This is a genomic window from Yaniella soli (assembly GCF_054782375.1).
Genome location: NZ_BAAGSP010000004.1, coordinates 1 through 115343, shown reverse-complemented (window position 1 = coordinate 115343; position 115343 = coordinate 1). Strand labels below are relative to the sequence as shown.

At 57.7% G+C, this 115343-nt stretch carries 111 protein-coding genes and 1 tRNA gene (1 of these 112 running past the window's edge); 44 read left to right on the top strand and 68 right to left on the bottom strand.

Features of this window, described 5'->3' with window-relative positions; translation table 11 throughout:
• Positions 1–586, bottom strand: the 5' portion of a protein-coding gene (locus ACYVJT_RS03395) for a DMT family transporter (protein ID WP_343955497.1). The gene continues 341 nt to the left of window position 1, outside the view; the window shows 586 of its 927 coding nt (coding positions 1–586); it begins with the start codon at positions 584–586; its stop codon lies beyond the left edge, outside the window.
• Positions 587–787: 201 nt separating this feature from the next.
• On the opposite strand from ACYVJT_RS03395, the gene ACYVJT_RS03390 reads away from it, so the two are divergent.
• Positions 788–1717 (top strand): DNA-formamidopyrimidine glycosylase family protein, encoded by a 930-nt coding sequence (locus tag ACYVJT_RS03390; RefSeq protein WP_343955499.1) that lies wholly within the window; start codon positions 788–790, stop codon positions 1715–1717.
• Between the two features lie 4 nt (positions 1718–1721).
• Here the strand turns inward: ACYVJT_RS03390 and ACYVJT_RS03385 are convergent, their stop codons facing one another.
• Positions 1722–3959 carry an MMPL family transporter gene (locus ACYVJT_RS03385; protein ID WP_425579836.1) on the bottom strand — a complete coding sequence of 746 codons (2238 nt, stop codon included), beginning with the start codon at positions 3957–3959 and terminating at the stop codon, positions 1722–1724.
• Between the two features lie 168 nt (positions 3960–4127).
• Here ACYVJT_RS03385 and ACYVJT_RS03380 point away from each other — a divergent pair, with 168 nt between their 5' ends.
• Positions 4128–4694: a MarR family winged helix-turn-helix transcriptional regulator gene (locus tag ACYVJT_RS03380; protein WP_343955503.1), complete on the top strand. Its 567-nt coding sequence runs from the start codon at positions 4128–4130 to the stop codon at positions 4692–4694.
• Between the two features lie 160 nt (positions 4695–4854).
• Here ACYVJT_RS03380 and ACYVJT_RS03375 read toward each other — a convergent pair whose 3' ends face one another.
• The 8 genes from ACYVJT_RS03375 to ACYVJT_RS03340 form a co-directional block, all read right to left on the bottom strand.
• Positions 4855–5244 (bottom strand): DUF6841 family protein, encoded by a 390-nt coding sequence (locus tag ACYVJT_RS03375; protein WP_343955505.1) that lies wholly within the window; start codon positions 5242–5244, stop codon positions 4855–4857.
• Positions 5245–5303: 59 nt separating this feature from the next.
• Positions 5304–7094 (bottom strand): ABC-F family ATP-binding cassette domain-containing protein, encoded by a 1791-nt coding sequence (locus ACYVJT_RS03370; protein WP_343955507.1) that lies wholly within the window; start codon positions 7092–7094, stop codon positions 5304–5306.
• Positions 7095–7169: 75 nt separating this feature from the next.
• A complete protein-coding gene (locus ACYVJT_RS03365; RefSeq protein WP_343955509.1) occupies positions 7170–8135 on the bottom strand; it encodes a GHMP family kinase ATP-binding protein in 966 nt (321 codons plus the stop codon).
• Complete coding sequence (gene rsmA, locus ACYVJT_RS03360) at positions 8132–9028, bottom strand: 16S rRNA (adenine(1518)-N(6)/adenine(1519)-N(6))-dimethyltransferase RsmA (protein ID WP_343955511.1); 897 nt, start codon at positions 9026–9028, stop codon at positions 8132–8134. The genes ACYVJT_RS03365 and rsmA overlap by 4 nt, the downstream gene beginning before the upstream one ends.
• A gap of 113 nt (positions 9029–9141) precedes the next feature.
• The gene (locus tag ACYVJT_RS03355; protein WP_343955513.1) at positions 9142–10119 is read right to left on the bottom strand and encodes a resuscitation-promoting factor; all 978 of its coding nucleotides are present in this window, start codon (positions 10117–10119) and stop codon (positions 9142–9144) included.
• Positions 10120–10282: 163 nt separating this feature from the next.
• The gene (locus ACYVJT_RS03350) at positions 10283–11248 is read right to left on the bottom strand and encodes a TatD family hydrolase (RefSeq protein WP_343955515.1); all 966 of its coding nucleotides are present in this window, start codon (positions 11246–11248) and stop codon (positions 10283–10285) included.
• A 69-nt stretch (positions 11249–11317) separates the two neighbouring features.
• On the bottom strand, positions 11318–12799 hold the full coding sequence (locus ACYVJT_RS03345) for an NAD-dependent succinate-semialdehyde dehydrogenase (protein WP_343955517.1): 1482 nt from the start codon (positions 12797–12799) through the stop codon (positions 11318–11320).
• Positions 12800–12970: 171 nt separating this feature from the next.
• The gene (locus ACYVJT_RS03340) at positions 12971–13513 is read right to left on the bottom strand and encodes a hypothetical protein (protein ID WP_343955519.1); all 543 of its coding nucleotides are present in this window, start codon (positions 13511–13513) and stop codon (positions 12971–12973) included.
• A 276-nt stretch (positions 13514–13789) separates the two neighbouring features.
• Between ACYVJT_RS03340 and ACYVJT_RS03335 the strand changes: the two genes are divergently transcribed.
• On the top strand, positions 13790–15025 hold the full coding sequence (locus tag ACYVJT_RS03335) for a ferrochelatase (RefSeq protein WP_343955521.1): 1236 nt from the start codon (positions 13790–13792) through the stop codon (positions 15023–15025).
• Positions 15026–15089: 64 nt separating this feature from the next.
• Here the strand turns inward: ACYVJT_RS03335 and rsmI are convergent, their stop codons facing one another.
• Positions 15090–15968, bottom strand: a complete 879-nt coding sequence (rsmI, locus tag ACYVJT_RS03330; protein WP_343955523.1) for a 16S rRNA (cytidine(1402)-2'-O)-methyltransferase — start codon at positions 15966–15968, stop codon at positions 15090–15092.
• 31 nt (positions 15969–15999) lie between these two features.
• Here rsmI and ACYVJT_RS03325 point away from each other — a divergent pair, with 31 nt between their 5' ends.
• Positions 16000–17640 carry a dolichyl-phosphate-mannose--protein mannosyltransferase gene (locus ACYVJT_RS03325; RefSeq protein ID WP_425579837.1) on the top strand — a complete coding sequence of 547 codons (1641 nt, stop codon included), beginning with the start codon at positions 16000–16002 and terminating at the stop codon, positions 17638–17640.
• A 77-nt stretch (positions 17641–17717) separates the two neighbouring features.
• Positions 17718–19529: an AMP-dependent synthetase/ligase gene (locus ACYVJT_RS03320; protein WP_343955527.1), complete on the top strand. Its 1812-nt coding sequence runs from the start codon at positions 17718–17720 to the stop codon at positions 19527–19529.
• Here ACYVJT_RS03320 and ACYVJT_RS03315 read toward each other — a convergent pair.
• Together ACYVJT_RS03315 and ACYVJT_RS03310 are read right to left on the bottom strand one after the other, a co-directional pair.
• Positions 19520–20632 (bottom strand): TIGR01906 family membrane protein, encoded by a 1113-nt coding sequence (locus ACYVJT_RS03315; protein WP_343955529.1) that lies wholly within the window; start codon positions 20630–20632, stop codon positions 19520–19522. The genes ACYVJT_RS03320 and ACYVJT_RS03315 overlap by 10 nt on opposite strands.
• An 81-nt stretch (positions 20633–20713) precedes the next feature.
• Positions 20714–21706, bottom strand: a complete 993-nt coding sequence (locus ACYVJT_RS03310) for a stage II sporulation protein M (protein WP_343955531.1) — start codon at positions 21704–21706, stop codon at positions 20714–20716.
• A gap of 113 nt (positions 21707–21819) precedes the next feature.
• On the opposite strand from ACYVJT_RS03310, the gene ACYVJT_RS03305 reads away from it, so the two are divergent.
• Complete coding sequence (locus ACYVJT_RS03305) at positions 21820–22614, top strand: RDD family protein (protein ID WP_343955533.1); 795 nt, start codon at positions 21820–21822, stop codon at positions 22612–22614.
• A 414-nt stretch (positions 22615–23028) separates the two neighbouring features.
• A complete protein-coding gene (locus tag ACYVJT_RS03300; RefSeq protein WP_343955535.1) occupies positions 23029–25242 on the top strand; it encodes an HNH endonuclease signature motif containing protein in 2214 nt (737 codons plus the stop codon).
• Between the two features lie 359 nt (positions 25243–25601).
• Here ACYVJT_RS03300 and ahcY read toward each other — a convergent pair whose 3' ends face one another.
• Together ahcY and ACYVJT_RS03290 are read right to left on the bottom strand one after the other, a co-directional pair.
• On the bottom strand, positions 25602–27143 hold the full coding sequence (ahcY, locus tag ACYVJT_RS03295) for an adenosylhomocysteinase (protein ID WP_343955537.1): 1542 nt from the start codon (positions 27141–27143) through the stop codon (positions 25602–25604).
• A 73-nt stretch (positions 27144–27216) separates the two neighbouring features.
• Complete coding sequence (locus tag ACYVJT_RS03290; protein ID WP_343955539.1) at positions 27217–27600, bottom strand: DUF3499 domain-containing protein; 384 nt, start codon at positions 27598–27600, stop codon at positions 27217–27219.
• 50 nt (positions 27601–27650) lie between these two features.
• On the opposite strand from ACYVJT_RS03290, the gene ACYVJT_RS03285 reads away from it, so the two are divergent.
• Entirely contained in the window at positions 27651–28007 is a 357-nt protein-coding gene (locus tag ACYVJT_RS03285) for a hypothetical protein (protein ID WP_343955541.1), read from the top strand.
• Positions 28008–28020: 13 nt separating this feature from the next.
• Here ACYVJT_RS03285 and ACYVJT_RS03280 read toward each other — a convergent pair whose 3' ends face one another.
• From ACYVJT_RS03280 to ACYVJT_RS03270, 3 genes are read right to left on the bottom strand one after another with little or no spacing between them, the layout of a single operon-like run.
• Positions 28021–29784, bottom strand: a complete 1764-nt coding sequence (locus ACYVJT_RS03280) for a DUF5719 family protein (RefSeq protein WP_343955543.1) — start codon at positions 29782–29784, stop codon at positions 28021–28023.
• Positions 29777–33277, bottom strand: a complete 3501-nt coding sequence (locus ACYVJT_RS03275; RefSeq protein ID WP_343955546.1) for a glycosyltransferase — start codon at positions 33275–33277, stop codon at positions 29777–29779. Before ACYVJT_RS03275 ends, ACYVJT_RS03280 begins: the two co-directional genes overlap by 8 nt.
• A gap of 3 nt (positions 33278–33280) precedes the next feature.
• Complete coding sequence (locus tag ACYVJT_RS03270; protein WP_343955548.1) at positions 33281–33811, bottom strand: WhiB family transcriptional regulator; 531 nt, start codon at positions 33809–33811, stop codon at positions 33281–33283.
• Between the two features lie 285 nt (positions 33812–34096).
• Here ACYVJT_RS03270 and ACYVJT_RS03265 point away from each other — a divergent pair, with 285 nt between their 5' ends.
• Complete coding sequence (locus tag ACYVJT_RS03265) at positions 34097–34759, top strand: TIGR03089 family protein (protein ID WP_343955550.1); 663 nt, start codon at positions 34097–34099, stop codon at positions 34757–34759.
• Between the two features lie 9 nt (positions 34760–34768).
• Here ACYVJT_RS03265 and ACYVJT_RS03260 read toward each other — a convergent pair whose 3' ends face one another.
• Complete coding sequence (locus tag ACYVJT_RS03260) at positions 34769–35305, bottom strand: GtrA family protein (protein WP_343955552.1); 537 nt, start codon at positions 35303–35305, stop codon at positions 34769–34771.
• 188 nt (positions 35306–35493) lie between these two features.
• On the opposite strand from ACYVJT_RS03260, the gene ACYVJT_RS03255 reads away from it, so the two are divergent.
• Genes ACYVJT_RS03255 through ACYVJT_RS03235 form a run of 5 tightly spaced genes read left to right on the top strand, consistent with a single transcriptional unit; the run spans position 35494 to position 40374 of the window.
• On the top strand, positions 35494–36654 hold the full coding sequence (locus tag ACYVJT_RS03255; protein ID WP_343955554.1) for a 5-(carboxyamino)imidazole ribonucleotide synthase: 1161 nt from the start codon (positions 35494–35496) through the stop codon (positions 36652–36654).
• A 12-nt stretch (positions 36655–36666) separates the two neighbouring features.
• Positions 36667–37203, top strand: a complete 537-nt coding sequence (gene purE, locus ACYVJT_RS03250) for a 5-(carboxyamino)imidazole ribonucleotide mutase (protein ID WP_343955556.1) — start codon at positions 36667–36669, stop codon at positions 37201–37203.
• 52 nt (positions 37204–37255) lie between these two features.
• Positions 37256–38887, top strand: a complete 1632-nt coding sequence (locus ACYVJT_RS03245; protein WP_343955558.1) for an LCP family glycopolymer transferase — start codon at positions 37256–37258, stop codon at positions 38885–38887.
• A 29-nt stretch (positions 38888–38916) separates the two neighbouring features.
• Positions 38917–40113 (top strand): mannose-6-phosphate isomerase, class I, encoded by a 1197-nt coding sequence (gene manA, locus ACYVJT_RS03240; RefSeq protein WP_343955560.1) that lies wholly within the window; start codon positions 38917–38919, stop codon positions 40111–40113.
• Between the two features lie 24 nt (positions 40114–40137).
• Positions 40138–40374: a hypothetical protein gene (locus tag ACYVJT_RS03235; RefSeq protein ID WP_343955562.1), complete on the top strand. Its 237-nt coding sequence runs from the start codon at positions 40138–40140 to the stop codon at positions 40372–40374.
• Between the two features lie 67 nt (positions 40375–40441).
• On the opposite strand, the gene ACYVJT_RS03230 is transcribed toward ACYVJT_RS03235, so the two are convergent.
• A complete protein-coding gene (locus ACYVJT_RS03230) occupies positions 40442–40687 on the bottom strand; it encodes a hypothetical protein (protein WP_343955564.1) in 246 nt (81 codons plus the stop codon).
• Positions 40688–40704: 17 nt separating this feature from the next.
• Positions 40705–40866: a hypothetical protein gene (locus ACYVJT_RS03225; protein ID WP_499418094.1), complete on the bottom strand. Its 162-nt coding sequence runs from the start codon at positions 40864–40866 to the stop codon at positions 40705–40707.
• 401 nt (positions 40867–41267) lie between these two features.
• Between ACYVJT_RS03225 and ACYVJT_RS03220 the strand changes: the two genes are divergently transcribed.
• Positions 41268–42614 (top strand): DUF4232 domain-containing protein, encoded by a 1347-nt coding sequence (locus ACYVJT_RS03220; protein ID WP_343955700.1) that lies wholly within the window; start codon positions 41268–41270, stop codon positions 42612–42614.
• A 110-nt stretch (positions 42615–42724) separates the two neighbouring features.
• Here the strand turns inward: ACYVJT_RS03220 and ACYVJT_RS03215 are convergent, their stop codons facing one another.
• Both ACYVJT_RS03215 and glpX read right to left on the bottom strand, forming a co-directional pair.
• Positions 42725–43066: a DUF3784 domain-containing protein gene (locus ACYVJT_RS03215; protein ID WP_343955701.1), complete on the bottom strand. Its 342-nt coding sequence runs from the start codon at positions 43064–43066 to the stop codon at positions 42725–42727.
• A gap of 219 nt (positions 43067–43285) precedes the next feature.
• Positions 43286–44290, bottom strand: coding sequence for a class II fructose-bisphosphatase (gene glpX, locus ACYVJT_RS03210; RefSeq protein ID WP_343955568.1), 1005 nt, complete (start codon positions 44288–44290; stop codon positions 43286–43288).
• A gap of 237 nt (positions 44291–44527) precedes the next feature.
• On the opposite strand from glpX, the gene ACYVJT_RS03205 reads away from it, so the two are divergent.
• From ACYVJT_RS03205 to ACYVJT_RS03195, 3 genes are all read left to right on the top strand, one after another.
• Complete coding sequence (locus ACYVJT_RS03205; RefSeq protein ID WP_343955570.1) at positions 44528–45097, top strand: DUF4245 family protein; 570 nt, start codon at positions 44528–44530, stop codon at positions 45095–45097.
• Positions 45098–45144: 47 nt separating this feature from the next.
• Entirely contained in the window at positions 45145–45765 is a 621-nt protein-coding gene (locus tag ACYVJT_RS03200) for a carbonic anhydrase (protein WP_343955572.1), read from the top strand.
• A 66-nt stretch (positions 45766–45831) separates the two neighbouring features.
• Positions 45832–47253, top strand: coding sequence for a class II fumarate hydratase (locus ACYVJT_RS03195; RefSeq protein ID WP_343955574.1), 1422 nt, complete (start codon positions 45832–45834; stop codon positions 47251–47253).
• Between the two features lie 54 nt (positions 47254–47307).
• Here the strand turns inward: ACYVJT_RS03195 and ACYVJT_RS03190 are convergent, their stop codons facing one another.
• From ACYVJT_RS03190 to mca, 5 genes are all read right to left on the bottom strand, one after another.
• Positions 47308–48441: an FAD-dependent oxidoreductase gene (locus ACYVJT_RS03190; protein WP_343955576.1), complete on the bottom strand. Its 1134-nt coding sequence runs from the start codon at positions 48439–48441 to the stop codon at positions 47308–47310.
• A 67-nt stretch (positions 48442–48508) separates the two neighbouring features.
• Positions 48509–49030, bottom strand: a complete 522-nt coding sequence (locus tag ACYVJT_RS03185; protein WP_343955578.1) for a prepilin peptidase — start codon at positions 49028–49030, stop codon at positions 48509–48511.
• A 68-nt stretch (positions 49031–49098) separates the two neighbouring features.
• Complete coding sequence (locus ACYVJT_RS03180) at positions 49099–49872, bottom strand: isoprenyl transferase (protein WP_343955702.1); 774 nt, start codon at positions 49870–49872, stop codon at positions 49099–49101.
• A gap of 36 nt (positions 49873–49908) precedes the next feature.
• Positions 49909–50280, bottom strand: a complete 372-nt coding sequence (locus tag ACYVJT_RS03175) for a hypothetical protein (RefSeq protein WP_343955580.1) — start codon at positions 50278–50280, stop codon at positions 49909–49911.
• Between the two features lie 7 nt (positions 50281–50287).
• Positions 50288–51247, bottom strand: a complete 960-nt coding sequence (gene mca / locus ACYVJT_RS03170; RefSeq protein WP_343955582.1) for a mycothiol conjugate amidase Mca — start codon at positions 51245–51247, stop codon at positions 50288–50290.
• A gap of 90 nt (positions 51248–51337) precedes the next feature.
• Here mca and ACYVJT_RS03165 point away from each other — a divergent pair, with 90 nt between their 5' ends.
• The 3 genes from ACYVJT_RS03165 to ACYVJT_RS03155 all read left to right on the top strand — a co-directional run bounded on the left by ACYVJT_RS03165 (position 51338) and on the right by ACYVJT_RS03155 (position 53257).
• The gene (locus ACYVJT_RS03165) at positions 51338–51826 is read left to right on the top strand and encodes a DUF4307 domain-containing protein (RefSeq protein WP_343955703.1); all 489 of its coding nucleotides are present in this window, start codon (positions 51338–51340) and stop codon (positions 51824–51826) included.
• A gap of 156 nt (positions 51827–51982) precedes the next feature.
• Complete coding sequence (gene greA, locus ACYVJT_RS03160; protein ID WP_343955584.1) at positions 51983–52471, top strand: transcription elongation factor GreA; 489 nt, start codon at positions 51983–51985, stop codon at positions 52469–52471.
• Positions 52472–52591: 120 nt separating this feature from the next.
• Positions 52592–53257: a hypothetical protein gene (locus ACYVJT_RS03155; RefSeq protein WP_343955586.1), complete on the top strand. Its 666-nt coding sequence runs from the start codon at positions 52592–52594 to the stop codon at positions 53255–53257.
• On the opposite strand, the gene ilvA is transcribed toward ACYVJT_RS03155, so the two are convergent.
• From ilvA to ACYVJT_RS03140, 3 genes are all read right to left on the bottom strand, one after another.
• Positions 53254–54510: a threonine ammonia-lyase gene (ilvA, locus tag ACYVJT_RS03150; protein WP_343955588.1), complete on the bottom strand. Its 1257-nt coding sequence runs from the start codon at positions 54508–54510 to the stop codon at positions 53254–53256. The genes ACYVJT_RS03155 and ilvA overlap by 4 nt on opposite strands.
• 37 nt (positions 54511–54547) lie before the next feature.
• Entirely contained in the window at positions 54548–55747 is a 1200-nt protein-coding gene (locus tag ACYVJT_RS03145; protein ID WP_343955590.1) for an AI-2E family transporter, read from the bottom strand.
• Positions 55748–55889: 142 nt separating this feature from the next.
• Positions 55890–56774 (bottom strand): Bax inhibitor-1/YccA family protein, encoded by an 885-nt coding sequence (locus tag ACYVJT_RS03140; RefSeq protein ID WP_343955592.1) that lies wholly within the window; start codon positions 56772–56774, stop codon positions 55890–55892.
• A gap of 201 nt (positions 56775–56975) precedes the next feature.
• On the opposite strand from ACYVJT_RS03140, the gene ACYVJT_RS03135 reads away from it, so the two are divergent.
• Both ACYVJT_RS03135 and ACYVJT_RS03130 read left to right on the top strand, forming a co-directional pair.
• Positions 56976–57521 carry a hypothetical protein gene (locus ACYVJT_RS03135; RefSeq protein ID WP_343955594.1) on the top strand — a complete coding sequence of 182 codons (546 nt, stop codon included), beginning with the start codon at positions 56976–56978 and terminating at the stop codon, positions 57519–57521.
• Positions 57522–57542: 21 nt separating this feature from the next.
• Complete coding sequence (locus tag ACYVJT_RS03130) at positions 57543–58109, top strand: hypothetical protein (protein WP_343955596.1); 567 nt, start codon at positions 57543–57545, stop codon at positions 58107–58109.
• 69 nt (positions 58110–58178) lie between these two features.
• On the opposite strand, the gene ACYVJT_RS03125 is transcribed toward ACYVJT_RS03130, so the two are convergent.
• From ACYVJT_RS03125 to eno, 10 genes are all read right to left on the bottom strand, one after another.
• Positions 58179–59042, bottom strand: coding sequence for a 3-hydroxyacyl-CoA dehydrogenase family protein (locus tag ACYVJT_RS03125; RefSeq protein WP_343955598.1), 864 nt, complete (start codon positions 59040–59042; stop codon positions 58179–58181).
• 639 nt (positions 59043–59681) lie between these two features.
• A complete protein-coding gene (locus ACYVJT_RS03120) occupies positions 59682–60767 on the bottom strand; it encodes an HTTM domain-containing protein (RefSeq protein WP_343955600.1) in 1086 nt (361 codons plus the stop codon).
• Entirely contained in the window at positions 60764–61459 is a 696-nt protein-coding gene (locus ACYVJT_RS03115) for a DUF5819 family protein (RefSeq protein WP_499418105.1), read from the bottom strand. Before ACYVJT_RS03115 ends, ACYVJT_RS03120 begins: the two co-directional genes overlap by 4 nt.
• A gap of 190 nt (positions 61460–61649) precedes the next feature.
• The gene (locus ACYVJT_RS03110; RefSeq protein WP_343955604.1) at positions 61650–64616 is read right to left on the bottom strand and encodes a choice-of-anchor G family protein; all 2967 of its coding nucleotides are present in this window, start codon (positions 64614–64616) and stop codon (positions 61650–61652) included.
• An 832-nt stretch (positions 64617–65448) separates the two neighbouring features.
• Positions 65449–65525 (bottom strand) — tRNA-Leu (locus tag ACYVJT_RS03105).
• 122 nt (positions 65526–65647) lie between these two features.
• Positions 65648–67057, bottom strand: coding sequence for an NAD(P)/FAD-dependent oxidoreductase (locus ACYVJT_RS03100; protein ID WP_343955606.1), 1410 nt, complete (start codon positions 67055–67057; stop codon positions 65648–65650).
• A 50-nt stretch (positions 67058–67107) separates the two neighbouring features.
• Positions 67108–68481, bottom strand: coding sequence for a S8 family serine peptidase (locus ACYVJT_RS03095; RefSeq protein ID WP_343955608.1), 1374 nt, complete (start codon positions 68479–68481; stop codon positions 67108–67110).
• A 2-nt stretch (positions 68482–68483) separates the two neighbouring features.
• Complete coding sequence (locus ACYVJT_RS03090; RefSeq protein ID WP_343955610.1) at positions 68484–70076, bottom strand: DUF501 domain-containing protein; 1593 nt, start codon at positions 70074–70076, stop codon at positions 68484–68486.
• Between the two features lie 9 nt (positions 70077–70085).
• On the bottom strand, positions 70086–70838 hold the full coding sequence (locus tag ACYVJT_RS03085) for an FtsB family cell division protein (protein ID WP_343955612.1): 753 nt from the start codon (positions 70836–70838) through the stop codon (positions 70086–70088).
• Between the two features lie 203 nt (positions 70839–71041).
• On the bottom strand, positions 71042–72322 hold the full coding sequence (gene eno / locus ACYVJT_RS03080; RefSeq protein WP_343955614.1) for a phosphopyruvate hydratase: 1281 nt from the start codon (positions 72320–72322) through the stop codon (positions 71042–71044).
• Between the two features lie 171 nt (positions 72323–72493).
• Between eno and ACYVJT_RS03075 the strand changes: the two genes are divergently transcribed.
• From ACYVJT_RS03075 to ACYVJT_RS03065, 3 genes are read left to right on the top strand one after another with little or no spacing between them, the layout of a single operon-like run.
• Positions 72494–73216 carry a phospholipase D-like domain-containing protein gene (locus tag ACYVJT_RS03075; RefSeq protein WP_343955621.1) on the top strand — a complete coding sequence of 241 codons (723 nt, stop codon included), beginning with the start codon at positions 72494–72496 and terminating at the stop codon, positions 73214–73216.
• Complete coding sequence (locus tag ACYVJT_RS03070) at positions 73216–73722, top strand: phospholipase D-like domain-containing protein (protein ID WP_343955623.1); 507 nt, start codon at positions 73216–73218, stop codon at positions 73720–73722. The genes ACYVJT_RS03075 and ACYVJT_RS03070 overlap by 1 nt, the downstream gene beginning before the upstream one ends.
• 38 nt (positions 73723–73760) lie before the next feature.
• On the top strand, positions 73761–74492 hold the full coding sequence (locus ACYVJT_RS03065) for a GAF and ANTAR domain-containing protein (RefSeq protein WP_343955625.1): 732 nt from the start codon (positions 73761–73763) through the stop codon (positions 74490–74492).
• Positions 74493–74504: 12 nt separating this feature from the next.
• Here the strand turns inward: ACYVJT_RS03065 and ACYVJT_RS03060 are convergent, their stop codons facing one another.
• Both ACYVJT_RS03060 and ACYVJT_RS03055 read right to left on the bottom strand, forming a co-directional pair.
• Positions 74505–75974 (bottom strand): class I SAM-dependent RNA methyltransferase, encoded by a 1470-nt coding sequence (locus ACYVJT_RS03060; RefSeq protein WP_343955627.1) that lies wholly within the window; start codon positions 75972–75974, stop codon positions 74505–74507.
• On the bottom strand, positions 75971–76282 hold the full coding sequence (locus ACYVJT_RS03055) for a hypothetical protein (RefSeq protein ID WP_343955629.1): 312 nt from the start codon (positions 76280–76282) through the stop codon (positions 75971–75973). Before ACYVJT_RS03055 ends, ACYVJT_RS03060 begins: the two co-directional genes overlap by 4 nt.
• A gap of 203 nt (positions 76283–76485) precedes the next feature.
• On the opposite strand from ACYVJT_RS03055, the gene ACYVJT_RS03050 reads away from it, so the two are divergent.
• From ACYVJT_RS03050 to ACYVJT_RS03035, 4 genes are all read left to right on the top strand, one after another.
• Positions 76486–76683 (top strand): hypothetical protein, encoded by a 198-nt coding sequence (locus ACYVJT_RS03050; protein ID WP_343955631.1) that lies wholly within the window; start codon positions 76486–76488, stop codon positions 76681–76683.
• A 218-nt stretch (positions 76684–76901) separates the two neighbouring features.
• A complete protein-coding gene (locus tag ACYVJT_RS03045; RefSeq protein WP_343955633.1) occupies positions 76902–77366 on the top strand; it encodes a hypothetical protein in 465 nt (154 codons plus the stop codon).
• Positions 77350–77652 carry a transcriptional regulator gene (locus ACYVJT_RS03040; protein WP_343955635.1) on the top strand — a complete coding sequence of 101 codons (303 nt, stop codon included), beginning with the start codon at positions 77350–77352 and terminating at the stop codon, positions 77650–77652. Before ACYVJT_RS03045 ends, ACYVJT_RS03040 begins: the two co-directional genes overlap by 17 nt.
• A 4-nt stretch (positions 77653–77656) precedes the next feature.
• Positions 77657–77917, top strand: a complete 261-nt coding sequence (locus ACYVJT_RS03035) for a DNA translocase FtsK (RefSeq protein WP_343955637.1) — start codon at positions 77657–77659, stop codon at positions 77915–77917.
• A gap of 15 nt (positions 77918–77932) precedes the next feature.
• On the opposite strand, the gene ACYVJT_RS03030 is transcribed toward ACYVJT_RS03035, so the two are convergent.
• From ACYVJT_RS03030 to ACYVJT_RS02990, 9 genes are all read right to left on the bottom strand, one after another.
• Positions 77933–79453 (bottom strand): SulP family inorganic anion transporter, encoded by a 1521-nt coding sequence (locus ACYVJT_RS03030; protein WP_343955639.1) that lies wholly within the window; start codon positions 79451–79453, stop codon positions 77933–77935.
• Positions 79454–79550: 97 nt separating this feature from the next.
• Positions 79551–79913, bottom strand: a complete 363-nt coding sequence (locus ACYVJT_RS03025) for a MerR family transcriptional regulator (RefSeq protein ID WP_343955641.1) — start codon at positions 79911–79913, stop codon at positions 79551–79553.
• A gap of 157 nt (positions 79914–80070) precedes the next feature.
• Positions 80071–80778: a MazG nucleotide pyrophosphohydrolase domain-containing protein gene (locus tag ACYVJT_RS03020; protein WP_343955643.1), complete on the bottom strand. Its 708-nt coding sequence runs from the start codon at positions 80776–80778 to the stop codon at positions 80071–80073.
• A 7-nt stretch (positions 80779–80785) separates the two neighbouring features.
• Positions 80786–82018: an adenosine deaminase gene (locus ACYVJT_RS03015; protein WP_343955704.1), complete on the bottom strand. Its 1233-nt coding sequence runs from the start codon at positions 82016–82018 to the stop codon at positions 80786–80788.
• Positions 82018–82674, bottom strand: a complete 657-nt coding sequence (locus tag ACYVJT_RS03010) for a DedA family protein (RefSeq protein WP_343955645.1) — start codon at positions 82672–82674, stop codon at positions 82018–82020. The genes ACYVJT_RS03015 and ACYVJT_RS03010 overlap by 1 nt, the downstream gene beginning before the upstream one ends.
• Before the next feature lie 21 nt (positions 82675–82695).
• Complete coding sequence (locus ACYVJT_RS03005; protein ID WP_343955647.1) at positions 82696–83964, bottom strand: thymidine phosphorylase; 1269 nt, start codon at positions 83962–83964, stop codon at positions 82696–82698.
• Complete coding sequence (locus ACYVJT_RS03000) at positions 83964–84362, bottom strand: cytidine deaminase (protein WP_343955705.1); 399 nt, start codon at positions 84360–84362, stop codon at positions 83964–83966. Before ACYVJT_RS03000 ends, ACYVJT_RS03005 begins: the two co-directional genes overlap by 1 nt.
• The gene (locus ACYVJT_RS02995; RefSeq protein ID WP_425579832.1) at positions 84362–85624 is read right to left on the bottom strand and encodes an amidohydrolase; all 1263 of its coding nucleotides are present in this window, start codon (positions 85622–85624) and stop codon (positions 84362–84364) included. Before ACYVJT_RS02995 ends, ACYVJT_RS03000 begins: the two co-directional genes overlap by 1 nt.
• The gene (locus ACYVJT_RS02990; RefSeq protein WP_343955649.1) at positions 85621–86757 is read right to left on the bottom strand and encodes a mannose-1-phosphate guanylyltransferase; all 1137 of its coding nucleotides are present in this window, start codon (positions 86755–86757) and stop codon (positions 85621–85623) included. The genes ACYVJT_RS02995 and ACYVJT_RS02990 overlap by 4 nt, the downstream gene beginning before the upstream one ends.
• A gap of 191 nt (positions 86758–86948) precedes the next feature.
• On the opposite strand from ACYVJT_RS02990, the gene sdhC reads away from it, so the two are divergent.
• From sdhC to ACYVJT_RS02965, 5 genes are all read left to right on the top strand, one after another.
• A complete protein-coding gene (gene sdhC, locus ACYVJT_RS02985; RefSeq protein ID WP_343955651.1) occupies positions 86949–87365 on the top strand; it encodes a succinate dehydrogenase, cytochrome b556 subunit in 417 nt (138 codons plus the stop codon).
• Between the two features lie 4 nt (positions 87366–87369).
• Entirely contained in the window at positions 87370–87855 is a 486-nt protein-coding gene (locus ACYVJT_RS02980) for a succinate dehydrogenase hydrophobic membrane anchor subunit (RefSeq protein ID WP_343955653.1), read from the top strand.
• Positions 87856–87897: 42 nt separating this feature from the next.
• The gene (gene sdhA, locus ACYVJT_RS02975; RefSeq protein ID WP_343955656.1) at positions 87898–89685 is read left to right on the top strand and encodes a succinate dehydrogenase flavoprotein subunit; all 1788 of its coding nucleotides are present in this window, start codon (positions 87898–87900) and stop codon (positions 89683–89685) included.
• On the top strand, positions 89685–90464 hold the full coding sequence (locus ACYVJT_RS02970) for a succinate dehydrogenase iron-sulfur subunit (protein ID WP_343955658.1): 780 nt from the start codon (positions 89685–89687) through the stop codon (positions 90462–90464). Before sdhA ends, ACYVJT_RS02970 begins: the two co-directional genes overlap by 1 nt.
• Positions 90465–90857: 393 nt before the next feature.
• Positions 90858–92297, top strand: a complete 1440-nt coding sequence (locus ACYVJT_RS02965; RefSeq protein WP_343955660.1) for an HNH endonuclease — start codon at positions 90858–90860, stop codon at positions 92295–92297.
• Positions 92298–92429: 132 nt separating this feature from the next.
• Here the strand turns inward: ACYVJT_RS02965 and ACYVJT_RS02960 are convergent, their stop codons facing one another.
• Both ACYVJT_RS02960 and ACYVJT_RS02955 read right to left on the bottom strand, forming a co-directional pair.
• Positions 92430–92783, bottom strand: coding sequence for a carboxymuconolactone decarboxylase family protein (locus ACYVJT_RS02960; protein WP_343955663.1), 354 nt, complete (start codon positions 92781–92783; stop codon positions 92430–92432).
• 37 nt (positions 92784–92820) lie between these two features.
• The gene (locus tag ACYVJT_RS02955) at positions 92821–93492 is read right to left on the bottom strand and encodes an SDR family oxidoreductase (RefSeq protein WP_343955665.1); all 672 of its coding nucleotides are present in this window, start codon (positions 93490–93492) and stop codon (positions 92821–92823) included.
• A gap of 273 nt (positions 93493–93765) precedes the next feature.
• Between ACYVJT_RS02955 and ACYVJT_RS02950 the strand changes: the two genes are divergently transcribed.
• Entirely contained in the window at positions 93766–94233 is a 468-nt protein-coding gene (locus tag ACYVJT_RS02950) for a BCCT family transporter (protein ID WP_343955667.1), read from the top strand.
• A gap of 100 nt (positions 94234–94333) precedes the next feature.
• The gene (locus ACYVJT_RS02945; protein WP_343955669.1) at positions 94334–96121 is read left to right on the top strand and encodes a BCCT family transporter; all 1788 of its coding nucleotides are present in this window, start codon (positions 94334–94336) and stop codon (positions 96119–96121) included.
• Here the strand turns inward: ACYVJT_RS02945 and ACYVJT_RS02940 are convergent, their stop codons facing one another.
• The 14 genes from ACYVJT_RS02940 to ACYVJT_RS02875 form a co-directional block, all read right to left on the bottom strand.
• Positions 96122–96664 carry a GNAT family N-acetyltransferase gene (locus tag ACYVJT_RS02940; protein ID WP_343955671.1) on the bottom strand — a complete coding sequence of 181 codons (543 nt, stop codon included), beginning with the start codon at positions 96662–96664 and terminating at the stop codon, positions 96122–96124. It lies immediately after the preceding gene.
• A gap of 40 nt (positions 96665–96704) precedes the next feature.
• On the bottom strand, positions 96705–97169 hold the full coding sequence (locus tag ACYVJT_RS02935; protein ID WP_343955673.1) for a hypothetical protein: 465 nt from the start codon (positions 97167–97169) through the stop codon (positions 96705–96707).
• A gap of 188 nt (positions 97170–97357) precedes the next feature.
• A complete protein-coding gene (locus tag ACYVJT_RS02930; protein WP_343955675.1) occupies positions 97358–98200 on the bottom strand; it encodes a hypothetical protein in 843 nt (280 codons plus the stop codon).
• A gap of 157 nt (positions 98201–98357) precedes the next feature.
• Entirely contained in the window at positions 98358–98906 is a 549-nt protein-coding gene (locus ACYVJT_RS02925) for a hypothetical protein (RefSeq protein ID WP_343955677.1), read from the bottom strand.
• A 17-nt stretch (positions 98907–98923) separates the two neighbouring features.
• On the bottom strand, positions 98924–100225 hold the full coding sequence (locus ACYVJT_RS02920) for an ABC transporter permease (RefSeq protein WP_343955679.1): 1302 nt from the start codon (positions 100223–100225) through the stop codon (positions 98924–98926).
• Positions 100222–100932, bottom strand: a complete 711-nt coding sequence (locus ACYVJT_RS02915) for an ABC transporter ATP-binding protein (RefSeq protein WP_343955681.1) — start codon at positions 100930–100932, stop codon at positions 100222–100224. The genes ACYVJT_RS02920 and ACYVJT_RS02915 overlap by 4 nt, the downstream gene beginning before the upstream one ends.
• 119 nt (positions 100933–101051) lie before the next feature.
• On the bottom strand, positions 101052–102134 hold the full coding sequence (gene trpS / locus ACYVJT_RS02910) for a tryptophan--tRNA ligase (RefSeq protein WP_425579833.1): 1083 nt from the start codon (positions 102132–102134) through the stop codon (positions 101052–101054).
• A 12-nt stretch (positions 102135–102146) separates the two neighbouring features.
• A complete protein-coding gene (locus tag ACYVJT_RS02905; protein ID WP_343955683.1) occupies positions 102147–103001 on the bottom strand; it encodes an exodeoxyribonuclease III in 855 nt (284 codons plus the stop codon).
• A gap of 8 nt (positions 103002–103009) precedes the next feature.
• The gene (locus tag ACYVJT_RS02900; RefSeq protein WP_343955684.1) at positions 103010–103534 is read right to left on the bottom strand and encodes a hypothetical protein; all 525 of its coding nucleotides are present in this window, start codon (positions 103532–103534) and stop codon (positions 103010–103012) included.
• 138 nt (positions 103535–103672) lie between these two features.
• Positions 103673–104557, bottom strand: a complete 885-nt coding sequence (locus ACYVJT_RS02895) for a bifunctional methylenetetrahydrofolate dehydrogenase/methenyltetrahydrofolate cyclohydrolase (protein WP_343955685.1) — start codon at positions 104555–104557, stop codon at positions 103673–103675.
• A 120-nt stretch (positions 104558–104677) separates the two neighbouring features.
• Positions 104678–105958 carry a serine hydroxymethyltransferase gene (glyA, locus tag ACYVJT_RS02890; RefSeq protein WP_343955686.1) on the bottom strand — a complete coding sequence of 427 codons (1281 nt, stop codon included), beginning with the start codon at positions 105956–105958 and terminating at the stop codon, positions 104678–104680.
• A 93-nt stretch (positions 105959–106051) separates the two neighbouring features.
• On the bottom strand, positions 106052–106255 hold the full coding sequence (locus tag ACYVJT_RS02885) for a hypothetical protein (RefSeq protein WP_343955687.1): 204 nt from the start codon (positions 106253–106255) through the stop codon (positions 106052–106054).
• A complete protein-coding gene (locus tag ACYVJT_RS02880; protein ID WP_343955688.1) occupies positions 106248–106673 on the bottom strand; it encodes a hypothetical protein in 426 nt (141 codons plus the stop codon). The genes ACYVJT_RS02885 and ACYVJT_RS02880 overlap by 8 nt, the downstream gene beginning before the upstream one ends.
• Before the next feature lie 4 nt (positions 106674–106677).
• Entirely contained in the window at positions 106678–107190 is a 513-nt protein-coding gene (locus ACYVJT_RS02875) for a hypothetical protein (RefSeq protein ID WP_343955689.1), read from the bottom strand.
• A 91-nt stretch (positions 107191–107281) separates the two neighbouring features.
• Here ACYVJT_RS02875 and ACYVJT_RS02870 point away from each other — a divergent pair, with 91 nt between their 5' ends.
• From ACYVJT_RS02870 to glsA, 7 genes are all read left to right on the top strand, one after another.
• Positions 107282–108514: an NAD(P)-binding domain-containing protein gene (locus ACYVJT_RS02870; RefSeq protein ID WP_343955690.1), complete on the top strand. Its 1233-nt coding sequence runs from the start codon at positions 107282–107284 to the stop codon at positions 108512–108514.
• Positions 108515–108566: 52 nt separating this feature from the next.
• Positions 108567–109037, top strand: coding sequence for a Fur family transcriptional regulator (locus ACYVJT_RS02865; RefSeq protein WP_343955691.1), 471 nt, complete (start codon positions 108567–108569; stop codon positions 109035–109037).
• Positions 109038–109093: 56 nt separating this feature from the next.
• Positions 109094–110605, top strand: a complete 1512-nt coding sequence (locus tag ACYVJT_RS02860) for a catalase (protein ID WP_343955692.1) — start codon at positions 109094–109096, stop codon at positions 110603–110605.
• Between the two features lie 133 nt (positions 110606–110738).
• The gene (purU, locus tag ACYVJT_RS02855) at positions 110739–111608 is read left to right on the top strand and encodes a formyltetrahydrofolate deformylase (protein WP_343955693.1); all 870 of its coding nucleotides are present in this window, start codon (positions 110739–110741) and stop codon (positions 111606–111608) included.
• A 62-nt stretch (positions 111609–111670) separates the two neighbouring features.
• Positions 111671–112195 carry a gamma carbonic anhydrase family protein gene (locus ACYVJT_RS02850; protein WP_343955694.1) on the top strand — a complete coding sequence of 175 codons (525 nt, stop codon included), beginning with the start codon at positions 111671–111673 and terminating at the stop codon, positions 112193–112195.
• A 79-nt stretch (positions 112196–112274) separates the two neighbouring features.
• Positions 112275–113237, top strand: a complete 963-nt coding sequence (locus ACYVJT_RS02845; RefSeq protein ID WP_343955695.1) for an NAD(P)-dependent oxidoreductase — start codon at positions 112275–112277, stop codon at positions 113235–113237.
• Between the two features lie 32 nt (positions 113238–113269).
• A complete protein-coding gene (gene glsA, locus ACYVJT_RS02840) occupies positions 113270–115231 on the top strand; it encodes a glutaminase A (RefSeq protein ID WP_343955696.1) in 1962 nt (653 codons plus the stop codon).
• Positions 115232–115343 lie beyond the last annotated feature (112 nt).

Genomic DNA, 115343 nt, shown 5'->3' with positions numbered 1-115343 from the left:
CGGTACCAAATACTGATCCCATCGAAGCAGCCCGGCTCACGCCCTCATGCATCAAACGCTGCACACACCACGAATAGATTGCATAGGCGGCCCCAGCAATGAGCCCGAGGCCAATACCGGCCATGATCTGGTCTTGACTGCCAAGCTGACCAGTGTCGCTAGAGATGATCAGCAGGCAACTGCCGACGATACCCAGCAGCGCTGCGCTTGCCCACCAGCCACCCAAACGGCGTTGATCTATGACGCGTTCGAGTATTCCGGAGACCAGGGGCGCCGATGCTAAGGAAATCACGGTGCCGATTGCCACGCCGGCCAGGTGCATGGATGAATAGAACGCCAACGGATAGGCAAAGACCGCAACCGCTCCCAGCAGCACGATGCTCGCATGTGCACGCAGCTGAAGTGTAGCCCGGCGCAGCGCAGGCATCGCCACCACTGCTTGCAGTATGCCACCAATTCCCAAGGCTGCCGCACCAATCGCTAACGGGCCAACCTCTGGCGCAAATGTGGCAGCCGTGCCGGTCGTACCCCACAGTATTGATGAGACGGACACTGCGCTGATGCCGCGGAGACGGTCGCGATTCATCGACACTCCAGGATTCGTGCAGCAGCATCGATGAGCAGTTTCCGCGTCTGTTGAGTGCGTTGCGGTGCTGACATGCGGGTATCGTCCTTGTGGGGAAAGCTCTTGAGGTAGATCAGTCTACTGACATATTCTTCGGTATGCGGCCAGTACGCTAGAGGTGACCGAACGTAGTGCACTGATACCGCAGCCAGGAGGCCCGCCATGCCTGAAGGAGATTCGCTGGTTCGGCTTGCGCACCGCTTACGGCCAGTGATGCAAGATCAGATCCTGCAGGCCACGGATTTTCGGACCCCACGCTTGGCCACCACGGACTTGGCGGGTTGGCAGATCACCCAGGTAATCCCCACAGCGAAGTATCTTGCCATGGCGGTCCAAGCACCTACCGAGACAGATTGCGCACCGACAGAACTGATCGTCCTGTCACACCTTGGCATGGACGGGTCATGGCGGATTGATACCCGCCCCACGCACACAACCCGGTGCATACTCCACTTTGATACCCGTCGCGTCGTGGGTTCCAGTCTGGCCAGCCTCGAAGTGCTGGCCCCCGAACAGGCGCGCGAAGCGTTAGCATTTCTTGGCCCGGACTTGCTGGCGCCCGACTGGCATCAACCCGGGACGGCAGGCAGACTCTTCGCTGAAGTACTGACCAATATTCGTGAAGCACCGGATCAACCCATTGGGACAGCCCTGTTGGATCAACGGCTGGTGTCCGGGCTGGGAAACATTTACCGCTGTGAAGTACTCGCCCTGGCACGGCTGAACCCGTTTGTGCGCGTGTCAACGCTGTCTGATGCCCAACTGATCGGCCTGCTGTATTTGGGGCGCGACCTGATGCTCCTCAATATCCCACCCAGATCCACACCACACGCGAGACGCGCCACCGTGGATGTTCGTCCGGATCCAGAAGCTGTCTTTGGCGTTCGCATCGCCACGCCTCAAGAACAAGCGCGTAGCGATGCTGATCGGTCCCATCGTCGAGGAAAACACCCCGCCTATTGGGTATATAACCGTCAGCGCGAAGGTTGTCTCCGATGCGGCGGGCCCATCTACCGCGACATGCTGGGTGTCGGCCACGACCGCGAGCGACGTATTTTCTGGTGTCCCGCCTGTCAGGCGCCGAACGAGTGACTGTTTAGCTCGCGTGTTTGCCTTGTTTGCGAGCCAGTTTCGATGGCCACCACACGGCACGGCCAATGTCGTAGGTCAAGGCTGGGACCAGCAGTGAGCGCACGATAAAGGTATCCAGTAGCACACCGAATGCGACAATGAACGCCAACTGGACCAAGAACAGGATCGGGATCACTGACAACGCCGCAAACGTGGCGGCCAGCACCACCCCGGCTGACGTAATCACGCCCCCGGTCACCGTCAGACCGCGTAGCACTCCGGCACGAGTGCCATGTTTCAACGATTCCTCTCGCACACGAGTCATCAAAAAGATGTTGTAATCGATCCCCAGGGCAACCAAGAACACGAACCCATACAGCGGGACCGACGGATCAGCCCCGGGGAATTCGAAGATCCCGTTGAATACCAGTGCGGAAACGCCCATGGCCGTACCGAAAGAAATAACCGTGGTGGCGATCAACAAGACTGGTGCAAGAATAGATCTGAGCAACAGCATCAGGATCAACAAGATGACCACCAAAACGATGGGGATGATGAGGTTCCGGTCGTCCACGGCTGCATCATTGGTATCGACATCGGTGGCTGTCACCCCGCCAACCAGAGCGCTTGGTGTCGTGTCCGCGAACTCGGCACGAAGCTCGCGCACCGTCTCTGAAGCGACCGGTGAGTCTGCAGCGTCAGCCAATGTGCCTTGGATCAGGACTTGATCCTCCACCACGGTGGGTTCTGGTTCAGGGGTCCCGGGCGGGCCAAGAGCTTCAATACCGTTTTCGGTGATTGGTGCGGTGCCGCTTGGAGAATCCTCGGTCGTGATGGACACTTCTTCAATTTCCGGATGCGCCAGCAGCACCTCAGAGACAGCTTCCTGTTCATCTTGGGATGCAATGACTTGGATGGGGCTTCCCGATCCACCCGGGAAATGTTCACCCAGGGCAACTTGGCCATCACGAGCCTCAGAGGCACCGAGTACAAGGTCGGATTGTGCAACGCCATCGGCTTTCAACTGGGTGGCTGCAGCTGCGCCGACCAAGAGCACCAGGGTCGTGATAATCCAGATTGCTCGTGGACGCTTCTGCACTTGGCGGGCAACCTTGGGCCAGAGACCGTTCGACGGTACGCCGTGCTCAGCAGCAACAGTGTCTGGTGCGTATTTGATCCGTCTTGGCCAGAATGCTGCGCGGCCAAAGGCAAAAAGGATAGCGGGCAGCAGGGTGAGTGCTGACAACATGGCAAAAATGATGCCGATCGAAGCGATAGGGCCCAGTGTGCTGTTGGATTTCAGATCGCTGAGCAGCAACATGAGGAGTCCTGCGATGACCGTGCCGCCTGAGGCCAGGATCGGTTCGATTGCTCCTTTCACTGCCCGCAGCGTAGCGGTCCACTTATCTGGGACGACTCGAAGTTCTTCTCGATACCGAGCGACTAACAACAGTGAGTAGTCTGTGGCCGCTCCGATCACCAAAATAAATAAGATACCCTGCGTTTGTCCGCTGAGTAGCACGATTTCCCATTTTGCTAACCACCACACGGTCAGCAAGGCGGCACACAGTGCGAACAAACTGGTTGCCAGCACTGCGAAGGGTAAGAGGATGGAACGATAGACGATGACCAGAATAATAAACACTGCGATCAAAGCCACTGCGAGTAGCAAGCCATCAATACCTGCGAATGCTGCGCTGAGATCCGCGCTGAATCCTGCAGGACCGGTCACATAGACAGTGAGGCCATCGGGGGCGTCAGATTCGAGCTGCTCGCTGATCGCAGTCACAACGTCAGCGGTGTCTGCTTCCGAGTTCACCGGGACAAAGGCTTGAATGGCCTGCCCGTCTTCGGAAGGTATCGGCGGCGAAAGCTCGTCCTCAACATCGCCAAGTTCGGTAAGCGACTCTATTGACTCGGTGATCTGTTCCAGTTGGGTGTCAGTGACTTCCGAGTCTGCGACGAACACGGCAATTGCCGGGATAGCGTCAGAGTCTGTGAACTCGCCCTGGAGTTCTTGGACCTTCGTTGCTTCAGCTGATTCGGGTAGATATGTCGTTTGATCATTCGACGAGACCTCTTCAACTTTGCCGAAGTAGGGCCCGCCCACCCCTGCAGCAGTAAGCCATGCCAAAATAAGAAAAGCCGGCAGCAAGATTCGTAGCCATTTTGGCACTCGAGCGCGCGACGAATCTGCCTCCTGGGATGGCGACTCCGGGTCATGTTGCGCAGATTTCGTAACAGTGGTCGTGTCCCGGTGCATGGTCATGTGTCCATTCGACGAAGCGTGTGCTCAGGAGCGATTTCAGGCATCACTTGACGTTCTGCTCATACTCCTACGTCATAGCAAGATTTGCTAACTGAAGATATAATACTAGCTACACTAGCAATTAGGCGAATACGAATATCTGACAGGAGTTCCCATTTCCTGATGCGTGAGAAAAACGACGAATCACTGGTACGGAATGTCTACGCGATCGCCGCTTCTGACCCACATTCGCAGCTCATCAACCGCGACAAGCACTCAACCTCTGAGGTTGAGCACATTGACGAACTCATGGCAGCGCTCGCCGCGCTCCGTGCAGCCGAACAGGAATTATCTGCGGCTGCACAGAAATACATGCAACTCGGCGAGACGGATATGAAGGCCCTGCACTTCTTGATTGTTGCACGAAACACCGGAGAAATAATCACGCCGGGGGCGATCGCAGTGCATCTGGAGATTTCGAGCGCCTCGACAACCAAGCTGTTAGATCGTTTGGAATCCGGCGGTCATATCCGTCGTTCGCCACACCCGCGGGACCGCAGGGCCACAGCAATCTCCATCACACCCAAGACTTATGAGACCGCAGTTGAAGCCGTCGGAAGACAACAAGCACAGCGTTTCCACGCCGCAGCGCGACTGAGCGAACAGGAACGCACCGTCGTGATCGCTTTCATCAAAGATATGACAAGAGAGATAGCCGCAGACCCCAAGAACTCCCCCGACCCCGCCTAGACACACTGATGAACCGGCGGCGGCACAACGCACCGACACCGTTGAGGTGACGTTTGGTCAATGACGGTTCCCTCGATTTTCTGCGCATCCGCTGTGCTCTGCGCGAGACGCCTGGGCAAGGCTTACCAGCCCGTGAATTCTAGTGACCAGCAGTTCTGAGTCACACATCCAGCGGGGTCAGCACAGCGATTTTCCAGTCCTCACCGTCGAGGACGAGCTGGTACATGTGCCGCTCATCCGGCACGCCACCGTCATAGCTCCAGCGCACATCCGCCCAAATGCTGTAACGGGTTGCCGCAACCACCTCCACAGCAGCCTCGGCAGTAGAGGCACCATCATACTGGCCGAATGCACTGGCGAAGAACTCCTCGGTCTGACTTGCGCCGGACACGGCGATGGCTTGTTCGGGAAACACAATCAGCGCGGGCACCGCATAGTGTCCGGCGATCACTGTCGCGTCGCGGTCAAGCAGGCCACGAGTGTAGGTATCGAAGAACTCACGCGCAATAGTCTCGTATTCGTGCATGGTCTCAACGCTACCGTGTGACATTACTCACCGTCGAGGAAAAATATGTCGTGACCGCCTTCGTCAACGGTATGACCGTGGACTTAGTCTAAAAGCTCTGAGAGCTCCAGCCACCGTTCCTCGACCTGGTCCTTTTGGGCTTCAAGCTCTTTGAGCTGTTGGGCTTGCTCTTGTAAGCCTTGGAAATCACTCGGATCCTGCGCTGCCATCTGTTGTTGGACGGCATCGATCTCCTGTTGCAGCTTCGGCAAACGCCGTTCCACTGCGGAGAGTTCTTTCTGCGCACTACGACGCTCAGAGCCAGAGAGTCGCTGGGTCTCCTGCTGCTGTCCCGCCGCACTGCTCGTATCATTGGATCCGTGGTGTGCGTCGGCTTCCTTGCTGAGTCGCAAATATTCATCAACCCCACCCGGCACGTGACGTAATCTCTTATTCAAGATCGCATACTGTTGATCGGTCACACGTTCCAGCAAGTAGCGGTCGTGCGAGACGACAATCAGTGTGCCCGGCCAGGAGTCGAGCAGATCTTCCATGGCTGCCAGCATGTCCGAGTCCACGTCGTTGGTGGGTTCGTCCAGCACAATGACATTGGGTTCGCTCAGCAACAGTAGCAGCAACTGGAGGCGACGTTTTTGACCACCTGACAGTTCCTGTACCCGAGCTGAGAGGTGTTGACGCTGAAATCCTAGACGTTCCAACAGTTGTGCCGGCGTATGGTCTTTGCCATCGACGGTAAACGTCGTTTTGGTTTGGGCCAGGACTTCTCGAACACGGTCGGCACCGATGTCTTCCAGCTGAGAAAACTGCTGATCCAGCATCGCAATCTGGACGGTTTTTCCATGTTTGACCCGACCACTGGTCGGCATGATGTCACCGGTCACCAGACCGAGCAGTGTAGATTTTCCAGCACCATTTGCACCCAAAATCCCGGTCCGTTCGCCGGGCCCGATACGCCACGTGATGTTGTCTAAAACTTCGTGGTCACCATAGCTGACACTGGCCTCTTCGATATCGACAACGTCTTTGCCCAGGCGTGCCACAGCCAGTCGCTGCAGTTCGATGCCGTTGCGGACCGGCGGAACATCCTCGATGAGCTGAGTGGCCGCATCGACACGGAATTTAGGCTTTGAGGTTCGAGCCGGTGCACCGCGGCGCAACCAGGCGAGCTCTTTGCGCATGAGGTTCTGCCGCTTGCTCTCGGCCGCAGCCGCCATCCGGTCGCGCTCAACCCGCTGGAGCACGTACGCGGCGTAGCCGCCCTCGAAAGGCTCAACAATCCCGTCATGGACTTCCCAAGTCTGGTTACAGACTTCATCGAGGAACCAACGGTCGTGAGTAATCACCAACAGTCCCCCAGCGTTGCGCGCCCAGCGGCGCTTCACATGGTCGGCCAGCCAGGCAATGCCTTCAACATCGAGATGGTTGGTGGGCTCGTCCAGGGCAAGAATATCCCAGTCCCCGATCAAGAGCCTTGCCAGGGCCACGCGACGACGCTGCCCGCCCGACAACGAACCAACTTCGGCTTCCCAGTCCAAATCTGACACAAGCCCCTGGATCACGTCGCGGATCTTGCGATCGCTGGCCCATTCGTGTTCGGCAAGATCACCGACCACGGACTGGCCCACGGTCAGCGTGGTGTCGACCGCATCCGATTGATCAAGCATGCCGATGGTAGTGTCGCTGCGCACGGTCACTTGACCGGCATCGGGTTCAAGTTTGCCGACCAGCAGTTTCATCAGGGTGGATTTACCGTCACCATTGCGCCCCACAATTCCGATGCGGTCGCCGGCGGAGACCCCCATCGTCACAGATTTGAGGACCTGCTGGGTCGGGTATTCGAAGTGGAGGGCTTCCGCCCCTAAAAGATGAGCCATAACTTCAACCATGATAGTTCACAGCAACGCTGTGGTCCTTCCGCTTCGTCGAGAGCACCAACGAGGCACAGCACACTAGACCAAATGAGCACCGGACACGGGGCCGTACTCGGCGACCGCGGCGATCTCCATGCGCTGCTCGAATCGTTCAGCCAGCTCATTGGCTGCATGCATATCGTCGGCAATAAAGACCAACGATGGGCCACGATCCACGGTCACCGCGGCTAGCGCGTCCTCATCCATGCCCGCGGTGAGCCAATCATTATGCTCGGGCAACATGCTCACCAACGCCGGTTGGAATTCGTTATGCATCATCAGCGCCACCTGTTTGGCATCACCCTGGGCCACCGCCTGCAGCAATTCGGTCTGGAATTCTAGGACAGCGTGCTGCTCGTCGTCTGTGGTGTGGCGCAGTTGACGGACAGCTTCGAACATTTCGGCATTGCCTAAGTCGGCTGCTGCCGGCACCACAACCATGGCGAGCTCACTGTGCACTAAGACCGGGGTGACCAGCTCTTCGATTGCGTTGTGATGCGTGATGATCGCTCCGCCGGTGATGGCTGCGGCCACACCATCACCGATGCGTGGCGCCATGCGTGCAAGGTCTTCGCGCGCAATAGAAGCGTCCCACAGGCCGCTGAGCGCAACCAGTACCGCCGCGGCAGTTGCGGCTCTTCCCCCGAGGTGGGTATCGAACGGGATGAATTTTTGGATGGTGATGTCGAGTCCCGAAGTCTCCTTGGGCCGACCCAGGTGCGCACGCAACACGTCTACGGCTTGAAACACCGCGACCAGGTCGTCGTGCGGGATATCAGCGTAGTCAATGACGCTCCCCGTCGCGTCTTCGAAGCTCACCAGGATTTCTTTATCGTCCCGCGCTTCAACGGTGGCCGTATCGTAGCGCGACACCGCAAGTTTCAAGCTCAAGACCGGCGCTTGTTGATATGCTTCTGGCTCCCCGACCTTGGTAGCAAGCGCGACCATCGCCGGAGCTTGGGCGGTGACTGAGGCAGGCGGGTCGAATTCGAGTTGTGCGCTCATGACTCACCCCTGTGGTGCTTGTGTTCGGCAATGCGTACAAAATGTTCTATTTCGAGTACCTCACCGCGAGCTTTGGGGTCGACGCCAGCTGCGAGCAGGATCTCTTCTGCAGCCACCCCGGATCCAGCCCACTGGCTGAGCGCCGCTCGCATGGTTTTGCGACGTTGTGCGAACGCGGTGTCGATGACTTCAAAGACCTCTTGGCGTGTTGCAGTGGTTTCGGGCGGCTCTTCTGCGGCAAAGTGGACGAGCCCCGAGGTAATGCGCGGCGCGGGCCAGAAGACTTTTGTGCCCACAGTGCCGGCAGATGTCGCCTTACCGTACCAGGCCATTTTGACCGATGGCACACCATAAATTTTTGAGCCGGGACCGGCCACGAGTCGTTCGGCGACCTCTTGTTGCACCATCACCAAACCATGCTGGATGTTGGGCAGCTCGGCAAGGATGTGCAACATGACGGGCACCGCCACGTTATAGGGCAGATTCGCCACAATCGCTGTGGGAGGCCCATCGGCAGCTTGGGGGCGTGCCGCATCAATGTCGGCGCGACCAATCCGTAACGCGTCGGCTTCCACGACTGACAGTCGATGCGAACTCTCGGGTCGCCACGCTTCGACCGTGGTTGCTAATCGGTTTGCGACCGGTGGATCGATTTCTATCGCCGTCACAGTGTGGGCAACATCCATCAACCCCAAGGTCAGGGAGCCGAGCCCGGGCCCGATTTCAAGTACGTGCTCGCGTGCGTCCAAGTGTGCCGCACCGACGATGCGACGAATCGTGTTGGGGTCGATCACGTAATTCTGGCCCAGCGTTTTCGTGGGGCGCAGGTCGAGGATATCGGCGAGTTTGCGGATATCTGCAGCGGATAGCAAAGAGTGTTCTTCTGAAGTCACGTTCCCATCCTAGTCTGCGCCGCAACGTCAGCGATCGTTAACCACCTCGGCCCAGAATCCACCTCCTGGATTCTGGGCCGAATGAATCTTCAGCTTATGAGATTATGGGGTGTTTAGCGGATACCCAGCTGCGAGGTACATGATGGCCAGGCTCCCCAGCCTTGTCCCGCACGGACCTTTTCAGCTGTTGCAATCTGCTGCGCACGGGTCGCTTGGTCTGCGGTTGGCGCGTACTGGGTGCCTCCGAAGGCAGCCCATGTACTTGCCGAGAATTGCAAACCTCCGTAGTAACCGTTACCGGTGTTGATCGACCAGTTTCCTCCGGATTCACACTGTGCCAAACGGTCCCAGGTCGAACCGTTGGTGACTTCTGGAGCGGAAGCGCCGGTATTACCATCCGAAGACGATGAAGACGACGATGACGATTCGGAAGAGCTCGAGGATTCAGGCTCCTCTTCAGGTTCTGGTTCCTTGGTGCCGCGCAGTACGACTGCATCGGTTGGTTCTTCGGTGATCTCGCGGCTGATTTCGTTCTTGTCGACTTCTTCACCATCTTCGGTGGTGACTTCGTAGGTCACGCTGGCTGTACCATTTGAACCTTCGGTTTCGGTTTTGGTTTTGCCTTCTTCAAGAGTGTTGTCGTCTTCGTACGTGGTCTCGTACTCAACAGCTTCCTCTTCGGTGACTTCGGTCTTTTCAACGACGGTCACCGTAATAGCGGTGCTGTCATTAATGTTTGCATCGAGCTGGGGAGAGACTTTATCGTCTGCTCCAACGGACACACTGGCGTTGTCCAGGACTTCCTGGACCGTTTCACCGGTGCTCAAAACTTCTTTCGTATCCCCGGCAACAGTGATATCGATTGCCTGTGGCAGCTCGAACTGATCAGCGCTCAGAGGCGTAATAGATGAAACTCGCTCGATGTCGAGAGGCTCTTCGGCTGGCTGTTCTTCGTTCTCGGCGTCGGCAGTGACAGGCTTATCGGCATTTGCTTGTGTCACGACGAATGCTGCGAGGCCGCCTACTACCAGGACAAGGGCTGCAATCTGAGCCACGATCTTGGTCAGAGTGCCGCTGAAAATGCTTGACATATAGAAATTCCAAAGTGTTGAGATTCCGACGCAGCGGCACTTTTCGCCAGCGCGTCGATTGCATAACTCAAGACTGTAACGGAAAGATAACAATGATTACAAATCGGTAACGGAGTTTGTTGAGCATTTCTCGGTCGCCCAGCCCGAACTCGCGGCCAGATGCCTAGTCAACCATGAATTTTCCATAGACGCGCTGGGTATTGTCAAAGATCACGGTGCCGAGATCTTCGACGGTTTGATCACGGCTCTCAGCGAGTTGATACAACGTATGTGGCACCAGATACGGCGCGTTTGGCCTGCCCCGATGTGGATGCGGGGTCAAAAACGGTGAATCGGATTCGACTAACAACAGGTCTTCCCGCATGACCTGTGCTGCCGCGCGAGATGCGTTGTTGTTTTTGAAGGTCACAACCCCGGAGAAGGACGCGTACCAACCATGTTCGTTCAAGATCGTCGCCATGTCAGCATCGCCTGAATAGGAATGAAACACGACATGTTCGGGCAACTGCTCCATTGATAACAACGTGGCAACAACGTCATCATGAGCGTCCCGGTCATGAATTTGTAGGGCAAGTCCGAGTTCAACCGCAATCTCGATGTGACGCTTGAACGCGGATTTTTGTACCTCCCAGTTATCTTCGCCTTCTGTCCGGTAGTAGTCCAGACCGGTTTCACCGATACAGACAACTTGTGGGTGGGCTGCGAGTTTTTTGATTGTCTCGAGTGCCTCGTCCAATGTACCGTCGCGTGCCAACTCAACGGTGTCATTGGGATGAATCGCAAGTGCGCCGCGCAGCCGTGGCTCTTGGTCAAGTGCCTCGAGGGTGTATTTGGCGGATTCAAGATCCGTGGCCACTTGCACCGCCCCGACCACATTGACGGTGGTTGCCGCATCCATCGCCTGAGTTGGCGTGACGTGCACCAGCCCGTCCCGAAAGTCGAGGTGAGCGTGGTTGTCGATGACCGGAACCGGCGAGGGTGCTGGTGCCGGAGGGTAGACGAGTTTGCGCTTGCGTCCGGTGTATTCATCGGTCGCAGAGCGTACGGGGCTGCCATCGCTGCCAACATTGTCGGTCTGTGGCAGGTAGTGCTGAGGAGTCTGTGGTTCGGGTTGTGCTGAGGTGGACATGACCCCTAGCTTAACCGTCACTGCCCCACCGAGTTCAACGACTCGATGGGGCAGTGTGTCGGTATGAACTTATTTTACGTTGTGTGGGTTTGGCATACCGATGTACTGAACTGAGGTGTACTCAGCAATCCCTTCGGTGCCACCTTCGCGACCCATGCCGGACTGTTTGACGCCACCAAATGGTGCAGCAGCGTTGGAGATGACGCCGGCGTTGAAACCGATCAGGCCGAATTCGATTTGGTCTGCAACTCGCAGTGCGCGATTGTGGTCCTTGGTGTACATGTAGGCGGCCAGGCCATATTCGGAGGCGTTCGCCAACCGAATAGCATGGTCTTCGTCTTTGAACTGCACAACCGGTGCCACTGGGCCAAAGATCTCTTGGGCCAAGATGGGTGAATTTTCCAGCACGGACAGGATGGTTGGTTCATAGAAGTAGCCGTCGCCGTCAACCTTTTTGCCACCGGTGACCACTTCAGCGCCTGCTTCGACGGCTTCGGTCACGAGACCGTGGACGTCTTCACGCGCGTTTTCGTCGATGATTGGACCAACGTTGACGTCGGCTTCGGTACCACGTCCGACTTTGCGTGCGCGCATGGCTTCAGCAAATTTGGTGTTGAATTCTTCGGCAACGTCTTCGTGCACCAAAATACGGTTTGCAGCGGTGCACGCTTCACCCATGTTGCGCAGCTTGGCAGCCATCGCACCCTCGACTGCAGCGTCGATGTCGGCGTCGTCGAACACGATGAATGGCGCGTTGCCGCCCAGTTCCATCGAGGTCCGCAGCACGTTTTCCGACGCATCGGCGAGCAGACGACGACCAACCGGAGTGGAACCCGTGAAGGAGATCTTACGCAGACGGCTATCTTTCATCAGTGGACCCGAGATCTTCGAGGCTGACGAGCCCGACACGACGTTGAGCACACCGGCTGGCAGACCTGCATCGAGCATTGTCTGGGCGAAGTACTGCGAGGTCAGCGGGGTCAACTGTGCTGGCTTGAGCACCATGGTGGCCCCTGCGGCAACCGCCGGGGCGACTTTACGAGTGGCCATGGCCAGCGGGAAGTTCCACGGCGTGACCAACAGTGATGGGCCAACTGGTTTGTGACGCACGATCATGGAGAGATTGCCCTCTGGGGTGGTGCCGAAGCGGCCGTAGTGACGCACGGTTTCTTCGGAGAACCAGCGGAGGAATTCGCCGCCGTAGTTCACTTCACCACGTGATTCAGCAAGTGGTTTACCCATTTCCAGGGTCATCAGCAGTGCGAAATCTTCGGCGCGCTCCTGCACGAGGTCGAAGGCACGACGCAGAATCTCGGCGCGTTCACGTGGTGCGGTCAAAGCCCACTCGGCTTGGACTTCGTCAGCTGCAGCCAGCGCTTTCAGGGCATCTTCGGAGCCGCCGTCTTGCAGACGGAGAAGTTCTTTACCGGTGGCTGGGTCGTATACCGGAAAGGTATTTCCGGAAGAGGCGTCTACCCATTCACCATTGATGAGTAGGCCGGTGGGAACGCGTTCGAGCAGTTCTTTTTCTTGTTGTGCGCTGACAGTCACGGGGTACCTTCTTTCGATGTGTCGGAGAAGTTCAACTCGCCATTCAATCTAACACGCAGTGGTTGCGCTGATGGCTCTCATACCGTTTATGAGTATAGAAGTTAGGCATGCCAGGTATTCCTGATGTGCATTACCGGTGGAGCATTTCATGTCGAGCCAGAATGTTTTGGCTTATCGAAACTTGAACATCCTCCACATGAAATAGCCTAGGCTAAGCATCATGAGTGCAACCGCTACCCAGGTCCAGTGCACAGAGAAAACTCCCAACCAGCTGCCCACCATGACCAGCATGATCAGAGCGCAGCTGAATGCTAACCAGGCCATCATTTGGACAGCATTTTTATATTGGCGTTGGACGTTGTGTTCGGTCAGCATGAACGGGAAATTGTAGATTCTTGGATAACGCGCAAGAATCACGACACCGACGGTGGTCACCGCCAGCATGGCCAAGGTTCCCACACTCTCCCAGGAAGAACCTACGCGAGTCACGTCACCGCTGAAGTCATAGTGCATGGGCAAATTTTCATCCATGCTGAGGGAACGAAAGAAGAAGTATACGAACAGTCCGAGCGCAAGGACGGCACTGATGCCAAGGAGGCCTTTGTGCAGGGGGTCCAATGCGAACGCAGGCTGTGGTCTTTCTTGGAAACTGGTGTAGACCACACCCCCATCGCGATTACGGATCGGGTCTCGAGTACGTCCACCTTCGGTCATGCGTGCTTTTCTTCCTATGATTTTCACCTGCGACTCTGCAAACTTGATGTTTCCAGGCTATTGAAGTCCTCACAAGGTCTAGCGGGCTATATCCATGAGGCATGGGGACTACAGTGAGGTTGGCCACTATCCCTGAGGGCGCGTCATGGTAACCGCGACCCAAATGGTCTTGGTCTAGCGCCGATGACTAGACTAATGGCGGACCAAGCGGTCCGACATCATTACACACTTGCGACACCTTGAATATTCGTATTGCCCAACTCTCAGGAGGCTCGCGTGACCGAGTGGTCCAAACCTCAACCTTCATCCCGCGTCGTTGTACAGGCTGGTGCTGCCGTGCCGGCGGCAACCCCGGAAGCTGCCGCCGGTGACAAATGGGTTGAAATCCCTACCGAATTCGATGCCATCATGCTGTCGTCCTATGGCGGACCAAATGGCCAGGACGACGTGCTGCCGTTCTTGCGCAACGTCACGATGGGGCGCAATGTCCCAGATGAGCGCCTCGAAGAAGTTGCGGTACACTATCGCGAAGCCGGTGGTGTCAGCCCGATTAACGAACAGAATCTGGCGTTGAAAGCCGCCATCGAAGACGAACTCAAGCGTCGGGAGATTGACCTACCGGTCTACTTCGGCAACCGCAACTGGGACCCATATTTCACCGAGGCGGTCTCGAGGGCACACGAGGACAATAAGGTTGCAGACCGTCCGACAAAGATTTTCGCACTTGTGACCTCGGCCTACTCGGCGTACTCGTCGTGCCGTCAGTACCGTGAAGACTTCGCCGATACGTTGGAGGCACTGGATCTGTGGGACGAGGTCCAAATCGACTCGTCACGCACGTTCTTTGATCATCCAGGGTTTGTGAATCCGTTCATCGAAGGCACGCTGAAGGCCCTCGCCGAATTGGTGGATGAGAATGGCGAATTGGACCTGACCAAGGATGTTGAAGTCCTGTTTTCAGCACATTCCATTCCGATCAAAGACAACGCGCAGTCCGGCGAACCAGATGAGCACGACTACGCCGACCTGGGCGCATACCAGGCCCAGCACCTGGCCGTCGGCGGGCTCGTCATGGACTCCGTCAAAGAACAGTACGGCATCGATGTGCCGTGGAAACTGGTCTACCAGTCCGAATCTGGACCGGGTCACATTCCGTGGCTGAAACCCGACATCAACGACTACCTTGAAGAAGTCTCGTCGACGCGCAAGGCCGTCGTGGTTGTCCCGGCAACGTTTTTATCCGACCACATGGAAGTCTGGTGGGACCTGGATATTGAGGCCAAGGAAACCGCCGACGAACAGGGTCTGGGCTATAAGCGTGTCGCCACCCCGGGTATCCACCCAGAGTTTGTGGCCGCCATGGTGGATCTCGTGGAGGAACGACTCAACGGAACACCGGCGGCAGAACGTCCAGCGCTCACCTCATATGGTCCAGGCTACGATGTGTGCCGCGCCGGCTGCTGCCAGGGTTCCGGCAAGCTCCGTGCCGCAATCGGTGGTCTGCTGCCATAACAAATGTTGAAATGCCGGTGATGCGCCACGACCTCAGAGTCAGCGCATCACCGGTTTTTTGTGTCTACTTATCCGCGAGTGCGGCGTTATAGAGTTCGCGCGCCGAATGCCCTGTGTCGTGCCCCACGGTGCGGGTTGCTGCTTTCAACCGCTCCCCATCCTGAACGCGCGTGCGCACATCGGCCAGGGCTTGTTCAAACGTCGTCGGTTCTTCCGCCGGCGCCGGCCCCACAACAATGACGATCTCACCTTTCATTGTCTTGGACTCCGCCCACTCGACGAGCTCAGCGACACTGCCCCGGGCAATCTCTTCATGATATTTCGTCAGCTCCCGCGCTACCGCTGCCGAACGATCCGAGCCAAATGCGTCGGCCATCGCCTGCAGTGTTGCCGCAGTACGATGGGGCGATTCATAAAAGATTAGCGTCCGGGTTTCAACCGCGAGCGCCGCCAGGGCCTTGGCTTTCTCCCCCGTCTTGCGCGGCAGAAAGCCCTCGAACGCAAACCGGTCGGTGGGGAGCCCAGACAACACCAGCGCGGTCACCGCAGCCGACGCACCCGGGGCAACCGTCACGTCAATATTTGCCGCAATCGCCTCGCGCGTCAACCGATACCCAGGATCAGAGATCGCCGGCATCCCGGCTTCGGGTACGAACACCACGCGCTTGCCAGCACGAATCTCGGCGATAAGCCCCTTCGACGACTGCGCCTCGTTATGTTCGTGATGCGACACCACTGTGGCCGAGAATTGCACCCCTGCGGCATGTAGGAGCTTATGTAATGACCGGGTATCCTCGGCGGCAATAATATCGGCCTGGCCCAAGACATCTTTAACCCGGTCGGTGAGATCCGCCAGATTCCCAATGGGTGTGGCGGCCAGGGTTAACGGGGCCACGAGGGCAACTGATGCATCGTCGTCGGATGCTGTGTTGGGTGCGTCCATGTTCCCATTATCCGCGCTGAGCACCGGTAGCATGGCCTGTGTGTCAAAGAAACAACTGAGCCAATCCCCAGCATGGTTATCCAGCCCGAATGCGGCATTCTCACTGTCAGGGCTCAAGGCGCGGTTGTTGTACCCGAATTTCACCCTGGGTCCCACCGGCTGGATCATCGCCGCCGTGGTGACCCTAGCTGCGGGGCTTTTACGCTTCTGGAACCTGGCGAACCCCCAAGAGCTCATTTTCGATGAGACCTACTACGTCAAAGATGCCTATTCGCTATGGCATTTTGGTTATGAACGGTCCTGGAGTGATGACGTCGACGAGGCGTTTGCCGCGGGTAACGCCCAACCCGGCGAGGACGCCTCCTATGTAGTGCACCCGCCCGCCGGCAAATGGCTCATTGCAGCGGGAATGGCCCTGTTTGGTTTCGAGAATGCGTTCGGATGGCGTTTCTCCGCTGCCCTGGTTGGCACCCTGGCTGTACTGGTCACGTTCGTCTTAGCCGCCAAACTTTTCCGCTCGTTGTTCTTGGCATCCACGGCCGGTGTCTTGCTGGCCGTGGAAGGTCACCACATCGTCATGTCCCGAGTGGGCCTGCTCGATATTTTCTTGGGACTTTTTGTGCTCGGAGCGTTTTGCGCGCTGGTTGCTGACCGCACCTGGGGGCGCCGACGCCTCGTCGCAGAACTCGCCACCAGATACCGTCGAGTCGTCTCCCCCGCGGCCACCGACGACGACAAGACCGCTTGGCACAGCACGATGCCCTACGGCCCGTGGCTGGGCTGGCGGCCGTGGCGCATTGCAGCCGGTGTGCTGCTGGGGGTCGCAGTGTCGATCAAGCTCTCCGGCCTCGCGTTCGTGGCGGTCTTCGGGTTACTGACGGTCTGGTGGGATGCCAACGCCCGAAAAACCGCCGGAATACGACGCTGGTTACCCGGCGCGACGGTGCTGGACGGCCTGTGGGCGTTTGTTTCCGTCGTCATCGTGGGGGCGATCACCTATGTGGGCACCTGGCTGGGCTGGATTATCAGTTCGGGTGGCTACTACCGCAACTGGGGTGCCGAAAATCCAAGCATCCTGCCCGATTGGCTCGCCTCACTGATCCACTATCACGTCCAATCCACGCAGTTCCACACGGGGCTGGACAGCGATCACAATTACGCGTCCTCGGCCTGGACCTGGCCATTTGCCGGACGACCGGTATCGTTCTTTTACCGCACCGAAGAAGACGGTGTCACATGCGCGGCAGAACAGTGCTCGGCGGCCATTCTCGATCTCCCGAATCCCTTGATCTGGTGGACGGGCCTGCTGGCGCTGGTGTTCATCTTCTTGCGCTGGCTGCTCGTGCGCGATTGGCGGGCCGGCGCCATCTTGGCCGTCTATGTTGCCGGGCAGCTGATCTGGGTCATCTGGCCCGAGCGCACCATGTTCTTCTTCTATACGGTCGCCTACGTCCCGTTCCTGATCCTGGCGATCGTCTATGTGGCAGGGCTCTGGTTGAACCGAACCACTACGGCAGGCACACCGATCTCCCGGCAGGTCGCCATCCTCGCCATCGGCATGTTCGTGCTGCTGGCACTTGTGGTCAGTGCATACTTTTTACCGGTGTGGACGGGCGAGCCCATCAGCCTGGAACAATGGCAACGCCGCATGTGGCTGCAGTCCTGGATATAATGACCCATACCATTACAGTGTGACTGTTATTACGGTAGACTGAACCGCGGCAATTTCCACCAACGAAAAGAGGCCCCGTGCACATCGCGACACCCGAAATCCATCGGCTCGATCCGAAATCGAATCTCACCGATCTCGTCGTCGAACGACTCGGCGCGGATCCTGCCCGCGTGGTGTATGCGGTACAACGCTCCGAGGATCTCAACAAGCTGGCCTGGGATGACGTCACGGCGTTTCAATATCTCAGCCAGGTGCGCAAGATCGCCAAGGGGCTCATTGCCTCCGGCGTGCAACCCTTAGACATGATCGCCGTGATGTCGCCGACCAGCTACGAATGGGCTCTAGTGGACCAAGCTATATGGTTCGCCGGCGCAATCTCGGTCCCCATTTACGACACGTCATCACCGTCACAAATCGCGCACATCCTCAACGATTCTGGTGCCCAGAAGATTTTCGTCGCCGGAACCACTCAGGCCCGTGCGGTCGACCGGGCCATCGAGCAACACGGCCTTTCCGACATCGAACAGTTTGAACTCACCGACGCCGGGCTGGACGTCCTGGCCGAAGCCGGCAGCGACATCTCCGATGACGAGGTTGAGACCGTGCGATCGTTGGCGACCATGGAGTCCACCGCGACCGTGGTCTACACCTCGGGCACGACCGGTGCGCCAAAGGGTGCCTTGATCTCGCACAGCAACTTGGCAGAGGGCGCCGTCAACATTGTGCCCTGGGCCGAGGAGATTGTGCTGTCTCGACACACCCCGCGACTGCTGATGTTTTTGCCCCTGGCCCACATTCTGGCGCGCGCAGTCCAGTATTTCTGCCTGGTGTCGGGTATTCAGGTGGCCCACACATCGGATACCACCAACGTCACCAAAATCATGGGCGCCTATCAGCCCACCTGGTTGCTCGTTGTGCCACGCGTTTTGGAGAAAGCCTATAGCGCCGTGCTCACCCAGGCCGAGAATGCGACCGGTCTGCGCAAAAACCTGCTGACCGATGCCATCGAGGTGGCCGAACAGTGGTCGCGGGCCCGTCAGTCAGGTGACATACCGGTTGGGCTGCGCATCAAACACGCATTCTATGATCGGGTGGTCTATACCAAAATCCGCGAAGTCTTCGGCGGTGAAGCCCAAGCCGCGATTTCCGGGGCCAGCCCACTGAATGAGAAACTCGCGCACCTTTTTACCGGCATGGGCTTGGGAATATACGAAGGCTACGGCCTGACCGAATCGACGGCCCCGGCCTCCGTCAACGTGCCGCACAGCGTCCGGCTAGGTTCGGTTGGCAAGCTGGTACCGGGTATGGAAGCCAAACTGTCCGACTCGGGCGAACTGCTGCTGCGCGGTGTAGTGGTCTCCCCCGGGTATCTCTCCGCCGACGATAACGCCGACTCGTTCGATACCGAAGGCTGGTTTGCGACAGGTGACGTCGCCGAAATCGATGACGACGGGTTCATCTACATCACCGGGCGTACCAAAGATCTCCTCGTGACCGCCGGCGGGAAGAATGTTTCGCCGGGGCCGCTCGAGGAGACCATCTCGATGGCACCCATCGTGGGTCACGCCGTCGTCGTCGGGGAAAATAAGCCGTTCGTCGGGGTGCTCATTTCGCTGGACGCCGCCGAACTGGCCGCGTGGGCGTCGCGTCGTGGCAAAGAGGGGCTCACACTGGACGAAGCGCGCACCGATGAAGACGTGCACGCCGAGATCCAGAGCTACATTGACCTGGCAAACCAGAGCGTGTCCCAGGCCGAATCCGTACGCAAAATGGTCATCCTGCCAACCGAGTTATCGCAGGAGACCGGGCACGTCACCCCGTCTGAGAAACTGCGCCGTGCCTCAGTGGTCGTAGACTTCGATGAAGCGATGGCCGAACTCTACGGCTGATGCACCCTCGGTTCGCTCACGACTTGGGATTCCATGAACCGCTGGGCCTGCTCGTTGCGGAAGCGTCGGCGGCCGGTTGGCGCAGTGCAGATGATGATGGTCGCCATGGTCACCAGGGTCAATGCCGCGATCCAGATGGCGGCATCGATCCAGAACTGACCTGGATACAATCTGATCAACGTATCCGTCGTATAGAACGTCCAGGTCCCATCGGCAAAGAAAATCTGATGGAAGCCCGCGAAGAACGCTTCCCAGCCGAGCAACGCCACAACAGCGAGGATGATCAACGCGGCCGTGAACCAGATCGCGCCGGCAAACAGTGAACGCGCAATGGCTCCCTTGCGCATGCGCGACAGCAAGATCATCAGCACGATGCAGATCACGGCCATGACGATCCCGGCGATCATGGTCACGGTCATCACCTGCTTCACGTCGGCCATGTGCGCGACCTCCTCCTGGGTGAACAACGGATTCCCGTTGGCAAAGGTAAGATCGCCAAGATAGCTGGGCGGCGCGAGATTGAACAGGTAGTCGAGTCCGTAGGACCCGTAACTGAGCCGCTGTTCCGTATCCATCCCGTATTGATCCGCGGGGAAACCGGGACGGTTATATTCGAACCACAACAATAATGGTGATGCGACCACCCGCAGGATGGCGATGAGTATGGTGATGGGTGCCAGAATCGCCAGGGCGACCTGCATGACGACCGCCACGGCTGGTGAACCTACCACGGCACGGTCCCGGGCTTTTGCACGAGCCGACGCTTCGTCTTCAAACGAGTCCTCGAGTGGTTCGGTCAGCACGGCTGGCGGTCGTGCTGGTTGCGGCGTTGCAGCATGGGCGCCCGAGCTTGGAAACACTTGTGTTGGAAGTGGTTCAGGCGCTGTCGGCTCTGAAGCAGGCGGCTTTGAAGCTGGCGGTTCCGAAGTCTGCGGCGGGGATGGCGGGGCATCCTTATCGGTGAGCGGTCGTTTCAATGTCGAACCGGTATGTAGCGTATCGCCGGCGGGATCGACTCGACGACGCGGTCGACGCGGTGTGGCGACGGGTTCGGGGGAATCTGTTGGTTCGCGTTCGTGGTCTTGAGGAGAACGTTGCGACATTGACCCACCTTTCAACATGTGTGCTGCCAGCCTACGACGCATTCACACATCTCAGAACTGGGCACACCGATGGGTTGTGAACTAGCCTGTGATGGTTTGGCGTCCGCCATCATAGTCAGCAACGTCGGCATCCACATTGGCCTTCGCGGCGCGGGAACCAAACACCCAGGTATATACCCAGTACGCGGCGAGCACCAGCGCGCCGATGGCGATTTTCAATGCGGTGGGCAGTGGTGACGGGGTGACCAGGCCTTCAACCAGCCCGGAGATGAGCAGCACGCCGACCAGTCCGAGGCCCACCAGAATCAGTTGCCGTCCCCAGTAGGCCAGCGACTGCAGGCGCGTCGTACGTCCCGGAGCCACCCACGCCCAAAAGATCCGCAATCCGGCAGCCCCAGCGATGAAAATGGCGGTAAGTTCCATCAGTCCGTGCGGCAGAATGAACGCGAAAAACGTGTCGAGTTCGTCGTGTTTATGCATCAGTGCGGCAGAAGTACCCAATCCCTGCGCGTTGGCCCACAACACATAGGGCACAAAGAACCCGGTGATGCCGAATGCGACCTCTTGCAGGGCAATCCACGCGTTATTGACCCACACCAGGGTCGTAAAGGACGCGGCGGGGTTCTCCGAATAGTAATCCACAAAGTCTTCTTCGACGTATGCGATCTGGGCTTCTTCGGGCAATATCGCATCGAAAAATTGGGGGTTATTGGCGTACCACGTGCCATAGGCCAGTGCGATGGCCACGAACGCTGCGGCCAAGATGATCGTCAACCACCGAATTTGGTACAGCGCATAGGGCAGTTTGACGGCGAAAAACTCTTTGGCCCCTGCAACAGGCGATCCGGTGGCCGAGGTCAATCTGGCACGCGCCCGCGCGATAATCAGGGATAACCGATTGGCATACGGTCCGTCGGGAGCCTGCGCTTGAACGATCGAAAGGTGCGTGGAGGCGCGCCCGTAAAGCTCCACCAGTTCATCCACGTCGACGGGACTCAGCCCGCGGTACCGTGCCAACTCGTCGAGCCGCTCCCAGTCAGGGCGGTGAGTATTTGCGTACGCTTCCAGATCCACGAAGCTAACACTACTAGGATGAAGTGTCTCAACGATATTATTGACACACCACAGGCGTCTACACTGGAATCGCACAACCATGCGGGCGTCGGTTGACGATGAAAGGTCAGGGCATGCAGGAACACACGATCACCGGTGAAGCCGTCGTCCTGAACATCCGAGCCGCAAACTTCATGCCGCGACTCGGTGCTGCCCTGATGGATGCCTTCATCTATTTACTCGTGTGGGGCTTCGCGATGATCGGGTTGGCTCAGTTCACCCAGTTTTTCTCCGTGGATGTCGCCGCCGCCCAAGCCCTGTCGATACTGGCGATCGTCACGCTGATGTTCGCAATACCGTTTATGGTCGAGGGGCTGTCCAAGGGACGATCCGTCGGCAAGCTCGCTTTTGGGCTACGAGTTGTTCGCGACGATGCCGGAACCATTCGGTGGCGTCACGCATTTACGCGATGCCTTACCGGTGTCTTCGAATTGTGGATGATGTTCGGCTCGGTGGCCATCATCAGTTCCCTATTCAATAAGCAATCGAAGCGTCTCGGCGACATGATGGCCGGGACCTATGTGATCGTCGCCCGTGCACCACACCTGCCGCCAACCATGCCCGATGTGCCACCCAACATGCAGGCCTGGGCGCAAGTCGCTGACGTCGGGCGGATACCTCCCGGGTTAGCCACACGAGTGAATACACTGATCCGCAATTCCGCGACCATGGATCCAAACGCCCTGGCCAACGTGTCGGGGCAGGTCTATAACCAACTTCTTGAATACGTCACTCCCGGTCCCCCGCCAGGAGTCGATCCGATGACATTTATGGTCGGGGTGATGGCCGAGCGCAGGAACCGCGACTACAACGTCTTGGCGCGACGCCGTGAACGTCGGCAACGTGATGCCAAGCATCTCGTGCGGTAACGCTCGTCTTCTGCAGAGAACCCTGTTCCGGAAAATTTCTGGGACAGGGCTTTTTCTTGTCTGGCCACTCCAGGGTTCTACCAATTCGGGGCCCGGTGACGCAGCTATCGATTGTTTCTCGGCATCTGTTCGCGTAGATACGTGAGCATTTTCCAGGTTTTGGGTGTTCTGCACCCGTGTCGCGTGGGGTGTGGAAAAGTCTGAACACGCAATGCGGTTATCCACAAAACACACGACACACCAAGCACAAATAATCACCACATGATACACAACATTATGTAATGTTAAACTCTCTTAAATAGTCCAACAAACAAAGCCAAACTATTGCCAAGTAATAGGGCCGACAGGTAGAATAGAAGCCAACATCATCGACTATTGAACACCCATCGTTTGCTCGGTTGAGAGGAGGTTGTTGTGGACCACACCCCGATCCTGCCCAACATCGGTACCCCGTGTCCCACCGACCTCCTCAACCCCGACAAACTCGATGGTGCCTCCCTGGGTGAAGCCCTGCACGCAGCAGCGTTTATCTTGCAATACGCGGGCAAGAAAATGGCCCACCCCAGCACCTTCACCGAGCTCCCCACGTTCCCCCAGGGCGCCGGCTCTGACTGGTCGGGTTACCAGCCCCAAACCGGTGATGACACCAGCCACGACGATACAGACAGCGCTGGAGATTCGAAGACACCAGCCACCGTGGTGCCACCAGAACGCTATTACGACTCGCTACCAGCGATTGGGGACATGCTGTCACAAGTCACGCAGTCTACGGATGTGATGATGGCCAACTACACCCGCTACTTCCAAGCTGTCGAACACGACCAAGTCACCTACTTCGGTGCCCCGTTTGCCACCAGCGGCTTCACCGATGCCAAACAGTATCTGCGCGACACCATGAAACTCTCCGCGGCCACCGCGGCCAAGCATGTCGACCGGGCAGCGTATGTGACCCTGGCCCCGGGCAAGAACCTCGAAGAAGCCGCCAACCTGCCCGTCTTCGCGCGCATGGCCGCCGCATTCATCAACGGACGAATCCCAGCAGAAAATATCGACCGATTCATTGCCATGGACCAAGACTTAGTCGACTACGCCGCCAAAACCGGCCAAACCACCGACTACAAAAACGCCGTCCTCCAAGCCTTCGAACCCACCCTGGTCGAAACCGCTGAAACCTCCACCCCCGATGAAGTCTCCCGGGCCAGAAAACGGTGGGTGGATCGTATTGCGCATGCTATGAACGCCGATGGGCCCTCACCCTCCCAAACGCTACGCAAACAGCCCGATAATGCGATCAAAACCCGGGATCACGCCGATGGCAGCGGCCACATCAGCATGCACGCCACCCCAGACCTGTATGCGCAATTCAAAAACTTCAAACTCCACATGCTCAACCACCACGGCACCCCACCAGACATCCCCGACGGAATCGCCGCACTGTTCCCCACCCAAAACACAAGCGATAATGACGCAGAGGACGCAGCAGATAACACCGTAGAGCCAGCCGTGGCGACCAATACACCAGATGCTGCGCTGGCTTCCCAGTCAACCATTGGCGACACCGCCGCGGACAACCAGCGAACCGCGGTCGATGGCAATTGTGGAATCGCAACACTCGAACCCATCACCGACAGTGATACTGCAGGTGCACACACTGATCCTGAGTCATTCGGAAAGACTGGCACCGATCCGCAGGAATCGCTTCCAACACGTCTAGAAGATACGGCTCCGTTGGGGCTCACCCCTGACAGTGAGCCACCGTTACCCAACCCGGATGCCATTGTCGCCGAAGACGAGCACGGTAACCCGATCACCGCCCAGCGGGTCAATGCCATTGATCAGATGAGTCAAGGCCAGAAACTCGGGGCCATGCTCATCGGCATGTTCAACACCCTGCTAACCATGGACCCCACCGAGGCGGGCATCAAAAAATCCCACGGCTCCAGCGCACAACTAGTCTTGGTCCAAGATATCCAGACAGCTCACCACACCCTGGGCCTACCAGAACTACCAGCAGCAGCACAGCGGCCACCCGGAGTCGACGGCATCCTACCGCCCGTGATCACCGCACCCAACCCCAACAATTCGAAGGCACCAGACTGCCACAAATCCTCAGCCGATCATGATGATTTCGAACCACCACCGCCCGATCCGGATGACGAATTCGCATCACCACATGATGGGTACGTGAACCCAGTGGCCTGGACCCCATATCAGTCAGAGGTCATCAACCACGGACCAATGCACCCCAAAGACGCTGAAATCCTGGCCTGCAACGCCGAACTCGTAGGCCAAATCTGGGACGGACCAGATACCGTGCTGCACCAGAAGCGCACCCAGCGGCTCTTCACCCCCACACAACGCCGCACCATTTTAGCCCGAGATCGAGGATGCCAGGCGCCTGGGTGTACTGTGCCCGGCATCTACTCCGAAATTCACCACATCAAAGCATGGGAACACGGCGGCACCACCGACGAACCCAACGCCACCACACTATGCGCTCGTCACCACGGGGCAATACACATCGGCAAATGGCGCATCGTCAAACACCACGGCATGACATTCTTCCAACCCGCACCCTGGCTCGACCCCTACCAACCCCTACTCCGAAACGTCTACTGGAACACCTAGAAAGCGACCCCGTCGTGAGCTCAAGCCGACTTCCACAAGTACTCACTGAATTCTCGACGTCATCAGCCGTCTCCCCTAGTCAAACCGCTCCGAAGAACACACCCAGGGCACTAATCTGGGGCACTAACCTCCTCGAAAACTTGGCCCGGTCCCAACCGTCACACGTTCACCCAACCGCCGTCGCGGCCAGAATCGAATCAGCCGCAATCGAGCATTAACTCAGCTACTGCAAAGCAGATCCGCAGGCGAATGGCAGACGCAACCTTCTCTACAGTGGTTATCCAAACCACTGCAGTTAACAGAAAAACTGCCCCGGCATACTGCATGAAAGCAACACCGAGGCAGTTTTGAGCTGATTTTTAGTAGCGGTAATGATCCGGCTTATATGGACCCGCAATATCGACACCAAGGTACTCAGCCTGGGTCTTCGTTAACTCGGTTAGCTCGGCTCCTAGAGCACCTAAGTGCAGGCGAGCAACCTGCTCATCCAATAATTTCGGTAGCACGTGCACGCCAGTCTCATAGGTTTTACCGGTGATGGAACCGGTCCCACCTTCAGCATGGAACAACTCGATCTGGGCAATGACCTGGTTCGTGAACGAAGCCGACATCACAAACGATGGATGTCCGGTCGCGTTCCCCAGGTTCAGCAAGCGTCCCTCCGAAAGAACAATGATGGAACGCTCTTTATCAGTACCCTGATCAAACACCCACTCGTGAACCTGTGGTTTGATCTCAATCTTCTGCACGCCAGGTACCTGCCCCAGGCCAGCCATATCGATCTCATTGTCAAAGTGCCCGACGTTGCCCACGATGGCTTTGTCCTTCATCGCCAGCATATCCTCGGCCATGATGATGTCACGGCCACCGGTGGTCGTCACGAAAATGTCACCGGTACCAACAACGTCCTCAAGACGCGCCACCTGATAGCCATCCATCGCAGCCTGCAACGCGATAATCGGGTCAATCTCGCAGACAATCACGCGGGCGCCCTGACCTCTCAGCGCATCAGCAGCGCCCTTTCCAACGTCCCCGTAACCCGCAATCACAGCGGTCTTGCCACCGATCAACACGTCGGTAGCACGCATGATGCCGTCAGGCAGCGAGTGACGGATGCCATACTTGTTGTCGAACTTCGATTTGGTAACCGAATCGTTGACGTTGATCGCGGGGAAGCGCAGCTCGCCGGACTCAAACATCTGGTTCAAACGCAGCACACCAGTCGTAGTTTCTTCGGTGACGCCACGCAGGTTATTGGCAACACGGGTCCAACGCTGATCATCGGCAGCCATCGAAGCCCGCAACGTTTCTAGGATGACCTTATATTCGTCAGGATCATCTTCGCTTGCAGCCGGAACCATGCCGACAGCTTCGAATTCAGCACCCTTATGTACCAACAGCGTGGCGTCCCCGCCATCATCGAGGATCATGTTCGGACCAAGCTCAGCGTCTTCTTCGGCACCTGGCCACAAGAAAATCTGCTCGGCGGCCCACCAGTACTGTTCTAGGGTCTCGTTCTTCCATGCGAAGACTGGCACACCATTGGGCTGCTGTGGGGTGCCGTCACCAACAACGATCGCGGCTGCGGCCTCGTCCTGAGTGGAGAAAATATTGCACGACGCCCAACGAACCTCGGCCCCCAGAGCAACGAGGGTCTCAATGAGGACTGCGGTCTGGACGGTCATATGCAACGAACCTGCAATGCGGGCACCCTTGAGCGGCTGCGATTCACCGTATTGTTCGCGCAGTGCCATCAGGCCTGGCATTTCGTGTTCGGCTAACCGGATCTGGTGGCGGCCGGCTTCATGGGCGGTGATGTCGCGAATCGCGAAATCGAAGGCGGCGCCTGGAACAGTCGTTGTATTCGAAAAGGCCGGGTCTACGGCAGGCGTAATAGTCATGGTGACAACACTACTTGCTGAAACCGTTTCGGGCAGTCAGCATGCAACGCGAAGTCACATAGTCGCCGGGATATTATTCGGGACGCAACAGGCGCAAATTGTTCGGCTGTTCGGCCATGAGTTCCGGACGGGTTGGTGCCACGGAGCGATCAACCTGCTGGATGGTTCCCGAGCTCGCGTCGGCGGGTTCATCCTCGTCCTCGGGGGCGTTCACAGCGTTGGCGACAGCGAGGAGATCATCGGTGTCCTCGTCAAGCTCGGCTGTCAGGCGCAAGAATTCCCAGCCCACCGGAGCGGTAAATTGTTGGGCGTGCTTGGCGCATAAATCATGGGCGTGGGGTTCGGCACGTTGCGACATTGGTCCGAGCACGACGGTCGATTCCGCGTAGTTAAACGTCAGCGTTGCTGCGGCTGGATTGGAGCAAGCGGTCTTGGTGCATATTCGTTGAGTTCCCACAACAGGTCAGTGTACAGCACGGGTGAAAGTGGGGTTGTTATGGTTGGGGTGTGGCTGGATTCTTTTCACGCGAACGGCACGGTCGGCGAACATATGCTGCGAACCGGTTTGATCACGCGTTGGGTATCGCGCATCGCTGGTTTCTTGACCAGGTCGGTGAGGTCGCGTCCATTCAATATGTGACGGCACCTGCGGATATGGATTGGTGGCAGCAGGATACGACTCCTCCGTTGATCACCGGCGGTCTCACCGAATCCGGCGCCGTCACGTTGACCTTGCATCGCAAATTTATTGAGCTCAGAGTCATTGACGAATCGCTGTTGCCCGAGATGCTCTATGAGTTATTGATCGGTGAATGGGCGGCGCTGACTGGCCAGTCAATGGCTGAGATTGATCCGAACTTCTAGTACCGACGCGCTCTTAGTATCCCAAGCGTACGGGCAAGCCAGATCCGGTTTCGCTGACGGTATTGACCGGCATGGCCGAAATTCCGGCCGAAGAGTCGACCATGACTCCGGCATGCACGGCGTTCGAACCGGTTTCGACCAGGTATGCGGAGGCTTCTTCGTCAACGGTTACCGCGGAATCTGCTGCTATTTCTTGGGTAAATTCTTCGCCCATCTGGCCCTCGGCATCCACGGGTGTGATGGTCACGGTGGCGTCTTCGGACGAGGTAAGCACCAGCTGTGATTCCGGTTCGGCCACCGACGGTAACGCGACCATGGTTTCGCCGCGGATGGGTGCTGTCGATGGCATGTAGGCGGTATCGATGGCCGAGGTGTTGCCGGTGGCGTCCTCGTTATCGCCGGCCGGATTGTATGCCAGTGATGTCGCGGAGGCCGCCACGGTAGCGTCGGCATCGATTTCTACCGAGTAGGTCCCGGGTTCAACACCGCTCAGATCGACCGTGGTGGTTGCACCCGGTGCCAATTCGATAGCGGAGGCTTCTGTTGGCAGATCGACGGCGCCGTCGGGTCCGCGCAGGGTGATGGTCGCCGAGGCGGCGGAACCGGTTGAGGCCACGTGCAGAGTTGGGCTTTGACCGTCGAGCCCGGAACCGTCGGCAATGTCTGCGGCGTCATCATCAATGGTGAGTCCCGGGATGACGACGTTGGAGCCCGTGGTGGCCGCCTGCAGGGTGTCGACGCCCGCCGGGACGATGCCGTCCAACCGGTGCTGTTGAATATCTGCGCTGACGGGTCCACCCGATGACGAAACTTGCACGGCCACTGAGTTTTCGCCCGGCGCCAGACCTGCCACGAGCATGGATTGGGTTTGGCCCGGGGCCAGGACGATGCCGGATGCGCCGGAGGCATCAATCGGACCGTCTTCGCCATAGACCGTGAGATTGACGGTCGAGTTGGTTGCCGACGGGTTGCTGACGGTCACAACCGAGGTGGTGCCGGTGGTGGTGGTCGCCCCGGGGAGCCAGTGTTGGTGGGCGGCAGATCCACAGGCGGCCACGGACATACCGGCGAGGTCACCGTCGGTGGCGGCATACTGTGCCGACGCTGCCGCGGTACCCGGACTACCGCCGACGGGTTCGGTGGCCAGTGCGATGGGTAGGCCGGATTCGTCGGGGTCGGAGATGACTTCGTAGTGAGCGTTATTGGCGACGGTACCATCGGTCGCGGCGGTGGCCGGTGGGCCCTGCTGTGTTTCTTCATCCAGCGACTCGGTGATTTGGGTGGTCGAGGGTTGCTCGGCCGGGTCTGTTTCCGTCGCGTAGTAGGAGATGCCCGGGATGTTGCCGGCCAGATCGGATGTGGCGGCGACGGCCAGTGCCGAGACTGCGTCGGAGGAGTCGGGTGAGAAGTCGAGGTCCCCGCCATCTTCGGAGCCTTCGGGCAGCATCGGCATCCCGGGGCACACACTGTAGGTCGGGGTGGCGGGCAGTTGCGCGGCCTGGGCTGCGGTGTTCATGTCGGGGGCATCGGGTGCCCAGAGACTGCCCGCGGCGGTGATGGCTGCGACGGCGGCCACGGCACCGAGTCCAAACACGACCGCGGCGCGTTTGGAGGGCCCTTTTTTGTCGAGGCGACGCAAGGCTGCTTCGCGGCGGCGTGCGCGTGCGGTCGAGCCCTTGTCTGCGGCGGTTGAGCCCGAGTGCGAGCTTGTCTGGTCCGGTGTTTCGTCGGGCGTGTGCTCGTCGGTGGTTTCGTCCGGGGTGTTTTCGTCAGTCATTGACCCTCCGTGTGGTGCGGCGAGCCCGAGTGGGGATGCCAAGCAGCAGGGTGATCAGTGCCAGGATGCCGGGGATCCACCAGAGCCATTTGCCCGCGGCTGGAGCGTAGTTCATGGTCAGGTTGCCGCCTGTTTCGGGCAGGGCAAAGGATTGCACCCATTCGGGGTTGGATGCGGTGGCTTCGAGTTCTTCGCCGTCGAGGTAGGCCCGGAAGCCGGGGTTGGCCCGTTCGGCGATGACGAGTTCGCGCGGTGCATCTGCTTCGGGCAATTCGACGTCGATGGAACCGTCCGCGTTGCTCGCAGCGATGGCGACGGTCTGGTCGTCTTGGGTGATGCGTGCCCGGGCGGTTGCGGTGCCGCGTGGTTCGGTCACGCCGTCTTCGGTGAGGACATCGACCCCTGCTTGGGTGGCGTCTTCGTCGTCTGATTCGACATCTTCGGGCAGCACACGCCAGAGCCAGCCAGCGTTGGAGTGTCCAACCGGAGCCATGCCGGGAGCGGCGTCAATACCAGCCGCCAGCGAGGTTTCGGTGCCCGATGGGTCGGTGAGCACCACGTAGCCGGCGCCGAGGGCGTCGAGTGTTGGCCGTGGATCAGCGTCGGCACCGGCGGTGAGTTGGGCGGCGACGGTACGTAGGGCGTTATCGGCGTCATCGGACCCCGCGGATTCTGGGTTGAACAGCCCGCCAGCTACGGAGCGTGAAGTCCAGGTGCCGGTCATGTCGTCGAGCATGGTGCCGGCCCCGGAAACCAGGTGGGTGCGGATGCCTTCGGAGGTTCGGGTGATGACCAAGGTGCGGGTTTGCAGTTCGGACAGTGCCGAGTCGATTGCGGTGGCGGGTAGTGCATGCTGTTGGACACCGGTGACCGATGATGTGCCGGTCGGCTGGGCCAAGCTTGCCCGGGAGGATTCCAGATCGCCCGAGTCGTCTGGCTCGGCTGCGGGAACGGGTTCTGCATCGGTAGAGGCTAAGGCATCGGCTACCGTGCGTTCGGACAGGGCATCGGAGCGCGCCTGGGTAAGCGCTTCATTGGGCACCATGCGCGGGGTCAGCCATAAACCGGTCGACACGACACCTGTGACGACGAGTGCGGTGGTGACGGTCCGGGCGGGCCAGCCGGCGCGCAGTCTCACGGTGGCCAGTCCGGTGCGGCGTTGGGATGTGCCCACGGTCAGGTAGTTGACTCCGATGATGGCTGCGATGAGCCATCCTGCCCAGGCCAGTGAGACGGCCGGGGTCGTCGACAGTGCGACGGGCACACCGGTTTGGTCCACGGCGAAGATGAATCCGGAGTTTGCGGTGGCTACTGCCAGGCCGATGAATCCGGTGAGTACCCCGGCGCGGGCGAGATTGCCGCCGACGCCCGGGGCGATGGCACCGATGATGGCTGCTACCAGGACGGGGATGGCGATGATGCCGACGAAGATGCCGGCCCAGGGTAGCGACGCGTTGGCGAAGTCGAGCCAGGGCAGTTCGGCGAGTCCTGCGTCGAGTGCGGTGTTGTGTGGTAGCCCGAGCAAGAGTTGCCACGTTGGCGCGGGGTCGTAGCCGGCCGGGGCTCCCGGGTCGGCGAAGATGGCACGCAGATCGGTACCGTGGGTGATCACCGCGGGCAACAGTGTGGTGGCTGCGAGCAGCGGAGTCCACCACAGCACTTTGGCGGTAGAGCGCAACACCAGCATGACGACGATGAGTCCCGCGGTCAGCGGTAGGAACATCGATGGCGCGACCGCGGTGATGACGGTCAACAGGATGGCAAGCCAGGCCGCTGCGGTCAACGAAGTGGTCGACCGGGCGTCTCGGGCCTTGCGGCCAAACAGGACCGGGCGCTGGCCCAGCGAATCGTCGTCGGTGCGGTCGTGTGTCAGCGAGCGGAACAGTTCGATGTCGTCGGCTTTGTACCCGATGGCGCGCAGTAGGGCCAGTACCAGCCACGGCAACACCAGGTGCGTCACAAGGCCACCCAGCCGGCCTTCAGTCAAAGAGACGAGCAGCACCGGGGCGCCAGCCCAGACGATGCCCGCGGCAAAACGCAGATATCTGGAAGAGGTGATGGCACCGGTCAGCACCCAGGCCCCGAGCCCGGCCAATGGCAGGGCAAGGATCCAGAGCCACACCAGGGTCATCGAGGCATTGGTGGTCAAGCCGAAGAGTGCGAGCAGCCATCCGAATGGTCCGTCGTAACCGGCGGCTCCGGCACCGGCCTGGGCCCATCCGCTCGCGGCCTTGTGCACGATCGCGGCCAGGTCGTTGCTGACGGGGAGGAGGTTGCCTCCGGCAAGTGCGGGGACGCCGATAAGGTGGCGTAGCCCGAGCAGTGTGACGGCACCGAAGAGCACCACGAGGGTGACCGCGCCGATGCCGACCCAGTTGCGATCGGGGGTGGCCATTTCTTCGAAATCATCGTGTCCACCGGTGGCTTGTTGCGGAGTGAGCGAACTACCGGTTCCGTCACCGATGACTCGGTCGGGTTCGGAGACTTCGAGTACCGAGCGGCGGTAGTCTCGCACTCTGGCGCGGGAAGGACGCAACTCGTCGACGGTGTCATGGGGCCTGGTCCGGGTCGCGGCTGCCGTCTTGCGCGAGCGTTGCAGGGCGAGCGGTCGGGTCAGGGTTCGCATGACGCCGCCGGCTTGCGCAGCACCGGTGGCGGGGTCTTTGACGAACAGTCCGGCGATGACCAGCCCGAGTGCAGCGAAGAATCCCCAGAGCCAGCCGCCAAGCATTGCGAAGAAACCGGTGTGTTTGAGCCGCAGCCAGCGTGCTGCAGCCCAGGCGTCGGAGACGGCGGGTTCTGCAGGCGGGGTATCGTGCTGGACTTGTGCTGCTGCGACGACGGCGACCCGGTGGCCTGCCAGACGTGCGCGCCAGCACAGGTCCACGGTGCCAACCAGATTCGGGGTGAGCGGATCGAAGCCGCCCAGAGCATCCCAGACGTCGGATTTCACGAGCATGCCGGGTAGCGAGACCGCGAAGGTGTCGGTGCGGTGGTCGTATTGGCCCTGGTCGAGTTCGCCGGGTTCGATCATCGACAGCACGTCACCGTTGTGGGCGACGGTCAAGCCCACGTTGAGTAGGCGCCTGTCGGAAAGTTGTTTGGCCCCGGCGATGGCGACCGACGGAGAAATCTCTACGGCCTTGAGCTGGTTGGCCAGTGTGGTGTCGGTGACGACGGTGTCGTCGGTGAGGAACCACATCCACGATTGCGCGTCGGTTGTCCGAGCGGTTTCTTGGGATGCTGCGACCACATCGGTGAGCTGGTCTGCGAGTGCACTCTGGTGGTCCCGAACGATGTGGTGTGGTTCCAGTCCGTGCCGGGCCATGAGCCGGTCTAGGTTATCGAGTACAGCTTGTTCTACCGTGTCAGGGGTCACTACCACCGCGGTATCGAGTCCGACCTGTCCATTGAGCGCGGACGTGAATACCTCGGTGGTAGCGTCGGCGGGATGTTCAAGAACGAATATCCCGGTGATGTGGTAGTTCGCCACCAGTTATGAAGATTTCTTGCGTAGTCGACGACGCTCGCGTTCCGACATGCCACCCCAAATGCCAAAACGCTCGTCGTTGGAGAGCGCGTATTCCAAGCACTGCTGTTTCACGGGGCATGCACCGCAGACTTTCTTGGCGTCGCGTGTGGAACCGCCTTTTTCCGGGAAGAATGCTTCCGGGTCGGTCTGGGCACACAGGGCATCGGCCTGCCAGGCAAGTTGACCGTCATCGGCGGTGTCGCCAAATCCAGGCAGCGCTTCCCAGAGGTCGCTCAGTGGCTGAACTTCAGGCTCAGCGGTGATGCCGGGGTGCAGTGCAGTGACCGTGGCAGCTGGAGCGTCATCGGAAGCACTATCGGCAAGCGCGTCATGAGCGGCGAGGTAGGCGGTGGCTCGGTCATCGAGCGTGGCGACATCCTGTCCGGCGCTGGGATCGACTGGATCAACAAACCAGTCAACAGGAACTTCTCGTCCGTTACGAGTTACGGATTGGCTCTCGCGAACGGAATGCTCCGTCCGTTGTGCATTGTCCATAGGTCCCTTCCTGAAATTCCCATCGGGCACTCAGCATGCCCGGCAACAAGTTATACTGCCATCAACACGGCATCTCGTCACGGTGAGTAATCTATTGTACTGCTTCCTAATTACACCGTTGTAACTCGTCTTTAGTCAAGCTCAGAACGGGCCAAACAAGCGCCTGCCAGACAATTCACAGTCAATATTCAGTCTGTCAGCACACGGTTTTGTGTCATCTCACCTGCGGTAATACGACGAAATGGTAAGCATAGGAAGCAACCTTGTTGCAGTCAAAAGGACATCATGATTTCACTGGCACCCACGCCCTCCAATGACCCCCTGGAGCCCGGATCCGACCTGATCGCACATCTCGCGGGTTCCGCCCGTCCGGCGATTATCCACTATTCGGGCCAGGAACGCACCGAGCTGTCGGGCAGGGTGGCCGTCAACTGGGCCACCAAAACCACACACCTCATCGACTCCTACGGCATTGCCACACCCGATGAGCTCTTCGTCGATCTGCCGGTGACCTGGCGATCGGTGGCGCTGATGCTCGGGGCTGCCTGGTGCGATCTGACCTGCACCGCTGAGCCGGCAGACGCGACAGCTATTCTCACGGACCGTCCCGATGCTCATATGGCGCATGCGGCAGAAATTTTTGTGACGCATCACCAGACTGTCGATGCGGCGCTGGTCGATGTTGATGACGAGGTGCTGTCCCACGCAGACCAAGCGTTGCTGCCGGTCCCCGATCTCATTGGCAACGCCGCGACACAAGCCGATCATCCATTATCGGTCGACGTGCGACGTGGCGGGGTGGTCCTCGATGCACAAGATCAACGACTTGATACTGCGATCTGGTGGGCCATCATTGAGGCATGGCGGCGCAGTCAACCAGTTGTACTCGTGGAAGGCGCCGATGCGGCACAGCGGGCGCGGATCATCGACACGGAACGTCTCGACTAACGGTACGCGCTAGTTTCTGGATTCGTTGCGGGGTTCGTCATCGACCTGCGGGATGGCGCCCGTGAAGACCTCGCGGTCGTGTGCCGCGGCTGGATCGGCCTCGATGGCCTCGGTAAAGACCCACAGCCGGTAGGAGATAAACCGGAAGATGGTGGCAAAACCCAAACCGATCACGTTGCCAAAGAGCACCATGCCACCGGCCGAGGTGACATCCAGGACATATTTGGCGAGGAACACGAACGCGGCCTGAATACCCGCACCAATGCCGTTCATCACGAGAAACAGCACGAGCTCGCGCATGACATTTGATTGGCGACGGTTGCGGAACGTCCAGTAGCGGTTGGCCACCCAGGAAAAGACGGTGGCCACCGCGGTTGCGACGACTTTGGCTTTCACCGCGGAATCTTCCATCGGACCGGTGATGAGCCATACAAAAATACCGGTATCAATAAAGAAGCCGATCCCACCGACGACACCAAATTTGGCCATTTCACGCCACAGAAGGTGCACGAGGGCGACGATGCGATCCCGTAGGTTTTTGAGCATCGCTCCTCCTTACGTGGCGTTGACGGTGGCGTTTAGGTCGTAGATACTCTAACCCCTCGAACCTGATAATTGCCTGAACACGGCAATGATCCGGCCATTTGACCCACGAGACTGCTCGTCACCGCACGGAGCGTGTCGCGTGCCACCAGCCACCCACGCCATCAGCGAAAGCAAGCTACTGTAGAAGGGTGAGTTTTCCAACAGTAGGTGTAGTAGGCGGTGGCCAGTTAGCCCGCATGATGGCTCCGGTCGCGATCAATCTTGGCGTGAAATTACATGTGCTCGCCGAAGCTGACGACGTGTCAGCAACAACGGCGGCCAGCTTCACGGTGGGCGATTACAAGGAGTACGACACGCTCGCGGCCTTTGCCGAGAGCGTCGATGTCGTCACGTTTGACCATGAACATGTACCCACCGAGCATCTGCAGCGTCTCGAGGCTGCCGGAGTGCAGCTCGCCCCGGGCCCGGGTGCCCTGGTCTACGCCCAAGACAAACTGGCGATGCGCCAGAAAATGGCCGAGCTGAAGCTGCCACAACCCGACTGGCGTGCAGTTTCTTCGGTCGAGGAACTGGTGGCCGCCGCAGACGAGATCGGATTTCCCGTCGTATTGAAAACGCCACGCGGTGGCTACGACGGCAAAGGCGTCTGGGTGCTCGACTCAGCCGAACACGCCCGACAGACCCACACCTGGTTCGACGGCACACATCAGGCACTCTTGGTCGAGGCGAAAGTCGATTTCGCCAGTGAACTCTCAGCCCAGATCGCGCGGTCGACCACGGGTGAAACCATCACGTATCCGGTAATTGAAACCATCCAGACCGATGGTGTGGCTGACATCGTGAAAGCCCCGGCACCGAATCTGGAGACGGCAACCGCCCACGCGGCTCGTGCAGCTGCCGACACGATCGCCACTGCGGTGGGCGTCACGGGCATGCTGGCCGTCGAGCTCTTCCACACTCCGGATTCCGAAGCCGGGTTCATGATCAATGAGTTGGCAATGCGACCACACAACACCGGACACTGGACCCAAGACGGCGCGGTGACCAGCCAGTTTGAACAACACCTGCGCGCGGTACTCGGCCTGCCACTGGGGTCTACGGATCCGGTGGTTCCCTATACGGTGATGAAGAATTATTTGGGCGCCGAAAACGAAGATCTCTACGGCGCGTTTCCGTTGGCGATGCGAAAATACCCGCACGCCAAGGTGCATGCTTACGGCAAATCGGTGCGTCCCGGGCGTAAAATCGGACACGTCAACGTGCTCGCCATCGATGGAAACCTCGATGCGGCACTCGACGCTGCCATCGACGCGGCGAACATTATTCGCCACGGCACCACCGACTATTAGAAGGAGCTTTGTGTGACGCATTTATCCCAAACCCCGCGAGTTGGTGTGGTCATGGGCTCGGACTCAGACTGGCCCGTCATGCTAGCAGCAGCCGAGGCACTCGCCGAGTTCGATATACCCCACGAAGTCCAGGTGGTCTCGGCACACCGTATGCCACAGGAAATGCTCGAATACGGCACCAGTGCCGCAGAGCGCGGATTATCAGTCATCATCGCTGGTGCAGGTGGTGCCGCACATTTACCGGGTATGCTGGCATCCACCACCCCGCTGCCGGTGATCGGTGTCCCGGTTCAGCTCAAAACCCTCGACGGCATGGACTCATTGTTGTCCATCGTCCAAATGCCCGCCGGGGTGCCTGTGGCGACCGTGTCGATCAACGGCGCACGAAACGCCGGGCTCCTGGCCGTGAAAATGTTGGCTGCCAACACCGATGACGATGCGCTACGCCTACGCGAAGCGCTCACCACATTCTCGGCAGACCTCAAGGACCAAGCACAAGCAAAAGGCCAAAACCTCAAAAAGCGGCTCGCACAGCCCGAGAGCAGCTAAACTGTCTGATTCGGTTGCATAACAAACTTCCCCCGACCCATATCGAGTAGCAGTGACGAACACTTCAACGCGTACCGCAGGCAAATCCGAGCGGCAGATCCGCCGAGAACTCAATGAACGACTGCGCCGCTTAGAATATAGCGGTGGCGCCAAGGACCCGATCACTGATCCGACCGACGGCACCTTCGCCCAGCGTGCCAAACGTGCATTGCTCCTCATCGGGCTGACCACACTGGTACCCGGCGGCGCACAATCCGTCACAGGGAATCGTCGGCTGGGACGCATCGGACTGACCGTCACGTTGCTCAACTGGTCGCTCATCGTGCTGGCCATCATCGGGGCCTTTGTGGCCCGAGACTTCATCGTATCGTTAGCGTTCAACCAATTCGTTCAAAGCATCGGAATCTTCTATCTGGCTGCACTGTCGGTCGGCTGGTTCATTTTGTGGTTGGACACCGCCCGAATCATTCGCTTCGTGAAGTTGAAGCCGTCCTCGCGTCCCATCATTGGCATCCTGCTGGTCGTACTCATGGCGGTTACCTCGGGCGCGACGGCCTACGGTGCGTTCATGCTCAATGCGTCAACTTCGTCGCTGGGTTCGATTTTTGGTTCGGGGCCGGCCGTGGATGAATCCGATGGCCGCTATAACATTCTGATCATGGGCGCCGACGCCGGTGAAGGCCGTCAGGGGCTGCGTCCGGATTCCATTTCGGTGGCCTCGATCAATGCCGACACCGGCAAGATCATGCTGTTCTCGATCCCACGCAACTTCCAGAACGCGCGCTTCGCTTCCGATTCACCCCTGTGGGAGGCCTACCCCAACGGATATAGCTGTGGTGACGGGTGCATCATTAACAGTCTCTACACCGACGTCACGCATAACCACAGCAATCTGTATCCCGCGTCCGAAGACCCCGGAGCCGAGGCAATGATGGACGCGGCCTCTGGCATTTTGGGGCTGGAAGTCAACGGCTACGTCATGATCGATATGGACGGGTTCTCCGAACTCATCGACTCGATGGGTGGCGTCGAAGTGACCACCGGCGGGTGGACTCCATACCGTGGCGAGCGCCCGGATGGTGAATGGGGTAACGCCTGGTGGGCTCCGGATACCTATACGTTCAATGGTGACGACGCATTGGGCTTCGCCCGTTCCCGCAACTGGTCCACCGACTATTCGCGTATCCAGCGTCAACAATGTGTCCAACAGGCGATGCTCTCGCAATTCGATGTACCCACCCTGCTCACGAGGTTCGAAGGTATCCTGGGTGCCGGTGAACAAATGGTCGAAACCTCCATCCCGCAGTCTCAAGTTGGCAGCTTCTTGAACTTGGGGATCAAATCACAGCGACAAGATATGGAACGCCTGACGATTGGTGCCCCGGACTTCGGTGATCAGGGCGAACAGTTCTCGACGTATCCTGACTTCGATGAGGTACACCAGCGGGTCGATGAAATGCTCGCCGAGGACGGCACCCCGCCGTCTGCGCACCTGCTGCAACCGACCCTGGGCATGTACCTGGCAGAAACCGAGCAAGATCCGTCCGCGGGTTGGGAGCCGGTGCCGACCCAGCCCGACGGTAGTGAAATCACCGAGGAATACCTGATGTGGGCCGAAGACACCGGACAAGAAAACCTGCTGAGCGAAGCCGCCGAAACCAACCACCAATGCCATCCGGGCTAGACTCCATCACGAACAGAAAGGCCAATCATTTGACCAATCGTGACCCGTCCGGTTCGACCCAAGCGCTATATCGGCTGAGCGCCCCGATCAAGGACTATGCGTGGGGATCGACCACGCTGCTTGCCGATCTCACCGGCGCACCACGGACCACCACCCCGCAGGCTGAGATGTGGTTTGGCACCCATCCCACCACACCGACCCGTCTGGACGACGGCCGGAGCCTGGCCGATTTGGCGGATCTGCCCTACCTGGTCAAATTACTGGCAGCCGAACAGCCCCTGTCGATTCAAGCGCACCCAACCATCGCCCAAGCACAGGCCGGCTTCGCGGCCGAAAACGCGGCGGGCATACCACTGGATGACCCCGAGCGGACCTACCGGGACGCAAATCACAAACCCGAAATGCTGGTGGCGCTCACCGATTTCACAGCGCTGGCAGGATTCCGTGACCCAAAGGCATCAGCCGAGACGTTTACCACCCTTGCGCAGTTGGTCGATGACGCCGCGCTCACCGCGACGCTACAGACCATGGCGCGTCAGTTGGCACAGGGCAAGCTGAAAGACGTCTTTGGTCAACTCGTCGACACCGACGGGCCGTTCTGGCAACCTGCAGGGTGGACCCAAGCCATCTTCACCGCGGTCGAAGCAGCCGACGTCGATGATGAAAACCTCCGCAACGCTTTGGCCGCGGCACACATCCACCCGGATGATCCCGGTGCGTTGGTTACACTGCTCATGAACTTGACGCACTTGGCACCGGGCGAAGCTATCTTCGTGCCTGATGGGACCATCCACGCCTATGTTTCGGGACTTGGGCTCGAGATCATGGCCACCTCGGATAACGTCATCCGCGGCGGGCTCACCGTCAAACACATCGATATCGATGAACTGGATCGCGTGGTCAGCTATTCGCCCAGCCGACCACCGCTTTTGTCTCCCACCGTGAAACACCACGAAAACGTACTCGTCACCCAGTTTGATCCACCGGTAGAAGACTTTGAGCTCAACCGTTATGACGTACCTGCCGACTCGGGTATGCGTATCGCCGCTGGGGCGCCACATGTTGTGGTGTGCACGCATGGCTCGGGGCAGCTGAGCTCCAATGGTGAGGTCGTGGACGTCTCCCCCGGGACCGGCGTCTACCTGCCCGGTGACGAGCACGACGTTGATCTATCATCGGCCGCTCATGGCGTGACGATGTTTATCGCCAGCCAGCCTGGACACTGAACAACTGCGCGATAAAATCGGGTCATGCCCAATATCCCAATAGATATTAAAGCGACGGACCAAACCGAAGCGAAACGTATCCTGTCGCTGTACCAGCGAGGTGAACGGCATGGTGTTCTCGAGGAAGAAGTAACCAACGAAGCGTGGAACGCCGGATGGACACCGGTGGGTAGGCCGATCTTTATCGGTCTCAGTAATGGCGAACCAGTACTATACCGGTTCGAGGTGCCGGTCGAGACTAGCCTTGGACGCCACGGCTAACGCAAGGATCTTGAGCTAAACGAACGCCGTAATATTCTGCTGGTTAGGCGTTGCGGCGTAGCATCCGCTATTCGTCGGGGTTGATCTTTTTGTCAGACCAACCGCCGACGAGCATCCCGAGCGGGAACGCAATAATGACGAAGAGCACGACCCCAATGATGGCCACTACCGGGCCTGGCTCGATCACTCCTGCTTCGGTGAGGAGCCAGAACCCGCCGGCAAATACCAGCGCAACGATCAGTACGGTGATGCGTGCAGCTTTCTTACCTAAAACTGGTCCGAAATACCCTTGCACGTTGTTGTTCTCAGCCATGCTTTCCACCGGTCCTTTCAGCTGTCTTTCGGGTCTGCCCCGATGTGCCTATTGGGCTTACGTTGGCGGCGTCGTTCCATCACGGGCGCGAGAAACGGAATGTACACCAGATAGATAAAGGCCAGCAGTATCAGCCAGACCCAGAGCATATTGCCCCACCCGAACTCGGAAATGGACATTCCTTCTTCGTTGAGCCGCCGCCTTCGCGCGCCAGTCACCAAGGCGATCACAGGGATGACCAGCGTTAACAGCGGAAGGCCTAGGTACAGGGCTACCGGACCGAACCCATGGTGCTTCTTCTGGTACCTGTCTCTGAAGCACATATATACATCGTGACATACGCTGGTCATGCATAAACATGATTCGGGGGCGAACCACCCCCCGGATATCCAGGGCCTTGCCGCAAAACCGAAACTACGAAAGGCCGAGGCGTCCGCTCTATCTGCCAGGTTGAGATGAATGGGCACTTTCACGAAACATCCACGGCTGTAGTTGTCCTGGCTGTACAACCCAAATAGCATCTTGCTTTCACTGATATTTGGCGCATATCGCGCTCTGCTGTGAATAACTGGAGGTCTTGGTGCAGCAAGTTCGGCTCCTACGGCGACACATGTGGGGCATTGCTGGCACATTATTGATCATTGCAGCGTTCATAGTACTTTGCGCGGCAAGTGTGCATGTCAGAGGCCTTCCAGCCGAGCCCTGGGCCTGCGACGAGTTTGACTGCGCAGATCCGATCTACGACCTACGGGCGCCATATGTTCCCATCACCATTGGTGCACTACTGACAGGTACCGTCGGCATTATCCTGCTGATACTGGCCCGCCCGATCCGTTGGGCAAGCTTTGCTGGACGTCCACGTGGATGGTCGCGAGCCCTACTCAATACGATCCTATGTGTCGGCCTCGCCGCCGGTGTGCTGATCCCGTGGTGGGCATTATTGAGCGGGGTCATCAATTGGAGCGTGCCAACGGTGTCATTGGTCGTGGTCTTGGGGCTCACCACCGTGCACATCATGCTGTGGGCATGGCTTCGACGCCAGCATGGGCGGGACCGAGACTCGTGGGGCGCGGCCCTAGCAGTGCAGGCGATCGTCAGCGTAGCGACGGTGTCCATCTCTGCGCCGTTTCTTCCTCTGACGTATCTGCTGGCGCCGCCGATGCAATTGATCCTGCTGCTCGTGGGTGCAAGGATCGCAGCAAAGATGTTGCAAGGTGAAGGGGAAGAGCAGTATCTCGAGCGTGAGAAAGCAGCATCAAGCATTCAAATCGTTGCCGTTGCTGGGCTTGTCGTTGTTATTGGCATTGGCACCGTTTGGGCTTCGTTGCCTAGACCGGTCCCCGATGCCTTGCAGGCGCGTATCGATGCCGGCGACTGGCCCCTAAGAAAAGACGCAGAAGAGTCCAGGCCACAGCAACCTGCACCAAGCGAACCAGCCGCGAGAACACCAGCAACCCAACCCACTCAGGCAGCACCAGAGTGCAAGGCTTCTGCGCTGGATATGACGATTGAAGGATGGGACGCTGCCACAGGCGCCCGCGCAGCAACGCTCGTAGTGACTAATAGCCACGCATCCGATGCCTGTCAGCTCCAAGGACTACCTGGGTTTCGGATTATTCAGGCTGGAGACGACCTCGACGTCGAGATCAATGAGTATGATATTTCACCCAGCACTGAAGACCTATATTCAACGATCACCATCGGCACGCAAGAGTCGGCGGAATCAGTCCTCTACTGGCGCGGAGAACGAAGTGCCTATCATGACGATTCTGCCCAGCGAGCTGAGGTGTTGATCGACGATACATGGGTCCAAGCCGATTTCGAGTTTCAAGAAGGCAACACACCATCCGACTCGCCATTCGATGTGGTTGAGCACAGCGAGCTAGACATCAGCAAATGGTCTCCCAGTGACCGCCTAGTTCAGTAGGAATTGGCATAAAAAGGTGCCCGCATAGACGCTATTTTTGTATTCAGCGACGTGATCCTGCTTTCAAAGCACCAAGCGAAGTACCGCGGTACCTTTACGCGAACGCCCCGTCATGGGTGCGTTGTGGTCTTGTCTATTTTGAATCTATTTCCTGTGATGATATATATCACAGCAAACAGACTTATAGCTACAACCAAGATGGTGCTGGCAATCGCAAGCCCGGCAGAGCTCACGATCTGTCCTAGTAGTAGCAGCAATAGACTGCCCGATATAGCAAACAGAACTTTTCCCATGAATTTAGAAAGGGAGACTATATCGTATTTTGCTTTTTCTTCTGGGGACATCGTGTTATAACCTGCGATCAGAAAAGTGGCTTTTACGTTTATAAATAATGTCGCCAAGACAAGAAACAACGCGGTGATAATTATGGTTATAAGCACTTGCAACGTCACCAATTTAGTACTGAATATGCAATCCTTTTATCACCTGTATTCTACAAGCTTTCTCTTAGGAATAGAGGTCGATCAGAGCGGGACTAGCTCGGGTCTCCGAAGGTGCTCAGCACACGATGCCGATAGGGGTCGCCTTGGTGGCAAGGCTAGCTGGGAGAAAAAGAAGGCCGCAGCCACCAACGACAATACGTCAGTGACTGCGGTCCAAGCTCTTTGTGGTTAGTTATCTTTTTTCCATTTTGTCAGGCGATGTTCGGCTTCAATGAGCCGTACGGTACCGCTCTCGCCGCGCATCACAATCGACTGAGTCTCGATGCGGTTGGAGGAATACCGAGTACCGCGCAGCAAATCGCCATCGGTAATGCCGGTGGCTGCGAAGTAGCAATTCTGAGTCGCGACCAAGTCATCGGTGGTCAAAATAGCGTCCAGATCGTGTCCGGCATCAATTGCTTTTTGACGTTCTTCATCGTCAACCGGAGCTAGACGACCCTGAATCATGCCGCCGGTTGCCTTGATTGCACACGCGGTGATGATGCCCTCGGGCGTGCCACCGGTACCCAACAGAATGTCGACGTCGGTGTTGTGACGAGCAGCGGCAATACCGCCGGCCACATCGCCGTCCATAATGAACTTCACACGCGCACCCGCTTCCCGAATTTCACGCACCAGGCCTTTGTGCCGTGGACGATCCAGCACACACACGTTGAGCTGGGAGATTTTTTTATTCAGGGCCTTCGACAACAACTGCAAGTTTTGCTTGACGGGTAGGCGCAGATCCACCATGTCGGCGGCTTCTGGTCCGACGACCATCTTTTCCATGTAAAACACGCTCGAGGCGTCATACATCGAACCACGTTCAGCAACTGCCATAACCGACAGGGCGTTGTTATACCCCATGGCCGTTAGGCTCGTGCCGTCGATGGGATCCACTGCAACATCGACCTTCGGACCCAGGCCGTCTCCGACACGCTCGCCGTTGTACAGCATGGGGGCTTCGTCCTTTTCGCCCTCACCGATCACTACGGTGCCGTCCATGTGCACGGTGTGGAGGAAACCACGCATAGCGTCCACGGCTGCACCGTCTGCGATTTTCTTTTCGCCTAAGCCCACCCACTCGGAGGCACCGATCGCGGCAGCTTCGGTTACGCGGACCAGTTCCATTGCCAGGTTTCGGTCTTGCGTACCGGCACCTTCAAATTGCTGTGCCGAAGACTTGTTCGTCATGTAGCTACTCCAAAGAAAACAGACTGTGCAGAGGAAAAATTACTTCACCATTCTAGCCGAATGTGGTCGAGCGTTGGATTGGTGGCACAATAGGGTCGTAGAATAAGAAAATTCTGGTGTTGTTGCAAAGGAAAGACCATCACTACCAATTATGACGAGGCCGACGCCACACCGGCCGAGACTCATCAGGATGACGCACTCCCCAAGCCCAAACTGACCAAATCGCAGGGCAACCGGATGAGTCAAACTGCCAAGGCCATGACCTATTCGGTCCTGGCTTCCATTGCGATCGTATTCGCCTGGATGGCCATCAACCCGCAACCGGAGATGGAATACGAGTCTGGCGTGGATGCCCCGGTGGTCGCTGAAGAGGTTTCCACCGTGGCCGCGTTCACGCCCGCGACAGTCAATGCACCGGAGAGTTGGCGCACGAACTTTGCCCGGTGGAATTCTGGCTCATCCGATGAGGTACCCGCGTGGAATGTTGGGTATCTGACCGAGGAAGATGAATTCTTTGGTATTTCCCAGAGCGCACACGCCACCACAGGCTGGATCGATGACAAGATTAGCCCGGTCGGTGAACCCACAGAAACCACCGTAGCCAATCATGAGGTGACACGCTGGGTTGGCGATGACGACCACATTTATTTGGTCGCTGAATTCGACCATGATCCCGATGCCCTGGAGACCGTCGAACAGGCAGAGGCCCCGGAACCTTCCGAATCCATGACGCTGATCTTGTCGGGTTCGATGGAAGAACAAACTCTGCACCAGCTCGCGGCGGAAGTCATCAATCAATACCGCTAACCACCACCGATCAAGCGCCGCTTCAGGTGCGATAGCAAGGAGCCCACATGCCCTCAACACTGACGCCCCAGCAAGCATGGGGGCTACTCGAAGCCGGCAACGAGCGGTTCACGCAAGGCACGGTGAACCATCCGCATCAGGATGCTGACCGCCGGACCGCTCTGGAGAATTCTCAGAGCCCGCACGCGGTGATCTTTGGTTGTGCTGATTCCCGCTTGGCCGCCGAGATTATTTTCGATGTGGGATTGGGCGACGTCTTTGTTATCCGCACCGCGGGCCAGGTCATGGACGACGCTGTCCTGGGCTCGCTACAGTTCGCGGTCGAAGAAATCAATGTACCCCTGATCATTATTTTGGGGCACGATAATTGTGGCGCGGTGACCGCCGCGGTGGACGCCATGGAAACCGCCGTGATGCCCCGGAGTTTTATGCGTTCACTGGTCGAACGCATTTTGCCATCGGTCATGGCAGCCAAGTCCAAGGGCGTGAGCGATGTCAACGGCACCGTGAAAGAACATACGAACCAAACCGTACACCGGGTCGTGGAGACTTCCAGCGCCGTCGCAGAAGCCGTCGCAGAAGGCAAGACTGCCGTCATGGCGGTCACGTATTCACTGTCCGATGGTTCGGTCCATATTGGCGATACGTTGGGTCCCGTGCGGGCCTAACCGAGCACCGTTACCGCAGCAAAAAATACACATCAATCAGGGTAGTTCCCAACTAGGATGAGGGTTATGACAGCGAAGTCTAATGATCAACAATTCCGTATCGAACACGACACCATGGGCGAAGTCCAGGTGCCAATCAACGCGTTGTATTCCGCACAAACCCAGCGTGCCGTCGAAAACTTTCCGATTTCTGGACAGGGCCTTGAACCGGCTCACATCCAGGCTTTGGGCATGGTGAAAAAAGCGTGTGCGGTGGCAAATAATGAACTCGGCGTGATCACCGACGATCAGGCCCAAGCCATCCAGTCTGCCGCCGATCAGCTCATCGCTGGCGAGCACGCCGACCAGTTCCCCATCGATGTCTTCCAGACCGGTTCGGGCACGTCGTCGAATATGAACACTAACGAAGTGCTTGCAAGCTTGGCGAACCAGGCGTTGCAGGCCGCAGGCTCGGAAGCTACCGTCCACCCGAATGACCATGTCAACGCGTCACAATCATCCAACGATGTGTTCCCGACCTCGGTTCACGTGGCCGCGACCAATGCCCTGATCAACGATCTGCAGCCAGCCCTCGTGCATCTGGCCGAGGCACTCGAGCGCAAAGAAAAGGCGTTTGAGACCGTCGTCAAATCTGGCCGCACCCACCTCATGGATGCCACCCCGGTCACCATGGGTCAAGAACTCGGTGGCTATGCTGCACAGGTGCGCTATGCCATTGAACGTATCGAGTCCGCGCTGCCGCGCGTCGCCGAAGTCCCACTGGGCGGTACTGCCGTTGGAACCGGCATCAACACACCACGGGGTTTCTCCGAACGTGTCATTGAGGTTTTGGCGGAAGAGTCTGGCTTGCCGATCACCGAAGCTCGCAACCATTTTGAGGCACAGGCCAACCGTGATGGCCTCGTCGAAGCGTCGGGCCAGTTGCGCAACATCGCGTATTCCCTGCTGAAGATCAACAACGACCTGCGCTGGATGGGTTCTGGACCGAACACCGGCCTGGGCGAGCTCGCGATCCCGGATCTGCAGCCGGGTTCCTCGATCATGCCGGGCAAGGTCAACCCCGTCATCGTCGAAGCAGTGTCGCAGGTGTGTGCACAGGTCATCGGGAATGACACCACGATTTCGTTGTCATCGACCAACGGTGCATTCGAGCTCAACGTCGGCATCCCCGTCATGGCTTCGAACCTGTTGGAATCCATCCGCCTCCTGGCCAACTCGTCGCGTGTCATGGCAGATAAGATGATCGATGGTCTAGAGGCCAACGTTGAGCGCGCTGCGTTCCTTGCCGGTGCGTCCCCATCGATCGTGACCCCGCTGAACAAGATCATCGGCTATGAAGCGGCCGCTGAGATCGCTAAATACGCTGTCACGGAAAAGGTAACCGTCCGCGAAGCGACCGTTGCCTTGGGCTATGTCGAGCGTGGTGACGTCACCGAGGCCCAACTCGATAAGGCACTCGACCCCATGTCGATGACCCGTCCAAGCTAACCCAAACACTGCTGTTCGTTGTCCTCGCACTGTGTCAGTGCGAGGACAACGTGTTTAACCGGCTGGTTCATCCCAGAAATGCATACCAGCCGAGGCCACCCCAGCGAGCCGACCTGGCACAACACGCATGCCGAGATCGCGTAGGCCGCCTGTGACCGGCCCAGATGCTTGAGCGACCTTGGCCATCAGACGCGACTGTCGCCACAGGCTGGCCGTGCGCCTACTCCGGATCCGGCTATAGCTTGCCAGCGCGTCGTCGACCCCGTCAGCTTGGGCGCCACGCAACAGCAGTGTGATCGTGGCTGCGTCTTCGATCCCCTGGCCCGCACCCTGGCCGAGATTGGGCGTCATAGCGTGCGCGGCATCGCCCATCAACACAGTCCTGCCACGTGCCAACGCCGTCAGAGGTTTCGCGAGGTCGTAGATGTCGTGTCGAATGACATCGTGTGGCGATGTGGCCTCGAGAATTTGTGGGATCGGTGCGTGCCACGTGCCAAACGTTGTGCGCACTGCCGCGTGTTCATCACCAAACTCGGTGCCGGCGGGAGTGTTGAGCGTACTAAACCAATAGAGTCTGTTCTCGGGTAACGGCACGATGCCAAAGATGCGCCCTCTGCCCCAGGTTTCCCCAACTGCACCGTCGAGCTCGACCTGCACGTTCGTGACACCACGCCAGGCCGTATAGCCGGCATACGACAGTCCAGGATCAAGGCCGAGCGCTGCTCGATTTCGGCTGCGGCGTCCATCTGCAGCGATGACCACGTCGAATCGCTGCGTTGTTCTTGCCACCGTCACGTTTCCGCTACCGTCTGCTGCCACAATGGCTGACGCACCGGTGTGCAAGGTGCCGGGCTGGAGTTGTTCGACCAGCGCCTGATGTAAGGTCACGCGATGGATGCTCCGTAGGCTCGCGACAGCGCGTGGTGGCAGGGTGAACAGCCAACGACCAGAAGGATGGCGTTGCCCAGCTCGCATCCCGGCGATCGCATCACTGGATAGCTCACGGACGAGGCCGCCGAGTCCGACGGCGTCGAGCGCTGCCAGGCCGTTACCGAATAACGTCAACCCGGCACCATCAGCACTTGGGTCGCGCCGTTGTTCAAAGACCACCACGTCGTGACCGTCCCGCTGAAAACCGTAGGCTGCGACCAAGCCCGCGATACCCGCACCAATCACGGCAATACGCACTGAGCCTCCCCACTGTCCCAGATTTTTTGACCCTGGCTTCCTCGAGTCTAATCGTCGCGGCGTGAGCTCACATGAGCAGGGTGATGCCACAGCCAATGATCATGGCTGGACCAAAAGCGATGCGGGTAGATTTCTTGGCTCCCCGGAAGACCACGAGATATACGGCTTGGAGTCCTCCAACGACGAACGCGAGTACGAAGCCTGCGATGAGCGCTTCAAACCCGAGAAATCCGGTGTACAGGCCCAGCCCGGCTGCCAGCTTGACGTCGCCCATCCCCAGCCCCGCGCGAGTGAGCAGATGGAGGATAAACATCACGGCGAGATAGGCACCGGAACCGATCAGTGTCATACCCCAGCGGTCTGCCAGGACCGATGCGCTATCGGATGTCAGCGTACTGGCGATCAGCAGCGCAGCACCGCCAACAAACAACAGGGCATTGAGCGTATTTGGCAGGCGGTGTTCGCGAACATCAACCACGAACAGGGTGGTGGCGCAGACGCCAAACCAGACCAGGGCGGCGACTAGCAGTGTCATGGCCACCGGTGCCGGTGTGGTGGACGTGAGCTGTTCGGTTATCAGATGGATCACGTGTGACACATTAGCCAATGCAATGCGTGATCGGGTAGATATCGACGCCGGTTGTGGACAACCGGTGGTTAGGCTCCGTAACGGCGGTTGCGTGAGGCGTAGTCGCGTAGCGCACGGATGAAGTCGACGCGTCGAAATGCCGGCCAGAGGGCTTCACAGAAATAGAACTCTGAGTAGGCGGACTGCCACATCAGAAAGCCAGAGAGGCGCTGTTCGCCGGAGGTTCTGATGACCAGATCGGGGTCGGGTTGGCCGCGTGTGTAGAGCCGGTCTGAGATGGCATCGACGTCGAGCGTTTCGATGGCTTGATCCAGGGTGTAGCCGGCTTCGGATGCATCGGTGAGAAACGATTTCGCGGCATCGACAATTTCTTCGCGACCGCCGTAGCCGATGGCCACATTGACATGTAGGCCCGTGTTGTCTTTGGTGGCTTCAGCCGTTTCGTTGAGCAGCTCAGACAGTGCGGCGGGGAGGATTCGCTGATCCCCGACCGGATGGACTTTGAGTTGTGTGCCATCATCGAGCCCAGCTGCCAGTTTTCGCAGGGTGTCTGCGATAATGCGAATCAGCGGTTCCAGTTCGGCTTTATCGCGGTTAAGATTTTCGGTCGACAGCATATACAAAGTGACCACCGGGATGTGAAATTCAGCGACCCAGTGGAGGAATTCGTGGATCTTCTCGGCACCGACCTGATGGCCATGCGCTGTGCTAGCACCTGTTTGTTTCGCCCAGCGACGGTTCCCGTCTAACACCACACCGATGTGACCTGGCAATTGGGCGGTATTGAGACTATGCGCTAACCGACGCTCATAGAACCGGTAGACGACATCTGGGACCCGCAGTGCGCCGAGTGGAGAAGTGGCCATGCGTGTGGTGCCCTACTCGCTGCGACCGGAGTCGGGTTCTTTGGCTTCCAACGTGGGCATATCCAGGTAGCCGGGGTATTTCCTACGCAACACATCGGTCTGACTGTTGGAGAGGTCATCCAGCTCGTTGCGTTCTCGATCTTCTGGACGAAGATCCGGCTGGTTGCGCTCTACCAACATGTCTTCAGCGGTTGTGGAACGCAGTTTGACGCGACGGATCTGACGAATCATGATGCGAAACACCACGATTGCCGCAAGGACGAATGCAAAGGTGGCAAGAAACCCCAGAATACCGGGAGTGACGTCCTCATCCCGAAGCCCTTCACGCAGGGACGGGTCTTGAACTCCGGTAATCACGGCGTTGGATAAAATCGTGTACAGCATGGTGGCCTTAGTCTAACGGGGCATCTCGCAACCCGGCGAACAAATCATCCTCGGGCAAGCTACTTTCTACCTTCGAGTCAATCAGAACGTAGTCTTCCCAAGGCCAATTGTTCCGTAAGATCTCATTTGGCGTAAAGAAGAACCCACCGTGGGTATCGACTTGCGAGCGATGTGCACGCAACGCTGCGTCACGGTATTCCAAAAATGCAGCCGAGGTGATCTGGGTTGTGACTTCGTGATGGGTCAGACGCCACGCATCTGGGTCCTCTTCGCCTGCAGCCACTCGGTCATACCAGTCCAGCCGATCCGCATAGGGCGATTCTTCACCCTTTTCCAACAGCGCATTGTGAATGGCGCGGAACTTTTCGGGGTTAAACGCGCGGTCGTAGTACAGCTTCGAGATCTCCCACGGTTCACCGGTGCCGAGGTATGCCTCGGGATCGCCCGATTTCTCATAAGCTTCCATCGAGATTTCGTGGGTGCGCAGATGATCTGGGTGTGGATACCCGCCGATCTCGTCGTAGGTCACCAAGACGTGCGGCTTGAACTCACGGATTAACTGGACCAACGGGGCAGTTGCGTCCTCAAGAGGAATCGCACCAAAAGCACCCGGGGCCAAGACGTCGAGTGGATCGCCCGATGGAAACCCAGAGTCGCGGAAGCCCAACCACCTGTGTTCGATGTTCAAAATGTGTGCAGCATCCGCCATCTCGTGGAAGCGGACCGCAGTGATGTCGCGTTCAACGCGGATGGGTTCGCCAAAGTGTGGGTTATTGAGATCCCCCATAGCACCATCGGTGGCGGTGGCCACCATGACCCGTGCGCCAGCGTGCACGTAAGCGGCCATCATTGCAGCCCCTTTGGACGCTTCATCGTCCGGATGCGCATGGACAGCCAGTAACCGCAATCCGATGGAATCAGGCAGACCTGAATCAGTAACCGCTGGCAGGTGTGGGGTGGACGACATGACGTGGACTCCTCGTGTTTTCTAACGTATACCGCTGACGGCTTACACAATTCTGACCGCTGGTACGCCTGTATTAGGCTATTGCCCGTGATGGTTTCGAATTCGAATCAGGCAGCAGCCCCTGGCGATAATAGTGTAGCGACCCGATATGGTGGCATCAAAAAGTCTCGCCTGTCGAAAAAGTCGGGACGACTCATTGCCGTGATCGCGCTGATCGCTGCTATTGGCGTGACATTTTGGTTCGCGTTCGCAGGAAACACCAGCCTGTTGGCGTCCAAAAGTGTTGGCTACCAAATCCATGACGAATCCTCGGCCTGGGTGGAATTCGAAGTCACGAAGGAACCCGAAGCGACTGTGGCATGTGCGGTGCGTGTACTTGCTGACAACGCCGCTGTCGCCGGGTACCGTACCGTCGTAATCGGCCCCGAAGAAGACACTGATCAGGCTGGTAAAGACCTCACAAAATACTACAGCGCCGATGTTCGAACCGACCAATTAGGGTCCTCTGGCGAAGTCGACACCTGTTGGTACGCGGAGGATGGAGAAACCCCTAATCTCACGAATTTCCGTGACTATTAGTCTCTAGGAGCGTTTCGTAGTCCTTGAAGCCTTGCGCACGTTATTGCGTTCGGTGATATGATTACCAGCGGTATATTCCAGAACTGTCGCCCCGTCTGCACATATTTGGTGCCGCGGGGCTTTTCGTTTGACGAATGAGAAAATAAGGAGGTCGGCATGGCCGCAACAAATGACAGCCCTTGGCTGACGCAAGAAGCTTATGACCGGTTGAAAAACGAACTCGACGAGATCTCTGGGCCTTACCGCCAGGAAATTGTCGATCGTATCGAAGCGGCGCGTGATGAAGGCGACCTGCGCGAAAATGCCGGCTACCACGCTGCCCGTGAAGAGCAGTCGAAAAACGAAGGCCGCATTCAGGAACTCAAGGCCCTGCTAGAAAATGCCGAAGTTGGCGAAGCTGCCGCAGATGACGGTATCGTCAAGCCAGGTATGCTCATCGAATGCAAACTTGCCGGCAATGAGATGAAATTCGTCTTGGGATCGCGTGAAATTGCAGCCGATTCTGGCATCGAAGTCTACTCTGTTGCCTCCCCGCTTGGCTCCGCAATCGAAGGCCACGAGGCCGGCGAGACTGTGACCTACCAAGCTCCGAACGGTAAAGACATTGAGGTCGAACTGACTTCCGTCACCCCGTACGACGGCTAATGTATGTGCAGCCGACCCGCGGCATCGCACACCAGATCATCTCGACTAAGGGTGGTTTTCCCAACCGGGCAAAACCACCCTTAGCGGTTTAAAAGCGTCATTTGGTGTTAGCCTGGTGTTGTGTTGAACATCGAAAAATTTCTGCTGCTAACCGTCCCGCACCGCACACGACTCACCGGTGTCGAATCGCTGTTCGTCAAAGCACGAACCGCTTTGACCCTGCTGGAGTTTGAGCGGTCATCAACCCTGTATTTCGCACCAGCTGATGCGTTGAAGGCTTGGGATTTCACCAACCCACTCATCCGGGTGGAACAAGCCAATACGCCGGTTGCTGTTGGCCTCAATGATGCCTATAAGAAACTCAACAAGTTCCACAATAAAAGCGTCTCGGCCGCCCTGGGCAATAAGAAATTGGATCCCGCGAAGGGCTTGCTTGAGGAATTCGCTCGCCAGGGCATCCTGCAAGGCGACACGAAAGAGTATAAACTCGTCGCAACCGACACGCGTGACGACATCCTGGATGACCTCGGCATGGCCCTGCGTGGACAACGCTCCGTGTCCAAACAGGACCGCATCCTGTTAGAAGTGATAGAAGCTATCAACGCCACCAAACTGCTGCTGGGCTCTCAGCAACCAGACTGGTCGATGAGCCAGTTCAGTGAACACGTCCACCAGAACCCGTCGGGCCACCCGGTCATCGCACAACTGATCGAGGAGACCTCATCGATGACCGGCCTGATGGAACAGTCCAAACTGGCGGCTTTAATGCCCCAGAGTGCAGCCTAGAACTGCACCATCGGGTCGTAGTCGGCTTCGCGGAGGGCTTCGAGCACCAGCTCGGAGTGGTCGCGGCCGCGGATCTCCATGTCGATGGTGATGTGGACACCACCCATGGTTAATCCCGCGCCGACACGCGAGTGATCCACACGGGTCACGTTCGCGTCGTTTTCTGCGATAATCCGGGAAATATTCTTCAGCTCACCTGGACGATCACGCAGCGCAATTTTGACGGTCAAGAACCGGCCAGCAGAGCTCAACCCAACTTGAATGACCTTTTGCATGAGCATGGGGTCAATATTTCCGCCCGAGAGCACCGCGACGATGGATTCGGATTCGATGCCGAGTTCTTTCAACTTGCCGGTCATCAGTGCTGCTACCGGTGCAGCGCCGGCGGGTTCAACCACCATCTTCGAGCGTTCCAGCAGAAACACGATGGCCGCAGCAATCTCGTCATCGGTGACCGTGACGACCTCATCGCACAGTTCCTGAATCACATCGAAGGGGACTTCGCCCGGACGACCCACCGCAATACCATCGGCGATCGTGGCAACATTGTCTAACGACACCGGTTTGCCAGCAACCAACGACGGTGGGTAGGCAGCTGCTTTTTCGGCTTGCACACCGATGACGTTGATGTGGCGCCCCTGCCGGCGTGCTTCTTCCTTGAGCGCGATAGCGGTTCCGGCCAGCAGGCCTCCCCCACCGATGCTCATGATGACGGTGTCGACATCGGGCTGCTGCTCTAAGATCTCGATACCAACGGTGCCCTGACCGGCTACCACGTGAGCGTTGTCGAACGGGTGAATAAACGTCGCCCCGGTTTCTTCGGCGTAGCGCGCCGCCAACTCGAGTGCCTCATCCACGTTATTGCCGGCCAACACGACAGTCGCCCCGTGGTCACGGGTGGCCTGTACCTTCGGCAAGGCGGCTCCTAAGGCCATATAGATCCGAGCTTCAATGCCGAGCTTCGATGCGGCCAGGGCGACGCCCTGGGCGTGGTTGCCTGCCGATGCGGCAACGACACCTTTGGCTTTTTCTTCATCAGTCAGTGACGCCATGTGCACGTAGGCGCCACGGACTTTGAAGGAGCCCGCACGCTGCAGGTTTTCGCACTTGAGGTGAACCGTTGAACCGGTAATTCGACCGAGCGCACGCGAGTGGTCCATGGGGGTTTCTCGAATGACGTCTTTGAGAGTTTCACGAGCTGACTCGATATCTTCGTATCGGACCTTCGGGGAACCGGTTTCGCTAGATTGCAACTATTTCTCCTGCACAACGGTGTTCTTCGGTGGGATTTTAAGCTGGTTGTTCTGTGGGTGGGCCAGCCGACTGACTGGGTTCCGGTTCGGGGTCCGGGTCTTCCAGCCATGGTTTCTTCGATAAGTATTTTACAAACGCGTTGATAAACGCCATCACTGGCACAGCAAAGACGGCACCGACCAGTCCCATGGTGGCGGTACCTGCGGCCACGGCCAAGAAGACTGCCAACGGGTGGAGGTTCACGGCTTTGCCCATCACGAGTGGCTGCAGGACGTTTGATTCAAGTTGCTGGACGCCCAACACGACCGCCAACATCAGCAGCGCGTTCACCCAGTCATTGGCGACCAGGGCGAGCAGCACGGCGATACCACCGGTGAGGAAAGCACCAACGATGGGGATGAATGCCCCCAGAAAGACGAGGACACCCAGGGGCATGGCTAATGGTACGCCTAGTAGCCACGCGCCCATGCCGATACCGACGGCATCGACGAAGGCCACGAAGATTTGGACGCGGACGTATGAGCCGAGTGCGCCCCAGCCGGCGTAGCCTGCACCGTCCACCGCACGGCGGTGGATGAACGGTATGAAGTTGAGCAAAAAGCTCCAGATTTTCGGGCCGTCTTTCAAAAAGAAAATCAGCGCAAAGAGCGCCATGACAATGCCAGCAAGGATGTTTGTTGCTGTGGAGCCGAAATCGAGGGCTCCGGAGACGATTGCACCGGAGTTTTCTTGCAGTGTGTTGGTGACATCACCGAGGAGTTCTTGGTAATCCAGGTTTTCAAACGATAAGCCCCAGGATTCAACCAGCGCGATCAGGTCTCGGATACCTGCCATGACGGAGGCCTGCATCGTGGCGAAACCCGCCGCCAACTGTTGGCCAGCTACGGTGAGGAGCGCGACAACGACCATGGTGAGCAAGGCGGTCAGCGTGAGCGAGGATAGCACCGGTGGAAATTTGAGTTTCAACAGGAACCGGTGGGCCGGCTGCAGCAGTGTCGCAAGTAACGCGGCGATCAGGACGGGAATAATCAGTAAGGAGACGTGAGAGAGCAACCAGACTGCTACTGCGGTCATTGCGATGATGAGCAGCACACGCCAGGACCAGGCAGCTGCAACCACCACTCCGTAGGGCAAGTCTGTGGCAAGTTTCTCTTGGACACGTTTGGAAATCACCGTCTTCGGCTTCTTGCTATCAGCTGGTTTATTCCCAGCCGACGACGTTGATGGTGTGGTCACACGGTCTCCTTTGTCCAGCTGTTGCCTAGCGTAATCCTTGGCTGGAAGTGGATTGGCTATATTCCTTCAGAATACAACGGTGGCCGGCCCCCGTTTGGGAACCGGCCACCGTTGTATGTAAAGCGAGTTACGCGAGGGCTTCCTAGTCTTGGTTGAAGATCGCCAGAATACGCAGGATCTCAACGTAGAGCCAGACCATAGTGGTCGCCAGACCGAATGCGGCAGTCCACGAGTAACGCTCTGGAGCGCCTGCACGGACACCTTCTTCAATCGAGGTGAAGTCCATGACCAACGAGTAGGAGGCCAAGAACACGGCGAGCAAGCCGATAGCGATGCCCAACCAGCCGGAACGCATGCCGAACATGCCGTCAATGGCACCGGTGATCATGAGCACAAAGTTCAGCACGCTAAAGAGCAGGTACCCGACCATCGCAATCATGACGATGCGAGTCATCTTTGGAGTCGCACGGACCTTACCGGAGCGGTAGAGCGCCAGTACAACGGCGAATACCGACAAGGTCGCAAGGACAGCTTGGAAAGCGATGCCTGGCCAGCGCTGATCGAACATTGACGACAGGCCGCCCAGGAATACACCCGTGGCAACCGCATAGATCGAAATCATTGCCGGTGACGGTTCGCGCTTGAAGGCGTTGATCAGACCAAAGACGAAGCCGACGCCCGCCGCAATAAAGTAGAGACCGGCGTTTTCCACCGGGGTGGCGAAGGTCCAGCCGAAGACGGCGCCTGCCACGAGCATCAAGAAGACCAAGCTCGTGCGGTTGATCACCGAGCCATAGGTCATGCGGCCGGTATCAGCCGCTGTGGCCGATGGCTGCTGGTACATCTGGGCCAGCTGCTCGGAGCTCATGTTGCCGGGGTCGCCGGTCTGTGGTGCCTGGCCAACGGAACCTGTTGGCTGGCTCTGCTGAGCCTGACCTTGTGCATACTGGTAACCAGCATGCTGTTCCTGCCGGGCCTGCTGTACAGGCTCCTGGAAGGCCTTTGAACGGAATACGGGGTTGGGCATGCCAATCCTTTCTCGACAATCCCACCGGCTAGGAGGTCCGGTAGGCATATCACAATCGTCCTCTAGCCTAATGCCACAACCACGTCATTGCACGCCAAAGCATAAGTTTTTGACAAAAATTCACATTGCGCGGAGCGTCTTCCTTCGTATGCAAACCCCGTAAGCTGAGTAAGAACCGGATGTAGATGCGAAAGGACCGTTTTGAGCCAGCAGCAAGCACAGCAAAAACCACCGTCAAAATTTCCGCAATATATTGCGCCTATCATTATTTTGATCTTGGCTGCCGGTGCGGCAATCTACGGCGTGCTCTGGTCCATGGACGAATCAAATAACACCGCCTCGAACGATGCTGCAACAACAGATCAAAGCGAGCAACCAGCGCAACCCGATAACTCGGCCCATCCGGCAGATGTAGAACAAGAATTCCCCGAAGCTGACGCATCACAACACGAAGCACTGGCAGCCGCTCGGTCGGAATTGGAGCTCTATGTTTTATCTGAACACCAGCTTCAGCTCGTGCTAGCTGACCCACAGTTCGGCTACGAATTGGAACAAGATGCAATAGACTTTGCCGTGGAAAATGTAGCCGTTGATTGGAATGAGCAGGCACACCAATACGCGGCGGCGACACTGAACGAATTCCCTGACGTTGAAGTAACTGATCTTCAAGAAATTATGGTGAATGATCCTGAAGGTCCCCAGTTCACTGAGGAACAAACCGAGTATGCTCTATCGCAACTGGACTAACGACGAGCTATTGAGGAAGCCATGACGAGTCAAGATCATCCCACACCCGAGGACTCCCAGCCTGCTGCCGACTCGTCCGCGTCATTCGCTCCGCCTCCCCCGCTGCCGAGTGTCCCCGGAGATACCGACATTGAAGATGAGAACGACGACGATTTCGAAGGCGTCGGTCTTGCCACCGAGATGGTCTTTTCAGGTCAGCAACGCGAAGCCCTGCGCAGCGGATCAGCTTATGAGCACCTCGACACCGGAGAACTATCCTCCGACGACGCCGAGACAAACTACGACGACGTACAGCATACGACGCAGCTGATTATTGGCGAAGAACCAGTTGCCGCACGTCCTATTCCGCCAATACAGCAACAGCCACAGCCCACCTCGTATAGCCAGCAGTCATACGCGCCCGCACAAACCCAGCCGCCGGCCGCACACCGATCTGCGGAGAATGCCGCACAGCAGCATTACTCCCAGGCGACCGGTTCTTCAAACGAACCATTTGCCATCACCATGATGATTGTCTTGGGAATCGTCGCACTCGGAGTCTTCGGGGTGTTAGGGCTGCTCATCTACCGTGTGCTTGCTGGCGGATAGCCACACAAAAAAATCTGGGCCCTACCACCGGATACTTGGCGGTACGACCCAGATTGCTAAAAACACAGCTTATTTGCTGTAGTCGTAAAATCCTTTACCGGTCTTTCGACCAAGGTTGCCGTCGTCAACGAGCTTCGTCAGGGTCGGGCTGACCTCATTGACGAGCTCATCGTTAGGCTCCTGTGCCGCCAACTTTTGGATACCGTGATTGATATCAACACCCACCAGATCCATGAGCGTGAACGGCCCCATCGGGTGGCTCAGGCCTTCTTTGATCGCTGTATCGATGTCTTCGACCGAAGCATAGCCGTCCTCATAGAGGTGGAGCGCTTCGCCAACGATAGCCATCAGGATACGGTTCACAATGAACCCAAAGATTTCCTTTTCGACGACCACCGGGGTCTTGCCCAAGGCTTTAGCCAGCTCTAAGGAGCGATCCAGGGTTTCCTGATGGGTGTGTTCGCCGCCTACAACTTCAACCAGTGCCATCTGCAGTACCGGGTTGAAGAAGTGCACGTTGCACACGCGCTCAGGGTGTTTGAGTCCTTCAGCCAATTTCGAAGAAACAATCGACGAGGAGTTCGAGGCGAGAATAGTTTCTGGAGCCGCAACGGCGTCAAGATCAGCGAATAGTTGCTGTTTGATCTCTAGATCCTCGACAATCGCTTCAACGACGAACGAGGAGTTTTTGACTGCAGTATCGCGATCGGTGGTGAATTCCAGGTTGTCGAAACCAGTCTCGACGGCTTCTTCACTCACGCGCTGACGCTCAATCAGGCGGCCGGTCGATTTTTTGAGCTGCTCGCGGGCGTTCTCGAGGAAACGCTCCTCGACATCCACGAGGTAGGTTTGGAAACCACTCATTGCTGCAACGAACGCAACTTCGCGGCCCATAGTGCCGCCGCCGATCACAGTGATCGCAGATTCTTTCATATTGCTTCTTTCCTAATTTCTTTGGTCAATTCTTCGGAAATCATTCTACGGATCGAATCTGAATACAACGTTTGAGCAGCTGATTATTCACTGACGAAAGTGAACAGCACCACTGTTAGTGAGCTACTGCTGCAAGATGATCGCCCAAGAATGCTTTCTGGTCTTCAGGGATTGGTTCCGGTCGATGATCGGGACCCACGTTGATATAGACGACCCGCGACTCAGCGGTGAGCTCTTCGTTTTGGTAGGCCTGCTCGTGCAGCGTAAACGAACTCGTACCGATCCGTTCGACCTGAATCTCGACAGTGACTCAGGTGCCAAGACGAGTTCCCGGTGAAAAGTAATCGTGTATTCCTTGATCATCAACGGGAACGCGGTCGCATCATTCGGATCCATAAACGCATCAAGCAATTCGTGCCGAGCTTCTTGGAACCAGGCCGGTAAGACCGTGTTGTGGACATGACCGGATGGGCCCAAATCATCGATTCTCGGCAGGACGCTGGCTGTTATCAATGCTATTCCTCATGGTGTTTGGGGTTACAGACAAAGCGACGACTCATGCCACCTTTTGTATTTCTGCGCTTCTTTCCCTCACGGGAGCTCCAAGGACCCAAGACTGCCGAGGAGGCCTCGCTGAAACTAAGTTCTGGACGGTTGTTCAACTTTTGCCTCGGCTTGGTCCTCTGACGCAGAGCTAGGTTCGGACGTTGTCTTGGACTTTGGTCGAACTCTGGTCCATATTGATCGCCACACCCCACTCAGCCACGCTTGAATAGTCAACCATGTGCCGCTTGAGACAAGAACTGCGTCTGCTGAAGCCATGATGCCAGAGAAGAACGGCAGCCCCATGATCACTGCGATTCCAAGGTGCATCCCCAAAATCGAAACGAGTGCGATACGCCGCGTAATCGGATGGAAGAGCAGAAACGGGGAGGCAATCTGGACAATCACTGTGCCATAAGTGGCCAGGGTGACAATCCAAGAATTGTGGGTGAGTAAATCACTGAGCCAGGGAAAAACGCCGTACGCTTCAGACTGCAGAGGATAATAAACCGCAGTGCCATTTTCCCATAGCGCTCCCTGAACCTTATAAACACCGGCTTCAAAATAGACGATACATAGTTGGGCTACTACCACGCACAGGGCTACGTTGTGCAGTACTGTGCCAAACTCCGTCTCACGCTTTTCCGCAGCGCCATGTTTCCGCTGGCGAAACCAGTTGTCCAGGGACCAACGTTTCGAAAGATCAGCAAAGATTAGATAGATCAACATGATCCGAATAAAGTAATTGCCCCCATCTGAGATTGGGGTGTTCTGTGCATTAATTGCAGTGTAGAAAATGAATAATAGGGGTGTGATAAATCGAGTGCGCCAGCCTACTACGAAAGCTAACGCCAACAGGATGGCAACAATGTACCACCCCATGAAAAATGGAGTGCTCGCGCCTTCCAGAATATTCAAGGGCCATTTATACCCCAGAACGTCACGGTATGGTGCAAAATAGGCCGCGCCCGGTCCCCAGATTTTGAGTGCAATGGGTAGGTTGAACAGTAGCCATCCAAGAATAAATGATCCTGACGCAATGCGCATGACCGCAAACCCATAAGAGGAGTGGCGACTGGATATGAACCAATCATAGATTCGCCCGACAAGCTTCTTCGGCCAATGTTTGTTGGCGGCAGTCCAACGTCTAATACTTGGTGCGGGATCAGAAGAGACGCTCATTTCCAAACCTCCATCGTGTCTTCATCGAAGGTTTGGGCATCGCGCCAACCAATGTACATTCGGTTCTCTGCCTTCTCCTCGGGTGGATTGTGCCGCTCACTGAAGTCAGGGACGGCTCCTCTTACCAGTTGAATCTCCACCATAGAGACTCCACCCCATTCAGACAGAGCATATAACGAGGCAAACCCCACAGCTGAATCTTCTAACCGCTGGTAAAGGCGTACATCGGACAGTTCACCGTCCGGAATGCTTTCGGCTGCATCAGCGGAGTAAACGTCCACTCCGAAGGGAGGCTCACCCAGTACTGCTGGTTGGGCAACTTCCTGACGCAGATCATCATTCAGGTCTGACATAGCACCCCATAGTCGGCCGACAATAGCTTTCGACTGCCGGGTTTCTCGGTTCGCAAAGATATTTCCCGAGAGGCTTTCCATCTCTTCGGCCGTGACATTGTGCCATTCTGTAAACTCAGCACCTGCATCACTTCCCTCGGCACAAACCTCAGGGCTGGACGTGCAACCTCGGACGACTAGATATTCATCTTGTGAATAGGGTCCTGGCGCAAAAAGGTTCCAGCCCTGGTCCAGCGGCCCCAAGAAATATCGGTTCAATTCCGGCTGCAAGGACGTCTTGATGGGAGTTGAGGGACCTGTGAACGCAAGCGTAGCTGCAATGTGCCCTGCTCCCACCATCGCCGCAACCACAAGCACGATCAGTGTCAACGCTCTTGGTCTCCGTTTAGTTGGCGTCATCTGTTCATCGCTTTCGATCTTCCGGCAGGACGGATGCCTGCCAGCTTGTCCTTAACGTGCGAATGGAAGGAGCCGTCACGAGCTGTGACGGCCCCTCCCAGTTCAATCACCAGTTCAGTGAACTGCTGTACTACTTCGCAGTAGCATTCCTTCTAGCGCGGACTACAAGGAGCGTACCAAGGAACAGCAAGAGTGCTGCACCCAAGACGTATGCCAGTGTAGTTGCACCGGTGGAGGCGAGAGTCGATCCGCCGGCTTGGCTGCTCGAGCCGCTTCCGTTACTTGTATTGTCGCTACTGTTTACAGCAGCCGATCCGTTAGCACCTGAATTACCGGTGCCGTTGGAATCGTTGTTGTCTCCGGTATTCACGTCGGTGTTCTCACCAGTGTTCTCCGAGGTATTGTCCTCAGTATTCACATCCGTGTTATCCGAGGTGTTGTCCTCAGTATTCACATCCGTGTTATCCGAGGTGTTGTCCTCAGTATTCACATCAGTGTTATCCGAGGTGTTGTCCTCAGTATTCACATCAGTGTTATCCGAGGTGTTGTCCTCAGTATTCACATCCGTGTTATCCGAGGTGTTGTCCTCAGTATTCACATCCGTGTTATCCGAGGTGTTGTCCTCAGTATTCACATCCGTGTTCACATCAGTGTTATCCGCATCATTCTCAGCAGTATTCACATCAGTGTTATCCGCATCATTCTCAGCAGTATTCACATCAGTGTTATCCGAGGTGTTGTCCTCAGTATTCACATCAGTGTTATCCGAGGTGTTGTCCTCAGTATTCACATCAGTGTTATCCGAGGTGTTGTCCTCAGTATTCACATCAGTGTTCACATCGGTGTTATCCGCATCATTCTCAGCAGTATTCACATCAGTGTTATCCGAGGTGTTGTCCTCAGTATTCACATCCGTGTTCACATCGGTGTTATCCGCATCATTCTCAGCAGTATTCACATCAGTGTTATCCGCATCATTCTCAGCAGTATTCACATCAGTGTTATCCGCATCATTCTCAGCAGTATTCACATCAGTGTTATCCGAGGTGTTGTCCTGAGTATTCACATCCGTGTTCTCACCAGTGTTCTCCGAGGTATTGTCCTCAGTATTCACATCCGTGTTATCCGAGGTGTTGTCCTCAGTATTCACATCCGTGTTATCCGCATCATTCTCAGCAGTATTCACATCAGTGTTATCCGAGGTGTTGTCCTCAGTATTCACATCAGTGTTATCCGCAGTGTTTACTTCGGTATTGTCTGCCGTGTTGTCATCAGTTGAATCGTCGGCTGCAACAGTAAAATCGACCGAATCAGTGGTCGCACCGTCAGTTGCGGTAACTGTGTAGTCACCAGGTTCAACGTCCTCGAACTGTGTGGTCCAAGAACCATCCGCTTCAGCGGTTACTTCGGAGGTTTGGTCTCCAAGTGTGACATCGAGAGTGGCGCCCGGCTCGGCAGTACCAGTCACAGGTACGGATGTCCCTGTGATGGTTTCGCCGTCACTGGGATCGGTGATTTGAACAGGCTCTGCTTCTTCTGCGACTGTGCCACGAACGGTTGATGAGGCGATATTGACCTGTGCCAGCTCTGTTGCAGGCAATAGCGTCACCTGAAGCGCACGCACCGTGGAGGTGCCTGGACCCAGGTCTCCTTCTTCAGGTTGTGCATTGACAGTCACTGCGACAACTTGGTTGACGACTCCGAGTACAGGACCTACAACCTCAGTAGCTAGTGGACCAGTAATGTCATCGACGACAGATTCAAGATCAGTCAGGACGTCCAAGGTTTCACCAAGCGTACCGCCCACAAGGTTGAATATCAGGTCACCAAGCTGGCTCTCCGAGCCTAGCCCCAACGCATCAAGGACAGGCCCGAGGAGGTTGCCAAGTAGGCCACCATTGATATCAATCGCGACAGTATTCTCAGCTTCACCACTCAATATATCTGCCAGATTCGCATTAAGCGTTATATCAATGGTACCCAGCGCCCCACCAAGAGCTTCCAATTCAACGTCGAGACCGAGTTCCGTCGCCTCGATTGTGTCCTGAAGGTTCGTAACGATCTCGGTGACAACATCGGTAACAGCTTGAGTGACACCATCGGTAATTGCCGCGATCACTTCACCGCTCAGCAATTCTGAGTTTGCCGGCATCTCGTTAAGGTTGGGCAGACTATCATCGGAAGCAAGGAGCGTTCTCAGATCAACGTTGACCGCGCCAGTGGTGAGATCAACTGTGACGCCGCTTGATTGACCGATGACCTCATCAGGCAGTAACGCAGATAGATCTGGAGCACGGAACGTAACGTCCGTGCTCAGGCTTGCCACGAGACCCAGGTCAAGACCTTGTGACAGTGCATTTTCTAGAGTCCCACCCAGGCCATTCAGAGTTCCCTGAAGACCATCAACAGTAGTTAACAAGGAGGTGTAGATATCGCCAACGGCAGGGCTCTCTAAGTTCAGAGTTGCTCCGGCCACCTGGTAATCAGATACAGCTTCGCCGCCTTCTAACTGCTCAATGTTTGAAGAGAGGGCACCGAGTTCGAGACTCAGGTCCGAGACAAGGCCTTCTGTACCAGCTGGCAGCAACGCATCAAGATTGAGTGAGGCGTCAGAAGGATATGAGTCAGAACCGCCTACAGCAATTGCGCCCTGGTCAGTTACAGCACCAGAAGCAGCGTATGCGTCACCGGAATCCTGAGCCTCGGCGTATTGGTTAACAGCTCCCAGCTGGATGACGCCGTTTTCGCCAAGCAACTGAAGACCATCGCCGAGATCGATGTTTAGTGCGTTTAGCACTTCTACACCCAGCGGGTTCGTCACTAGTGGATTTTCACCACTCGGGTTCTCTGCCAATGCGCCTTGAACTTCTGCAAGGTCATCAAGATTAACGCCTAGGGCTTGTCCGCCTAGGAATTTACCGAGCGCTTCGGAGTCATCGTCGGGCGCTGCAGCAGCAGGTGCTGCGCCGCCAACTGTCAGTCCAACGGTTGTAAGAATAGTAGTGGCGAGCGCGCCGGTGCGTTTCCAGAATCCGGTTGGTCGCCTTCGAGGTTTGTGAGTGTTGAGCCCTAAAGGTTCTTCAGGTGGAGTGTCCACAGAGGTCCTTCCGATTAGCAATATTGAACCGTTCAGGCATCCGTTGAGGATGCATGACGCGCTCTTCGACTAGGTCAGTCAACCGAGACGCGCGATCAGGCGGCGATGGATGCCAACCGGTCAGGTATGGCACATCACCACAAAGCAAGTTAGCACAATGACTCAGCAAAAACTCAGCAATTTCTAGGCTCGCAGACAGATTGAACCTTAAACAGTTTATCTACGATGCGATTGAATGAAGTGTGAAGCAAATGTTTCACGCGGTTTCTTTTCCGCGTTTTTAACCGCGCGCAGTCTCCTTCAGACCGAAGTAATCGAGGCATGAAAGCGACCCGTCGCGACAATATTCCAGACCTGGCGAGTGAAAGTCTTCCAGACTTGGCGTTCCCACAAATAATCACGGCGAGTTGCTACATCAGGCGGCCGTGCTCAAAGAATTAGCATCCCGATCTTTCAGCGCGGCGTTCGAACTGCGGGGTCACCGCATGTGCACCGAGTATCTCAAGCTCACCGGAAAGCTTTGCTGCCTGGGATGCTTGCGCGAGAATCGCTTCGCTCGTCCACGATGACACCGGGGTTCAAAAGGGCTGCCTGCGCAAGCGATCTCGAGCTGTCCATCACACGTGAAAGTTGCGGACGCCCGTATCGCGTGGAGTTCAAACCTCTCACCGGACACGATTGCGTTCGTCGCACCGTGCTGCCAGCTACCGCAGCGCACGCGACACTACCAAAGGTGATGACGAAATTCTGGCCGCGGATATCCAGCTGCTTGGCTCAGGCACGACAAAGCCCCTTCTTCCAGAAGAAGATCCAAATGAAGGGGCAAATGTGTTGGTGCCTCCGATGGGACTCGAACCCATAACACAGCGATTTTAAGTCGCTTGCCTCTACCTATTGGGCCACGGAGGCGCACTCGAACATTTAGAGTTTAGCGCATCAGGTACCGTTCGACACAAAATGCGAACCCGTAATACTCGAACGTGCATCACGGCCCACTGGTTTTCCCAGCGGACCGCGATAGTTGACTCTATTTAGGCGTCAGATGCTTCTTTTTTGACATCCATACGGTTTGGCAGGCGTTCTAGGCCGGCTGCTTCACGGAATGCGTTGTGTGGTGTTTCGAGTTCTTTGACTTGAGTGGTGTCTTTACCGAAGATGATTTCGTTGATCCAGCCGCCCAAGACGCGTGAGCTGCGCTCCAAGGATGGCATCGCGTAGTTGTGATAGAAGCGGTGTCCAAGCCATGCGGCAACACCGGAGAGTTCGATACCCAGTGGGTTCCCGACACCCTTACCTACGCCCATACCGGCAACTGTGCCCAGCGACTTGTGGTAGTACTCTTCAACTGCACCTTCACCGAAGCGAACTGCCATGAGGTTCTCGGCCAGGCGTGCTGCCTGACGTCCAGCGTGCTGCGCATTTGGTACACAGAAGCCACCTGGGCCGTCACCGGTCAGGTCTGGTACAGCGGCAACGTCGCCGGCTGCCCATGCACCTTCGGCCACGCCACCTTGACCGTCAGAAACCTGCAGGGTTGGGGTGACTTCGATGCGGCCGCGTTCTTCGACTGGGAAGTCGGTGGACTTGGCCAGTTTGTTCGCTGCAACACCTGCGGTCCATACCAAGGTGTCGGCATAGAAGGAGCCAGCGTCGGACTGGTCTGACATGTTGACCAGTTTCAGGTGGTTATCAACGGCGGAGGAGAGCGAGGTGTTCAACAGCACCTCGATACCGCGGGCACGGAATTCTTCTACAACGGCTTCGGCTTGTTCTTCGGTGACCTCTGGCATGATGCGGCCCATTGCTTCGATGAGTACAACGCGTGCATCGGATTGTGCCAGACGTGGGTTCTTGGAGATTGCGGTGCGCACGAGGTCTTCGATTTCACCGATCAGCTCGGCACCGGCGAAGCCACCACCGACGACAACGAAGGTCATGGCGCGACGACGCTCGTCTGCATCCGTCATGAGTGCAGCGGATTCGATGCGCTCCAGAATTTGGTTGCGCAGCGAGACGGCTTCTTCAATACGCTTCAGACCGATGCCTGCTTCGCCGAGGCCTTCAATTGGGAACACGCGGCTGTCAGCACCGGCGGTGACGACAACATCTTGGTATGGCAGATCGAAGGTCATACCTTCTGGGCCTTCGATGGTCGCCGTTTTACCGGCGTGCTTGATTTCAACCACTTTGCCCTGGATGACTTCGGAGTGGCGCAGGTGGCTGCGCAGGTCGACCAGTGCGTGGCGAGCTTCGATCGAACCGCCGACGACTTCTGGCAGGAAGGGTTGGTAGGTCAAATACGAGTTTGGATCCACCACGGTGACGATGCCGCCACGATCGCGGATCTTTTTCTGTAGACGTTTGGCGACGTGATAACCGCCGTAACCACCGCCTACAACGAGAACACGGGGCTTAGGAGAAAGATGAGGAGTAATAGCCATACTGTCTACCTTAGTGGTCTTGAACGAACTTTGTGAAGTTTTTACCAAAGTCACGAATTACGCTGTGATGTTGCGCGTTTTCTGAGCATAAATATTGTGGTGGCAACCCCGCTAAGCAACAGCACACCGAAGCCAATAATCACGATGGGCTGCAGGATAGCGGGTTCTTCTTCGGGTGGTGCTGCTTCGGGCACCTCGGTTGGATAGTCGATGGGGCCGGCCGCTTCGCGTTCTTCTTCCTGGCCATCGGTCTCGTCGATTTCACCGCGTCGGTGCAGGGTGATCCATTCTTCCATGGAGCCCATCGGATTCTCACTGACCGTGTCAACATCGGCGGTCAGCGCCGCTTCAGCATCCATGATGCCACGCCCATACAGGTTGTCGTCACCGGCACTGCCGGTATCTTCGGCTGTGGCAAGGATGCGGTTGATGACCTGCGGGGCAGACAGATCTGGATTATCGGAACGAATGAGGGCCGCCAGTCCTGCGACAAGCGGTGAGGCTCCAGAAGTCCCTGACCACTGGGTGTAGTCATCGCCCGGCACGGCACCGATCAGTGGGTCAGCCGGTGCGGCGACCCCGATGGTAATACCCTGTGTTGAGGCGTCCCAGGAGGCGCTGCCGTCTTCTTCGAGTCCAGCGACTGTCAGCACGCCGGGGATGGTAGCGGGAGCACCGACCACATCGGAACCGGAGGCTCGGTTTCCTGCGGCCACGACGACCACGACGTCGTTCTGCTCGGCATGGAGGAACGCGTCGTCCCACGAGGTTGGCCAGTCTTGTGCTTGGGAGGCCAGCGAGATGTTAATGACGTCTGCGCCATTATCCACCAGCCAGGTCACACCGTTGGCAATTTGTTCATCAACTGATGGCACGCCTTCTACGGTGTCATCCAGTAGGACCGAAACCGAGAGCAGCTCAACTTCTGGCGCGGTACCAAGCACTCCGTCGGTGCCGTACTCGTCGACGGGTGCGACCTCTTCTGGCTCTTCGCTTGGCTCATCACTGGCTTCGTCGTCGGTGTTCTCATCATCTGAGTCCTCGTCGGCGTCCTCGTCCTCGGAGTCGTCTTCGTCCTCTTCGGTTTCGGGTGGGTCTCCGTGACCGTGCCCCGCAATAAGCGAGGCGACCTGGGTGCCGTGGGTCGGATCCGGGCCCATCGGTGTGGTGCCATCGGCTTCTCCGGTGCCCGAGGCATCGTAACCACCGACCACTTGTCCATCGAGATCCTGGTGTGTGCTGTCGACACCAGTGTCGATGATGCCTACGGTGACGTCTTCGCCACGGGAGGTCTCCCAGGCGGTGGTGAAGCCGTAGTCATCTAACCAGTATTGGTCATCGCGCCATTGGTCAGCCGCTGCAGGCGTCGCGAGCAGGGCCGTCAGCGCAATACCGGTGAGCCCGGCAAGTGCTTGTTTGTACATGATTACCTTAGAAGTGACAGTGCGATGCCGTCGAGAATATCTTTTTCGCTGGTGATGGCTCGTGTCACGGTGTTGTTCGTGGCCGCCCGGATGTGGTCGAGCAGTTGCGCCCAAATGACCGCACCGGCACCGATCACATCGACGCGCCCTTCGTGCATGAAACCGTATTGGCTGCGTTCTGCTCGCGTCTGACCGATGATGGTCTTCGCGGTGTCGGCAATCTGGTCGATGTCGAGTTCTGCGCCGTGGATGGCCGTTGGATCATAGGCATCCAGCTGCAGTGCTGCTGCAGTGATGGTCGTAATGGTCCCGGCTACGCCGACGACTGCATCCAAGGTCGTGAAGTCGAAGGCTTGCGGATCGAGTTCACCAAGGCGTTGCGCGAACTCGTCGTGGGCCGCGGCGAGCTGGTCTTTGGTTGGCGGATCATCGAATTGGTATCGCTCGTGGAAGCGCACACATCCCACATCCATGGAGGTTTGGGCGCTAATCGTCGCCGCACCGTCGGCGGGGTCAATGGTGCCCAGCACGATCTCGGTCGAGCCGCCGCCTAGGTCGACGACGGCAACGTTGATCGGCCGGTCCCAGCGCGAGGTATCTAGCGCGGAGGCTGCCCCGGCGAAGGTGAGTTCTGCTTCGGTGACCCCAGTGACAACTTCCGGTGTGGCGTGGAGCCGTTGGCGAATGCCCGCGACAAATTCGTCCCGGTTGGAGACATCACGCGATGCCGAGGTGGCGATAAATCGCGTCGGATGGGCGCCGTGCCGGGTGATTTCACGAGCGTAGTCATCGACTGCAGCAAAAGTGCGTTCAAGAGCCTCGGGGGCGAATTCCCCGGTCTGATCGACACCTTGGCCCAATCGGACGATGCGCATATCGCGGTGCAGCTCTTCGACCCCGTGCTCGGTGTCCTTCGCGATGAGTAAGCGGATGGAGTTGGTGCCCGCATCGATGGCGGCCACCGGTCCGGTCCCGGCCTCGTCGTATTGGATCGGGTTGGTTTGGCCCGACCGGCGCAGGCGCTTCGTGTGTCGCGAGAGGTCTTTTTGTGGGGCGTCACCGGTGGTGTCCCAGGCGCCTTCACACCGGCACACGGCGGGATCAAAGTCTTCGCGCATGGCGTCCAGGGCTTCATCCCCCAGCGGGTTGGCGCCGCGCCCTTCGGCCAGCGCATGCCCGACGAGCACATGGATGCATTTCACCCGCTCTGGCATCCCGCCGGCGGTAATCCCTGCGATTTCGGGGACCGGGCCCACTCCGGCCTCTTCACCGATGCGTGCCCGTGCACCCAGATATTGTTCGTGGGCCTGGCGGTAAGCGGCAGCCAGGGCCTCGTCTTCGGTCAGCCGTTGGGTCATCTCGTCCATGACGCCAGCATTTTCTAACCGTGATGCGGCGGCGGTGGCGTGTGGGTGCGACAGATAAAACGTGGTGGGAAAGGGGATGCCGTTACTCAGTCTGGGTGCTGTGGTCACCACCAGCGGGTTGCCGCACACGCAGCGCGCCCCGATTTCTACGACATCGCGGACGGGTCGGCCCAGTTGCCTCGACAGGGTATCAAGATCTTGGGCGGTTGGGTGTTTTTGATTGGTCACGTACTTCCTTTATTCCTGACCGGATGACAATACTGAGCCCCACAGGCGATCAGCCCAGCCCATTTCGACATGTTCATCAAGCGCAGCGACACCGGGTTCGGGAGCCAGGGTGTTTTCGTCGTCTTCATCGATGACCATGTACTTCCGCTCCCCCGGCATGACCATGTTAAATCGTTCGCGGGCCTGCTGTTCTACATAGGCGGGGTCTTCCCAGCGTTGTAGCTGGGTTTCTAATTCTTCCTGGCGCTCGTTTTCGCCTGCTAGCTGCTGTTGCGCGTGAGTAATGTCAGATTGTTGTTCTAACAACATCTGTAACGGCTGAGCCATGATGAGTGCGGCGATGAACAGCACGGCTAGTAGCGCAACGGTGCGTCCGGAGAACTGTCGTGCCGGTTCCGGATCGTCCTCAAATGAGGCGGCACGGTCTTGACGATCCCAGATGTCATCGTCGATACGTTTGGTGTTGCGGTTTTTCGGTTTCTTATCCGTCTGTTGTGCTGTGCGCAGCAGTTTCTCACGCATTTTCGACCGCGGCGCAGGCTGCACGTCTTCATCGTCAGGGGCTGGATCTGCTGCTCGACGCTTGCCCGGCTTGCTTGATGTTTCCTTGGTGGCAGCCGGCTTGTCTTTTTTCCCCGCTGCTCGTTCGGCAGGTGTCTTGGCAGCAGACGGTTTGTTGATGCTGGTGACGGGCGCTGGGGCATCGGTGATCACAACATCGTCGTCGTGCTCATCTTTTGGCGGTGGCGCACTTTTGGGCATGCGCGGCTTCTTTACCACGTTGTCGTCACCTCCCGGCAGCCTCGTGCAGTCTCTCTAGTGTAAAGGCCACCCGGGTGGCTTTCCGTGTTCCAACACCGTTTTCGCGTGCATTCTCAGCCAGTATTCAGAATCTGAAACGCCGCTGACACACCAACACCGCGGCCGGTTCGTGCGCAGCCGCGGTGTGTGGGTGGCGTCTTGCGTTAGTTGGTCAGGCGAGGAAACGCACCGGCGCCGGCGTAGCGTGCTTGGTCGCCGAGTTCTTCTTCAATGCGCAACAGCTGGTTGTACTTGGCAACCCGGTCCGAACGTGCTGGCGCACCGGTTTTGATCTGACCGGCGTTGGTCGCAACCGACAGGTCAGCGATGAAGGTGTCTTCTGTTTCGCCAGAGCGATGCGAGATCACACAGGCAAACGTGTGCGCCTGCGCCAGGCGAATGGTTTCGAATGTCTCGGTCATGGTGCCAATCTGGTTGACCTTGACCAACACCGAGTTGCCGGCCTTCTCATCGATGCCGCGCTGCAGGCGGGTGACATTGGTGACATAGAGGTCATCGCCCACTAGTTGGACGGTGTCGCCCAGTTTGGCGGTCAGTTGACTCCAGCCGTCCCAGTCTTGCTCGTCGAGTGGGTCTTCGATGGAGATGATTGGGAAGTCGGCTACCAGCTGCGCGTAGTAGTCGATCATCGCCGCAGCATCGCGCTGTTCACCTTCGAAGTTGTATGCACCATCGGTGTAGAACTCAGAGGACGCCACGTCCAAGCCCAGTGCGATGTCTTCACCGGCGGTGTAACCGGCTTTTTCAATGGCTTCCACGATGACTTCCAGCGCCTGACGGTTGGAACCAAGCTCTGGTGCGAAGCCGCCTTCGTCACCCAGCCCGGTGCCCAGGTTGTTTGCTTTCAGCACGGACTTCAGGCTGTGGTAGACCTCGGTCCCCCAGCGCAGTGCTTCACCAAAGGATGCGGCGCCGATGGGTAGCACCATAAATTCTTGGATGTCGACGTTGGTGTCGGCGTGGGCACCACCGTTGAGAATGTTCATCATCGGCACCGGCAGCACATGCGCGTTGGCACCGCCGAGGTATTTGAACAGTGGCTGATCGGTCGACGCCGCGGCAGCGTTGGCTACGGCCATGGAGACGCCCAGGATGGCGTTTGCACCCAGTTGGGATTTGTTTTCGGTGCCGTCAAGATCCAACAGGATCTGGTCAACATCGCGCTGCGACGTACCGTCAACACCGTAGAGCGAATCGGCCACCAGATTGTTGACGGATTCGATTGCACCCAGCACACCTTTGCCCAGGTACCGGTCGCCATCGCCGTCACGACGTTCGACGGCTTCGAATTCACCGGTTGAGGCACCAGATGGCACAGCGGCGCGTCCCAATGATCCGTCGGTCAGCAGCACTTCAACCTCAACGGTTGGGTTGCCGCGCGAGTCCAAAATTTCACGAGCATGGATGGCGTCAATAAAGGCCATGAGTGCAATCTCCTTGAAAAAGTGTGTGGTCACCGTTTGGGTGCCTCCGACATACAGTCACGCCCTAGTGTAGCGATGATGCACCGCTTGCACCGTAAATATGCTTGTGATGGCACCCACGGCAAACAACAAGTCTAGGCCGGTGCCGCGGTACAAACGTAGACTGCAAAGATGATCTCAAAAGTCCTCAAGGTCGCAGGTGTCACGGCTGCGGCGGCAGCAGCTGTGCACGTGGTGGTCGCAGCATCCTTAGTGACACTCGATGGGATACTGCACCGCAACCGTGAGAAACGGCGCGCTCCGAATCCGGGCACGTTCCATACGCAGCTCGATGAGTCAGCCCTGAGTATTTACACCTCCGGTGACGAGCTCTACGACGACATGATCGAGGCGATCGATGCCGCACAACACTCCGTGCAGATGGAAGCCTATATATGGAAAGCAGATGCGGTGGGGCAGCGTTTCACGAACACGCTCAACGCGGCAGCCCAGCGTGGCGTCCGGGTTCATGTGCTCTATGACGGCTTTGCCAATCTGGTCGTACCCCGTCGCTTCTATCGACAGCTCTCCGAACAGATCCACGTCGTACGACTGCCGGTCATTGGTCGACGATTCTGGGAAGGTCCTTTGCGCCACACCGGGTTTAACCATTCCAAGGTCTTGGTTGTTGATGATCACATCGGGTTCGTCGGCGGCTACAACATCGGTTCACTGTATGCCACCCACTGGCGCGACACCCACGTCCGGGAAATCGGCCCGGGAGCGTGGGGAATGCAGCAGGCGATTGCCCGGCTGTGGAACGAGATACATACTCCCCGGAGGCTATCGGCTGGTCCCCACCACCGACCTGGCACCCCGAAGTCCGTGTTGAGGCCAACCTGCCGGCCCAGCTGATGTATCCCATCCGGCAGATGTACCTGGACGCCATCGATCGAGCACGTGACTCCATCTGGCTGACGACACCGTATTTCATCCCGGATCAACAGATCGTCAAAGCATTGATCAAGGCATCACACCGCGGCGTCGATGTGCGGGTCATGTTTCCCAAGGAATCCAATCACGTCGTGGCCGACTGGGTTTCACGAGGATTTTATGGCCAACTGCTGGATGCCGGGATCACCATTCTGCTTTATGCCACCTCCATGATCCATGCCAAAACCGCTACCATTGACGGCCAGTGGGCCACCGTGGGAACAGCCAACATCGACCGGCTCGCGCTGTCATATAATTATGAGACCAATGTGGAGGTCATTGACCCGCGCTTCGCCGCTGAGATAGAAAAAATCTTCCTTGCAGATTCCACACACTGCGAGACCCTCAGCTCGACACAGTGGCGTCAGAGACACCCCATGTCACGGGCAATAGAGCTCGCGCTCATGCCACTGAGACCGTGGCTCTAACGCACTTTGACCCCTGAACGGCACCGAAAGGATCCATCATGGACTCAACTCCGGCCAATCCATCAGCAGCAGAATCGCTACACTCCCTTTTGGCAAGTAACCATGAGATCTCCGAATTTCTCAACGAGCTGGCCAAGCTCGCGGCATCACAAGTCATTGGTGGGGAGAACGCGCTCTGCGGAATCCTCCTGAGCCGCAACAAGCGCACCACGGTTGTTGGCCACAGCAGCCAGTACGCCAAGCAGTTGGACGAGATCCAAGCTGGCTTTGACGAGGGGCCATGCTTGGAAGCACAGGCGACCCAGATGGTGCTGCAAGTATCTGATGCGCGTCACGAGACCCGCTGGCCCGACTACATGGCGACGGTCCGAGATTCAGAAATACGCAGTGTTTTAGCGGTCCCGCTCACGCTTGATGACAAAGCCACGGGGGCGCTGAACTTCTACGCCATCAACACCGGCACATTCGACGAAGAAAGCATTGCTCACGCCCAACGCTTTGCTTCGCTGGCATCACTCGCCGTAACCGTCGCGTTACGTATTGTGATCTCCGAAGAAGTGGCTCAAGACCGCCAGAAGGCCATGGAGTCCCGGACCGCAATTGATATCGCGGTCGGGGTCATCATGGCTCAAAAAGCGTGCAGCCAAGAAGAAGCATTTGACATCTTGACCGAGGTCTCCAGCCACCAAAACATTAAAGTCCGCGACCTGGCTCGCAACCTTGTCGCTTCGATCGGCAAGACCCAACCGACGACGGTCTTCGAAGAGTGACCGCTCCCCTACTTATGGCTTGGTGAACACGCAGACGGATTCCATGTGCTGGGTATCTGGGGCCAGGTCATAGACCTCTACCGAGTCCAGCACCCACCCGTGGTAGTTCAGCCTGCGGGTGTCGCGAGCCAACGAGGCCGGATCACTCGAGACATAGATGATCTTTTCGGGAGTTAGTTGATCAATACGACCCAACACTGCTTTGCCAGCACCTTTGCGATGCGGGCTCATCACTACCGTGTCCACCTGACGATCGTTGAGTCCACCCGCCGTGAAATCGGCCTCGGGCTTGCGGTGCCAACTGTTCATCACACGGTTGATGTTCCCGTGCAGCACAGTAGCCTGTGGAACCTCGCGTAGATTGATCGAAGCGTCCTGACTGGTAGCCACCCCGTCTTCCACCGCGAGCACTGCCCCGTCGGCACCGACTGCTTCAGCTAGGTACCGAGAGAAGAGACCAGATCCAGCATAGAGATCGGCGACCGTCTGACCGGGCTGGGCGTCGGCGGCTTGCATCACTGCGTCAACCAGGGTGACCGGGCCATCGCGATGCGCAGGCCAACGACCATGACCCGACACGCGGAAGCTGCGTGTGCCGAAGAGTTCAGAAGCGACATCTTCTGCCACCCAGCTCTGCCCGCGTACCTGAGTGACCTTAATCTTCCGGCCACCTTTACCCGCCGGTGCGGAGACGACGACCGAGACATGCTGAGGTAAACCAGATACTGCTTCTCGCCAGTTCTCGACGTGCGTTGCAAGCGTCTCTTTGCTGTTGACGACGTTGGAGCGCGGGATGATATTAATCAACGCATCGCGACCGTGAGCTGGCGTCGTAACCTCGATGCGCGCGGCACCTGAAAAATCGAGGCCCCATAATCCCAAGGCATCCAATTGAGGAACTGCCAGAGGAACATTGCGCACCACAACCGGATTCAGACCGCGGTGTACAGGCATGCACAGTCGGCCGACCGGCGAGACCACGAACGTGTTGCGAGTGCGCCAATCTAACCCGTGGGCGCCGTCGGCTTCCACACCCTCAACCGAGATTTCCATATCGTCAACATTTTGCTTGCCGACGCGCACCATGGTGTCTCTGAAGACGTTAGCTTTGAGTCGCCTCTGGTATTCCAAAACAATATGACCGTATTCGGCTCCACTGACGGGTTCGCGTCCAAACGAGTGGGCCCGCAGCGAGTCTGCAATCTTCCACTGATGCGAACGACGAAACTCCGAGGCCCGGATAACTTCGACGGTATCGGCGAGCAAGAAGCGCTCTGATGGGCCGGTTTCGGTCAGTTGTGCGACAACAATTTCGCCCGGGATGGCGTGCCGTACAAAGACTGCGCGATCATCATGCTGGGCAACACAGTGACCGCCGTGGGCCATCGGGCCGACTTCCACGGTAAATTGCACCGGTTCTTGAGCTGGGTTTTGAGCATCAGCTGGTTCAGGCTGAGCGGCTGGGTTCATGGTATTTGTCATTTTGCTCCCTCGCGTAGGTACTCAACCCGCAGCGTATTCTGTGGCTCAATGATGCTGATGGCTGGCAGTGCAGTCTCAGCCTGGTAGTGGGAAACATAACGCTCAAGGCGCTGAACCCCACCGGTTTCAAGGTGCGCTACTTCCAGCAAATCGACGGTGACACTTGGGCATCCCGCAAGTGCCAACGCTGGATCAAGTATGTCGAAAAGAGAGGGGCAAGTCTCAGCCGTCAAACTACCCTTAGCTTTCACTAAAACTGGCCCTGGCAGTACATCTGCCTCCATGTGGACACTCAGTGTGTGCTCCACGATCCCTCCTTAAAAGCGGTATCGAATGAGCTCACTGCTGAACCAAGGTCAACTCTAGCGTAAAAACTAGAAAACGCAGAGTCAGGCGTCATTTCCCATTATTTTGAGGGCTTCATGGCATGCTTCCAAGCAATAGACGCGCGGCCTCGCGCGTGGATCTACAAAGGCTGGTGTGATTCGGTCAGAACTGACACCATGTCTGTATGAAGCGGAAACTCATTTTTGGACTTGCTCTCGTGCTGGCACTGACCGGCATTACGCTGGGCATACTGGTTGTCGTGACCGCCCACGACAGTGCGAATAATCTCAGCCCGCTCGCCGCCTCGGCATCGATGGGCGCGGTGCTGTTAATATTGGTCTATTCCCGACTCCGCAAGGCAGACCAGGCTGACCGCGAGTGACCGCGACATGCACGAAATCGAGCAATAAGCTCAGGTGGCGCACCTCGGGATGTACATGAGTTCGCGGAGACACCCTCAGATTTAGCGCGCACAGACTGCCTACCCCAGATAACAAAACACGAACTATTTCACTCTCATCGATTGTGGCAGCCCTCAAGATCACCTCTTGTTTTTCCAATGCGGAAACTCTAGACTTTCCATAACGGAAAGGGGACATCTTGGGTGGTCAAAACTCATGGTCTGAGGATTTCAACGCAGATAACGCGCTCACTGAGATTGAGCGAACGTCGGAAGGTATGGCCAGATCAACTGAAGTGCCCCCGATCTTGACGATTCTCTTCGTCGCATTGATCGCCACGATTTTCACACTATTGAATGTTGTTTCGTGGATCGGGATTCTAGGCCTCGCGTCGTTGGCAATCCCAATAGTGATTTGGTACTACTTCCTCATGAAAACGCGGCCGAAACCACGCACTGTGTTCAAACCTTCAGGGCCATATGTCGGATACTTCGCACTGATGATGATCACTGTGTATGCCGCCAGATTGTGGGAGCTAGGATCCGTAACCGAAGGCGCCCTGAAATGGCTGGCCTTATTCGGGGTATTGTGGTTCTGTGTCTCTCGTATGCAACACGAGGTCGTGAAGACCCGGGTAAAGGAAGCCAATGAGCGCCCAATCTAATGCGGGAGCATTCAATGAGCTGATCCATGCCCCGATGCGTTTACGGATCTGTGCCAGCCTTTCGCCACTTATGTGGGCCGAATTCGCTCAATTGCGTGACTCGCTAGACGTGGCAGACTCTGTGTTGAGTAAACATCTCAAGCAGCTCTCAGACGCAGGCTACGTCAGCACCCACCGGTTCCTAAAAGGCGGTCGAAACCATACTCGGGTTGCCCTGACGGCGAGTGGCCGTCAAGCCTACGTCCAACATGTCAACGCGCTACGCCAACTGACCGAAGAAAGGTGAGACATTGAACAGCAACGATATGGCGCTGACACTCCGAGCCACGGAACTTGTCGTAGCGTCACAATTCGGCTCGACGTCCATGTTGCAACGGAAACTCGGCGTCGGTCATGCCAAAGCCGAGTGGATCATGCGCCACTTGGAGTCCTATGGGATTGTGGGACACGCCCTGGAAAACACGACGCGCGACGTGCTTATCCTCACCGACAGATTAACGAGCACGCTTGATCGTCTCAAACGTGAGGACGATCCACCACACACTGACTAACTGGCCTGACGAATCTCACCCATCGGACTCGAGTCGGCCTGACATGCGCGCCCGCATGGCACGGCTGGCAACATTGAGCCCGATAATCTCGACGTGCTTGTCGTAGTGGTGATACTTGAGCATGACAGAATCGAGCGCTGCGATGGTCGAGGCATCCCAGAGGTGCGACTGCGACAGATCAATGACGATATGTTGTGGATCCGCTGCGTAGTCGAACAACGTGTAGAGATCATTCGACGACGCAAAGAACAGTTCACCGGTCACTGTATAGCGTGCCACCCCATCGTCGCCTTCACCCGCGACGGTCCGTGAGACTTTCGTAAACCGTGACACGCGCTGTGCAAACATAATCATCGCCGTCAGCACACCCAGCACCACACCGATAGCCAGGTTATTGGTGGCCACCGTACCCACGACCGTGACGATCATGACCGCGGTTTCGGATTTTGGCATGAACCCCAAGGTCGAGGGGCGAATCGAATGCCAATCGAACGTCGTAATCGACACGAATATCATCACCGCCACGAGAGCACCCATGGGCATCATCGCGACAATATCGCCCAGGCTCACCGACAGCACGAGAATCATCACGCCGGCCACAAAAGTAGAAATACGCGTCCTCGCACCGGAGGCTTTGACGTTAATCATCGTCTGGCCGACCATGGCGCAACCGCCCATACCGCCAAAGAAACCGGTAATCATGTTGGCGACACCTTGGCCCCATGATTCACGCGTCTTATTGGAGTGCGTATCGGTGACATCGTCGACGAGCTTTGCCGTCATCAACGATTCCAACAGCCCGACCACGGCCATCCCAAGCGCATAGGGCGCAATGATCTGCAACGTCTCCAGGTTCAGGGGCACATCCGGGATGAACAGGGTTGGTAGCGAATCCGGCAACTGGCCCTTATCACCGACGGTAGGTACGTCTAAGGCAAAGACCACGGCCACCAGCGTCAAAATCACGATGGCGACCAGGGGTGCCGGGATCGCCGTGGTGATTTTTGGCAGCAGGAAAATAATGACCAAACCAGCCGCGACCATCGGATAGACGAGCCAGGGCACACCGATCAGATCCGGTAGCTGTGAGGTAAAAATGAGAATCGCTAAGGCATTGACGAAGCCGATCATGACTGATCGCGGGATAAAACGCATTAACTTCGCAACACCCAGCACGGCCATGAGTACTTGCAAGACTCCAGCGAGAATGACTGCTGCAATGAAGTAGTCCATGCCGTGTGATTCCACCAGCGGCGCAATCACCAGCGCGGTGGCGGCCGTAGCCGCAGAAATCATGGCCGGACGTCCACCCACAAAGGCGATGGATACGGCCATGGTAAACGACGCAAAGAGTCCGATGGCCGGGTCGACCCCTGCGATCAGCGAAAACGCGATAGCCTCCGGGATCAGCGCCAGTGCAACGACGAGGCCGGCCAGTATTTCGGTTTTCAGTAGGCGTGGAGATTTGAGGGTATGCCACACTGATTGGCGTATTTCGGGCGCTATGTCGGGCGCCTCGTGAATCGTGACGGACAACGAGGGACTCCTATCGGACGTGATGCACCCCGGTCATTGGGTGAAATCGAGCAACACCACGAAACCCTACCCTAACGTAAGGGTAGAGTCACAACCCTTACGATAGGCGTTTGAGTACGTCGATGAGTTCATCGGCTTGGCGCAGTTTTCTCGCCATTTTGTCACGGGAGGCTTGAGCCCGGGCCAGATAATCTGCCAATTGGCTTTGATCCTCCGCGCCTTCGATGAGCCGCAGTATCTCGGCGGTTTCCTCCAGGCTGAACCCAAGTGGGGTAATCCAACGCACGTAGTTAAGGCGCGTGACATCCTCAGCGGTATACAAACGGAAGCCACCGTCGGATCGACCCGAAGGCGGCACAAGCCCTACTTGGTCATAGTGCCGGATCGTCCGGATCGATAGCTGGGTTCGTTCCGCCACTTCCCCGATCTGCATCGTGTCGGCGTTCATATCCGCTACCACGCGTCTCCTCCACCAATAGATGAGCGCACATGTCTTTATGCTGCACGCTTCCGACTATTGTACTGTCGTGCAATGAGCACGTCGCCCGGCGGGAAACAGTGCGTCTCGGCCGACGCCGGGTAGACCGCCCGCCATAACGCCTGACTATTGGGCGGTATTATCCGAGCTGACGCGTATATTGCCGCAGTTCGGCTTCCAGATCGATATCGTTCGCCCTGGCGGCTCGCACCAATTCGAAGAGCTGGGCCCCGACATCGTCGGCGGTCACATCTACGGAGCACGCCGTGGCGGTGGGCTGGTTACCGAAGGGATCGATCGTTTGCCGCCCGGCACGGTCAACAATCTTTGCGGCCGCTGCGAGCGCAGGCAGCCCCGGTGGCAGATCATATATCGATGAGGTTACCGCTTCCGTAGCAGAACTCTCGGCGGCTTTTTCGGCCTGTTTGATCTGTTCCCAGTTCTTTTCGACCTGGTCCACCGTGATCGCGCCCAGTTGTTCTTCAGACAGCAACAGTCCGTCGGCATCAAAGACGTGTGGATTACGACGGATCATTTTTTCACTGATCGCATCGGCCACCGAGGCGACGTCGAATGCCCCGGCCTGTTCCGCGATCGCCGAGTGCAGCGTCACCTGGAACAGCACATCGCCGAGTTCTTTGCGGAACTCGTCGTACGTGCCATCTTCCACAGCGCTCGCATCCCATCGATCAGCTGGGATCGATTCGATGACTTCCACGGCCTCGTAGGCTTCTTCGATGAGGTACTCGGTCAGCTGGTGGTGTGTCAGGTTCTGGGTCCACGGGCAGTATGTCCGCAGCTGTGCAGTGATCCAGACGAGGCGTTGTAGCCCTTGGGTCTCTTGCATCGAAGGACTAGTCCTCATCCTCATCGTCTTCGAACTCTACGAAGAGAACGGGAGCATTTGGGTCGTCTTCATCGTGAACGCCGGCGATGGTATCCATCCAAGAGAACTCAATAAATTCGCGCAGCTGATCGCGCGCGTATTCCGTCTGAAAGGCACCCTTAACCGCGTTGAGCTGGAATTCCAACAGGTCAATCATGGTGTAACCGTAGACGGCAGCCAAGTTGTAGAGCTCATCGGTCAGTGACACACCCGAGATGAGTCGGTTATCCGGGTTCACGGTCACGGCAAACCCGGATCGATACAACAGGTCGAACGGGTGGTTTTCTAAGGGTGCGTCTTCTGGTCCGGCTTCGACAGCCGCGGTCTGCAGATTTGAGGTTGGGCACAGTTCCAGCACCGTGTTGTTATACAGCGTGCGGTTGGCGACGTCGCCCCAGACCAAAATCTCCTGGTCATCGTCGAGTTCGACGCGAGCAATGTCTTCGGTCATCTTCACACCGTGTCCCAAACGCAGGGCACGGCCCGAGGTCAGTGCACCGGCGATGGAGTCGATGCCATCGGCTTCACCGGCGTGAATGGTGATGGGCACGAAGCATTCATCCAACCAAGCAAACACGTCGGCGAAATTGGTGGCCGGGTACCCGAGCTCTGGTCCAGCGATATCAAAGGCCACTACCGAACCGTGGGGTCGATGACGGTGGGTGAGCTCTGCGATTTCTTGGGCGTTTTCTGCAGAGTTCTGCCGCATGGCACACAGGATTTGGTGCACCTGGAGCCCGCCGTCTTGCTCCTGCATGGCACGTTCGAGTCCTGCGGTTACGGCCTCGACGGTCTCATCGAGGCTGAGTCCGGCACGGGTGTGCTGCTCTGGGGCCCAGCGTACTTCGCCGTACACGACACCGTCGGCGACCAGATCCATCGCGAATTCATAGGCGATACGTTCCAGCGCGGGTGCCGTTTGCATCACGGCCAGGGTGTGCTCGAACATTTCGAGGTATGTGGGCAGCGACCCGGCGTTGGCGGCTTCGGCGAACCAATTGGCGAGCTCGGGCTCGGTGTCAGCTGGTAGTTCGTGCCCGACGTCTTTGGCGAGTTCCAGAATGGTCGCCGGACGAAGGCCCCCATCGAGATGGTCATGCAGTGCGATCTTGGGAAGGGCTGCGAGATCGAGGTCAAACGGATCGAGGATCAACTCGTCTTGGGCGGCGGTGGATTCAGTGTCTGTGGATTCCTGTTTCATCACGCGTCCGAGTCTAGGCCAGTTTCATCGTCGAGGGCATCTTGTGTGGAACCTTTGTCCATCCGATACCGCATATATTTCTTAATACCCCGGTCTATCAAGAACCCCAGGATGGCAGCCAGTACGAGTGCCAGCGCAATTTGGAGCACGGTATTGTCGAGCCACCCGGAGGTAAAATAGCCGATGGCAATGGAATACGCCGCCCAGATGGCTGCTGAGACAAAGTCCAGGCTCATGAATTTGATGACGCGCATGCGGGTCGCCCCGGCGATGAAGTTCACCGCGACCCGTCCCCCGGGGATGTGACGGGCGGTAATCACGACCAGTGCGCCGGAGTGTTTCAGCGTTTGTTGGACTCCGCCGATGGCCCTCACGACCGAGCGGGTACGCATCCACCGAAATCGCCTCACGCCGATGGTTCGTCCCAACCAGTAGGCGATTTGGTCACCAATGAAGGCCCCGAACCAGCCCATGAAGAAGATGGTGACGAGGCTGACGTCTTGGCCCCTATCAGCGATCGAGGCTAACGCGACCAGCACGGACTCGGAGGGGACGACTGGAAAGAACCCGTCGATCAGGCTGAGCAGAAAGACGGCCAGGGGCATCCACCATGCCTCGGCTGCCCCGAGGATGATCTCTTCAATAAAGTCCAGCAAGTTCGTCTTCCCTACGGTGTGTTAGCTGATGACATCAACGATGAGGCGTGGTGCGGTAAAAGCCTGTCCGGTCTGGATGGCATTCTGCAGGATCTGCGCGGACGTTTCAAAACGCTCGGGTGTTTCGGTGTACAGCGTGCCCAGCGGGTCACCGGCGTGGACCGTGTCACCGGGTTTGGCATACAGTCGGATCCCGGCGGTGGCTTGCACAGCTTGACCTTGATACTGTCGCCCGGCCCCGATTCGCCATGCGGCTTCGCCGACCGCTCGGGCGTCCATGCTGGTCACCACACCGGTGTGTTCGGCCACCACGGTGTGCGAATGGCTCGGGGTCGGCAGCGGCACATCCGGATCACCGTATTGCGCTGTGACCATTGCGCGCCACGCGTCCATGGCTTTGCCATTGGCCAGGTGGTCTGCGGGATCGGCGTCGATACCGGCGCCTGTCAGCATGTGTTGAGCTAGGGTCACGGTGAGTTCGACGACGTCGGCGGGGCCACCACCGGCCAGCACCTCAAGGGTTTCTTCAACCTCAATGGCGTTGCCGACCGTATAGCCCAGCGGTGTGTCCATGCGGGTGAGTACCGCGGTGGTATTGACGCCGTGCGCTTGCCCCAGCCACACCATTTTCTGGGCGAGTTGACGGGCTTGTGCTTCGTCTTGCATGAACGCACCGGTACCGGTCTTGACATCCAAAACCAACGTATCGGTGCCTTCGGCGAGCTTTTTGGACATGATCGATGACGCAATGAGCGGCATACTGTCCACGGTTCCGGTCACATCGCGCAGGGCATAGATTTTCTTATCTGCCGGTGCTAACTGGGCTGTGGGAGCACAGATGACCCCACCCGGATCCAACAGTTGGGCTCGGATCTGTGCCTCGGTGAGATCGACGCGGAACCCGGGGATGGCTTCAAGTTTGTCGAGTGTGCCACCGGTGTGGCCCAACCCTCGACCGGAGAGTTGGGGTACCGCCACCCCGTAGGAGGCGACCAACGGGGTCAGCGGCAACGTAATCTTGTCGCCCACTCCCCCGGTCGAATGTTTATCGGCGGTCGGTTTCCCCAGATCCGAAAAGCTCAGCGTCGTGCCCGAGTTGAGCATTGCGGTGGTCAACGCGAGCAGTTCGTCATCGTTGAGCCCCTGGAAGTAGATCGCCATCGCCAATGCGGCGAATTGCTCATCGGAGACGTCACCGGCGGTATAGGCATTGACCATCCAACTGATGTGCTGCGTGGTGAGCTGGTGTCCGTTGCGTTTCGCGGTGATGATGTCGACGGCGGTGTGCATCAGGTCTCCTGCAGGTTGTCGGGGCCAAATGCCAGCGGCAACAAATCATGCAGTGTCACCGGCCCGTTGGCGGTGGCGATCGAGAGCTCAGGCGGTGCGTGTTCGAACAGCAGCTGCCGGCAGCGGCCACACGGGGTGATGTATGCACCGGCACCGTTGAGACACACCAGGTGCGTCAGCGCGGTGCCGTGCTGCATTCGCCATGACGAGATGAGCGAGCATTCGGCACACAGGGTGACACCGTAGGCCGCGTTTTCGATGTTGACCCCGGTGTGGATGGTCCCGGCATCGTCCAGCGCCGCGGCAGCCACCGGGTGATTCGAGTACGGGGCGTAGGCACGTGGCAGTACCTCGAGCGCGGCGGCGTGGAGTCGGGCGTGCGGGTCGTGCGGGTCCATCACGCGGCTCCGGTCAGTGCGCGCAGTGCCGCCTGGGTGAAGATTTGGATGCCCACCCCGATGGCGCGTTCATCGGGGTTGTAGTCGCCCTGGTGCAGGTCGTAGGAGGGGCCCGAGGGCGTGCGGGTGCCGAGTCGCAGCATGGATCCGGGTATCTTTTGCGTCATCCAGGCAAAGTCTTCGCCGCCCATTGATTGTTCGGCAAGCTCGATGGTGCGTGAACCCAGTTCGAACCGGGTGGCGTCTTCGATCAGGTCGGTTTCGGCCTCGTTGTTGACCACCGGCGGCACGCCGCGCACGTGTTCGAGTTCGACTTTGACGCCGTACGGTGCCGCGACCTGGCCGATGATCTCATCGAGGAGGTGCCCCGCCGATTCCCATGCGTCGGCATCCAATGACCGGAAGGTGCCCGACAGCTGCCCGGTGGCGGGGATCGCATTGGGCGCGTGACCGGCTTGAATATGCCCCCAGGTCAGTTGCACTCCGGATCGCACATCGACGCGACGCGACAGGATGGCCGGCACCTGGGCAGCAATCTGTGACAGGGCGAACACGACGTCCTGGGTGTGCTGGGGCCGGGAGGTATGGCCGCCGCTGCCGGTCAGCGTGACGCGCAGCGTATCAGTGGCCGAGGTGATGGCTCCGATGCGGGTGCCGATGGTGCCCACATCGAAACTCGGGTCAGTGTGCAGCCCAATAATCCGTGGCACATCATCCAGCAGCCCCTGACGAATCACCTCGAGCGATCCGCCGGGCAACACTTCTTCAGCCGGCTGGAAGATGATGCGCACCCGGCCGGTCAGCACAAAGTCGTCTACCGAAACATCCGCCTGGCCGGTCAACAGTCGCTGCAGGGTCACCGCGGCGCCCACTGCGACCGCCGTATGGATGTCGTGGCCGCACGCGTGGGCAATCCCGTCGTGGATGGAGGCGTAGGCCAGCCCGGTGGATTCTTGGACCGGCAGCGCGTCAATATCGGCACGAATGCCCAGCACGACGGGGCCTGAGCCGACATCTACCCAGGCACCGGTAGTTCCTTCGAGCCGGTTGGCTTGCAGTCCATAGCGTTGCAATGTGGCGATGATCTGCTCGGTTGTGCGGTGCTCGCGAAAGGCTAGCTCGGGGTGCTGGTGTAGATCCCGACGCAACGCCACGGTCGCATCGAGTACCTGACGGACCGCCGAGGCAATGCGTGGCAGCCCCGGATCGTCGCGGACGGGCTGTTGGTCAGAGTGCGCAAGGTTTTGTGGCGAATCGGTCACAGGACATCATCATCCCCGTGGGCTTTGATTGATTCCACGGCGTGTTTGACGGATTGTGCGTGCTCGGTGGTGGTCACCAACAGCGCGTCGGGAGTGTCGACCACCACGATGTCTTCGACCCCGATCAGGGCGATGACCCGTGAGGTATCGGTCACCACTACACCATTGGCGTCATCGGCATATACCCGTGGGGTTTCGCCGATGACGGTGACACCGGATTCATCGGCTGCCGGGTTCAAACGCGCAATCGCGGCGAAGTCGCCCACGTCGTCCCAAATAAAGTCTCCGGGGATGACGGCCACATCGCCGGCCTCGGCTGCTGGTTCAGCGACCGCGTAATCAATGGCGATTTTCGGCAGACCAGGCCAAATCTCCGCCATGGCTTGTTCCGCCTGACCGGCCTCGGTGGCCTTGGCGATCGCGGTCACGCCGTCATAGAGTTCTGGCTCGTTGGCCTGCAGGTGTTGCAGCAGCAGTTTTACAGGCGCCACGAACATGCCCGCGTTCCAAAAATGTTTGCCCGACTCCACGTAACGTTGCGCTACCTCGGCCGCTGGCTTTTCCACGAATTTGTCGACTTTATATGCCGACGGCGCCCCATCGATCATCAGTTTTTCGCCCTGGCGGATGTAACCAAAACCCGTCGAAGGGTAGGTGGGTTTAATGCCGATGGTCACAATCTTGTGCGTGGCGGCCGTGGCGATGGCTTCGACCACCGAGGCGCGAAACACGTCATCGGGGCCAATGACCTGGTCGGCCGCAAACGACCCCATGATCGCTTCGGGGTCACGTTCATACAGCAACGCGGCAGCCAGCCCGATAGCTGCCCCCGAATCTTTCGGTTCGGGCTCCAGGATGACGTTGTCCTGGGCCACGGCGGAAAGTTGGTCACACACTGCGTCGCGATGGGCTTCGCCCGTCACAACCATCACCTTGTCGCCCGCGATCGGATGCAGCCGGTCATACGTGGCACGAATGAGGGTCTGACCTGAGCCGGTGAGGTCATGCAAAAACTTTGGGGCGGCCGCACGTGATAATGGCCACAGTCGGGTTCCGACGCCGCCGGCCGGGACCACGGCCCAAAAACGGTCAAGCTCCGGAATATGAGATGATGAAAACTGCTGTTGGTTCACCCAAACTACTGTATTGCAGATCTCTGACAACTTACTGAAGTTACCGATAGCGCAAAGTACAGTGTCGTATTAACGTTTCGCTCACGAGTTAGTATTAGCCTAGTGCTAAGGACGCAACTCGCACCGGCGCTGAAAGAGTGACTGAAAAATACGGTCTAGGCGCCACCCTGCGTACTTTTGGAGGTTTCATAATGTCTACTGCGACAACCGCGCAGCAGTCTCCTCCTGCCGAAAAGAAATCCGGCAGAGGGACACTGTATCGCGGAAAAGAAGGTATGTGGTCCTGGGTGGCCCACCGCATCACCGGCGTGGTGATTTTCTTATTCTTATTGGTCCACGTGCTCGATACCGCACTGGTCCGCGTGTCCCCCGAAGCCTATGACGCCGTCATCGGTACCTATAAGAACTGGTACATGGCCATCGGTGAAGCTGGACTCGTCGGCGCAGTGGTCTATCACGCATTTAACGGCATCCGCGTTGTACTGGTCGACTTCTGGAAAAAGGGCACCAAGTATCACAAGTCGATGCTATGGACCGTCATGATTCTCTGGGTAGTCGTATTCGGCGCATTCTTCGTACGCCACATGATGCTGGTTCTGGGAGGTTAAGCGCATGGCAACTCAACAGCTAAACATCGCCGCACCACGAAGTGGCGACATCGATCCAAAATATCTTCGCAAGTCTGCATCCCCGGGCTCAAACCGGGAAATGGTCAAATGGCTCTTCATGCGCATTTCCGGACCAATCTTGATGGTCTTGATCTTTGTGCACCTGTTCTCCAACCTCATGGTCGGCGACGGTGTACACGGTCTGAACTTCGGACTGGTTGCCGGTAAATGGGCCTCCCCGCTGTGGCAGATCTGGGATCTGGTCATGCTGTGGCTCGCGATGATCCACGGCACCATTGGTGTGTCCACCATCATTGATGACTACACCAACAAAGATCGCACCCGCGTTGGTTTCAAAGTTGCTCTCTACCTGGCCTCCATCGCCATCATCGTCCTCGGTACCCTGGTGATTTTCACCTTCGAACCATGTATGACCGATGCTGCGGGCAACCTGCTGGACAACTCGCCAAGCTTCTGCTTCAACCAATAAGCACCGAAGCCGACAAGACTAAGAAAGAAGAGACTTCATCTGATGCAAGTACATAAGTACGACGTCGTGATTGTTGGCGCTGGTGGCGCAGGTATGCGCGCAGCCATCGAATCCGGTCAGCGTGCACGGACCGCGGTGCTCACGAAGCTATACCCCACGCGCTCGCACACCGGGGCCGCCCAAGGTGGCATGTGTGCCGCTCTGGCAAACGTTGAAGAAGACAACTGGGAATGGCACACGTTCGACACCGTCAAAGGTGGCGACTACATCGTGGATCAGGACGCCGCAGAAGTCATGGCCAAAGAAGCCATCGATGCGGTGCTGGACCTAGAAAAAATGGGTCTGCCGTTTAACCGTACGCCCGAAGGCAAGATCGACCAGCGTCGCTTCGGTGGACACACCCGTGACCACGGGAAGGCTCCGGTCCGCCGCGCTTGCTATGCCGCTGACCGCACCGGTCACATGATCCTGCAGACCCTCTACCAAAACTGTGTCAAACACAACGTCGAGTTCTACAACGAGTTCTACGTCCTCGACATGCTGATGGTTGAAGAAGACGCAACCCGTGAAGACGGCACCCCGTACAAGCAGAAGCGCGTCGCCGGTGTTGTCTCGCTCGAACTGGCAACCGGTGAAATTCACATCTTCCAGGCCAAATCCGTGGTCTTTGCTACCGGTGGTGCAGGCAAGGTCTTCAAGACCACCTCCAACGCCCACACCCTGACCGGTGACGGCATGGCCATCGCCTACCGCCACGGTATTCCACTAGAAGACATGGAGTTCATCCAGTTCCACCCAACCGGTTTGGCTGGGCTGGGTATCCTGTTGTCTGAAGCAGCCCGCGGTGAAGGCGGTATTCTCCGTAACGCCGATGGTGAGCGCTTCATGGAACGCTACGCGCCAACCATTAAGGACTTGGCCCCACGTGACATCGTGGCCCGTTCGATGGCGAACGAAGTGCGTGAAGGCCGCGGTGCCGGACCAAATAAGGACTACGTCCTGTTGGACCTCACCCACCTGGAACCAGAGCACATCGATGCCAAACTCCCGGATATTACCGAGTTCGCGCGCACCTACCTGGGCGTCGAACCCTATACCGAGCCGGTTCCGGTCTTTCCAACCTGTCACTACGTGATGGGTGGTATCCCAACCGATATCGAGGCCAACGTACTCCAGGACAACGAGACCACCATCCCCGGCCTGTACGCCGCCGGTGAGGTGGCATGCGTATCCGTCCACGGGGCAAACCGTTTGGGTACCAACTCGCTGCTCGACATCAACGTCTTTGGTCGTCGCGCCGGTATTTACGCCGCCGAATACGCCAAGGATGCCGACTTCGTTGAGCTGCCAGACAACGGCGAAGCGTTCCTCGAGAACCAGATCGAATCGCTCCGCTCCGCTGAAGGGACCGAAAAAGTTGGCGCACTGCGCGCCGAGCTCCAGGAAGTCATGGATGCCGACATGCAGGTATTCCGTTCCGAAGACACCATTCGTCGCGCAATCGACAAAATCGACAACCTGCGCGAACGCTATAAAAATGTTGCAGTCCAAGATAAGGGCAAACGCTACAACCTGGACCTTCTCGAAGGTCTCGAACTTGGCTACCTGCTCGACATCGCAGAGGCCATGTCCGTTGCAGCACTGCACCGCCCAGAGTCCCGCGGTGGCCACTTCCGCGAAGACTTCCCAGACCGTGATGACGACAAATGGATGGTCCACTCGATGCTGTACCGCGACGAGACCGCCGAAACAGAAGGCGTCAAAGGCATCCGTTTTGATACCAAAGACGTCACCATGACCCGCTACGAACCGATGGAGCGTAAGTACTAATGACTACTACTTTCGAACCAACCGAAACCGCCGACGCCGGCAGCAACAACGAAGCAGGTGGCATTGAATCATTCACTGTCACCATGCAGGTCCGTCGCTACCAGCCTGAATTCCACGAAGAAGCATACTGGGATTCCTGGACTGTAGAAATGTTCGGAACCGACCGTGTGCTTGATGCACTACACAAGATCAAATGGGAGCTGGATGGTTCACTGACCTTCCGTCGTTCCTGTGCACACGGTATTTGTGGTTCCGACGCCATGCGCATCAACGGTGTAAACCGTCTGGCGTGCAAGGTACTACTCAAAGACCTGGACACCTCCAAACCGATCACCGTAGAACCAATCAAGGGTCTGCCAGTCGAAAAAGACATGATCGTCGACATGGAGCCGTTCTTCCAGTCCTACCGCGAAATCATGCCGTTCCTCATCGCCGATGACTCCAAGGAACCAACCCGTGAACGTCTGCAGTCTGCTGAAGACCGCGAACGCTTCGACGACACCACCAAGTGCATCCTGTGCGCAGCATGCACATCGTCATGCCCGATCTTCTGGACCGATGGTCAGTACTTCGGCCCAGCTGCGATCGTCAACGCACACCGCTTCATCTTCGACTCACGTGACGAAGGTGGCGACATGCGTCTTGAGGTACTCAACGACAAAGAAGGCGTATGGCGTTGCCGTACCACCTTCAACTGCACCGATGCATGCCCACGAGGCATTCAGGTCACCAAGGCCATTGCTGAGGTCAAGCAAGCGATTCTCGCTCGCAACGTCTAAGACGCTTTAGCAGCACACACTGCGGGGGACGGATTCATTTCCGTCCCCCGCAGTGTTTTAACGTCAGAAGTAAACCCGCCGCTCGGACGCCGCCGCTAGCAGGAAGAGTGAACCGCTCCCCCGCTTGTATGGTGCCGACTTGTGGATAGTGGTTGAGTGTGTTGGTAGGTTATCCACAAAAGTAGCGACACACCATACACCCGTGGCACCCACATGGTATAAACCGACTTCAAGTAATGTAAAGTACTTCAAAAGATATGTATAACTCTTGTCATGTGACTCAATGCACGGTAGAATGGGGGAAATATCGAAACAGGGTCGCTCTGCTTGCTGGATGCATTTCCGGCCCCTGTTTTTGTTTTCCTGCTGTTGTGTTGAAAGGAGTGGTGCCTTGTGAGTCTTGAGCAGACTATGCAGCGTTCCTCGGCACTGGTAGCAGACCTAGAAGCAGTGTGTGAGGATCTTGTCGAGATGGATCCTGCCGGGTCTGAGGCTGAGGCCATTGAGTTGTTGGCTGTGCTAGAACGCAGTAAATCGGCGCTGTCGGCAGTTCAGGCCAAACACACTGCGGTGTTGGAGCAATACCGGTTGAATAAGCAAGCTGCCGCAGGTGTGCCCAAGGACCGGTGGGGTACAGGTCTGGCTTCAGAGGTTGGGTTGGCCCGGGGTGATTCCCCGGCCCGTGGCAAACGCCACCTAGACACCGCCCACGCATTGGTCGGGTGTCTACCCCACACCCTGCATGCCCTAGAGGCCGGGGTGATTCATGAGGAGCACGCCCAGGTGGTCGCCACAGAAACCAAATGGCTCTCCACCAAGCACCGCCGGATGGTTGATGAGCGGATAGCCCACCGGCTAGACGGGGTGGGGCCCCGGACGTTAGGCAACATGGTGCGTGGTGAGGCCCAGAAACTCGACCAGGTCACCGCCCGGGATCGACAGGAGCGGTCTCGGTCGCAGCGCCGGGTGTCAGTGCGTCCCGCACCCGGTGGAATGGCTTATATTTCGGCGTTGGTGCCGATGCCCCAAGCCGTCGGCGTGCTGGCCTGCTTACACAAAGCAGCGACTAGTCGGGTTGCTGATGGTGACACTGTGGATCCTGCCAACCCGTCGGGTCCACGGCGGAGTCGTGATCAGCTCATGGCGGATCTGCTCATCGAGCGTGCTACCGGCCAGACCACGGCACCGGCGGTGGCCGCTGAGGTGCAGTTGGTGATGACTGATGCCGCGTTGTTTGGTGACGGGCAGGCCCCAGCATGGTTGACCGGCCACGGCCCCATCCCAGCCGAAACCGCAAGGAATTGGGTTGCTGACCCGAACGCAGAGATCTTCCTGCGCCGGGTATTCACCAGACCCGAAAACCACCAGCTGGTAGGGATGGAGTCGCGTCGCCGCGCGTTCCCCGACGGCCTGAAGCGTATGGTCACCCTGCGAGACGGCGTGTGTCGCACCCCCTATTGTGACGCACCGATTCAGCAGATTGACCACATCACCCCCGTCAACAACGGTGGGCCCACCAGTTGGGACAATGCCAGCGGGCTCTGCGCGGCCTGTAACCAGACCAAAGAAGCCACCGGATGGCGCCACGACGGCAACCCCGACCATTTGACCGTGATCACCCCGACCGGTCACCAATACACCACGACCACCCCACCAGTCAGTACAGCCGAGCCACCCGACACCGGTGACCCACCCGAAGAACACGGGCCGGATGATACCGGGCCACCCGATGACCCCGACGACGGCCCGCCAGAGATCGACCCCAACCCACGATTCGACACCAACAACTACCGACACCACCGCACCGAAATCACCATGCGCATCGCAGCCTAACGACTCGAACCCAAAAATCGAGACGTCAAACGAAAGCGCGTTACGGTGTCTACGATCTTGGATCGCTTAAAAGCAGGCTGCGGAGACGGATACCTTTCCATCCCCGCAGCCTAGATTGGTGCGAACGCAGACTTAGCTGTCCTCACCCTTGTCTGAGTTCTCATCGTTGAAATACTTCATTGCCATCCAGCCATGAGTCATGGCCCCGCCGGCACGCAATGCCATGGCAACCATGATTGCTTCCGAGAGTTCTCCTTCGGTTGCACCGGCCTGGGCAGCTCCACGCGAGTGAGCCTCAACGCAGTGTGGACACTGAGTTGTGGCGGCAACGCCGATGGCAATCAGTTCACGAGTCTTCTTGGAAAGAGTATGACCTTCTTCTGCAAAAACTTTCTGATCAAACTCAGCAAACGCGGCAAAGTCGTCGGGCGCTCCTTTACGGATGTTTCGCCCAAATTTCGAGTCATTGGAGTCGTAATGCTGCATCGTCATCCTTTCGTCAATTCAGTGAACGCTGAACTTGTTACAGCGACCGGAGTAGTTCGCGAATATCCATATCGCCGTCATAGAAATCAATCGTTTGACCAACGGTGGCATCTTCCTCAAGCGCGACGAGGATCGTCTCGGCAACATTACTTCGGGACGTGTCACGGCCGCCGTCAGCAGACTGAGCAGAACCGGTCTCTGGTGCAACACTGATTTTGAATGTCGGATCCTCTAATGTCAACAGTCCCGGACCAAGAATCGTGTACTTCAGGTCGCTCTTACGCAGATGCTCATCAGCCGCAGATTTAGACTCGGCATAAGGGAAAAACGAGCTGTCCTCGCTGACCCCGTGATCCGGACCTGCGCCAGCATAGGAAATCATGATGTAGCGCTCAACGCCTGCCTGAGCAGCCGCATCAATAGAACGCTGAGCAGCATCCCGGTCCACCGCGTAAGTGCGTTCTGGATTGCCACCGCCGGCACCGGCAGCCCAGATCACAGCGTCCTTGCCCTGAAATGCATCGGAAAAATCATTGACAGTAGCCTGTTCAATATCCAACAGCACCGTTTTCGCGCCGGTAGATTCGACTTCCTGGATCTGCTCCTCCTTACGGATAACAGAGGTCACGGTGTGTCCTTCTTCGACCAGACGTGGAGTCGTCCGCATTGCGACTTTTCCGTGCCCGCCGATAATAACTACGTCAGCCATATCCGTCCTTTCGCTGTCAGTCCATGGATGTCCGAGGTAACCGGACCGCCACGAGTTGTATTCCAACTACTCGCAGCCTTCCAGTCCGGGCCCATAAAAATCAATCGTTCTTCAGCGCTTCCTGGATACGTGATGTGACCGTCAGAATCGTGTATAAGCCCTTCCACCTGGCGAAGATCTGACACGTTCGAGGAGCGAAATGCATGCTGAACCGACTCCATGACCTCTAACGGCTACGCACCTCGCCGATAATATTTTTTAGCGCGGCTGCTGGTGACGGACACGATGACCAACGGCCATGAAGACTACAACCCTCTGGGGCAACGCATCTTCTGGGCTATCGCCATCGCACTGATCGCCGCCACGCTCTTGGTGTTCTCCGGTTCTGGTGGCCTGGAAGCAATGGAACAGTTGGTGGTACTGATCGGACTGCCGTTCTTCGTGATGTCGTACTTCCAAATGTATGCCCTCCATCGGGCACTGCGCGAAGCCGCAAGCGAGATTCCTCCGATGCGCACACGTCGCTGGAAGAAGGTACTGCCACCCGAAGAACACGAACGCCGCCAGGACGATGACGATGATGAGACGGAGGCTGTCGTTGAACCCGAGGCCGCCGGTGCACGGCCGGTCATGCGCGACCCCTACGTCACCAAAGACCGTCGTGTAGGGCATCACGGCACACTGGCAGCACGAACAGGTTCCGGCCGACTCGGAAAACTACGTCGCAACCGGCCAAAATAATCGGCGCCGAGAGGTTTCCGTATCGACTCTAGAGGGCCATAATCGTGTAGAACGTACCTTGACCTGGCCAGGGCCAACTATCCTCAAGGAGCTGATAGCTATGTGGAATCGACTCCACGATCTCTTACGGCTGCGCACCTCACCGGCGATTTTCTTCGCATCGGCCGCAGTCATTATCGTGTTCGTGCTCGCCACGGTGATCTTTACCGATCCGATGGATACTGCGGTCTCCGCCGCATCAGAGTGGTTGTATACCAATCTGGGTTGGTTTTATATTCTCGGCGTCACCGTCTTTCTGCTGTTTCTGGTCTACATCGCCATCAGTCGGTTTGGTCGAGTGAAATTGGGGCCTGACGACGAAGCCCCAGAGCACTCTGGCCCAGCGTGGTTCGCCATGTTGTTCGCCGCCGGTATCGGAAGTATCCTCATGTTTTGGGGTGTGGCCGAACCCATCAGTCATTACGGTGACCCGCCGCGCGGGCCCTCGCTCGGCATAGAACCCGAGTCCGCAGAAGCCGCGGCCGATGCCATGAACTTCACTTTCTATCACTTCACTCTGCATACGTGGACGATCTTCACATTGCCGGCCCTGTGTTTTGCCTACTTTATTCACAAACGGAATCTGCCACCGCGGGTGAGCTCAATCTTTCAGCCCATCATCGGCGAAGGGATCCATGGTCGGATCGGGAAGTTGATCGACATCGTAGCCATCATCGGGACGGTCTTCGGCGTTGCAGTCTCATTAGGCCTTGGTGCGCTCCAAATCAACAGCGGTATCAATCGCGTCTTCGGAGTCCCCGAAAGTGCGGTCTGGCAACTGGTCATCATCGGTGTGGTCGGTGGCGTCGCTATGATTTCGGTGGCGCTAGGCCTAGACCGCGGCATCAAGGTGTTGTCCAACATCAACATTTGGATGGCAGTTGCCCTGTTGGCATTCATCCTCGTCACGGGTTCCACACTCTTCATACTGCAGGGCACCATCGAATCGGTGGGCGGTTATTTGATGAATCTTCCCGAGTTGGCCTTGTGGAACGATAACTATGCGGATACCGGCTGGCAGAACTCATGGACGGTGTTCTATTGGGCCTGGACGATTAGCTGGTCGCCGTTCGTCGGGATCTTCATCGCACGGATCTCCAAGGGCCGCACCGTGCGGCAATTCGTCGCCGGCGTGCTAGGCGTGCCTGCCGCATTCTCCGTGCTGTGGTTCGGCATCTTCGGTCACTCGGCCTTCGACATCGAACTCAACGGCGAGGGCGGTCTGGTCGAGAGCGTCGTCGACAATGAGGACGTTCCCGGGGCGCTCTTCGCGTTTCTGGAACATTTCCCGGCCACGACCTTCATCTCAGTCATCGCCATTCTTCTGGTGATCATCTTCTTCATCACCTCGGTCGACTCAGCCGCTCTCGTAACCGATACGATGGCCAACGGCCATGAGGACTACAACCCGCTGGGGCAACGCATCTTTTGGGCTATTGCCATCGCCGTGGTGACGGCTACCCTGCTGGTATTCTCTGGCTCCGGTGGGCTCGAGGCCCTCGAGCAGCTCGTCGTGCTGGTGGGTCTGCCGTTCTTCGTGATGGGTTACTTCCAGATGTACGCCCTGTCTCGCGGGCTGCGTGAAGATGCCAGTGAATTGCCGCCGATGCGCACACGTCGCTGGAAGAAGGTACTGCCGCCCGAAGAACACGAACGCCGCCAGGACGATGACGATGACGATACGGACGCGGTCATTGAACCCGAGGCCGCAGATGAACGACCCGTCATGCGTGATCCGTATGTCGAATACGCACGAGTACGGCCCGGCACGCTCGCGGCACGAACAGGAACTGCGAGGATCGGCAAACTGCGTCGGAACCGGCCACGACCACCGCGCGAAGACGAGTAATTAGACGGAGGGCAACCGGCGAGCGAGCACAACGTCCTTGGCTGGTTGTCCTCCAACTTCGAAGGTACGGGTGCCAATCCGTTCGAAGCCGACGCGTTCGTAAAAACTGATGGCACGGGCATTTGCCTCGTTGGTGCCCAACCACATCCACTCTTGGTCCGATGTGGTGTACTGCTCCATCAGATGCGACATCATGTTCTTAGAAACGCCTGCCCCGTGGAATTCGGGGTGCACATAGAACTTCGACAGCATGACCGAGGTGGCGGCTGGCAGCTGGGTGTCCAGCTGGGCATCCTCTGGAAGCTCTCCGTTGACGCAGACGGAGTATCCCACGAGCATTGCACCATCGGTGGCGACCAACACGTAGACATTCTCATCGGCGATCCATGCGCTAAAGACGTCTTCGTTCAGTTCATCGCGCACGAAATGATCGATAGCCGTCCGATCCATGCCGGGTGGGCACGCCAGCGGAAACGTTCGTGCGGCCAATGGGGCCAGCTCGTGAACATCGGTGTTTTTGGCTTGTCGGATCGAAACGCTCATAGCATCACAGTATAAACGTCGTGGTGGTCAACGGGCGGCATTAGGCACCCTGCTTTTTAAACCATTCGTGAACGTCTGAGCGAAAGGCTAAGGATAATACCCATCCTGCAGCGAGGACCTGTGCGAGGCTTAACGCCAGACCAACCATGTCAGTACCGGATCCAGCAAGAAGCCGTGCGATTCCTTGGACGCCACCAAACGCTGCGAGCAGCGCCAACACTGCCGCAACCCAGCGAGCCCAATTCTTCGATTTGTAGACCCAGAAGGCGACCGCGCCGTAGAGAAGCAGCAGAAATAAGAGCGAGGTGATGTATGCGTTGCGCAAAGACGCTACCGACGCCGTCGTACCGTCGCCCAGCTGCAATGTAGTTTCGGCGGCCGAGGGCAACAGTGTGATGATCACGTTGATCAATTGCGCACCGATCATGACCACAGCCAGGATAAGAAAAGCGATGCTCAAGTTCTTGGCGTTCTTCGGTTGCTGTTGAGCGGGCTGCTTTTGCATGCGGACTACGGCTTTCTACACTGACATTCGGTAATGAGGGGATCAACGGTTCGTTCGAACCGAGTACAGCCTATCGAATGCACACATGGCATCAGGTCATATGAGAAGCAGTCAGCCGGTCAGGGTGTTCTGACCGGCTGACTGCAGGATATATTTGTACGGTTCATGCGGGAACCGTCAGGCGATATTTAGTTTGATGGATTTGACGGTGGTGGTCCCTGTGGCGGGTTCTGGCCGCCTGGGCTACCTGGTCCGGGGCCGCCGGGCTCATAACCGTAGCTTCCAGCGCCTGGACCGTACTGGCCACCATAGGGAGGCTGCTGTCCGGGAGGTGGCGTCTGACCATATGGGTTGTTACCCGGCTGCTGGCCCGGCTGACCGCTAGGAGCCCAGGGTTGCTGGTAGCCGTGTCCGCCGCCCGGGACGTACCAAGCTGCGACGTCAGCGCGGAACGCGAAGATCAAGTACCAGACAGCGGTGCCGATGGTCACGAGCGCGGCCAGCAGCATGACGAGACCATAACCCGGACTCACGGTGAGCGTAACGAAGCTGGAAAATAGACTCAACAGACTGGAGAGGCCGCCGAGGAATGCGAACACGATCCCAAGGATTCGTCCCCAGTTTTGACGGCCAAGCAGTGGCACGATCACCAGGGCATAGAGACCCATGGTAATGATCAGTCCCACGATACCCGTGGCTCCGCTGAAACTGGCGAGCTCGCTGAATCCAGTCATGGCTGCCAGATCGGACCACACAACACTGTTGACGATGAGCACTAAAATTTGTGTCACGAGGTAGCCTGCCGCAGAAGCCAGGGCCGCCAGCTGCAATTGGCGTACCGGCTGTGGCAGATCAGAGCTTGATGACAATACCTTTGCAAAAGGCGACTGCCCACCGTTTCCTGGGTTTTGGCCACTCGGTCCTTGACCGTACTGTGGGCCTCCGGGACCGGTCGGCCCGCCGGGTCCCCCATTAGGGTTATTCGTCATTGCCTCATCTCCATCTTCAATGGCGTGTTCTTGTTGTGTCATGCGCTGCCATTATTGCCAGAGCATGATGAGCGGTAGGTAGCCGTCATGTGAACAATGCATTGCACATGACTATATGATGCTCAACTTACCGGCCTAACACACCAGGCTTATGGCCAGTGTGCTGCCGCATGGGCGTAGGACACCACGAATTGTTATGTTAATTTTGCAAACGACGATGGATAGCGAACCACTGGCTGGTCGATTTACTCATGGCTTGCACAATCCACACAACAGTCAACACCACGGTGATCCATCCGAGAATCGTCGTTGCAAGCTGGAGGCCTGAGAGATTCCCGTAGCCGGTTGCTAACAGCAGCGAGTAGGCCGACGACAGCAGGAACAGTATCGCCAGTATCAGTCCCACGAAGCGGGCCCAGGTCCGATTGCCGCGCAATCCGAGCCCGACGATGACAAAGAGTACGAGCATGATGACAGCTGTCACGATGTTTGTCACCGTAAACATGGTGACCATGCTATCCATCACCTCGGGGGTCAGCTGTTCCAACTGTTCGGGTGGCAGCGAGTCGGCTACGAATTCCTCACTGTCTATCATCAATGTGATGATTGACGAGACCAAGTTGAGTGCCAACAGCGGCCAGATCAGCATTTTTGTCAGTCGCGAAGACCGTGGCTCACTGCCGAAATCAGGCATCGTGGTCGCAGCATATGGCGTGGTGCCGTATTTGTTTCCTGGTGTTTTAGACATAACGTGTTTCCCGTCCTTTAGTCATGGCGTAGTGCTTCAATCGGGTCTTTCGTCGCGGCTCTGCGAGCAGGCAACGTGCCCGCGAGAAACGCGATCAAGATGATAACCACAGCGATGACGAGCAGCGACACCGGTTCAATGGCAAACAGTGCGAGCCCCGGCACCGAGTCCAGCGGTCCGTTGATCAACACGGAGTTACCGATCACCCCGAGGACCGAGCCCAAGCCGATCCCGATGATTGAACCCATCAGCCCGATCACGATGGCTTCGGTTGAAAACAGCGTGAACACTTTGCCGTTGGTCATCCCCAAGGCTTTATAGAGTCCAATTTGGCGGGTACGTTCTTGGACCGAAATGAGCAGTGTGTTGACGATACCGAAGCTTGCGGCAAGTAACGCGATGAGTGCGAATCCGTTGAATACCCACGTAATCGCATCGATGATGCCGCTGATCATACCCATTTGGTCTTCAACGGTTTGACCGACCATATCAATCTCGGCTAGGTCCGCTTTGATCTGGTCCTCGTTTTCGGCGAGGTTGTCTACGGTAAGCACGGCTTGCATATAGCTGTAGTCCAGGGTGGTGTCGTCGGCGGTGTTATTGATTTCGGCGATTTCCTGGTTGAGTCCGTGTGAAGGAATCGGCTGCGCACCAGAACCTGTAATGGTCTCTTCGGAGACGCCGACGACTTCGGCTTCGACCGTTTCGGTGTTGCCTTCCAGGTCTTGTACGCCAACGGTGACCGTCTCGCCGATGGCTTGATCGGCGTTTTCAGTGTCATCGATGTCAAATGTACTAAGCCAGGAGGTTGGGACGACGATTTCGTGGGCGTCATTGGATGTTGACGGGGCTTCGCCTGCCGCGTATTCGAGCATGGACAGTTCGAATGGAAGTCCGGGTGAGGAGAGCGCGTACTGGGTGCCATCTGACATTTCGAGGTACTCGACGTTGACGAAGACCATCGGGTCAACCAGCTCAACGTTGTCGAGCTGTTCCAACTCGTCGATATCGTCTTCGTCTAATGCTGGCATCCCGAATTCAGAAGTGGAGCCTTCGGCATCGGGATCGTATTCTTGTGGCTCACTCCCGGCAAAGCTCATGGAAGCGTCCATGGTTTGTGCAGGCATGACGTACACCTGGTTGGTATCGCCCATCGCATCGACTTGTGCGTCGATATATTTGTTGATGCCGGCACCAATGCCGGATGTCAGTGTCAGCGTAAACGCGCCGACTACGACGGCGGTCACGGTCAGGAACGTGCGAAGTTTGGTCCGCAGCGTGTTCGCTAAGGCTGTTTTGAAAATGTCGAGCGTCTTCATGCGTTACCCACCGTGTCTTCCAGGATTTCGCCGTCTTGAATGCGAATTTGTCGATCGCATTTTGCCGCCAGATCTTCATCGTGTGTGACGACGATCAGCGTTTGGCCTTCCTCGTTGAGACCGAACAGGAGGTTTTCCACCACGGCGGACGTTTCGGAATCCAGATTTCCGGTGGGCTCATCTGCAAAGAGAATTTCGGGGCTGTTGATCAGCGCACGGCCAATCGAGACGCGCTGTTGTTGACCGCCGGAAAGTTTCCCGGCTTTTGATTTGAGTTTGTCACCCATTTCCAACATTTCAAGAATCTCGGTGCCCAGACGCTGTCGTTCAGCTTTGGCCACTTTGGCGATTTTTAATGGCAAGGTCACGTTTTCTAACACGGTTTCTTGCGAGTTGAGGTAGAACTGTTGGAACACGAAGCCAAAGGTGGTGTTTCGTACTTCGGCGATTTCTTTCGGTTTCAGGTCGGAGACCACTTTGCCTCGCATCGCCACGACGCCAGAACTGGGCTGGTCCAACAGCGCCAACAGGTGCATCAACGTGGATTTTCCGGATCCGGATTTACCGATGATGGCAACGGATTCGCCTTGCTGAATCTCGAAGGTCAGTCCCTTGAGGGCAGGCACTTTGTTCTCACCGGTGCCAAAGACTCTAGCAAGGTTTTCGGTCTCTAATAGTGGTGGGCTTTGAGCGGGGGTCGCAGTCATAGCACTCCTTGGGTCGCAGTTTTTTCAGCTGCTATCCAGTGTGCCAAAACCAGTGGTTGAATACTTCCACTGCGAGACTGAAATTCCCCTAGGCCGCTGGGGTGAGTCGAAGCGGTGGTCTACCGACCAACAGGCAGAAAGCCGGTCTTTTGATACACCTCATCCAATACGGGCGCGGCGACGCTGCGCGCCTTTTCTGCGCCTAACGCCAGGATTCGGTCTAGTTCTGCCGGGTCATCCAAGAGTTCCAGAGCTCGGGTGCGGACCGGTTCGAGTCGTTGTGTCACGGCTTCAGCTAAGTCAACTTTGAGGTGTCCATACATTTTGCCCTCGTAGTCCGCCACAAGTTGTTCAACGCTCCGGTCGGTGACGGAGGCGTAAATGTCCAGCAGGTTCGAGACACCCGGTTTGTTTTCCCGGTCATACGAAACCTCAGTACCGGCATCGGTGACCGCAGATTTAATGCGTTTTGCGGTGACTTTCGGTTCGTCCAAAATGTTGATCAGCCCGTTTGGCGACACGGCAGATTTGGACATTTTCGATGTCGGCTCTTGCAGATCATAAATGCGCGCACCTGTTTCGGGGTAGAAGCCAACCGGCACGACGAACGTTTCACCGTAGCGATGGTTAAAGCGCTGTGCCAGGGTACGGGTCAGTTCGATGTGCTGGCGCTGGTCGTCTCCCACGGGAACACCGTGTGGCTGGTAGAGCAGGATGTCGGCAGCCATCAGCATCGGATAGGTGAACAAGCCAACGCCGGTCGCGTCGGTGCCTTCCCGTGCCGATTTATCTTTGAACTGCGTCATACGTGCGGCTTCGCCCATCCCGGTGAGACAGGTCAAAATCCACGTGAGCTGCGTATGTTCGGGAATATGTGACTGCACAAACAAGGTGGAACGTTCTGGATCAATGCCGGCAGCAATGTATTGGGCTGCCGCCACGCGAGTGCGTTTGGTCAGATCCGCGGGATCCTGCGCCACGGTTATGGCATGCAAGTCCGGGATGAAGTAGTACGCTTCGAAGTCTTCTTGGACTTTCACCCAGTTGACCAGGGCCCCAAGATAATTGCCCAGGTGCAAAGAATCTGCGGACGGCTGCATACCCGACAGCACGCGCGGATGTGCAGCGGCTGAGGTCAGGTGTGCGGTTTTGGAAAGATCGGTGGCCAGAATATCGGCCGGTGTTGGCTGGCTAGTGGACACGAATGGACCTTTCTAGAACTGGTAGTCCACCACGAGTGGTGAGTGATCGGAGAAGCGGGTATCGTATGATGGCGCACGGTCCACCACGGCTTTGGTGACTTTGTCAGCCAATTGTGGTGTGGCGGCCTGATAGTCGATGCGCCAACCGGCATCGTTATCGAACGCTTTGCCACGGTAGGACCACCAGGTGTAGGGCCCGGGAACTTCGCCTGCAACACGACGGCCCACATCAACCCAGCCCAGTTTCTCTGGTGAGAAGAATGTGTCAAAGTAGGCACGTTCTTCCGGCAAAAAGCCAGAGTTTTTGACGTTGCCCTTCCAGTTTTTAATGTCCAGTTCGGTGTGACCCACATTGAGGTCACCGGTGATAACTGACAGATTCTGACGCGATTTCATGGTCGGTAAGTACTCGACCATGGCGTCCAAGAATTCGAATTTGTCATCTTGCCTCGGGGTATCGACTTCACCGGAGTGCACATACACGCTGGCAACCGTGACAACCGACCCGTCGGGGGCATTGAAATCGGCTTCCACCCAGCGACCCGAATCGTTGAGTCCATCGGCAAGGCCGGTGCGGGTCTCAAGGGGTTTCAACCTCGATGCGATGGCGACGCCTGCACGGCCTTTTGCTTCGGCTTCATGAGCATGAATGTAGACGGTTTCCCACGCGTCCCCCACGATCTCGGTGAGCAGTTTGTCCAGAATGTCCTGGGGTGCACGCACTTCTTGGAGGGTGATGATGTCGATGTCGCGGTTGGCAAACCACGATGCCATGTCACGACGATGTGCGGCACGAATGCCGTTCACATTGACCGTCGCGACGCGAAGAGTGTTGTCAGCCTTGGGGTCAGCAGCGTTGGTATGCATAATTCTTTCTAGTTGATGACGTCGCCGGTAATGGTACCTGGGCCGTTGTTTGGATCCGATTTCGACGACTTGCCGCGATCGGGGTTGAGCATGTCCCGAGCATTCGAAGCGGTCATTTCGATGGTATCCAGGGCTCGGTCGATCATGGCCATATCAGCGTCATCACCCTTGGCGAGCTCTTCGGTCACAACACGTTTTTGCACTTCAACAATTTTCAGTGAGTGGTCGACCTTGGTGTCGCGCATTGGATCAGTAGCATCCACGACGTTGCCGCCTGCAGACGATGCGGCCAGATTAGAACCGAGATTTTGGGCGGTTTTGTGCACGGCACGGGCACCGCGACGCACCATAAACAACGAGACGGTCGATAGGATCAACCAGCCACCGGAGATGACCACGACCATCCACCCGACGATGTCGTTTTGGTTGGCCGCGAAAATGACGGCAACAATAAAGGCAATGACGACGACGAGGAGCACGACGTTTGTGAGACGAAGGCCGCGGCGACGTGTTGAAGATTCGATGGACTGCATAGCTTCTAGTATCTCGTATTTCTGGGTTCAGTTCCCAATTGGTCGCACACATTATCCCGTGCGCTAACACCATCATCCCCCGACCGGTGGAGCCAGTGGACGAGGGATGATGAGGCTGCGCCGTCGTAGCGGTCGACGTTAGGCGTCTGTTGCCTGCTGTTCTGCGATTTCCACCACGTTTGCCACGAGTTCCACACGCGTCATCGGACCGACGCCGCCGGGATTTGGCGACATGGCAGAAGCCACGTCGGCGACGTCTTTGGCGACATCGCCGACGATACGTGTTTTGCCGTCGTCGCCTTCTTCGCGCGAAACACCCACGTCAAGGATGACGACGCCGTCTTTGACGAGGTCTTTGGTGACCATACGTGGGTTGCCTGCCGCGGCAATAATGATGTCCGCCTGGCCGATCAGGTCGTTCATATTGGTCGTACCGGTGTGGGCGGAAATGACGGTGGCGTTGACATCACGGCGGGTGAACAGCAGTGATGCTGGACGTCCGATGGTAATACCGCGACCGATAATCAACACGGTTTTGCCTTTGACGTCGATGTCGTGATGACGCAGCAGTGTGAGGCAACCCTTCGGCGTGCACGGTAGCGGCCAGGTGACCTCGCCGCCGGCGGAGGCGACCAAGCGCCCCAGATTCAACGGGTGGAGTCCGTCAGCATCTTTTGCAGGGTCGATGGCTTCCAACACCGTATCGGTATCGACGTGATCCGGCAGGGGCAACTGGACGATGTAGCCGGTGCACTCCGGGTTATTGTTGAGCTCATCGATGACGTCCAGAATCTCGTCCTGGGTCGCGGTTTCTGGCAGTTCGCGGTGCAGCGAGGTGATGCCAATTTCTTCCATGTCACGGATTTTTGCACCGACATAGGATTGCGAACCCGCATCTGTGCCGACGAGTACGGTGCCGAGGCCGGGTGTGATCCCTTGTTCTTTGAGCTTGGAGACTCGCTCGGCAAGGTCTTCTTTCATATGAGCCGCGGTGGCGCGGCCGTCAAGTTTCAGCGCAGTCATGTGGTTCAACCGTCCTTTGTCTATTCGTTTCGACGTTCAGCGATCAACCCGCGTCCGGGCCCTGCATTTAGTGTAATGATGAGCCCGGACGCTGTCAGTAGTCGGTATCCAGCCGGTGTGTTACCAGTTTTCGTAACCTTCATACAGTGGGAAGTCATCGGCGAGCTTCTCGGTGCGAGCGCGCAATGCGTCCACATCTGGGTTTGGCTTCAATGCCTGGGCGATGATGTCGGCGACTTCGGTGAACTCTTTCGTGCCGAAACCGCGCGTCGCCAGCGCCGGGGTGCCAATGCGCAGACCAGATGTCGTCATGGGAGGGCGTGGATCCCACGGCACCGAGTTGCGGTTCACGGTGATCCCGACTTCGTCGAGAATGTTTTCGCCCTGTTTGCCGTCCAACTCCGAGTTACGTAGATCGACCAGAACCAGGTGAACATCGGTACCACCCGAGAGCACGGTGACGCCATGCTCGGCCACGTCGGAGCCCATGAGGCGTTCCGCCAGAATCTGGGCACCTTCGAGTGTGCGTTGCTGACGACGTTTGAATTCTTCAGATGCGGCGATCTTGAAGGCGACGGCTTTGCCTGCGATCGCGTGCATGAGTGGACCACCCTGCTGGCCTGGGAAGACACGCGAGTTGAGCTTCTTACCGTAGCTTTCCTTGGCCAGAATGAACCCGGAACGTGGTCCGGCCAGCGTCTTGTGCACGGTAGAGGAGACAACATCGGCGTGTGGCACTGGGTTCGCGTGCAATCCTGCTGCGACCAGCCCAGCGAAGTGCGCCATATCGACCCAGAGTTTAGCGCCGACCTCTTGTGCGATCGAAGCAAAGGCCTCGAAGTCGAGCTGACGTGGGTAGGCCGACCAGCCGGCAACAATCACATCGGGACGTTCCGCGAGCGCTTGTTCACGGACCTTATCCATGTCAATGCGGAAGGTCTCGCGGTCGACTTCGTAGGCCACGATCTTGTGGCGGCGACCAGAGAAATTCAGCGGCATCCCGTGGGTCAGGTGGCCACCGTGGTCCAGGGACAGCCCCATGAGTGTGTCACCGGGTTCCATGAGTGCTTCCATCACCGCTACGTTGGCCTGGGCGCCGGCGTGTGGTTGCACGTTGGCGAACTCAGCACCAAACAGGGTCTTGGCGCGTTCAATGGCCAGGTTTTCCGCGACGTCTACGTGTTCACAACCGCCGTAGTAGCGACGACCAGGGTAGCCTTCGGCATATTTATTGGTCAGTACCGAACCTTGGGTTTCCAAAATGGCGCGCGGAACAAAGTTTTCCGAGGCAATCATTTCTAAGGTGCCGCGTTGGCGGCCAAGCTCAAGCCCCAATACTTCGGCAATTTCTGGGTCAACTTCTGCCAACGGGGCATTATTGACTTTCGATAGTTCAGACATCGCTCTCCTGGTCCAAAAAAATTCTGCTTCGACTCCACTCATCATAATGGGCGAATATGCTTACGGCGTGCAGTTGTCGTTCCACCACGAACGCTACGTGCCACCATCAGCCTTCCTCGCGACGCTGAGCCACTCGGGATGATCTTCGTGGACATCAAGTACCCATGTCACGGGTTCATCGAGGTAGCTGACATGTGGGGCAAACCAGTACGTCACATCGGGGTCCCATCCAGCGATCACGCTCGCCGTGTGATTGTCAACCCAGATCGCGGTCCCGGCGGCACAAAGATTAGGCACGAGTCTGCAAATGTACAGCGTCATAGTATTTGGCGACTTCGGCCCAATCCGGCATGAACCACTTACCGCGGCGGCCGGTGGCGCGATACCAGTCGTGACGCTTCTGTGCCGTGACATCGGGCGGGAACCTAGCACATAATCCCGCCCAGGCCTGTTCGCTGTCGATCTCATAAATCTGCGGTGTCTCAGGCACTGTGAGTCGCTGGCCTGTGGCTCGCTCCCAGCCTAGGGAATCTTCCACGAACCACAGCTTCACCGGGCTGCCATCGAAGAGTTCGCCCGCGGATGAGGCAAGCTCTCCGGGCGGGCGTGACCACCAGTGACCACTGAAGTTCGCGGTCGGGTCGAGGGGCCTGTCACGACGCGCGACGACTTCTTCGTCGATGACTTGGTCCCGTGCCGCACCAAGTACCGCCATCGGATCAGGTATATGAGACGGCAGGCGCGCCATGCCATCCAACGGCCCATTGAGCATGTTTCGTCACCGGTTCAGTCCACCACCCGGTGTGCTGCGAGATAGCAACATGATGAGCAACCCGCGACAGAGCCGCCCGCAGCTGGTCGGTTGCAGCGAGCACATCGCGGCCATCGGGCTCTTGCCAGTACCGAGCCGAGCCCACAGCCATAAAGAGCGCATCGCGCAGCAGCGCTGGGGTCACCTCGGCCAGCACCACGGCGGCCAAGCGGTCCGCGACCTGTGCCGCGGTGACGTTTGCGATCTCCGCATTAGCATCGCCATATAAGCTCACCGAGGTACCCTTGTTCGGGTCAAGTTGATAGGAAGCCCAAAAGACGGCCGCACTGAACGAATCGTCATGGTGCCCGTTGTCGTGGAGACGTTCGGAGGCGACCGCAAATTCGAGCAGCAAGCGTCGCCCCCGTGGGCCGTGCATGAGCAGCTCCGCCAGACCAGTTCCCGATGGTGTCTTGTACATGCCACTCACCCTACAGAAAGAACCACCTGACACCGTGGTGTAGTTGTCGCGCACCACAGCGCTGTACTGATCGCTGCATTAGCCTGGAACCATGACACGAGTCGAAGCCACCGATAGGACCGCATCGGTTCAACATTTCAGCATCCTCATCATTGGCGCCGGACAGGCGGGGTTATCGGCCGCCGGTACCCTGCATCGACGCGGTTTGGTTCCCGGCCAAGATTTTGCGGTGCTGGACGGCAACGAGGGGCCCGGTGGTGCGTGGCGGCATCGTTGGCAGGCACTCACGCTGGGACGCGCGCATGGTGTCCACGATCTGCCTGGCTTTCCACTCGAAAACCCGGACACCTGGCGGCCGGCATCCGAAGTGGTCTCGGAGTATTACGGCGCCTATGAAGACCATCTCGAGTTGGCGGTCATTCGCCCGGCGAAGGTTCAAGCCGTTACCCAAATCCACAACGACGTCTTCTACCTGTCCACCGGCGCAGGTGATTTCACAGCCTCGGCGATCATCAATGCTACCGGGACCTGGGAGACACCAAACATTGCGTACTATCCCGGACTCGAACACTTCAAGGGCCCGCAATGGCATACCAAAACCTTTCGCGATGTCGAAGACTTCCGCGATCAACGGGTGCTAGTGGTCGGCGGCGGAGCGTCATCGACGCAATTTTTGATGATGCTGGCAGATGTCACCGACCATACAATCTGGGTCTCACGCTCCCTGCCCCGCTGGAACGCCGAACACTTCGACCCACAGTGGGGCCGCAAAGTTGAACAGCGCGTCACGACCCAGGTCACGGCTGGCCAAGCGCCACGTTCGGTCGTCGCCAATACCGGGCTCGCACTCAACACTGAAAGTCTGTCCTACATCAACCGTGGCACGCTGGTCTTCCGGGGCTTCATCGACTCTTTTGGACAACACGAAGTCGTCATCAACGGGGCCGGACCCGACGGTGCCACGGTGAACTCACAAGGCCGCGCCGTCGACGATTTGCTTCGCAAGGGCGATCCCGCGGTGGCTCGGTTGCATCGCAACACCGAGAAACTGCCGGGCCACGGGACCGACATCGACCACCAGTGGGTCACCCCGATCGACTCGATCTTGTGGGGCACCGGTTTTCGGCACAGTTTAGACCACCTCGAGCCGTTGGATATCCGCAGCGCAGCCGGTGGTGTCAAAGTCGAGCAGGACGGCGTCACCGTGCCGGCCAACCCGGGCCTGTATTTAGTTGGCTATGGGGCATCAGCTTCCACCATCGGCGCGACCCGAGCAGGGCGACGCGCAGCCACGGCTGCTATCAAACACACTGACTACTTTTGAATTACTCATAAGAAATGGCATAATGGAAGGTGGATCGACGAAGGAGGTATAGGTGACCAACACTGGCCAGAACAACGATTGGCCGTCGCGTATCCGGGCAACCGGTTTGCGGTCTACCCGTCAACGCGTCACAACATTGGAAACTCTTGAAGAGTCCCCACATGTTACCGCTGACGAACTGTTGAACCAGGTTCGCCTGACCTTACCTGCGATCACCATCCAATCGATCTACACGGTTGTCCAATCGCTGGTTGATGTCGGACTGATTCGAAAATTGGAGTTTGGTGCCACCGCGGCACGCTTCGAAATCGAACGGCCCGATAATCATCATCACGTCCACTGCCGCATATGCGGACGCATCGAAGATGTCCCGTGCCAACATGGCAGCGCACCGTGCATGACGCCAGCCAATACCCACGGCATGGTCATCGACGTCGCTGATGTGGTGTATCACGGAACGTGCACCCAATGTTTAGCCGACGTTGACCAAGGTGTCGTTGGTGAATCAGAAGTGTCAGCCTAAACTGTAGATTTGTTCAATAGTTCGCCCCTCACCCCCTGTCTTAAGGAGACGAAGTAATGGCTGAGAAGAAGACTCCTCACGCTACCGGGTCAACCACACAGGCCGGCATCCCAGCAGTGAGCGACCGCAACTCGCTAACCGTTGGTGCTGACGGCCCGATTGTGTTGCACGACCACCACTTGCTCGAGACCATGCAGCACTTCAACCGCATGAACGTCCCAGAGCGTCGTCCACACGCCAAGGGCGCCGGTGCATTCGGTAAATTCACCGTGACCGAAGACGTATCCCAGTACACCAAGGCCGCAATGTTCCAGCCTGGCGTAGAAACCGAAATGCTCGCTCGCTTCTCCACCGTCGCCGGTGAACTGGGTTCACCAGATACGTGGCGTGACGTGCGTGGTTTCGCACTGAAGTTCTACACCGAAGAGGGCAACTTCGACCTGGTCGGCAACAACACCCCGATCTTCTTCGTGCGCGACCCAATGAAATTCGCACACTTTATTCGCTCACAGAAGCGCCTGCCAGAAAACGGTCTGCGCGACAACACCATGCAGTGGGACTTCTGGTCACAAAACCCAGAAACCGCGCACCAGGTTACCTACCTGATGGGCCCTCGCGGACTACCAAAAACATGGCGCAACATGAACGGCTACAGCTCCCACACCTACATGTGGGTCAACGCCGAAGGCGAGCGGTTCTGGGTCCAGTACCACTTCCTGACCAACCAGGGCATGGAGCACCTGTCGAATGAGGAAGCCGAAGCATTGGCCGGTTCCGACGCCGAGTACCACCGCCGTGACCTCTACGATGCAATCGCTCGTGGCGACAACCCATCGTGGGATCTGTGGATCCAGGTCATGCCATATGAAGATGCCAAGACCTACCGGTACAACCCATTCGACCTGACCAAGACCTGGTCGAAGAAGGACTACCCACGGATCAAGGTCGGCACCATGGAGCTGAACCGCAACCCAGAGAACTTCTTTGCTCAGATCGAGCAGGCCGCATTCTCCCCAGGAAACATGGTGCCAGGCATGGGCATGTCACCAGACCGGATGCTGCTTGCCCGTAACTTCTCCTACGCGGATGCCCAGCGCTACCGCATCGGCACCAACTTCCAACAGTTGCCAGTCAACCGTCCGATCAACGAAGTCCACACCTACAACTTCGAGGGCAACATGTGGTTCGAGCACTCCGGTGCTCGCCGCCCATACGTCCCGAACTCATTTGGTGACTCCTGGTCAGATGAAGAAGGCCCAGTCGATGTGTCCTGGGAATCCGACGGCGAGCTCGTGCGCACCGCACAGACTCTGCGCGAGGACGACAGCGACTTCATCCAGCCAAACATCCTGGTCAACGAAGTCTTCAGTCAGGAAGAACGCGACGGCCTCGTGGAAACCGTGTCCGGTTCACTCGAAACCGTCATCGAGCCTGTCTTGTCCAATGCCATCCAGTACTGGAAGAACGTCGATGAAACCATCGGCCAGCGCATCGAAGACAGAGTACGCGCCGGCGTCGTCTTGGGAGACCAGCAGCCAGGCGGCGACCCACTCGACGAAGATCGCTAAACCCAGCGCACCGTGCTAGTTCACTAGCGTGACATCACAGGCTCCGAACCTCCGGGTTCGGAGCCTGTAGTGTTTAAAGTAACTGCTACCATAGCCACAGATCTTTCCGTCGGATAAAGGAACTGCACGCATCATGGCCACCGGCACCAAGAGCCTCATCGTCACCCTGTCATGCCCCAACCAACCCGGCATTGTCCACGCGATTACCGGAGCACTGTTGAACGTCGGTGCAGATATCTCCGAATCACAACAGTTCGACTCCCCCAATAGCGGGACATTCTTTATGCGCGTCCAGTTCTCCACCGAAGCAACGGTCCAAGACACCGAGGACGCAATCGCCTCGGTCGTGGCGGAATTTGGCATGGACGCCCGAGTGTATGATGCCGCCGTCAAAACGCGCACGCTCATCATGGCGTCCAAAGACGGTCGCACCATGAATGAGTTGTTATTTCAGCAGCATGCCGGGACGCTGCCGGTCGATGTGCCCGTCATCGTGTCCAACCACCTTGACCTCCAGCCGATGGCCTACTTCTACGACGTGCCATTCGTCCATATCCCGTCGATCAAAAAAGCCGACGGCACCACGAACAAAGCCGAGGCCGAAGCGCGACTGATGGAACTGGTCGATGAATTCGACATCGAACTGGTCGTACTCGCCCGCTACATGCAGATCCTTTCGGATGACCTCACGAGGAAACTCGATGGCAAGGCTATCAATATTCATCACTCGTTCTTACCTTCGTTCAAGGGTGCTCGCCCGTACCACCAGGCCCACGATCGGGGTGTGAAACTCATCGGCGCAACCGCCCACTACGTGACCGCCGATCTGGATGAGGGACCGATCATCGAACAGCGCGTCCAACGCGTCAACCATGCGCTGACCGCCCAAGATTTCGTCCAGCGCGGGCGCGCCGTCGAAGGCGCCACCCTGGTCCAAGCAGTGCAGTGGCACACCGAACACCGGGTGCTCATGGATGGCGATCGAACCGTCATCTTCGAATAGTCTGCAGCAGAGGTGGGACACGAGATAGTGACACCTTCCACGAGCGGTTCTATGGTAACGGTATGGCAATTATCAAAAAAGTTTTGGGCAAAACACCCCAGATCCATGACACTGTATTCCTCGCCGAGTCCGCTGCTCTCACCGGTGAGGTCACCATGGCCGAACATTCCTCGGCATTCTATGGTGCCTCCGCCCGGGGCGACTCGGCACCGATAACCGTCGGCGCCCGCTCGAATCTGCAGGACAACGTGGTCCTCCACGCCGATGAGGGTTACCCCTGCACCATTGGCGAAGACGTCTCACTAGGCCATTGCGCGATCGTCCACGGTGCAACGGTTGGTGACGGTGCGCTGATCGGCATGAATGCCACCGTGTTGAACGGCGCGAAGGTAGGCGCCGGCTCATTGGTTGCGGCAAACTCGATGGTGCCAGAAGGCATGGAGATCCCACCGGGATCCATGGTGGCCGGGGTGCCGGCAAAAATTCGTCGTGAGCTCACCGAAGACCAGGTTGCCGGACTGCGTTCCAACGCGGAGGTCTACGTACGACTCGCCACCGAACATCGTGCTGCTGAAGACGTGAAATAGCCGACAATTTTATGTTTTCGACCGGCCGATGATCCTTCGCCTCTGTTGTTTTTCTTTCATTCCATGTGAGCATAGGGATATGACTCAAAAGATCGTGATTTTGCCGGTACAAGCCGATCGGGATAACACCCCGTATGAAGATGCGCACCTCGCCACGGTGGCCGCGGCCGAACGCCACGGGTTTTCGATCGTGGATCCCGATGACGGTGACGCCACCGCCATCATGGTCGTACGAATGATCGACTCGGATATCATCGAAGCGACCCTGGAAGCCAATCCACACATCTCGTGGATACAGCTGCCCTACGCCGGGGTAGAAACCTTCCTGCCGGTCGCCGAAAAATATCCGCACGTGACCTTCACTTCCGCCAAGGGAACCTACGCGCCACCTGTCGCCGAACACGCGCTGGCCCTGACGCTAGCGTTATTGCGTCACTTGCCCGAACGCATCCGTGCCACCAGCTGGGGCGCCTCGTATGGTACAACCCTCAACGGTGCCAACGTCGTCATCGTCGGCGGAGGCGGCATCGGGGCAGAACTCGTCCGGCTCTTCTCGGTCTGGGACACAGACATCACCGTGGTCCGTCGCAGCACCACCCCGGTCCAAGGTGCCGACCGTACGGTCACCTCAGACCGGCTCGATGAAGTATTACCAAACGCCGACGTCGTCGTCGTGGCTGCCGCAGCGACACCGGAAACCACCAAGATGTTTGGACCAGAACAATTTGAGCTGATGAAAGATCAGTCCGTGTTGGTCAATATTGCCCGAGGCACACTGATCGATACGGATGCTCTGGTCGCAGCACTTGCCGACCGTCGGATCCATTCGGCTGGTCTCGACGTCACCGATCCAGAACCACTCCCCGATGGCCACCCCCTGTGGGCCGAGCCAAATTGCATCATTACGCCCCACACCGCTGATACCGCAGAGATGGTCATCCCCCTCTTAGATGCCCGGATCGAACGCAATCTGGCGAATTTAGCGAACGATGTGGCGACTGATAAATTTGAGGGTCTGGTCGATGTGCAGGCCGGATACTAACAACCGTTGGACGACTTTGATGAGGGCTGACCATGATGATCTCACCGTTGCATCGTTATCTATCTGAACTCCTCGAGAACTTACGTCCGATGACGTCGGGAAATCTCAATCCCGTCACCGAGGTCGCAACCGACCCGGACGTCAACAAGGTCGGCATCACGTTGACTACCGTCAACGGGCACCAATACTCATCGGGCGATTCCACCCATAAGTTCGCGATCCAGTCGATTGCCAAAGTCTTTTCCTACGGATTGGCACTCGATGATCTCGGTCCCACCGAAGTCGGCAAAAAAGTTGATGTGGAGCCCTCCGGTGACCCGTTCAATGAAATCTCACTGCAACAAAATACCGGTCGTCCCGACAACCCCATGATCAATGCCGGTGCCATCGCAACCGTCGGATTAGTCAAAGGCAAGGGCGGCAAAGATCGTCTGAGTCGTATTTCTCGAAGCATGGAGCTGGCTTCCGAAGGCTCACCGGGTGAACTCGAAATCAACCGGACCGTCTACCACGCCGAAAATATTGGCGGCCACCGTAACCGTGCGCTGGCATGGCTGTTGCGGTCCTTTGAGATCATCGATTCCGATCCAGAGCCCGTCGTCCAAGACTATTTCCTGGAATGCTCCACGGACGTCACCACCGAAAATCTGTCGATGATGGCCGCCACGCTCGCCAATAAAGGCGTCAACCCGGTCACCGGGCGCGAAGTCTTTTCAGAGGAGACCACCCGGCAGGTCTTAGCAGTGATGATGACGTGTGGCATGTATGACGCCGCCGGCAACTGGATGATCGACATCGGCCTACCGGCCAAATCTGGTGTCGACGGGGGCATCATGGTTGTAGTGCCAGGGCAACTGGGCATCGGGGTGTATTCGGCCCCGCTGGATCGGCACGGCAACTCAGTCCGTGGCGCAGCAGCAATTCGTCGCGTCACGCGTGATCTTGGCCTCCACTATGCGGATGCGGCGCCACTGGGTGGCTCCACGCTTCGCGCGCACTACTCGCTGGCCGATGCCTCATTGGGCGTCGTACGTTCCACAGAGTTATCGCGCATTACCGCCCAATTCGGGGATCGCTGCCAGATCCTGGAGGTCTCCGGTGATCTGGGCTTCGCCGAAACCGAGACCATGGCACGCACCATCGTCGAAATGGAAGACGACGTGTCCATGGTGATCATTGATTTCCAGGGAGTCGACGATTTTGGGCGCGCCGCCATACTCATCTTGGCCTCACTGACTGCAAAGTGGCGAGCCATTGGCAAAGACATTATCTTCATCGACTGGGGCGAGACCCTGGTCGAACATATCCTCGACTACATTGAAGTTCGCGAGGATCTCGACCTGCCCGATCCGCGAGAGAAAGCGAAAGCTGCCTCTGCCGGTCACATCGATCTGCCCTGGGATGCCGAAAGCATTGAGGAGGAGATTACCGGTGAGTTCCGCCTCTTCGACAACCGCTCTGCAGCCTTGGAATGGGCCGAGCTGCGGTTGGCCCAGCGGTATGCACGCCAGATTCTGCAGACGGACGATACGCCACGCGAACCCGGCAATGCCCCGGTCTTCGAGTTCCTTGATGACCGCGATGTCGATGTGCTGGCCGGGTACATGGAGCTGCGCAGTTATACCGCAGACACGGTGATCCGCCGTGTCGGGCAGCCTTTCGGTGGTATTTACTTCATCCGGTCGGGCCGTGTCGAACTCGCAGCAGAAGGCCGCGGCGACGCCCGGTACCGGCACGTCTACTTGTCACCGGGCACCACGTTCGGTGAGTTTGCGTTGAGCTATACGGGCCGCCAGCTGACCACCATTCGTGCGATTGATGACGTGGAAGTGCTGGTCCTATCGGCACAGAAGATCCGTTCGATTGAGAAATCAGCCCCACACTTGGCCATCCGGCTCTGGACTGCGATTGCACGCGAAGCCTACACGGTGCTAGAACAGTCCTCTCGTGAGGCCGGGGCCCGTGAAGACTACGATCCCGACCAGCACGACTAAAACACCCACCCTTGAAATCGAGTAGGTGGGTCGGGTTTCCCGACCCACCTCTCACACCACCGAGCATGCGGGACCGCACTCGGCGGTTCGCTTAGCCGTTTGGACGAAAGCG

What these genes read in the sequence shown, in the direction of transcription:
- ACYVJT_RS03390 (WP_343955499.1), top strand. Translation starts at nt 788, where the DNA reads ATGCCTGAAGGAGATTCGCTGGTTCGGCTTGCGCACCGCTTACGGCCA.
- ACYVJT_RS03385 (WP_425579836.1), bottom strand. Translation starts at nt 3,959, where the DNA reads ATGCACCGGGACACGACCACTGTTACGAAATCTGCGCAACATGACCCG.
- ACYVJT_RS03380 (WP_343955503.1), top strand. Translation starts at nt 4,128, where the DNA reads ATGCGTGAGAAAAACGACGAATCACTGGTACGGAATGTCTACGCGATC.
- ACYVJT_RS03375 (WP_343955505.1), bottom strand. Translation starts at nt 5,244, where the DNA reads ATGTCACACGGTAGCGTTGAGACCATGCACGAATACGAGACTATTGCG.
- ACYVJT_RS03370 (WP_343955507.1), bottom strand. Translation starts at nt 7,094, where the DNA reads ATGGCTCATCTTTTAGGGGCGGAAGCCCTCCACTTCGAATACCCGACC.
- ACYVJT_RS03365 (WP_343955509.1), bottom strand. Translation starts at nt 8,135, where the DNA reads ATGAGCGCACAACTCGAATTCGACCCGCCTGCCTCAGTCACCGCCCAA.
- ACYVJT_RS03355 (WP_343955513.1), bottom strand. Translation starts at nt 10,119, where the DNA reads ATGTCAAGCATTTTCAGCGGCACTCTGACCAAGATCGTGGCTCAGATT.
- ACYVJT_RS03350 (WP_343955515.1), bottom strand. Translation starts at nt 11,248, where the DNA reads ATGTCCACCTCAGCACAACCCGAACCACAGACTCCTCAGCACTACCTG.
- ACYVJT_RS03340 (WP_343955519.1), bottom strand. Translation starts at nt 13,513, where the DNA reads ATGACCGAAGGTGGACGTACTCGAGACCCGATCCGTAATCGCGATGGG.
- rsmI (WP_343955523.1), bottom strand. Translation starts at nt 15,968, where the DNA reads ATGGACGCACCCAACACAGCATCCGACGACGATGCATCAGTTGCCCTC.
- ACYVJT_RS03325 (WP_425579837.1), top strand. Translation starts at nt 16,000, where the DNA reads ATGGCCTGTGTGTCAAAGAAACAACTGAGCCAATCCCCAGCATGGTTA.
- ACYVJT_RS03315 (WP_343955529.1), bottom strand. Translation starts at nt 20,632, where the DNA reads ATGTCGCAACGTTCTCCTCAAGACCACGAACGCGAACCAACAGATTCC.
- ACYVJT_RS03305 (WP_343955533.1), top strand. Translation starts at nt 21,820, where the DNA reads ATGCAGGAACACACGATCACCGGTGAAGCCGTCGTCCTGAACATCCGA.
- ahcY (WP_343955537.1), bottom strand. Translation starts at nt 27,143, where the DNA reads ATGACTATTACGCCTGCCGTAGACCCGGCCTTTTCGAATACAACGACT.
- ACYVJT_RS03280 (WP_343955543.1), bottom strand. Translation starts at nt 29,784, where the DNA reads ATGACTGACGAAAACACCCCGGACGAAACCACCGACGAGCACACGCCC.
- ACYVJT_RS03270 (WP_343955548.1), bottom strand. Translation starts at nt 33,811, where the DNA reads ATGGACAATGCACAACGGACGGAGCATTCCGTTCGCGAGAGCCAATCC.
- ACYVJT_RS03265 (WP_343955550.1), top strand. Translation starts at nt 34,097, where the DNA reads ATGATTTCACTGGCACCCACGCCCTCCAATGACCCCCTGGAGCCCGGA.
- ACYVJT_RS03260 (WP_343955552.1), bottom strand. Translation starts at nt 35,305, where the DNA reads ATGCTCAAAAACCTACGGGATCGCATCGTCGCCCTCGTGCACCTTCTG.
- ACYVJT_RS03235 (WP_343955562.1), top strand. Translation starts at nt 40,138, where the DNA reads ATGCCCAATATCCCAATAGATATTAAAGCGACGGACCAAACCGAAGCG.
- ACYVJT_RS03230 (WP_343955564.1), bottom strand. Translation starts at nt 40,687, where the DNA reads ATGGCTGAGAACAACAACGTGCAAGGGTATTTCGGACCAGTTTTAGGT.
- ACYVJT_RS03225 (WP_499418094.1), bottom strand. Translation starts at nt 40,866, where the DNA reads ATGTCCATTTCCGAGTTCGGGTGGGGCAATATGCTCTGGGTCTGGCTG.
- glpX (WP_343955568.1), bottom strand. Translation starts at nt 44,290, where the DNA reads ATGACGAACAAGTCTTCGGCACAGCAATTTGAAGGTGCCGGTACGCAA.
- ACYVJT_RS03205 (WP_343955570.1), top strand. Translation starts at nt 44,528, where the DNA reads ATGAGTCAAACTGCCAAGGCCATGACCTATTCGGTCCTGGCTTCCATT.
- ACYVJT_RS03200 (WP_343955572.1), top strand. Translation starts at nt 45,145, where the DNA reads ATGCCCTCAACACTGACGCCCCAGCAAGCATGGGGGCTACTCGAAGCC.
- ACYVJT_RS03195 (WP_343955574.1), top strand. Translation starts at nt 45,832, where the DNA reads ATGACAGCGAAGTCTAATGATCAACAATTCCGTATCGAACACGACACC.
- ACYVJT_RS03175 (WP_343955580.1), bottom strand. Translation starts at nt 50,280, where the DNA reads ATGCTGTACACGATTTTATCCAACGCCGTGATTACCGGAGTTCAAGAC.
- mca (WP_343955582.1), bottom strand. Translation starts at nt 51,247, where the DNA reads ATGTCGTCCACCCCACACCTGCCAGCGGTTACTGATTCAGGTCTGCCT.
- ACYVJT_RS03165 (WP_343955703.1), top strand. Translation starts at nt 51,338, where the DNA reads ATGGTTTCGAATTCGAATCAGGCAGCAGCCCCTGGCGATAATAGTGTA.
- greA (WP_343955584.1), top strand. Translation starts at nt 51,983, where the DNA reads ATGGCCGCAACAAATGACAGCCCTTGGCTGACGCAAGAAGCTTATGAC.
- ACYVJT_RS03140 (WP_343955592.1), bottom strand. Translation starts at nt 56,774, where the DNA reads ATGCCCAACCCCGTATTCCGTTCAAAGGCCTTCCAGGAGCCTGTACAG.
- ACYVJT_RS03130 (WP_343955596.1), top strand. Translation starts at nt 57,543, where the DNA reads ATGACGAGTCAAGATCATCCCACACCCGAGGACTCCCAGCCTGCTGCC.
- ACYVJT_RS03125 (WP_343955598.1), bottom strand. Translation starts at nt 59,042, where the DNA reads ATGAAAGAATCTGCGATCACTGTGATCGGCGGCGGCACTATGGGCCGC.
- ACYVJT_RS03120 (WP_343955600.1), bottom strand. Translation starts at nt 60,767, where the DNA reads ATGAGCGTCTCTTCTGATCCCGCACCAAGTATTAGACGTTGGACTGCC.
- ACYVJT_RS03115 (WP_499418105.1), bottom strand. Translation starts at nt 61,459, where the DNA reads ATGGTGGGAGCAGGGCACATTGCAGCTACGCTTGCGTTCACAGGTCCC.
- ACYVJT_RS03100 (WP_343955606.1), bottom strand. Translation starts at nt 67,057, where the DNA reads ATGGCTATTACTCCTCATCTTTCTCCTAAGCCCCGTGTTCTCGTTGTA.
- ACYVJT_RS03095 (WP_343955608.1), bottom strand. Translation starts at nt 68,481, where the DNA reads ATGTACAAACAAGCACTTGCCGGGCTCACCGGTATTGCGCTGACGGCC.
- ACYVJT_RS03085 (WP_343955612.1), bottom strand. Translation starts at nt 70,838, where the DNA reads ATGCCCAAAAGTGCGCCACCGCCAAAAGATGAGCACGACGACGATGTT.
- eno (WP_343955614.1), bottom strand. Translation starts at nt 72,322, where the DNA reads ATGGCCTTTATTGACGCCATCCATGCTCGTGAAATTTTGGACTCGCGC.
- ACYVJT_RS03075 (WP_343955621.1), top strand. Translation starts at nt 72,494, where the DNA reads ATGATCTCAAAAGTCCTCAAGGTCGCAGGTGTCACGGCTGCGGCGGCA.
- ACYVJT_RS03070 (WP_343955623.1), top strand. Translation starts at nt 73,216, where the DNA reads ATGTATCCCATCCGGCAGATGTACCTGGACGCCATCGATCGAGCACGT.
- ACYVJT_RS03065 (WP_343955625.1), top strand. Translation starts at nt 73,761, where the DNA reads ATGGACTCAACTCCGGCCAATCCATCAGCAGCAGAATCGCTACACTCC.
- ACYVJT_RS03060 (WP_343955627.1), bottom strand. Translation starts at nt 75,974, where the DNA reads ATGACAAATACCATGAACCCAGCCGCTCAGCCTGAACCAGCTGATGCT.
- ACYVJT_RS03050 (WP_343955631.1), top strand. Translation starts at nt 76,486, where the DNA reads ATGAAGCGGAAACTCATTTTTGGACTTGCTCTCGTGCTGGCACTGACC.
- ACYVJT_RS03040 (WP_343955635.1), top strand. Translation starts at nt 77,350, where the DNA reads ATGAGCGCCCAATCTAATGCGGGAGCATTCAATGAGCTGATCCATGCC.
- ACYVJT_RS03020 (WP_343955643.1), bottom strand. Translation starts at nt 80,778, where the DNA reads ATGCAAGAGACCCAAGGGCTACAACGCCTCGTCTGGATCACTGCACAG.
- ACYVJT_RS03015 (WP_343955704.1), bottom strand. Translation starts at nt 82,018, where the DNA reads ATGAAACAGGAATCCACAGACACTGAATCCACCGCCGCCCAAGACGAG.
- ACYVJT_RS03005 (WP_343955647.1), bottom strand. Translation starts at nt 83,964, where the DNA reads ATGCACACCGCCGTCGACATCATCACCGCGAAACGCAACGGACACCAG.
- ACYVJT_RS03000 (WP_343955705.1), bottom strand. Translation starts at nt 84,362, where the DNA reads ATGGACCCGCACGACCCGCACGCCCGACTCCACGCCGCCGCGCTCGAG.
- sdhC (WP_343955651.1), top strand. Translation starts at nt 86,949, where the DNA reads ATGTCTACTGCGACAACCGCGCAGCAGTCTCCTCCTGCCGAAAAGAAA.
- ACYVJT_RS02980 (WP_343955653.1), top strand. Translation starts at nt 87,370, where the DNA reads ATGGCAACTCAACAGCTAAACATCGCCGCACCACGAAGTGGCGACATC.
- sdhA (WP_343955656.1), top strand. Translation starts at nt 87,898, where the DNA reads ATGCAAGTACATAAGTACGACGTCGTGATTGTTGGCGCTGGTGGCGCA.
- ACYVJT_RS02970 (WP_343955658.1), top strand. Translation starts at nt 89,685, where the DNA reads ATGACTACTACTTTCGAACCAACCGAAACCGCCGACGCCGGCAGCAAC.
- ACYVJT_RS02960 (WP_343955663.1), bottom strand. Translation starts at nt 92,783, where the DNA reads ATGCAGCATTACGACTCCAATGACTCGAAATTTGGGCGAAACATCCGT.
- ACYVJT_RS02955 (WP_343955665.1), bottom strand. Translation starts at nt 93,492, where the DNA reads ATGGCTGACGTAGTTATTATCGGCGGGCACGGAAAAGTCGCAATGCGG.
- ACYVJT_RS02945 (WP_343955669.1), top strand. Translation starts at nt 94,334, where the DNA reads ATGTGGAATCGACTCCACGATCTCTTACGGCTGCGCACCTCACCGGCG.
- ACYVJT_RS02940 (WP_343955671.1), bottom strand. Translation starts at nt 96,664, where the DNA reads ATGAGCGTTTCGATCCGACAAGCCAAAAACACCGATGTTCACGAGCTG.
- ACYVJT_RS02935 (WP_343955673.1), bottom strand. Translation starts at nt 97,169, where the DNA reads ATGCAAAAGCAGCCCGCTCAACAGCAACCGAAGAACGCCAAGAACTTG.
- ACYVJT_RS02930 (WP_343955675.1), bottom strand. Translation starts at nt 98,200, where the DNA reads ATGACACAACAAGAACACGCCATTGAAGATGGAGATGAGGCAATGACG.
- ACYVJT_RS02925 (WP_343955677.1), bottom strand. Translation starts at nt 98,906, where the DNA reads ATGTCTAAAACACCAGGAAACAAATACGGCACCACGCCATATGCTGCG.
- ACYVJT_RS02920 (WP_343955679.1), bottom strand. Translation starts at nt 100,225, where the DNA reads ATGAAGACGCTCGACATTTTCAAAACAGCCTTAGCGAACACGCTGCGG.
- ACYVJT_RS02915 (WP_343955681.1), bottom strand. Translation starts at nt 100,932, where the DNA reads ATGACTGCGACCCCCGCTCAAAGCCCACCACTATTAGAGACCGAAAAC.
- ACYVJT_RS02905 (WP_343955683.1), bottom strand. Translation starts at nt 103,001, where the DNA reads ATGCATACCAACGCTGCTGACCCCAAGGCTGACAACACTCTTCGCGTC.
- ACYVJT_RS02900 (WP_343955684.1), bottom strand. Translation starts at nt 103,534, where the DNA reads ATGCAGTCCATCGAATCTTCAACACGTCGCCGCGGCCTTCGTCTCACA.
- ACYVJT_RS02895 (WP_343955685.1), bottom strand. Translation starts at nt 104,557, where the DNA reads ATGACTGCGCTGAAACTTGACGGCCGCGCCACCGCGGCTCATATGAAA.
- glyA (WP_343955686.1), bottom strand. Translation starts at nt 105,958, where the DNA reads ATGTCTGAACTATCGAAAGTCAATAATGCCCCGTTGGCAGAAGTTGAC.
- ACYVJT_RS02880 (WP_343955688.1), bottom strand. Translation starts at nt 106,673, where the DNA reads ATGGCGGTACTTGGTGCGGCACGGGACCAAGTCATCGACGAAGAAGTC.
- ACYVJT_RS02875 (WP_343955689.1), bottom strand. Translation starts at nt 107,190, where the DNA reads ATGTACAAGACACCATCGGGAACTGGTCTGGCGGAGCTGCTCATGCAC.
- ACYVJT_RS02870 (WP_343955690.1), top strand. Translation starts at nt 107,282, where the DNA reads ATGACACGAGTCGAAGCCACCGATAGGACCGCATCGGTTCAACATTTC.
- ACYVJT_RS02860 (WP_343955692.1), top strand. Translation starts at nt 109,094, where the DNA reads ATGGCTGAGAAGAAGACTCCTCACGCTACCGGGTCAACCACACAGGCC.
- purU (WP_343955693.1), top strand. Translation starts at nt 110,739, where the DNA reads ATGGCCACCGGCACCAAGAGCCTCATCGTCACCCTGTCATGCCCCAAC.
- ACYVJT_RS02850 (WP_343955694.1), top strand. Translation starts at nt 111,671, where the DNA reads ATGGCAATTATCAAAAAAGTTTTGGGCAAAACACCCCAGATCCATGAC.
- ACYVJT_RS02845 (WP_343955695.1), top strand. Translation starts at nt 112,275, where the DNA reads ATGACTCAAAAGATCGTGATTTTGCCGGTACAAGCCGATCGGGATAAC.
- glsA (WP_343955696.1), top strand. Translation starts at nt 113,270, where the DNA reads ATGATGATCTCACCGTTGCATCGTTATCTATCTGAACTCCTCGAGAAC.